At 72.7% G+C, this 113,114-nt stretch carries 97 protein-coding genes, 1 pseudogene and 1 riboswitch; of the genes and pseudogenes, 38 read left to right on the top strand and 60 right to left on the bottom strand.

The window, feature by feature from the left end; genetic code table 11:
- Positions 1 to 167: 167 nt before the first annotated feature.
- Positions 168 to 500 carry a TetR family transcriptional regulator C-terminal domain-containing protein gene (locus tag RT054_RS11775; RefSeq protein WP_312722221.1) on the bottom strand — a complete coding sequence of 111 codons (333 nt, stop codon included), beginning with the start codon at positions 498 to 500 and terminating at the stop codon, positions 168 to 170.
- 183 nt (positions 501 to 683) lie between these two features.
- Positions 684 to 797 (bottom strand): annotated as a pseudogene (locus RT054_RS16530) (TetR family transcriptional regulator); the annotation flags it as partial.
- Between the two features lie 144 nt (positions 798 to 941).
- Here RT054_RS16530 and RT054_RS11770 point away from each other — a divergent pair.
- From RT054_RS11770 to RT054_RS11740, 7 genes are all read left to right on the top strand, one after another.
- On the top strand, positions 942 to 1,985 hold the full coding sequence (locus tag RT054_RS11770) for an alpha/beta fold hydrolase (RefSeq protein ID WP_313023733.1): 1,044 nt from the start codon (positions 942 to 944) through the stop codon (positions 1,983 to 1,985).
- A 288-nt stretch (positions 1,986 to 2,273) separates the two neighbouring features.
- A complete protein-coding gene (locus RT054_RS11765; RefSeq protein WP_313023731.1) occupies positions 2,274 to 3,059 on the top strand; it encodes a phosphatase PAP2 family protein in 786 nt (261 codons plus the stop codon).
- A gap of 102 nt (positions 3,060 to 3,161) precedes the next feature.
- Positions 3,162 to 4,652: a hypothetical protein gene (locus RT054_RS11760; RefSeq protein ID WP_313023730.1), complete on the top strand. Its 1,491-nt coding sequence runs from the start codon at positions 3,162 to 3,164 to the stop codon at positions 4,650 to 4,652.
- A gap of 182 nt (positions 4,653 to 4,834) precedes the next feature.
- The gene (locus tag RT054_RS11755) at positions 4,835 to 5,461 is read left to right on the top strand and encodes a precorrin-8X methylmutase (protein ID WP_313023729.1); all 627 of its coding nucleotides are present in this window, start codon (positions 4,835 to 4,837) and stop codon (positions 5,459 to 5,461) included.
- Positions 5,462 to 5,552: 91 nt separating this feature from the next.
- Positions 5,553 to 7,406, top strand: coding sequence for a precorrin-3B C(17)-methyltransferase (gene cobJ / locus RT054_RS11750; protein ID WP_313023727.1), 1,854 nt, complete (start codon positions 5,553 to 5,555; stop codon positions 7,404 to 7,406).
- 9 nt (positions 7,407 to 7,415) lie between these two features.
- On the top strand, positions 7,416 to 7,832 hold the full coding sequence (locus tag RT054_RS11745; protein WP_312722231.1) for an RbsD/FucU domain-containing protein: 417 nt from the start codon (positions 7,416 to 7,418) through the stop codon (positions 7,830 to 7,832).
- Positions 7,833 to 8,136: 304 nt separating this feature from the next.
- On the top strand, positions 8,137 to 8,727 hold the full coding sequence (locus tag RT054_RS11740; RefSeq protein WP_313023724.1) for a GNAT family protein: 591 nt from the start codon (positions 8,137 to 8,139) through the stop codon (positions 8,725 to 8,727).
- A gap of 199 nt (positions 8,728 to 8,926) precedes the next feature.
- Here RT054_RS11740 and cobM read toward each other — a convergent pair whose 3' ends face one another.
- The 3 genes from cobM to cbiE form a co-directional block, all read right to left on the bottom strand.
- Positions 8,927 to 9,709, bottom strand: coding sequence for a precorrin-4 C(11)-methyltransferase (cobM, locus tag RT054_RS11735; RefSeq protein ID WP_312722234.1), 783 nt, complete (start codon positions 9,707 to 9,709; stop codon positions 8,927 to 8,929).
- Between the two features lie 79 nt (positions 9,710 to 9,788).
- The gene (locus RT054_RS11730) at positions 9,789 to 10,163 is read right to left on the bottom strand and encodes a cobalamin biosynthesis protein (protein ID WP_312722236.1); all 375 of its coding nucleotides are present in this window, start codon (positions 10,161 to 10,163) and stop codon (positions 9,789 to 9,791) included.
- Positions 10,160 to 11,410, bottom strand: a complete 1,251-nt coding sequence (cbiE, locus tag RT054_RS11725; protein WP_313023723.1) for a precorrin-6y C5,15-methyltransferase (decarboxylating) subunit CbiE — start codon at positions 11,408 to 11,410, stop codon at positions 10,160 to 10,162. Before cbiE ends, RT054_RS11730 begins: the two co-directional genes overlap by 4 nt.
- 183 nt (positions 11,411 to 11,593) lie before the next feature.
- Between cbiE and RT054_RS11720 the strand changes: the two genes are divergently transcribed.
- The gene (locus tag RT054_RS11720; RefSeq protein ID WP_313023721.1) at positions 11,594 to 12,310 is read left to right on the top strand and encodes a PIG-L deacetylase family protein; all 717 of its coding nucleotides are present in this window, start codon (positions 11,594 to 11,596) and stop codon (positions 12,308 to 12,310) included.
- Between the two features lie 12 nt (positions 12,311 to 12,322).
- On the opposite strand, the gene RT054_RS11715 is transcribed toward RT054_RS11720, so the two are convergent.
- Entirely contained in the window at positions 12,323 to 13,084 is a 762-nt protein-coding gene (locus tag RT054_RS11715) for a cobalt-precorrin-6A reductase (RefSeq protein WP_313023720.1), read from the bottom strand.
- 97 nt (positions 13,085 to 13,181) lie between these two features.
- Between RT054_RS11715 and cbiT the strand changes: the two genes are divergently transcribed.
- Positions 13,182 to 13,802, top strand: coding sequence for a precorrin-6Y C5,15-methyltransferase (decarboxylating) subunit CbiT (gene cbiT, locus RT054_RS11710; protein ID WP_313023718.1), 621 nt, complete (start codon positions 13,182 to 13,184; stop codon positions 13,800 to 13,802).
- Positions 13,799 to 14,449 carry a GPP34 family phosphoprotein gene (locus tag RT054_RS11705; RefSeq protein ID WP_312721839.1) on the top strand — a complete coding sequence of 217 codons (651 nt, stop codon included), beginning with the start codon at positions 13,799 to 13,801 and terminating at the stop codon, positions 14,447 to 14,449. Before cbiT ends, RT054_RS11705 begins: the two co-directional genes overlap by 4 nt.
- Positions 14,450 to 14,680: 231 nt before the next feature.
- Here RT054_RS11705 and hisF read toward each other — a convergent pair whose 3' ends face one another.
- Positions 14,681 to 15,460, bottom strand: coding sequence for an imidazole glycerol phosphate synthase subunit HisF (gene hisF, locus RT054_RS11700; protein ID WP_312721841.1), 780 nt, complete (start codon positions 15,458 to 15,460; stop codon positions 14,681 to 14,683).
- 132 nt (positions 15,461 to 15,592) lie between these two features.
- On the opposite strand from hisF, the gene RT054_RS11695 reads away from it, so the two are divergent.
- Positions 15,593 to 17,269: an FUSC family protein gene (locus tag RT054_RS11695; protein WP_313023716.1), complete on the top strand. Its 1,677-nt coding sequence runs from the start codon at positions 15,593 to 15,595 to the stop codon at positions 17,267 to 17,269.
- 32 nt (positions 17,270 to 17,301) lie between these two features.
- Here RT054_RS11695 and RT054_RS11690 read toward each other — a convergent pair whose 3' ends face one another.
- The 14 genes from RT054_RS11690 to RT054_RS11625 all read right to left on the bottom strand — a co-directional run bounded on the left by RT054_RS11690 (position 17,302) and on the right by RT054_RS11625 (position 32,524).
- Complete coding sequence (locus RT054_RS11690) at positions 17,302 to 17,880, bottom strand: PH domain-containing protein (RefSeq protein ID WP_313023714.1); 579 nt, start codon at positions 17,878 to 17,880, stop codon at positions 17,302 to 17,304.
- Between the two features lie 178 nt (positions 17,881 to 18,058).
- Positions 18,059 to 18,904, bottom strand: a complete 846-nt coding sequence (gene hisG, locus RT054_RS11685; protein ID WP_312721851.1) for an ATP phosphoribosyltransferase — start codon at positions 18,902 to 18,904, stop codon at positions 18,059 to 18,061.
- A gap of 126 nt (positions 18,905 to 19,030) precedes the next feature.
- Complete coding sequence (locus RT054_RS11680; protein WP_312721853.1) at positions 19,031 to 19,294, bottom strand: phosphoribosyl-ATP diphosphatase; 264 nt, start codon at positions 19,292 to 19,294, stop codon at positions 19,031 to 19,033.
- Between the two features lie 88 nt (positions 19,295 to 19,382).
- A complete protein-coding gene (ribH, locus tag RT054_RS11675) occupies positions 19,383 to 19,874 on the bottom strand; it encodes a 6,7-dimethyl-8-ribityllumazine synthase (protein WP_312721855.1) in 492 nt (163 codons plus the stop codon).
- Between the two features lie 153 nt (positions 19,875 to 20,027).
- On the bottom strand, positions 20,028 to 21,305 hold the full coding sequence (ribB, locus tag RT054_RS11670) for a 3,4-dihydroxy-2-butanone-4-phosphate synthase (protein WP_396837282.1): 1,278 nt from the start codon (positions 21,303 to 21,305) through the stop codon (positions 20,028 to 20,030).
- 98 nt (positions 21,306 to 21,403) lie between these two features.
- Positions 21,404 to 22,114: a nicotinamide riboside transporter PnuC gene (gene pnuC, locus RT054_RS11665; RefSeq protein WP_312721860.1), complete on the bottom strand. Its 711-nt coding sequence runs from the start codon at positions 22,112 to 22,114 to the stop codon at positions 21,404 to 21,406.
- Positions 22,111 to 22,791: a riboflavin synthase gene (locus RT054_RS11660; protein WP_313023711.1), complete on the bottom strand. Its 681-nt coding sequence runs from the start codon at positions 22,789 to 22,791 to the stop codon at positions 22,111 to 22,113. Before RT054_RS11660 ends, pnuC begins: the two co-directional genes overlap by 4 nt.
- A gap of 1 nt (position 22,792) precedes the next feature.
- A complete protein-coding gene (ribD, locus tag RT054_RS11655; RefSeq protein ID WP_313023709.1) occupies positions 22,793 to 23,920 on the bottom strand; it encodes a bifunctional diaminohydroxyphosphoribosylaminopyrimidine deaminase/5-amino-6-(5-phosphoribosylamino)uracil reductase RibD in 1,128 nt (375 codons plus the stop codon).
- A 113-nt stretch (positions 23,921 to 24,033) separates the two neighbouring features.
- Positions 24,034 to 24,181, bottom strand: a riboswitch (FMN riboswitch).
- Between the two features lie 184 nt (positions 24,182 to 24,365).
- Positions 24,366 to 25,025, bottom strand: a complete 660-nt coding sequence (gene rpe / locus RT054_RS11650) for a ribulose-phosphate 3-epimerase (RefSeq protein ID WP_312721867.1) — start codon at positions 25,023 to 25,025, stop codon at positions 24,366 to 24,368.
- Between the two features lie 41 nt (positions 25,026 to 25,066).
- On the bottom strand, positions 25,067 to 26,587 hold the full coding sequence (locus tag RT054_RS11645) for a methyl-accepting chemotaxis protein (protein WP_313023708.1): 1,521 nt from the start codon (positions 26,585 to 26,587) through the stop codon (positions 25,067 to 25,069).
- 239 nt (positions 26,588 to 26,826) lie between these two features.
- The gene (locus tag RT054_RS11640) at positions 26,827 to 28,629 is read right to left on the bottom strand and encodes a transcription antitermination factor NusB (protein WP_313023707.1); all 1,803 of its coding nucleotides are present in this window, start codon (positions 28,627 to 28,629) and stop codon (positions 26,827 to 26,829) included.
- The gene (gene fmt, locus RT054_RS11635; protein ID WP_313023706.1) at positions 28,622 to 29,581 is read right to left on the bottom strand and encodes a methionyl-tRNA formyltransferase; all 960 of its coding nucleotides are present in this window, start codon (positions 29,579 to 29,581) and stop codon (positions 28,622 to 28,624) included. Before fmt ends, RT054_RS11640 begins: the two co-directional genes overlap by 8 nt.
- Positions 29,581 to 30,126 carry a peptide deformylase gene (gene def, locus RT054_RS11630; RefSeq protein ID WP_313023704.1) on the bottom strand — a complete coding sequence of 182 codons (546 nt, stop codon included), beginning with the start codon at positions 30,124 to 30,126 and terminating at the stop codon, positions 29,581 to 29,583. Before def ends, fmt begins: the two co-directional genes overlap by 1 nt.
- A gap of 298 nt (positions 30,127 to 30,424) precedes the next feature.
- Positions 30,425 to 32,524, bottom strand: a complete 2,100-nt coding sequence (locus tag RT054_RS11625; RefSeq protein ID WP_313023703.1) for a primosome assembly protein PriA — start codon at positions 32,522 to 32,524, stop codon at positions 30,425 to 30,427.
- Between the two features lie 137 nt (positions 32,525 to 32,661).
- Between RT054_RS11625 and RT054_RS11620 the strand changes: the two genes are divergently transcribed.
- Complete coding sequence (locus RT054_RS11620) at positions 32,662 to 33,897, top strand: sugar phosphate nucleotidyltransferase (protein ID WP_313023702.1); 1,236 nt, start codon at positions 32,662 to 32,664, stop codon at positions 33,895 to 33,897.
- 180 nt (positions 33,898 to 34,077) lie between these two features.
- Here the strand turns inward: RT054_RS11620 and metK are convergent, their stop codons facing one another.
- The 14 genes from metK to pyrR all read right to left on the bottom strand — a co-directional run bounded on the left by metK (position 34,078) and on the right by pyrR (position 49,359).
- The gene (gene metK, locus RT054_RS11615; RefSeq protein WP_312721269.1) at positions 34,078 to 35,295 is read right to left on the bottom strand and encodes a methionine adenosyltransferase; all 1,218 of its coding nucleotides are present in this window, start codon (positions 35,293 to 35,295) and stop codon (positions 34,078 to 34,080) included.
- A 66-nt stretch (positions 35,296 to 35,361) separates the two neighbouring features.
- Entirely contained in the window at positions 35,362 to 36,732 is a 1,371-nt protein-coding gene (gene coaBC, locus RT054_RS11610) for a bifunctional phosphopantothenoylcysteine decarboxylase/phosphopantothenate--cysteine ligase CoaBC (protein ID WP_313023701.1), read from the bottom strand.
- A gap of 14 nt (positions 36,733 to 36,746) precedes the next feature.
- On the bottom strand, positions 36,747 to 37,016 hold the full coding sequence (gene rpoZ / locus RT054_RS11605) for a DNA-directed RNA polymerase subunit omega (protein ID WP_312721273.1): 270 nt from the start codon (positions 37,014 to 37,016) through the stop codon (positions 36,747 to 36,749).
- A gap of 48 nt (positions 37,017 to 37,064) precedes the next feature.
- Positions 37,065 to 37,712, bottom strand: a complete 648-nt coding sequence (gene gmk / locus RT054_RS11600; RefSeq protein WP_313023700.1) for a guanylate kinase — start codon at positions 37,710 to 37,712, stop codon at positions 37,065 to 37,067.
- A complete protein-coding gene (mihF, locus tag RT054_RS11595) occupies positions 37,709 to 38,026 on the bottom strand; it encodes an integration host factor, actinobacterial type (protein ID WP_313023699.1) in 318 nt (105 codons plus the stop codon). The genes gmk and mihF overlap by 4 nt, the downstream gene beginning before the upstream one ends.
- A gap of 129 nt (positions 38,027 to 38,155) precedes the next feature.
- Positions 38,156 to 38,578 (bottom strand): chorismate mutase, encoded by a 423-nt coding sequence (locus RT054_RS11590; protein ID WP_313023698.1) that lies wholly within the window; start codon positions 38,576 to 38,578, stop codon positions 38,156 to 38,158.
- The gene (gene pyrF / locus RT054_RS11585; protein ID WP_313023697.1) at positions 38,575 to 39,474 is read right to left on the bottom strand and encodes an orotidine-5'-phosphate decarboxylase; all 900 of its coding nucleotides are present in this window, start codon (positions 39,472 to 39,474) and stop codon (positions 38,575 to 38,577) included. The genes RT054_RS11590 and pyrF overlap by 4 nt, the downstream gene beginning before the upstream one ends.
- Positions 39,475 to 39,558: 84 nt before the next feature.
- Positions 39,559 to 40,737 carry a dihydroorotate dehydrogenase gene (locus RT054_RS11580; RefSeq protein WP_313023696.1) on the bottom strand — a complete coding sequence of 393 codons (1,179 nt, stop codon included), beginning with the start codon at positions 40,735 to 40,737 and terminating at the stop codon, positions 39,559 to 39,561.
- Positions 40,737 to 41,957 (bottom strand): dihydroorotate dehydrogenase electron transfer subunit, encoded by a 1,221-nt coding sequence (locus tag RT054_RS11575; protein ID WP_313023695.1) that lies wholly within the window; start codon positions 41,955 to 41,957, stop codon positions 40,737 to 40,739. The genes RT054_RS11580 and RT054_RS11575 overlap by 1 nt, the downstream gene beginning before the upstream one ends.
- A complete protein-coding gene (gene carB, locus RT054_RS11570; RefSeq protein ID WP_313023694.1) occupies positions 41,954 to 45,298 on the bottom strand; it encodes a carbamoyl-phosphate synthase large subunit in 3,345 nt (1,114 codons plus the stop codon). Before carB ends, RT054_RS11575 begins: the two co-directional genes overlap by 4 nt.
- Entirely contained in the window at positions 45,298 to 46,455 is a 1,158-nt protein-coding gene (carA, locus tag RT054_RS11565) for a glutamine-hydrolyzing carbamoyl-phosphate synthase small subunit (RefSeq protein ID WP_313023693.1), read from the bottom strand. The genes carB and carA overlap by 1 nt, the downstream gene beginning before the upstream one ends.
- A 5-nt stretch (positions 46,456 to 46,460) precedes the next feature.
- On the bottom strand, positions 46,461 to 47,798 hold the full coding sequence (locus RT054_RS11560; protein ID WP_312721287.1) for a dihydroorotase: 1,338 nt from the start codon (positions 47,796 to 47,798) through the stop codon (positions 46,461 to 46,463).
- Positions 47,795 to 48,814 (bottom strand): aspartate carbamoyltransferase catalytic subunit, encoded by a 1,020-nt coding sequence (locus RT054_RS11555; RefSeq protein WP_313023691.1) that lies wholly within the window; start codon positions 48,812 to 48,814, stop codon positions 47,795 to 47,797. The genes RT054_RS11560 and RT054_RS11555 overlap by 4 nt, the downstream gene beginning before the upstream one ends.
- Complete coding sequence (gene pyrR / locus RT054_RS11550) at positions 48,814 to 49,359, bottom strand: bifunctional pyr operon transcriptional regulator/uracil phosphoribosyltransferase PyrR (RefSeq protein WP_312721294.1); 546 nt, start codon at positions 49,357 to 49,359, stop codon at positions 48,814 to 48,816. The genes RT054_RS11555 and pyrR overlap by 1 nt, the downstream gene beginning before the upstream one ends.
- 432 nt (positions 49,360 to 49,791) lie before the next feature.
- On the opposite strand from pyrR, the gene RT054_RS11545 reads away from it, so the two are divergent.
- The 5 genes from RT054_RS11545 (at position 49,792) to arcD (ending at position 56,581) form a co-directional block, all read left to right on the top strand.
- Complete coding sequence (locus RT054_RS11545) at positions 49,792 to 51,084, top strand: NAD(P)/FAD-dependent oxidoreductase (protein ID WP_313023689.1); 1,293 nt, start codon at positions 49,792 to 49,794, stop codon at positions 51,082 to 51,084.
- A gap of 558 nt (positions 51,085 to 51,642) precedes the next feature.
- On the top strand, positions 51,643 to 52,878 hold the full coding sequence (locus RT054_RS11540; RefSeq protein ID WP_313023688.1) for an arginine deiminase: 1,236 nt from the start codon (positions 51,643 to 51,645) through the stop codon (positions 52,876 to 52,878).
- 1 nt (position 52,879) lies between these two features.
- Positions 52,880 to 53,881: an ornithine carbamoyltransferase gene (gene argF / locus RT054_RS11535; RefSeq protein ID WP_313023686.1), complete on the top strand. Its 1,002-nt coding sequence runs from the start codon at positions 52,880 to 52,882 to the stop codon at positions 53,879 to 53,881.
- Positions 53,882 to 54,007: 126 nt separating this feature from the next.
- On the top strand, positions 54,008 to 54,973 hold the full coding sequence (locus tag RT054_RS11530) for a carbamate kinase (protein ID WP_313023685.1): 966 nt from the start codon (positions 54,008 to 54,010) through the stop codon (positions 54,971 to 54,973).
- A gap of 90 nt (positions 54,974 to 55,063) precedes the next feature.
- The gene (arcD, locus tag RT054_RS11525) at positions 55,064 to 56,581 is read left to right on the top strand and encodes an arginine-ornithine antiporter (protein WP_313023683.1); all 1,518 of its coding nucleotides are present in this window, start codon (positions 55,064 to 55,066) and stop codon (positions 56,579 to 56,581) included.
- 42 nt (positions 56,582 to 56,623) lie between these two features.
- On the opposite strand, the gene RT054_RS11520 is transcribed toward arcD, so the two are convergent.
- A complete protein-coding gene (locus RT054_RS11520; protein ID WP_313023682.1) occupies positions 56,624 to 57,118 on the bottom strand; it encodes an arginine repressor in 495 nt (164 codons plus the stop codon).
- A 153-nt stretch (positions 57,119 to 57,271) separates the two neighbouring features.
- On the opposite strand from RT054_RS11520, the gene amrB reads away from it, so the two are divergent.
- The 6 genes from amrB to RT054_RS11490 all read left to right on the top strand — a co-directional run bounded on the left by amrB (position 57,272) and on the right by RT054_RS11490 (position 63,304).
- Entirely contained in the window at positions 57,272 to 58,102 is an 831-nt protein-coding gene (gene amrB, locus RT054_RS11515) for an AmmeMemoRadiSam system protein B (protein ID WP_313023681.1), read from the top strand.
- Positions 58,099 to 58,683, top strand: a complete 585-nt coding sequence (gene amrA, locus RT054_RS11510; RefSeq protein WP_312720471.1) for an AmmeMemoRadiSam system protein A — start codon at positions 58,099 to 58,101, stop codon at positions 58,681 to 58,683. Before amrB ends, amrA begins: the two co-directional genes overlap by 4 nt.
- Entirely contained in the window at positions 58,680 to 59,873 is a 1,194-nt protein-coding gene (gene amrS / locus RT054_RS11505) for an AmmeMemoRadiSam system radical SAM enzyme (RefSeq protein ID WP_313023680.1), read from the top strand. The genes amrA and amrS overlap by 4 nt, the downstream gene beginning before the upstream one ends.
- Positions 59,874 to 59,931: 58 nt before the next feature.
- On the top strand, positions 59,932 to 61,614 hold the full coding sequence (pgi, locus tag RT054_RS11500) for a glucose-6-phosphate isomerase (RefSeq protein ID WP_313023679.1): 1,683 nt from the start codon (positions 59,932 to 59,934) through the stop codon (positions 61,612 to 61,614).
- 266 nt (positions 61,615 to 61,880) lie between these two features.
- The gene (locus RT054_RS11495) at positions 61,881 to 62,966 is read left to right on the top strand and encodes a YeeE/YedE family protein (RefSeq protein ID WP_313023677.1); all 1,086 of its coding nucleotides are present in this window, start codon (positions 61,881 to 61,883) and stop codon (positions 62,964 to 62,966) included.
- A 110-nt stretch (positions 62,967 to 63,076) separates the two neighbouring features.
- Entirely contained in the window at positions 63,077 to 63,304 is a 228-nt protein-coding gene (locus RT054_RS11490) for a sulfurtransferase TusA family protein (RefSeq protein WP_312720460.1), read from the top strand.
- Positions 63,305 to 63,410: 106 nt separating this feature from the next.
- Here the strand turns inward: RT054_RS11490 and RT054_RS11485 are convergent, their stop codons facing one another.
- The 3 genes from RT054_RS11485 to efp all read right to left on the bottom strand — a co-directional run bounded on the left by RT054_RS11485 (position 63,411) and on the right by efp (position 65,211).
- The gene (locus RT054_RS11485; RefSeq protein WP_313023735.1) at positions 63,411 to 63,620 is read right to left on the bottom strand and encodes a DUF3072 domain-containing protein; all 210 of its coding nucleotides are present in this window, start codon (positions 63,618 to 63,620) and stop codon (positions 63,411 to 63,413) included.
- A 266-nt stretch (positions 63,621 to 63,886) separates the two neighbouring features.
- On the bottom strand, positions 63,887 to 64,651 hold the full coding sequence (gene nusB, locus RT054_RS11480; RefSeq protein WP_313023676.1) for a transcription antitermination factor NusB: 765 nt from the start codon (positions 64,649 to 64,651) through the stop codon (positions 63,887 to 63,889).
- A complete protein-coding gene (efp, locus tag RT054_RS11475) occupies positions 64,651 to 65,211 on the bottom strand; it encodes an elongation factor P (protein ID WP_312720456.1) in 561 nt (186 codons plus the stop codon). The genes nusB and efp overlap by 1 nt, the downstream gene beginning before the upstream one ends.
- A 236-nt stretch (positions 65,212 to 65,447) precedes the next feature.
- Here efp and RT054_RS11470 point away from each other — a divergent pair, with 236 nt between their 5' ends.
- Positions 65,448 to 67,196 carry an ABC transporter substrate-binding protein gene (locus tag RT054_RS11470; RefSeq protein WP_313023675.1) on the top strand — a complete coding sequence of 583 codons (1,749 nt, stop codon included), beginning with the start codon at positions 65,448 to 65,450 and terminating at the stop codon, positions 67,194 to 67,196.
- A gap of 47 nt (positions 67,197 to 67,243) precedes the next feature.
- Here the strand turns inward: RT054_RS11470 and RT054_RS11465 are convergent, their stop codons facing one another.
- Positions 67,244 to 71,077, bottom strand: a complete 3,834-nt coding sequence (locus tag RT054_RS11465; RefSeq protein WP_313023674.1) for an ATP-binding cassette domain-containing protein — start codon at positions 71,075 to 71,077, stop codon at positions 67,244 to 67,246.
- A 205-nt stretch (positions 71,078 to 71,282) separates the two neighbouring features.
- Here RT054_RS11465 and RT054_RS11460 point away from each other — a divergent pair, with 205 nt between their 5' ends.
- Positions 71,283 to 72,590, top strand: coding sequence for a histidine kinase (locus RT054_RS11460; protein WP_313023673.1), 1,308 nt, complete (start codon positions 71,283 to 71,285; stop codon positions 72,588 to 72,590).
- Positions 72,587 to 73,291, top strand: coding sequence for a response regulator transcription factor (locus RT054_RS11455; protein WP_312720446.1), 705 nt, complete (start codon positions 72,587 to 72,589; stop codon positions 73,289 to 73,291). Before RT054_RS11460 ends, RT054_RS11455 begins: the two co-directional genes overlap by 4 nt.
- Positions 73,292 to 73,378: 87 nt before the next feature.
- On the opposite strand, the gene aroB is transcribed toward RT054_RS11455, so the two are convergent.
- The 7 genes from aroB to alaS form a co-directional block, all read right to left on the bottom strand.
- Positions 73,379 to 74,527: a 3-dehydroquinate synthase gene (gene aroB, locus RT054_RS11450; RefSeq protein ID WP_313023672.1), complete on the bottom strand. Its 1,149-nt coding sequence runs from the start codon at positions 74,525 to 74,527 to the stop codon at positions 73,379 to 73,381.
- Positions 74,527 to 75,093, bottom strand: a complete 567-nt coding sequence (locus RT054_RS11445; protein WP_313023671.1) for a shikimate kinase — start codon at positions 75,091 to 75,093, stop codon at positions 74,527 to 74,529. The genes aroB and RT054_RS11445 overlap by 1 nt, the downstream gene beginning before the upstream one ends.
- Positions 75,090 to 76,304, bottom strand: a complete 1,215-nt coding sequence (gene aroC, locus RT054_RS11440; protein ID WP_313023670.1) for a chorismate synthase — start codon at positions 76,302 to 76,304, stop codon at positions 75,090 to 75,092. Before aroC ends, RT054_RS11445 begins: the two co-directional genes overlap by 4 nt.
- A gap of 68 nt (positions 76,305 to 76,372) precedes the next feature.
- Positions 76,373 to 77,248 (bottom strand): shikimate dehydrogenase, encoded by an 876-nt coding sequence (locus RT054_RS11435; protein WP_313023669.1) that lies wholly within the window; start codon positions 77,246 to 77,248, stop codon positions 76,373 to 76,375.
- On the bottom strand, positions 77,242 to 78,693 hold the full coding sequence (mltG, locus tag RT054_RS11430; protein WP_313023668.1) for an endolytic transglycosylase MltG: 1,452 nt from the start codon (positions 78,691 to 78,693) through the stop codon (positions 77,242 to 77,244). The genes RT054_RS11435 and mltG overlap by 7 nt, the downstream gene beginning before the upstream one ends.
- The gene (ruvX, locus tag RT054_RS11425; RefSeq protein WP_313023667.1) at positions 78,690 to 79,190 is read right to left on the bottom strand and encodes a Holliday junction resolvase RuvX; all 501 of its coding nucleotides are present in this window, start codon (positions 79,188 to 79,190) and stop codon (positions 78,690 to 78,692) included. Before ruvX ends, mltG begins: the two co-directional genes overlap by 4 nt.
- 7 nt (positions 79,191 to 79,197) lie before the next feature.
- On the bottom strand, positions 79,198 to 81,900 hold the full coding sequence (alaS, locus tag RT054_RS11420; protein ID WP_313023666.1) for an alanine--tRNA ligase: 2,703 nt from the start codon (positions 81,898 to 81,900) through the stop codon (positions 79,198 to 79,200).
- Positions 81,901 to 82,556: 656 nt separating this feature from the next.
- Here alaS and RT054_RS11415 point away from each other — a divergent pair.
- The 6 genes from RT054_RS11415 (at position 82,557) to RT054_RS11390 (ending at position 92,019) form a co-directional block, all read left to right on the top strand.
- Entirely contained in the window at positions 82,557 to 84,227 is a 1,671-nt protein-coding gene (locus RT054_RS11415) for an ABC transporter substrate-binding protein (RefSeq protein WP_312720435.1), read from the top strand.
- Positions 84,228 to 84,382: 155 nt separating this feature from the next.
- Entirely contained in the window at positions 84,383 to 85,312 is a 930-nt protein-coding gene (locus RT054_RS11410; RefSeq protein ID WP_312720433.1) for an ABC transporter permease, read from the top strand.
- The gene (locus RT054_RS11405) at positions 85,305 to 86,261 is read left to right on the top strand and encodes an ABC transporter permease (RefSeq protein WP_312720432.1); all 957 of its coding nucleotides are present in this window, start codon (positions 85,305 to 85,307) and stop codon (positions 86,259 to 86,261) included. Before RT054_RS11410 ends, RT054_RS11405 begins: the two co-directional genes overlap by 8 nt.
- A 13-nt stretch (positions 86,262 to 86,274) precedes the next feature.
- Positions 86,275 to 87,318 (top strand): ABC transporter ATP-binding protein, encoded by a 1,044-nt coding sequence (locus RT054_RS11400; protein WP_312720430.1) that lies wholly within the window; start codon positions 86,275 to 86,277, stop codon positions 87,316 to 87,318.
- Positions 87,311 to 88,489 (top strand): dipeptide ABC transporter ATP-binding protein, encoded by a 1,179-nt coding sequence (locus tag RT054_RS11395; RefSeq protein ID WP_313023665.1) that lies wholly within the window; start codon positions 87,311 to 87,313, stop codon positions 88,487 to 88,489. Before RT054_RS11400 ends, RT054_RS11395 begins: the two co-directional genes overlap by 8 nt.
- Before the next feature lie 182 nt (positions 88,490 to 88,671).
- Complete coding sequence (locus RT054_RS11390; RefSeq protein ID WP_312722730.1) at positions 88,672 to 92,019, top strand: S41 family peptidase; 3,348 nt, start codon at positions 88,672 to 88,674, stop codon at positions 92,017 to 92,019.
- A gap of 72 nt (positions 92,020 to 92,091) precedes the next feature.
- Here the strand turns inward: RT054_RS11390 and RT054_RS11385 are convergent, their stop codons facing one another.
- On the bottom strand, positions 92,092 to 93,483 hold the full coding sequence (locus RT054_RS11385) for a replication-associated recombination protein A (RefSeq protein WP_313023664.1): 1,392 nt from the start codon (positions 93,481 to 93,483) through the stop codon (positions 92,092 to 92,094).
- Between the two features lie 253 nt (positions 93,484 to 93,736).
- On the opposite strand from RT054_RS11385, the gene RT054_RS11380 reads away from it, so the two are divergent.
- The 3 genes from RT054_RS11380 to lepB all read left to right on the top strand — a co-directional run bounded on the left by RT054_RS11380 (position 93,737) and on the right by lepB (position 97,100).
- A complete protein-coding gene (locus tag RT054_RS11380; RefSeq protein WP_312720912.1) occupies positions 93,737 to 95,206 on the top strand; it encodes an O-antigen ligase family protein in 1,470 nt (489 codons plus the stop codon).
- 93 nt (positions 95,207 to 95,299) lie between these two features.
- Positions 95,300 to 96,142 (top strand): GNAT family N-acetyltransferase, encoded by an 843-nt coding sequence (locus tag RT054_RS11375; protein ID WP_312720911.1) that lies wholly within the window; start codon positions 95,300 to 95,302, stop codon positions 96,140 to 96,142.
- A 196-nt stretch (positions 96,143 to 96,338) separates the two neighbouring features.
- A complete protein-coding gene (lepB, locus tag RT054_RS11370; RefSeq protein WP_312720910.1) occupies positions 96,339 to 97,100 on the top strand; it encodes a signal peptidase I in 762 nt (253 codons plus the stop codon).
- Between the two features lie 24 nt (positions 97,101 to 97,124).
- Here lepB and RT054_RS11365 read toward each other — a convergent pair whose 3' ends face one another.
- Positions 97,125 to 97,811, bottom strand: coding sequence for an HAD-IA family hydrolase (locus RT054_RS11365; RefSeq protein WP_312720909.1), 687 nt, complete (start codon positions 97,809 to 97,811; stop codon positions 97,125 to 97,127).
- 237 nt (positions 97,812 to 98,048) lie between these two features.
- Here RT054_RS11365 and RT054_RS11360 point away from each other — a divergent pair, with 237 nt between their 5' ends.
- Positions 98,049 to 98,588, top strand: coding sequence for a hypothetical protein (locus tag RT054_RS11360; protein WP_312720908.1), 540 nt, complete (start codon positions 98,049 to 98,051; stop codon positions 98,586 to 98,588).
- 77 nt (positions 98,589 to 98,665) lie between these two features.
- Here the strand turns inward: RT054_RS11360 and RT054_RS11355 are convergent, their stop codons facing one another.
- The 3 genes from RT054_RS11355 to RT054_RS11345 all read right to left on the bottom strand — a co-directional run bounded on the left by RT054_RS11355 (position 98,666) and on the right by RT054_RS11345 (position 101,889).
- Positions 98,666 to 98,971 (bottom strand): hypothetical protein, encoded by a 306-nt coding sequence (locus RT054_RS11355; RefSeq protein WP_312720907.1) that lies wholly within the window; start codon positions 98,969 to 98,971, stop codon positions 98,666 to 98,668.
- Between the two features lie 191 nt (positions 98,972 to 99,162).
- Positions 99,163 to 101,043, bottom strand: a complete 1,881-nt coding sequence (gene aspS, locus RT054_RS11350; RefSeq protein ID WP_312720906.1) for an aspartate--tRNA ligase — start codon at positions 101,041 to 101,043, stop codon at positions 99,163 to 99,165.
- 132 nt (positions 101,044 to 101,175) lie between these two features.
- Positions 101,176 to 101,889, bottom strand: a complete 714-nt coding sequence (locus RT054_RS11345; RefSeq protein ID WP_312720905.1) for a VOC family protein — start codon at positions 101,887 to 101,889, stop codon at positions 101,176 to 101,178.
- Between the two features lie 90 nt (positions 101,890 to 101,979).
- Here RT054_RS11345 and RT054_RS11340 point away from each other — a divergent pair, with 90 nt between their 5' ends.
- On the top strand, positions 101,980 to 103,164 hold the full coding sequence (locus RT054_RS11340) for an aminotransferase class I/II-fold pyridoxal phosphate-dependent enzyme (RefSeq protein WP_312720904.1): 1,185 nt from the start codon (positions 101,980 to 101,982) through the stop codon (positions 103,162 to 103,164).
- Between the two features lie 107 nt (positions 103,165 to 103,271).
- Here RT054_RS11340 and RT054_RS11335 read toward each other — a convergent pair whose 3' ends face one another.
- The 8 genes from RT054_RS11335 to RT054_RS11300 all read right to left on the bottom strand — a co-directional run bounded on the left by RT054_RS11335 (position 103,272) and on the right by RT054_RS11300 (position 112,299).
- Positions 103,272 to 103,943: an NUDIX hydrolase gene (locus RT054_RS11335; protein ID WP_313023662.1), complete on the bottom strand. Its 672-nt coding sequence runs from the start codon at positions 103,941 to 103,943 to the stop codon at positions 103,272 to 103,274.
- Complete coding sequence (locus RT054_RS11330; protein ID WP_312720902.1) at positions 103,940 to 105,613, bottom strand: CTP synthase; 1,674 nt, start codon at positions 105,611 to 105,613, stop codon at positions 103,940 to 103,942. The genes RT054_RS11335 and RT054_RS11330 overlap by 4 nt, the downstream gene beginning before the upstream one ends.
- 11 nt (positions 105,614 to 105,624) lie before the next feature.
- A complete protein-coding gene (gene recN, locus RT054_RS11325; protein WP_313023661.1) occupies positions 105,625 to 107,361 on the bottom strand; it encodes a DNA repair protein RecN in 1,737 nt (578 codons plus the stop codon).
- 44 nt (positions 107,362 to 107,405) lie between these two features.
- Positions 107,406 to 107,990 carry a pyridoxamine 5'-phosphate oxidase family protein gene (locus tag RT054_RS11320; RefSeq protein WP_313023659.1) on the bottom strand — a complete coding sequence of 195 codons (585 nt, stop codon included), beginning with the start codon at positions 107,988 to 107,990 and terminating at the stop codon, positions 107,406 to 107,408.
- A gap of 49 nt (positions 107,991 to 108,039) precedes the next feature.
- Positions 108,040 to 109,026 carry an NAD kinase gene (locus RT054_RS11315; RefSeq protein ID WP_312720897.1) on the bottom strand — a complete coding sequence of 329 codons (987 nt, stop codon included), beginning with the start codon at positions 109,024 to 109,026 and terminating at the stop codon, positions 108,040 to 108,042.
- Positions 109,027 to 109,824, bottom strand: coding sequence for a TlyA family RNA methyltransferase (locus tag RT054_RS11310; RefSeq protein ID WP_313023658.1), 798 nt, complete (start codon positions 109,822 to 109,824; stop codon positions 109,027 to 109,029).
- 340 nt (positions 109,825 to 110,164) lie between these two features.
- Entirely contained in the window at positions 110,165 to 111,202 is a 1,038-nt protein-coding gene (locus RT054_RS11305) for an HAD-IIA family hydrolase (RefSeq protein ID WP_313023657.1), read from the bottom strand.
- Positions 111,199 to 112,299: a tetratricopeptide repeat protein gene (locus RT054_RS11300; RefSeq protein WP_313023656.1), complete on the bottom strand. Its 1,101-nt coding sequence runs from the start codon at positions 112,297 to 112,299 to the stop codon at positions 111,199 to 111,201. Before RT054_RS11300 ends, RT054_RS11305 begins: the two co-directional genes overlap by 4 nt.
- Here RT054_RS11300 and RT054_RS11295 point away from each other — a divergent pair.
- On the top strand, positions 112,264 to 112,935 hold the full coding sequence (locus RT054_RS11295; RefSeq protein WP_313023655.1) for a hypothetical protein: 672 nt from the start codon (positions 112,264 to 112,266) through the stop codon (positions 112,933 to 112,935). The two genes, RT054_RS11300 and RT054_RS11295, sit on opposite strands and share 36 nt — an antisense overlap.
- The last annotated feature ends 179 nt before the right edge of the window (positions 112,936 to 113,114 follow it).

Below are 113,114 nucleotides of genomic sequence, written 5' to 3'. Positions count from 1 at the left end.
CTCTTACCAAGACGCGCCGGAATACCCACCCCCGGACGGTGGATCAGGGCTGAGCCGGGAGGTCGACGACGCGCCCACGATGCAGGGAGGGATGCGGCCGCGTGGTGGTCATGGCGACCCCGTCCCCGCATCCCCGCCTGCGATGCCGCGGCCTCACCACACCGGCGTCACGGCGATGTCTCGACGCCCGCACCCCAGTCGTCCCACGCCTCGTCGATGAGGGCGAGGGCCGAGGCCGCGGAGAGATCGCCGATGAGCACCCGACTCGCGAGGCCGTCGGCGAGGGCGATGAGACGTCGCGCCCGCGCACGACACACCTCGTCGGACCGCCCCGTCTCGGCCTGCAACAACTGCGTGGTGACGTCCTCCTGGCCCCGTTTGGCGTCGGCGAGGATGTCGGCGAGTTGCGCATCGGCGACGGAGGCGGCGAGGTAGGAGAGCCAGATCGTCGTCCCGACCCGCTGCTGCGGCGTGGTGGGGACGACATGCGCGACGGCCACGCGCGCCGACTCCCCCGCACCCCTGACTCGCCTCGTGACCCCGTCCGACGAGCCCGTCGTCGACGCGGCCGGGGCGCCGGCCGGTGAGGCGGCCGAAGACACCCCCGAGACCACCGCCGGATCCGCCACGCCCTGATGCTCGGCGGCGCCGTCGATCATCGCCCGAGCGCTGGCACGGACGAGGTCGGCACGGCTGCCGAAGTGGTGCTGGATCCTCCCGACCGATACCCCCGCCGCTCGCGCAACGCTTCGCATGGAGACCCCTTCGATCCCTTCCGCGGCGATCACCGCCCACACGGCCTGGACGATCTGCGTTCGGCTGTCGCCTTCCGTTGCCACCGACCCACTGTAGCAATACACTCGTATTCACGCCGACAATACGATCGTATCGGAGGAGTCATGGAGTCGACCCGACCGACGCCGACGTCTCACCGCCGACGCGTGGCCGCCCTGACCACGCTGGCCGTGGTCGTGGGTGTGGGGATCTCCGTCGTGCTCTCCGGGGCGCCGCGAGTGGGGTCGTGGCGCTCGACCGAGGGCCGGGCGGCCTACCTCGCCGCCTACACCGAGGCGATGCGGGCGTTGCCACGCCCCGACGTCGTCCGCGACGTTCCCACCTCCTACGGCACGGTGCGCGCGTACCGGTGGGCGAGCACGGCCGACGCCCCCGCAGGCGCCGCAGCCCCCACACCCGCCCCCGGGGCCACCGGGGCCCCCGCCACGGACCCTGCGGCGCTCACCATCCACCGCGCGGCGGCGGTGCCCGTCCTCCTTCTTCCCGGCGTCAGGTCGGGAACGCCGATGTGGGGTGAACAGGTCAGTGAGCTGCGACGGCATCGCGACGTGTACGCCGTCGACGCCGTCGGGGACGCCGGCCTGTCGACACAGGCCGTGCCACTCACGGCGCCGGAGCACCAGGCGGCCTGGATCGAGGAGGTGCTCACCGCCCTCTCTGTCCGCGAGGTTCACGTCGTGGGCCATTCCTTCGGCGGGGCCCTCGCGGCGACCTACGCGCGCCTCCACCCCGAGCGGGTCGCGAGCCTCGTCCTTCTCGAACCCGCCTTCACGTTCGCGTATCCGCCGCCCGCCGTCTTCGCCTGGGCCACCCTGGCGATCCTTCCGGGTGTCCCGGCCTCCTGGCGGGACCACGCCCTCGCCCGCATCGGTGGGGTCGACGTCGCGGACGTCCGCGCCGACGACCCGCTCGGGCGCATGATCGCGGTCGCCGCCGAGCAGTACGACGGCCACGCCCCCACCCCCACCCCGCTCGACGACACGGCGCTGCGTGAGCTCGGCATGCCCGTGTACGTCGCGCTCGCCGAGCGGGACTCCCTCGCCGGCGGCCGACGGGCGGCCGATCGTGCAGGCGCGATGCCCCGAGTCGTCGTCGAGACGTGGCCGAACACGACGCACTCACTCCCCATGCAGGCGGGCCCGGCGCTCACCGAGCGTCTCGACGCGTGGTGGGGTGACCTCGAGCGCTGACCACGCGCCGGGCTCGCGGTCACGGTCCCGACGGCGGCACGGCCGCGCTGCACCTGGGCCGCCACGACGGGAGGAGGGCGCGTGGCGTCCGAAGGATGCAGGCGGGGATGTGGCCGCGTGGTCGTCATGACCACCGCCGCGGCGCATCCTCACCTGCGATCCCGGAACGGCGCTTCGCGGACGGCCGGGCGCGCGACACCGGGACCGACCCGGCACCCTCGGGGAGCGAGGCTCGGGCGGGAGGCGACAGCTCACCCGACGCTCAGGTCTCGGACCGACAATGGCGACATGACCGTTCCCCAGGCCGCCGACGCGGCACGTCGGGCCAGGATCTCCGCGCGGGTGATGTTCCTCGTCGTCGTCGGTGCCCTGTTGGCGGTGGTGGCGTTCGCGGTGCACTCGACGGTGGAGGTGTACGAGGCCGTCGCGGCGGGGGACGGGATCGAAACGCTCGACCAGCCGGTGCTCCGCGCGGCGATCGACGTGCGGAGCCCGGGGCTCACCGATCTCGCGGTCACCCTGACCGCGCTGGCGGGACGCATCGGCACCCCTGTCCTGGGCCTCGTGGCCCTCGGTCTGTTCACCTGGCGGCGCCGCGACTGGACGCCGACCGTGCTCCTCGTCACCGGCCTGCTGGGCTCGCTGTGCCTCACGGTCCTCGGCAAGCGCCTCACCGACCGCGCTCGCCCCCCGCGGCAGTTCATGCTCCCGCCGTACGAGACGTCGCCGTCCTTCCCCAGCGGGCACACCCTCAACACGACGGTGCTCGCCGTCATCGTCGGCTACCTCGTCCTCATCACCGCACGGCATCTCCTCGCACGGTGGGCGGTCGTCGGTGTCTGCACGGTGGGCCCGATGGGCGTGGGGATGAGCCGGATCTACCTCGGCGCCCACTGGTCGACCGACGTCATCGCAGGTCTGCTCGTCGGATCGGCGTGGGCGTTCTCCGTCGTTCTCGCACACCGGGTCTGGCTGCAGGTGCGTCGGCGGGAGCGGCTGGACGCGAGCGCCGGCACGACCCCCGAGCTCGACGGGGGCGGGGCGACCGCCGCCCCGGTCGTCCCCTCGACCTGAGGTCCCCGCGCGCTCTGCGGCGGCGGCGCGGATCGCGCACGAAGGTCCCGAGGTGGGTCCGACGACGAAGGGGTGTCGGCGTCCCTCACTATGCTCGGGCGCGTGACGAGCACCGACCAGCCCACCCGCACCGGCGGCGACCGATGCCCCGGGGCACTGCGTCTCCACCCGGCGGCGGACGGAGGTCTCGCCCGCATGAGAGTGCCGGGCGGGCTGCTCACCGCGGCCCAGGTCGACGTCCTCGCCGACGCCGCCGAGCGCCTCGGCGCGGGGACGATGAGCCTCACGGCCCGGGGCAACGTCGAGATCAGGGGCCTGTCGGAGGCCGCCGGCGCCGAACTCGGTGCCCTGCTGCAGGGGGCGGGAGTCCTGCCGTCGCCCACCCACGAGCGGGTACGCAACATCGTCGTGAGCCCGACCGCCGGGCTCGACGACCCCGTGGCGCCCGCAGGGTCGTCGGCCTCGTCGAAGACCAGGGGGTCGAGAGCGACCGGGGAGTCGACGGGGGCGGCAAAGCCGTCGGAGCACGGGGCGTCCGCTGATCTCACCGCCGTCGTGCGCGCGCTCGACGGTCTCCTCATTCACACGCCGCGCACCGCTGACCTGTCCGGTCGGTTCCTCTTCGGACTCGACGACGGCCGGGGTGACGTCCTCGCCCTCGACCCTGACCTCGCGGCCCGCTGGATCGGCCACACGGGCGTCGAGATCGTGATCGGAGGCCGGGCCGTCCTCGTCGCCGACGCGAGCGACGTGCCGCAGGCCCTCGTCACCGCGGCGTGCGCGTTCCTCGACGCCCTCGACGCCACGGGTGAGACCGGCTGGCGCCTCGCCGAACTCGACGACGACGAGCCGGTCGTGCGGGCCATCGTCGAGGCGCTCGTCGATGCCGAGCTGGCCCGCGTTCCCGACGCCGGGTTCGCCCCCGCCCCTCACCATGACGGTGCGCCGGTCCCCCCCGGCCGCGTGGGCGCCACCACGGTCCACCTCGTCCTCCCCCTCGGCGAGGCCCCCGCCGCCACGTGGCGGGCCCTCGCCGGGGTGGCCCGCCACGGCGACGGCCTGCTCCGTACCACGCCCTGGCGCAGCGTCCTCCTCGCCGGCCTCGAGTGCACCGAGCGGGACGCGCTCCTCGCCCGTGCGGAGGAGCTGGGGCTCGTCGCCGACCCCGGCGACCCGACGGTCGGGGCGACCGCCTGCACCGGTCTGCCCGGATGTGCGTCCTCCCGGGCCGACGTGCGCGACGATCTCCGCACCGCCCTCGCCGCGTCCGCCACCGGCACGTCCATGGGCGAGGGCACCGGCGCTCACCCGGGCGACGCGAACACCGCGGCCGGCCCTGTCGGCGACTCCGGGCTCGACAGCCTCCGGGCCGGGGATCCCGTCGACGGGCCGGCGGCTCCCGGGCGCGACGACCGTCTTCCGCTGCACGTCAGCGGGTGCGAACGCCGCTGTGGCCACCCGAGACGAGAGCACCTCGAGGCCGTCGCGACCGGGGACGGGTACGCCGTCGGCCGCACCGACGGCTCGCCCGCCGCGGGCGCGCCGCCGTCCCCCGAACGCGGCACCGTCGCCGAGTTACTCGCCGCCCGCTGACCCCGTACCCGCGGCCGGCCCGCACCGGACCCACCGCCCGGGTCGAGGACGGCCGGCGGCCACGATCCGGCGAGAACACCGCGCCCCACCCGGACCGCCGCCACCGCCACTCACACCGACACCGACACCGACACCGACACCGAACCGGCACCGACACCGAGACCGACAGGACGAGACGAGACGTGTACGACTACATCACCGACGGCGCCGAGATCTACCGCCGTTCCTTCGCGACGATCCGGGCCGAGGCCGATCTCGCCCGGTTCACGCCCGACGAGGAACGCGTGGCGGTCCGCATGATCCACGCCGCCGGTGAGGTCGACCTCGCCGAGGACATCGTGTTCTCACCTGGCGCCACCGACGCCGCTCAGGGTGCGTTGCGGGCCGGGGCTCCGATCCTCTGCGACGTCAACATGGTCGCGAGCGGCGTCACCCGGGCCCGTCTGCCCGCCGACAACGACGTCGTCTGCCTCCTGCGCGAGCCCGGCGTGGCCGAGCGGGCTCGCGAGATCGCGAACACCCGCACGGCGGCGGCCGTGGAGATGTGGGGCGAGCGCATCGACGGCGCCGTGCTCGCGTTCGGCAACGCCCCCACCGCGCTCTTCCACCTCCTCGAACTGCTATGCGACAAGCCCTGGCGCCCGGCGGTCGTCCTCGGCATCCCGGTCGGGTTCATCGGGGCGGCCGAGTCCAAGGACGCGCTCGTCGAGAACGACCTCGGCCTCGAGTACGTCACCGTGCGGGGCCGCCGGGGTGGTTCCGCGATCACCTGCGGGGCGATCAACGCCCTCGCCTCCCCCGCCGAATGACCCTCCCGCCCCCGCGCCCGACCCTCACCAGCCCCTCTTCGACCCGCCCCACGCCTCACCGGCACCCGTGACCGACGAATCGAGAACTCCCATGAGCGACCCCGCCCCCGCCCCCACGACCGGAGCACTCCTCGGTGTCGGCGTCGGTCCGGGCGATCCGCGGCTGCTCACGGTCGCCGCCGTCGACGCGATCCGCGACGCCGACGTCGTCGCCTACCACCGCGGCACCAAGGGACCGTCCAACGCGCGCGCGATCGTCGCGGCGTACCTGCGCGAGGACCAGATCGAGGAGGTTCTCCAGTACCCGGTGACGACGGGCACGACCGACCATCCCGGCGGGTACCGCGGCGCGATGGACGACTTCTACGCCGAGGCCGCGGCGCGCCTCGCGGCCCACCTCGACGCCGGACGGACCGTCGCGCTCCTCGCCGAGGGCGACCCGTTCATGTACAGCTCCTACCAGCACATGCACGAGCGGCTCGCGCACCGCTACCCGACGACGGTCATCCCCGGCATCAGCTCGGTCACGGCGAGCGGCGCCGCGCTCGGGCGTCCCCTCGTCGAGGACACCGAACTCCTCACGGTCGTCCCCGGCACCCTGCCGCAGGACCGCCTCGTCGAGGTGCTGCGGTCCACCGACTGTGCCGTCGTCATGAAGCTCGGACGCACCTTCGGCGCGGTGCGTCAGGCGATCGAGGAGGCCGGGCGCCTCGACGACGCCTGGTACGCCGAGCGGGTGTCGATGGGCGACCGGCAACACGTCATGCCCCTGCACGAGGTCGACCCCGAGCGGGTGCCGTACTTCTCCCTCGCCGTCATCCCCAGCCGCGTCGGTGCCGCGGCGTGGATGCCCGACGCGGCACGCGGCGACTCCGACGCCGTACCCGGCGTGTCCCCCACGCCCACGGCGGGCGGGACGGCCGAGGCCCCGCGGATCGAGGCGTCTCGCCTCGGTGCGACGAGCGCAGCGGCGATGAGCACCGAGACCATGAGCATCGAGACCATGAGCATCGAGACCATGAGCATCGAGACCATGGCGACCGAGACGCCCGCCGAGGGCGCCGACGGCGGCTACGTCGAGGTCGTGGGCCTCGGCCCGGCCGGGGAGGAGTGGCGGACACCGCAGGCGCAGGACGCGCTCGACCGGGCGACGGACATCGTCGGGTATACGACGTACGTGCGCCGCGTGCCCGACCGCCCGGGCCTGGTCAAGCACGACAGCGACAACAAGGTGGAGTCCGAACGTGCCGAGTTCGCCCTCGACCTCGCCCTGCGCGGGCGTCGGGTCGTCGTCGTGAGCTCCGGTGACGCCGGCGTGTTCGGCATGGCCACGGCGGTGCTCGAGGTCGCCGGGGAGGAGCGCTACGCGAGGGTGCCCGTGCGGGTCGTGCCCGGCGTGACGGCCTCGCACGCGGTGGCCTCGGTCGTCGGGGCGCCGCTCGGTCACGACTACGCGACGATCTCCCTCTCGGACCGCCTCAAGCCGTTCGACGTCGTCCGCGAGCGCGTGCAGGCGGCGGCGCGAGCCGACCTCGTCATCGCGATGTACAACCCCGCGAGCAAGGAGCGCCGCAGCCAGGTTGCGCAGATCCGCGACGACCTCCTCACGATCCACGCCCCGACCACGCCCGTCGTCGTCGCCCGCGCGGTCGGGGACCCCGAGGGTCAGCGCGTGTCGGTGACGACCCTCGCCGACCTCGACCCCGACGTCGTCGACATGCGCACGATGCTCGTCGTCGGCTCCAGTCAGACGCGGGTCGACCACCGTCATGGCGGACCGGGATCGGTCGGCGCCACCGCCACCGACGGGGGCGAACTCGTCGTGTGGACCCCGCGCCGCTACCCCGAGGCGGAGGCGTCCACCGCCGCGTCCTCGACGCCCGACACCTCCGGCGACGCCGTCTCCGCGGGCTCCCCCGCAGCCTCCGACTCCCCCACGACCTGAAGGATCCCGATGCTTCGTCACATCCCCGCCGTCCTGTCCCCCGACCTCGTCAAGGCCCTCATGGAGATGGGCGAGGGGGACGAGATCGTCCTCGGGGAGGCCGGACTGCCCGCCCACAGCGTCCACCCGCAGGTGCTGCGCGCCGACGGGGTGGAGATCGCCGACCTCCTCGCCGGTGTCCTCGCCCTCATGCCGCTCGACACCACGGCCGAGGAGCAGGTGTTGTTGCTGGGCGACGACGAGGGGGCGGCGCCGGCGTGCTGGGCGACGTACGCGCCGATCCTCGGCGACGGTGTCGAGGCCGAGGTCCTGCCGCGGGCGGCGTTCTACGAGAACATGGTCGGCGCGGCGGTCATCGTCGTCACCGGGACGCGAGGGCGCGGCACGAGCATCGCGCTGCGCAAGGGCACGCTCGACGAGAGCTGAGGTCGTGACGAGGGTGGGCTCCGGGCAGGAGCCGCCGCGGCCCACCGACGAGGCGTCGCCGACGCCCGCGGTCGGATCGTCGTCGTCCGTCGGATCGTCGTCGTCGGCCGGATCGTCGTCGGCCGGGCCACCGGCGCTCGCCCCACCGGCGGATGGTCCCGTGGCACCCGGTCCATCAGCGGTCGACCCTTCGGCGACCGTCCCGTCGGCGGCCGGGCGCGACGCCGCGATCGACCCGCCGACCCCGCACCGTGGTACCGAGCCGACCCCGATCGTCTCGGAGGGCCCGTTCCATGCCGCGGTCGTGGCTCTGCCGTTCCCGCTCGACGTCGGCACGGATCTGCGTCTGCGCCCCCTACGCACGACCGACGTCGACGCCGTGCACTCGTGGCGCGCCCTGCCCGAGGTCGCCCGGTTCACCAGCCGCCGTCCCCTCGACCGCGGCGCGACGGCCACCCTGGTCGAGGGGCGCGTCGCCGAGCGTGACAGCCTCCACGTGGCGATCGAGCGACGGGGACGCACCGTGGGTGAGATGGGCGGGCGGTTCACCCCGGCGCCGCACCTGGGCGATCCGAGCGGATGGTGGCAGTGGACCCTCGCCTACACCCTCCACCCCGACGCCTGGGGCGCGGGCGTCGCGACCGTCTGCGCCCGCGCACTGTGCACCCACGTCCTCATGCATCTGCCGGTGCGGCGCATCACGGCGATGTGCTTCGCGCAGCACGGCGCCTCGGCGCGGGTCCTCGCGAAGGTGGGCTTCCGTGAGGAGGGGCACTCGGTGCGGGCAGTCCGCGGGTGGGACGGCACCTGGTGGGACGACCTCACGTTCGCCCTCTTGCGTGAGGAGTTCTTCGACGAAGCCCCCGACGCAGGTGGCCCGCCGGCTCGGCCGTGAAACCGGTCTGACGCCCACCCCGAGTGCGGCACGTCCCGAGACGTGACCAGGCCGCCCCATCCTTCAGCCCGGCCCGCCTGTCGGATCGGCCTCGGCCGTCGGACCGGCCGGCACGTCGGGGCCGCCCGTCGGACGTCGTCTCCTCGTGCCCGCAGCGCCCCTCACCGGCTGGCGATGCGCTCGTCACGAACTCTCGACGTCAGGAACCGAGAAGCGCAGGCGGAAGGGGGTCGTCGCGACGGGCCGCGGCGCAGGCGGTCGAGTAGAGGTGGGAGTCCTCGAAGTCTCCGGCCTCGAGCACGCGCCCGACGAACAGCAGCGCCGTACGGCGGATGCCGCGGTCGCGGACCGTCGTCGCGAGGTCGGCGAGGCGGCACCGGGCGACGACCTCGTCCTCCCGGCTCGCCATGGCGACCACGGCGGCGGGGCAGTCGGGGCCGTAGTGCGGCAGGAGGGTGTCGACGACGAGCTCGACGAGGTTCGTCGCGAGGTGGAGCACGAGCAGGGCGCCGGTACGGGCGAGCGCGTCGAGTTCCTCCCCGGCGGGCATCGCGGTCGCGTTGCGGGAGGCGCGCGTGAGGATGACCGTCTGACCGACCGTCGGCACGGTGAGCTCCTGCCCGAGCGCCGCCGCCGCCGCGGCGAACGCCGGGACGCCCGGGGTGAGGGAGTAGGGGACCCCGGCCTGCTCGAGGCGCCGGATCTGCTCCGAGACCGCGGAGAACACCGACAGGTCACCGGACTGGAGCCGCGCGACGTCCTCGCCCCGCTCGTGGGCGGTGAGGAGTTCGGCGGTGATGGCGTCGAGATCCATGTCGGCGGTGTCGACGATCCGCGCGCCGACGGGGCAGTGGTCGATGACCTCCGGCGGCACGAGCGCGCCCGCGTACAGGCACACGGGACTCGACTCGATGAGCCGCAACGCCCGCACCGTGATGAGGTCGGCGGCACCCGGCCCGGCACCGATGAAGTGGACGGTCACGACGGCTCCTCCTGCAGGGGTTCGGCCCGTCGAGCCTATCGCCGCGCGACGAGGTCGTCGGCGGGGCCCGGCAGGCGGGTCAGTCGCGACGACCGACGGCCACGGTCGACGCCGCCCCGACGTGTTTGGGCACGAGCAGGCGCGCACCGACGGCGAGCACGGCGGCCTCCGCGACGCTCGCCGTGCCCGCGGCCCTCGCCACGACGGGGCTGGGAGTCGGCGCGGGTTCGGCCTCCAGTCCTCGCGCCGACACCCCCTCGACGCTCGCCCCGAGCGCAGCGGCGAGGCCGAGCACCGCCGGGTGGGTCGATCGCCGGTCGAGAGTGGCGACGAGGACGACCTCCCCCGGGTCGAGATGCGCCGCGCCGAGTACCTCGGCGACGTGGGCGAACAGCTCGTCGGCCGTGGTGTGCTCCCGGCAGCCGACGCCCACGACCAGGCCCGGCGTCCTCACGGCCGGTCCCGTGTCGCGACGAGCAGCCTGTGCCCGGCCCGCCCACCCGCGTCGTTCCTCCCACCCGCCGCGGTCTCCACGGGATCGGCCAGGGGGGTGAGGGCGGGGACATCGACCTGCCGCAGAGGGACATCGCCGAGAAGTCCGGTCAGCGCCGACGCGTCGCTCACGAGCGCGGCGCCGTCGGTGACGACGACGACACCGCGCCACCGGTGGGTTCCCGGCGCCCCGAGGAGACGAGCGAGCACGGGCAGGTGACGCGAGGTGACGCAGACGAGATCGGGCTCGACGTATGTCGGCAGCACCCCGTCGCAGGTGGCGACGCCGACCGGCGCCGGGCCGGCATCGGTCCGCAGCACCGCCGCGCCCCGCTCGTCGACGGCGCCGGCGACACCCTCGAGACCGTCGCCGACGAGGACGAGATCTCCCGGCATGGGACCAAGGACCCCGACGGCGAGCGCCGCGAGGACGTCGTCACGCCACCTCTCCTCGTCCCGCCTGCGGCCCCGGTCGCTCAGGCGCCACGGCATGCCCGGCCCGGTCCAGGCGCCGGCCCCTCCGGTCTGGTCGGTGTGGTCGGCCCCGTCGTTCTCGCGCACGGCGACGACGACGTTCGGCTCCGCGATGTCGCTCGGGTCGAGCGCGAGCGCCTCGTCGGGGGTGAACCACCGCACCCGCTCCCCCGCCTCGCCCAGGTGCTCGAGGAGCGCGAGGCGCCTCGGCCACGACGCCGCCCCCGCCGTCAACCCGGCGGCGATCTCGCGCAGCCCGGCGCCGACGGTCGTCATCACCCCGACGGTGTCGTGCGCCCGTACGACGTTGAGCGCCCGCCGTAGGTCGCGGCCGTGGGCGGAGACGATCTGCGCGTCCTCCCGGGGCAGGCCCAGCCGCCCGAACGCGAGGGCGAGGGCCGACGGGGCGGGCTCGACGAGGAGGTCGAGGCCCGCGTGGCGGAGCCGACGGACGATCCCGAAGAACCCCGGATCCCCGCTCGCGACGACGACGGCGCGCCGGTCCCCCCTCGCCTGCAGGGCCTCGATGGCCGGGCCGAGGGGTCCGAGGACGAGCCGCCGGTCCTCCGGCACGTCGAAGGCGTCGAGATGCCGTCGCCCGCCGACGACGAGGTCGGCCTCGGCCACCGCCCGGCGCGCCGCCGCGGAGACGGGAGCCGCATCACCGAGGTAGCCGACGACCCGCACGGGTGCACTCGTCTCCGCGCTCTCCCCCACCACGTTCTCGCCACCCACCTGATCCGCACCTCCGCGCCGTCCGATCCGCCGGTGACCATCCTGCCCGGTCACGAACGGCCCGGTGCGGTCGAGGCCCCGGATGCGCAGCGATGCGCGCACCGTGCGTGGCTGCTCCCCTAGGCTGGCGGTGGCCGCAGATCGCTCACGCCGCCCGGCGCGGCGCACCGCAGGAGGCACGACATGAGCCCGTTGCCCGACGTTCCCGACTTCACGACCGCGCTCGTCGTCGCGGCCCACCCCGACGACATCGAGTACGGCCTCGCCGCCGCCGTCGCCCGATGGACGGGCGAGGGCCGCACGATCACCTACCTCCTCGTCACGCACGGCGAGGCCGGTATCGACGCGATGGACCCCACCGAGGCGGCCGTCGTGCGCGCCCAGGAGGAGCGGGACGGGGCGGTCGAGGTCGGCGTCGACGTCGTCGATTTCCTCGACCACCAGGACGGCGTCGTCGAGTACGGGCTGCCGCTGCGGCGCGACATCGCCCGTGTCGTCCGCGCCCGCCGCCCCGACGCGGTGTTCGCCCTCACCCACCGCGAGCGCTTCGCCGGAGGTGGCACGAACCAGGCCGATCACCGCGCCGTCGGGCTCGCCACGCTCGACGCCGTCCGGGACGCCGGCAACCGGTGGGTCTTCCCCGAACTCACCACCGAGGAGGAACCCTGGGGCGGCGTCGGATTCGTCGCGTTCGCGAATCCTCCGGAGCCGACGCATGCCGTCGACGTCACCGGCCACCTCGACGCGGCGGTCGCGAGCCTCGAGGCGCACGACCGGTACCTGTCCGCACTCGGCCCGGACTACCCCACGCCCCGCGAGCTGCTCACCGGCATCCTCACCGGGGGCGGACGAGGGTCGGGCACCGAGCACGGAGTGGCCTTCGAGGTGTTCGAGGTCTGAGAAGCGGCGGCCTCAGCGCCTCGAGGCGTGCCCGAGACGCCGGGCGACCCAGTCGACGGCGGCCTCGGGGTCGGGGACGCAGGCGAGGCCGTGCGGCAGAGGCGGACGGCGGACGAGGACGACGGGGATGCCGAGTTCGCGTGCGGCCCACATCTTCGCGATGGTCGCGCCGCCGCCGCTGTTCTTCGTCACGAGGCAGTCGATGCCGCGGTCACGCATGAGGGCGATCTCCTCCGGGACGACGAACGGCCCCTTGGCGAGGAGGATCTCGTGGTGCGCGGGCAGCGGTGGGTCGGGTGCCTCCACGCTGCGCATGAGGCACCACGCGGACACCCCGGCGAACTCCTGCGCCTCCTGTCGTCCGGTCGTGACGAACAGCCGCGAGCCGACACGGTCGGCGAGGCGGGCCGCCTCGGCCACCGTGTCGACCTCGTGCCAGGTGTCGCCCGGGAGACGTGTCCACGCGGGACGGTCGACACGGGTGAGCGGTGTGCCGGTGATGCTGCACGCCTTCGCCGCGTTGTGTGTCATCTCGGCGGCGAACGGATGGGTCGCGTCGATGACGAGGTCGACGTTCTCGGCGAACAGATGGGCGATGAGTCCGTTGACGCCACCGAACCCCCCGATGCGGACCTCCCCCGGCACCTGCTCCGGCGACCTCACGCGCCCGGCGAGGGAACTCGTGATCTCCACGCCGGGCAGCGTCGAGAGGTCGCGCGCGAGCTGCCGGCCCTCGGAGGTCCCGCCGAGCAGGAGGATGCGCATGGGTGCCATGCGGATCAGTCTCTCAGGCGGACGCGTGGACGCGACGTCGCGACGCATCCAGCGCCACCCCCGCCGGCCCTCCCGGGCCCCCGCCTAGGCTGACGGCATGGCCTCGCCCGACCCCGCCTCCGCACCCCGCCCCGCCGACGACCGCCCCGACGTCGGCCTCACGCCGGGGCTGCCGGACGAGGCCTACGACCACGACGGGCAGCTCACCAAGCGGGAGGTGCGAGCCGTCACCCTCGCGCTGCTCGCGCCACGCGCCGGAGAGCTGTTGTGGGACATCGGTGGTGGCTCCGGGAGCATCGGGATCGAGTGGATGCGGAGCCACCCGGACTGCCGGGCGATCGCGATCGAACCCCGCGCCGAACGTGCCGCGAGGATCAACGCGAACGCGGCGGCTCTCGGCGTCCCGGGCCTCGACGTCCGCCTCGGGCGCGCCCCCGAGGCGCTGGCGGGGCTCCCCACGCCCGACGCCGTGTTCGTCGGAGGCGGGCTCACGGTCCCCGGGCTGCTCGAGACGTGCCTGGCGGCCTTGCGGCCTTGCGGCCGGATCGTCGCGAACGCGGTGACGTTCGAGACCGAGGCCCTGCTCATCGACGCCCATGCCCGCCATGGGGGGACGGTGAGCAGGATCGCCGTGGAGCGCGTCGGCACCATCGGCGGGTTCAGGGCGTGGACACCCGCCCGCGCGATCACGACGTGGTCTGCGACGATCGGACCATGACCGCGGCCATCGTCGACGAGATGCTCCTGCTCGGCACGACCGACGACGGCCGCCACGCCCTCCGGGACCTCCCCTCGCTCGTGGGGGGCGCCGCGCTCGCCGACCTCGCCCTCGCCGGACGCCTCACCTGCCCGGGCCGCACGGTGCGGGCCGAGGACACCGCTCCGACCGGCCATCCGGTGCTCGACGACCTCCTCACGAAGGTCGCCGCGGTCCGCTCCGAACGGACCCCCTGGCGCTGGGTGTTCGACACCGGCCGCTCCCTCCTCGCGGCCGAACGGGCGCACCTCGTGAGCCGCGGCGTCCTGGGACGGGAGGAGGACACCGTCCTCGGCATGCTGCCGCGCGTCCGCCACCCGCTGCACGACGAGGCGGCACGCACGGAGCCCCTCGGTCGGGTGCGCGAGGTCGTCCTCGCCGAGGACATCCCGACGGCACTCGCTCACGCCCGGCCCGACACCCGGATGCTCCTCGCGCTCCTCGGCACGGCCTCACACCCCCGCCGCACGGCGGCGGCGCTGTTCCCCGAACTCGACGGGCGGTCCCTGCGGGTGCGCCTGGCCGAGGCGTCCACCGCGCACTGGACGGTCACGGGTACGGCGAAGGCGATCACCCTGACGAACGCGGCCCGCGCGGGCGCCCACTGACTTTCTTTACCGATTCCGTACTCAGAGAATGGCTTTCGCAACCCCGGGTCGAGCGTCCGCCTCGTACTCTGGCAGTGGTTCGTCAGCCTCCCCCCGGCTGTGAAGGACCCAACGGCCCCGGTCCCCCCCACCGGGGCCGTCGTCCGTTCCGCGGCCCCGCACGCCGCGCGCGCACCCCGATCGTGACGGGCGCCGGCCGCGCAGGACGGAGAAGGGCTCGGCGCGACGGGCTCAGCGCACCTCGACGCCGCCCTCGGCGAGCGCCCGCTTGACGTCGCCGACGGTCATCTCGCCGTAGTGGAAGACGCTGGCGGCGAGGACGGCGTCGGCCCCGGCGCGCACCGCGGGGAGGAAATGCCCCACCTCGCCCGCTCCGCCGCTCGCGATGAGCGGCACCGAGATCCGCTCACGCACCGCGCCGATGAGTTCGAGGTCGAACCCCGCCTTGGTGCCGTCGGCGTCCATGGAGTTGAGCAGGATCTCCCCCGCCCCTCGCCTGGCGGCCTCCTCGCACCACGCGAGGGCGTCGAGACCGGTGCCACGCCGACCGCCGTGGGTCGTCACCTCGAAGCCACTCTCACAGCGGGGGTGTTCGGAGTCCTCCCGCTGGCGTCGGACGTCCGCGGAGAGCACGAGCACCTGGGCGCCGAAACGCGCAGCGACCTCGTCGATGAGATCGGGCCGGGCGATCGCGGCGGTGTTGACGCCGACCTTGTCGGCGCCCGCACGCAGGAGGCGGTCGACATCGTCCACCGCGCGTACCCCGCCGCCGACGGTGAGTGGCACGAACACCTGCTCGGCGGTGCGGGAGACCACGTCGTAGGTCGTCTCCCGGTCGCCGCTGCTCGCGGTGACATCGAGGAAGGTGATCTCGTCGGCGCCCTGCGCGGCGTAGCGCCGCGCGAGCTCGACGGGGTCGCCGGCGTCGCGCAGGTTCTCGAAGTTGACGCCCTTGACGACGCGTCCGGCGTCGACGTCGAGACAGGGGATGACACGGGTGGCGAGACTCACGGCGCCAGTCTAGGAAGCCCCGCGCCACGCTCCGACGGGCGTCCCGAGGATCGACCGCACCGCCCCGAGCGAGACGCCCCGACCTCCTCACCGCGCGCGACCGGGCGGTCCGGGTCGACCTATCGTGGTGGGGTGTCCGTGCCCGACCACCTCCAGTCCTCGTTCGCGCGTCGCACCGCCGCGGCGGGTCGTCACGGGCGGGACTCGCTGGCCAAGCGGTACCGACGCCTGCGGGAACGGCTCTTCTTCATCACCCAGATCGCACTCTCGGCCGCCGTGGCCTGGTTCATCGCCCGCGACGTGCTCGGCCACACGCAACCCTTCTTCGCGCCCGTCGCCGCGGTGGTCGCGCTGGGTTTCTCCTTCGGGCAACGCCTCGAACGCGCCGTGCAGATCGTCGTCGGCGTCGCCGTCGGCGTCCTCATCGGCGACATCGCGGTCGCGATCATCGGCAGCGGCTACTGGCAACTCGCGGTGATCGTGTTCTCGGCGATGGCGATCATGACCGTCGTCGACGGCCGCGTCCTGCCGACGACGCAGGCGGGCGTGCAGTCGGCGATGGTGACGATCCTCGTCGCCGCCCCCGACCAGGCGCTCTCCCGGTGGATCGACGCGGTCGTGGGTGGTGGCGTCGCCCTCATCGCCGCGACGGTCACTCCCGCGACCCCGCTGCGGCGCCCGCGCGAGCACACGGCCGAGATCGTCGAGGAGGCCTCCGACCTGTTCTCCGAGACGACCATCTCCCTGCGTGAGCGAGACCTCGACCGCGCCAAGCGCGCTCTCGACCGGGCCCGCGCGAGTGAGGAGTCCCTCCTCACGCTCGAGTCCCTCGCCGACGACGGGCTCTCGGTCATCCGCTCCTCCCCGTTCCGGCGGCACCACCTGCCGGCCGTCCAGGAGATCGCCGACCTCCTCGTGCCGCTCGATCGGGCGATGCGCAACCTGCGGGTCCTCGTCCGCCGGGCGACGATCGCGCTGCGGCAGGGGGAGGTCGTGCCCAAGGGCTACCTCGACATGGTCGACGAGCTCGCCCAGATCACGGCCGGGATGGCCGAGGACCTCCGCGCGCGCCGCCTGCCCGACGGGCACCGCAGCGCGCTCTACGAGCTCGGGGAGATGACGACGTACGTCACCTCCCGCCCGACGCTCTCCTCGGAGGTCATCCGTGCCCAGGTGCGCTCGATCGTCCTCGATCTGCTCATGGTGAGCGGACTGAGCTTCGACGAGGCGTTCCAGGGCATCCCGACGTCCTACAGCCTCGAGGGCGACGGTGACCTGCTGCCCGGCTTCGTCGACGACCATCACGCGGACGACCCCGACGACGACGAACCGGGCGAGCACGACGGGTCGACCCCCGAATCCCGCGCCGAGGTGCGTGACCGTGACCACGACGACGACCACGCGAGGGACGCCCACCGGGAGGAGGGCCGCCGAGAGGAGGCCCGCCGGCGGGGCGATGCCGGAGAGGGCGAGCGCGGGGAGCAGGGCGGACACGCCGCACGCGACCTCGTCGGCCGCGCCTCGATCACCCTCGGTGAGGACGCGTCACGCGAGCCGGCCCCGGCCCGGGATGTCCTCGCCGTGGAGGAGGCCGACGAGACCGGGAGCGGCAGGTCCGACGGGGTCGACGAGGACCGCGAGACCGAGCAGGACGAGGCGGCCGAGCGGACCGAGGACGTCCGCGGGCGTGGCGACTCCCCGGGTCGCCTCGACCCTGCGGAGGAGTCCGGGATCGTCGACTCCCGCAGTATCGGGGCGCAGGAGAGGCGCCGGGAGGACGACCGCACGTCCCGACGTTCGGAGGCGTGAGGAGCGGCGCGCGGACGCTCAGGGGCGAGGGATCAACGGTAGTCCTCGTCGGCGTCCGGGCGGGTGGCATCCGTGGGACGAGGGGTGCCCTCGGACTCCGGGCGGCCGGCAGGACCGAGGGGGTCCTCGGAGGTCGCGCCCGGCCCGGGCGGCGGGGTGGCCTCCGGTCCCGTCGTCACAGCCGGTCCTCGAGCGTCGGCCGGGGGCCGGGAGCCGGCCTGCGGGTCGGGGGCGGAGTGGTAGTCGATGAGCGCCGCGAGGCGTGAGGCCTCGGAGCGACCGAACTCTCCGTCGGCCTTCTGGATCGCCATGAGGGGAACGGTCTCGAAGTCACCGGTGTCGAGGTAGGCCCAGGGTGAGCCGCCACCGAACTGGAGGCGGACGATCTCCGCCCACGTGAGATGCCGGGTGATGAGCAGGTTGCGCACGACGAGGCCCTCCTTGGAGGGCACGGCACGGATCTGGGCGAACCGCAGGAGGAACCACGCGATCGCCGCGCCCATGAGCACCATGAGCAGGCGGTCGGAGATCGCCCAGTGGTCCTTCTGCTCGGCCTGGCCGGGGACGATGACGGCCGAGGCCGTGAACGTGAGGAACACGAGGATCGCCATGCCCACCGGGACCGCCCGACCACGACGGGGTCGGATCACCGCGTACGGATCTCGCCGAGCACGGGCGCTCTGACCCGCACCGGGCTGTGCGCCGGGCTCCGTCCCGGGCACGCGGCCCTCCGGCGAGGGACTGGACTGCGGTGACGACGTGCTCACGCCGACCTCCTCTGGCAGGGGACTACAGGCGGCAGGCGGCGATGTCCGTGACGAGGATGCCGCGGGCACCGAGGCCGTAGAGCTCGTCCATCACCCTGTTCACTCCCATACGCGGCACCATGGCACGGACGGCGACGAAGTTCTCGTCACGGAGCGGGGAGATCGTCGGCGATTCGATGCCGGGCGTGATGCGCGAGGCGGCCTCGACGAGCTCAACGCGGATGTCGTAGTCGACCATGACGTAGGTACGCGCCGTGATGACGCCGTGGAGACGACGCTGCAACACCTGGAGCGGCCCCGGGTGGACCGGGTCGGGACGGGCGATGAGCACGCCCTCGCTCTTGAGGATGGGTTCGCCGAAGGTGATGAGCCCCTGGTTACGCAGGGTCGTGCCGGTCTCGACGACGTCGGCGATCACGTCGGCCACCCCGAGGGTGATCGAGGTCTCGACGGCGCCGTCGAGGCGCACGACGTCGGCCTCGACGCCCCGCACGGCGAGGTGGCTGCGGACGAGTCCGGGGTAGGACGTCGCGACCCGCTGGCCCTGGAGGTCGTTCGCGGTCTCGGCGACGCCGGGGCGTCCGGCGAACCGGAACGTGGAGCGCGCGAAACCGAGCCCGAGGACCTCACGGGCGTCGACACCGGAGTCGAGCAGCAGATCACGACCGGTGATCCCGGCGTCGAGGGTGCCCGCACCGACGTACACGGCGATGTCGCGGGGGCGCAGGTAGAAGAACTCGATGTCGTTGTCGGCGTCGACGAGGACGAGTTCCTTGGAGTCGCGGCGGACGCTGTATCCCGCCTCCCGCAACATCGTGGCGGCGGATTCGGACAGCGATCCCTTGTTCGGGACGGCGACACGCAGCATGGATCTCTCCTGGAGAGGTGGGCGGCCGGAGGGGCCGCCGCAGGTGGGGGGAGGTCGGTCGGGGACGGAGCGAACGGGCGCGTCCGGTGCGGGCGCGCGAGGAGCCGGAGGCCTCGGGGGCCCGGCTCACAGATGTCGGTACACGTCCTCGAGCGTGATGCCCTCGGCGACCATGAGAACCAGTGTGTGATACAGCAACTGGCTGATCTCCTCGGCCGAGCGGTCGTCGCCTTCGTGCTCGGCGGCCATCCACACCTCGGCCGCCTCCTCGACGACCTTCTTGCCGATGAAATGCACCCCGGCGTCGAGTTCGGTGACGGTCCGGGAGCCCTCGGGTCGCTCCTTCGACTTGAGGAGGATCTCGGCGTACATGTCCTCGAAGGTCTTCACGACGTCGAGACTATCGGGCGGCGACGATCGCCCGTCGGGCGCGTTCGCATGGCGAAAGCGGCCGGGCGAGGCGACCGGGCGGGGGCGTTCATTCGCCGCGTTCGAGCCACGTGGACCGAAGGTCACGAAGTCGCGCCGCCGTCGCCAGCGCGGCGGAGGCGGCCTCATGACCCTTGGACTCGCTGCTGCCGGGAAGACCTGCGCGGTCGCGTGCCTGGTCCTCGTCGTCGCACGTGAGCACGCCGAACCCGATCGCGGTCTCGGTCTGCAGGCTCACGGTCGTGAGGCCCATCGTCGCGGCCTCGCACACGTAGTCGAAGTGGGGAGTTCCGCCACGGATGACGACGCCGAGCGCCACCACGGCGTCATTGGTCTTGGCGAGCTCGGCGGCGACGACGGGCAGTTCGAAGCTGCCGGGCACGCGCACGGTGTCGACGTCGGTGCATCCCGCCTCCGCGAGGCACTCCTGCGCACCGGCGACGAGCGCGTCCATGATCGTCGTGTGCCACGAGGCCGCGACGATCGCGACCTTGAGCTCTCGGCCGTCGACGGTGATCTTCGGTGCTCCTGCGCCGCTCATTCGACACTCCTGTCCACTAGCTGGGGTCCTGCCTGAGGCCGATGACGTCACCGTGACGTCATCGTCGAGGGGGCCGATGACCCCCGATGTGATGGCGTCATCGTCGACGTCATCGGATTCGGCCGGGCGCGGGAGCGCCGGCGAGGGGTCGGATCAGTGGTCGTCGGGAACGCAGAGGTCCGTGTCGGCGAACGTGTGCCGCATGCGCTCGGCCTTGGTGCGCAGGTATCGGACGTTGTCGGCGTTGACGTCGGCGTGCAGGGCCCGGGCGGTGACGTCGGTCATCCCTGCGGCGAGCAGCCCCTCGGTCTTGGCCGGGTTGTTCGTGAGCAACTCGACCGAGGCCGCGCCGAGGTCGGCGAAGATCGCGGCGGCGGCGCCGTACTCGCGGGCGTCGACGGGCAGGCCGAGACGGGTCTGCGCCTCGACCGTGTCCGCACCCTCGTCCTGCAACTCGTACGCGGCGAGTTTGGCGAGCAGCCCCACCCCGCGTCCCTCGTGGCCGCGGAGGTAGACGATCACCCCGCCCTCGTCCGCGATGATGCTCCGCGCCGCGCGCAGCTGCGGCCCGCAGTCGCACCGCCGCGACCCGAACGCGTCGCCGGTGAGGCACTCGGAATGTACGCGCGCGAGGACCGGGCCCCTCACGCTCGCCGCGACCTCGTCGGTGGCCTGCCGGTCGACGGCGTGTTCGTTCGCCGCCCGGAGATCGGTGCCCGTGGCCGCGAGCTCGCCGTACAGCCCGCGGGGGCTGACGAGCGCGACGTGCTCGGCGCCGGTGAGCAGGTCGCGGTAGCCGAGCATCGTGAACACGCCGTCGTCGGTGGGCAGGCGCGTCGCGGCGGTGCGCAGCACCCGGTCGTGGCGGGCGCGGTGCGCGGCGAGTTGCTCGATCGTCACGACCGGGAGCCCGAACTCCGCGCCGAGCGCGAGCACGGCGGGGGCGCGCATCATCGTGCCGTCGTCGTGGGTGAGCTCGGCGATGGCGCCGACGGGTTCGAGTCCCGCGAGACGGCACAGGTCGACGGTGGCCTCGGTGTGACCGCGCCGCTCCAGCACGCCGCCGGCCCTCGCGCGCAGCGGCACGACGTGACCGGGACGCACGAAGTCGCCCGCCTCCGACCCGGGGTCGGCGAGCATCCGCACGGTGTGCGCCCGGTCGGCGGCGCTGATACCCGTCGTCACGCCGGCGCGCGCGTCACACGTCACCGTGTAGGCCGTACGACGGGAGTCCTCGTTGCGGGCGACCATCGGCGGCAGGTCGAGCCGGTCGGCCCACTCCTGCGTCATCGGGGCGCAGACGTAACCCGAGCCGTGCCGGATCATCCACGCCATCCACTCGTCGGTGAGCGTCTGCGCGGCGACGACGACGTCGCCCTCGTTCTCGCGGTCCTCGTCGTCGAGGACGAGCACCGGGCGCCCCTGCCGCATCGCCTCGAAAGCGTCCTCGATCGTCGCGAAACGGGATCCGTCGGCGGACGGGGTGGGGGCGAGATCGTCGCGCCCACCGAGGCCGCGAATGTGGGTGGTCATACGAGAACTCCCTTGTTGTCGATGTCGGACTCCGGCGCCTCGGCGACCGCAGCGCGACGCCACACGACGAAACCGGAGACGACGAGCGCCCCGTAGACGGCGTACAGCACCGCCGAGGGGTAGTAGTGCGAGAACCAGAGCAGCGGGATGCCGACGAGGTCGACGGCGATCCACGCGAGCCAGAAGTCCGTCCAGCCGCGAGCCATCTGATAGGTCGCGAGGATCGAGCCGACGAAGATCCACGCGTCGGCCCAGTAGTACCAGCGCGGCGCGGGCCACCCGGCGCCGATCACCGCGAACACCGCCTGCGAGACGACGACGCCGAGCAGCGCGACGACGAGGCACACGGTCCGCTCCCGCGCGGTCGCCCAGCGCGGGGTGATCGCCGGCGCGTCGGTCGCTCGCCCCCGGCGCACGCGATTCCACTGCCACCAGCCGTAGAGGCTCGTGATGACGAAGAAGACCTGCCGGAACGCCTGACCGAACAGCGGGTGGCGGCCGTCGGGCAGCGCGAACGCCGCGCCGGCGAAGACCGTGAAGAGGATGATGTTGCCGATGATCCCGACCGGCCATGCCCAGACCCGGCGCCGCAGGCCCCCGATCGCCGAGGCGAACCCGAAGAGGTTGCCGATGATCTCCCGCCAGTACAGCGGGTAACCGGCGACGTCGATCGACGCGTTGAACAGCCGCAGGAGTTGTTCCGTCATGCCCGTCCCTCGCCGTCCGTCGCGTCGTTCGCGCCCGTCGCGCTCGTCCGCAGGTTCGAGGTCGAGGTCGGGTCGGCATGCGGATCCGCGCCGGGGCCGGTCAGTCGTTCCACGTACTTGGCGACGACGTCGACCTCGAGGTTGACGAGGGCGCCGGGGGCGAGGTCGCCGAGGATCGTCTGCGCGAGAGTGGTCGGGATGAGGCTCACCGTGAACGTCGTGGGCGAGAGCGAGGCGACGGTGAGCGAGACGCCGTCGACCGTGATGGACCCCTTCTCGACGACGTAGCGGGACAGTTCGGCGGGGAGGTCGAACTCGAGCACCTCCCACCGGTCGCCGGGGGTGCGCGAGCGCAGCGTCGTCGTGCCGTCGACATGTCCCTGGACGATGTGGCCACCGAAGCGCCCGTCCGCGGCCATCGCCCGTTCGAGGTTGACCGGGGAGCCCTCGTGCAGGTCCGCCAGGCTGCTGCGGCGCAGCGTCTCGGCCATGACGTCGACGGCGAACGTTCGGTCGTCGTGGTCGACGACCGTGAGGCACACCCCGTTGACGGCGATCGAGGCGCCGTGGGTCGCGTCGGAGACGACGAGCGGGCCCTCGATGCGCAGGACGGCGGATTCCGCGCCGTGTTCGATCGCGGCGACGCGGCCGAGCTCTTCGACGATTCCGGTGAACATGTCAGGACCTTTCCGGGGAAAGCGTGAGGCGGACATCCCGCCCGAGGGTGCGGACGTCGGTGACGTCGAGGCGCTGGGCCTGCGCGATGGTCGTGATCCCGAGATCACCGACGCAGGAGGCACCGGCGCCGAGGAGGGTGGGGGCGAGGTAGGCGACGATCTCGTCGACGAGCCCCTTCCGCAGGAATGCGGCGGCGAGCCGACCCCCTCCCTCGAGGAGGACGTGGCGCACGCCCCGCTCGTGCAGGGCGGTGAGCGCGACGGAGGGCTCTCGAGTGGGCAGGAGCAGGGTCGGTGCCGTGTCGTCGAGCACGCGGGCGTCCGCGGGCAGGTCCCCGACCCGCTCCCCCATGACGACGCGCAGCGGCCGCCGCCCGTCCCACGCGTGCACCCCGCCGTCGTGCGCGGCGTCGGCGTGGCGCTCGTTCCGGGGGCTCGCGTCGCGGTCGTCCTCCTGGTCGTCACCGGCGCCGGCGACCCGATCGAGACGGACGGTGAGGGCCGGGTCGTCGATGAGCGCCGTTCCCGTGCCGACGAGGACGGCGCCGACGCGTGCGCGCAGGGCGTGGACGTCGCGGCGGGCCTCCGGGCCCGTGATCCACCGGCTCGTGCCGTCGGCGGCGGCGATGCGTCCGTCGAGGGTCGAGGCGACCTTCCACGTGACGAACGGTCGCCCGGAACGCAAGGCGTGCAGCCACTCCCGGTTGAGCCCTTCGGCGGCGTCGGCGAGGACGCCGTCCGTGACCGAGACGCCGGCCGCGCGCAACCGCGCCAGGCCGCCGGCGGCGACGGGGTTCGGGTCACGGCCTGCGACGACGACGCGGGCGATGCCCGCCGCGAGGAGGGCCTGCGAGCAGGCGGGGGTGCGCCCCTCGTGGTCGCAGGGTTCGAGGGTGACGTAGCAGGTGCCACCCCGGGCGGAGTCCCCGGCAACCCGCAGGGCCTGGGCCTCGGCGTGCGGCGTGCCGGCCCCGCGGTGCCACCCCTCGCCGACCACGTCGCCGCGGGCGTCGAGCACGACCGCCCCCACGCGAGGATTCGGGTCGCCGAGCGGACCCCGGCCGGCGAGGGCCACAGCGCGACGCATCACCGCCTCGTCGGCGGATCCGCTCGTCGTCGCGGTGCCCATCGGTGCCTCCTGCTCAGCTCGTCCGGGGTCGACGAGGGGGAGGCGAGGCAGGGGTCGCGCACGGGCGGCGACGGGATGCGGGGGCATCCCGAACGCCGCGGGCGCGAACCCGCCACGTGCGCCTCCCATCCGGACTTTCACCGTCGGTCCTGGAATTCCACCAGGTCAACCGGCCACATCGCTCCCGGCGAGGGAGCGTGCGTGGCGCGGGTCGCGGACTGTCACCGCCGGCTCGGAATTACACCGACCCCGGAGCACGTGTCGTTCAGTATGCCACCGGCCCGCGCTGCCCGGCGACGCGCCCGGCTGTCACGCTGCGCACACTCCGCCACCGCCACCACCACGACGGTTCACTCGGCACCGCCGGGGTCGTGAGAAGCCTGGCACGACAGCCACCACGGTTCACTCGACACCCTCGCGGTCGTGACGAGAGCCGCCGCGGGGATCAGGGGTGGGTGTGCCCGCGGACGAGGTCGCGCAGCCGAGCGATGTTCGCGGCCGCGTCGTCGGCGCCGTAGACGGCGGACCCGGCGACGAAGACGTCGGCGCCCGCGTCGGCGCACTGCTCGATCGTCGAGGCGGACACGCCGCCGTCGACCTGGATCCACACCTCGCCGCCGTGACGCCGCACCGACTCCCGCACCGCGGCGACCTTCGGCATCATGTCGGCCATGAACGCCTGCCCGCCGAATCCGGGTTCGACGGTCATGACGAGGACCATGTCGACCTCGGGCAGCAGCTCGGCGTAGGGCTCCCACGGCGTCCCCGGTTTGAGGGCCATGCTCGCCCTCGCGCCCTGGGCCCGGATCTCCCGCGCGAGGGTGACCGGGTCGTTCGCGGCCTCGACGTGGAACGTCACCGATTTCGCGCCCGCCTCGGCGTACGGCGGCGCCCATCGGTCGGGGTTCTCGATCATGAGGTGGCAGTCGATCGGCACCGGGCTCACCTTGAGCAGCGCCTCGACGACCGGCAGCCCCAGCGTGAGGTTGGGCACGAAGTGGTTGTCCATGACGTCGACGTGGGCCCAGTCGGCGCTGCGGATCGCGTCGAGTTCGTGCTCGAGGTTGGCGAAGTCGGCCGACAGGATGCTGGGTGAGATCTGCACGCGCCGAATGTACCGGGCCCGCGACGTGTCGCGGAGGGGCCTCAGGTGGCCTCGAGGACGCCGCGGGTCACCGCGTTCTGCTCGGTGAGCACCCCGGAGATGATGTTCTGCGCGTCGTTGATGCGCTCGACGGTCTCGGCGACCTGGTGCAGGGCCGAGACGACGCTGCCCGCGTCGTTCTGGATCGCGGAGACGCGCTCGTCGACCTCCTCGGTCGCCTTCGCCGTCTCGCGGGCGAGGTCCTTCACCTCGTTGGCGACGACGGCGAAGCCCTTGCCGGCGTCACCGGCCCGCGCGGCCTCGATGGTCGCGTTGAGCGCGAGCAGGTTGGTCTGCTCCGCGATGCTCGTGATGACCTTGACGACGTTGCCGATCTCGACGCTGCTCGTGTTGAGGCGGGCGACGATCTCGCTCGCGCTCTCGGTGAGGCGCTGGGCCTCGTTGGCTACGGCGGTCGCATCGAGGACGTTCTTCTCGACCTCGGTGATCGACCCCATGAGCTCCTCCCCGGCCTGACGGGTGCGGGAGGTGGCCCGGTTGCGGTCCACGGCGCTGGAGAGCACGAGCGCGGTGTTGCGCAGGGCGTTCTCGCGGTCGGCCGAGAGGATGATCTCGCGGGTGGTGAAGAAGTCGATCGTGCCGATGACGCGGTTGTCGATGATGATCGGCATCGAGACCCCGGACTTCACCCCGGCCCGCTGCGCCGCGGGCGCACGCACACAGTCGGTGACGAGGCCGATGTCGGGCTCGAAGACGAGGTTGCGACTCGACCACGTGCGCCCGGCGAGGCCGACCCCCTCGGCGAAGGTCGCCACGCGGGTGACCTCGCGGAACTCCTCGCCCGCGCTTCCGGATTCACGGGCGTTCTTGAGCACCCGGGTGTCCTCGTCGACGACCCAGTACGAGCCGTACTCCCACCCGAACTCGGCGCGCACGGTGTCGAGGGCGGTCTGGACGGCCTCCTCCTCGCTCCGCGCCTCGGTGACGCGCTTGACGACCTCGTTGATCGCTGCCATGTCCTTGTCGGTCTCGCGTCGACGCTCGGCCTGGACGACGCGTTCGAGCGCCTGGGAGACGAGCTTGCCCACGGCGGAGAGCACGGTGAGGCGCACCGGGCCGGGCGTGTGCTCGGGGTCGGCCATGTAGTCCATCGTCCCCACGACGACGCCCTCCAGGTGCAGAGGCATCGCGACCGCCGAGAGCACACCGCTGCGCGAGGCCACGGGGGCGCGGACGCAGTCGGTCACCGTCGAGAGGTCGTCGGCGAAGACGAGCTTGCCCTGCGCCCAGGCGCGCCCGGCGAGACCGACGCCCCGCGGGAACGAGGACTCCATCGTCACGCGGCGGAAGTCGGGGCCCACCTGACCGGACTCCGAGCGGAAGGAGAGCACGTCGGAGCCGGGCGCGATCCACCACACGGAGGCGTACTGCATGTGGAAGGCGTTACGGACGATGTCCATCGCCGCCTGAAGGACCTCGTCCGTCGACGACGCTCGGGACGTCCGGTCGGCGACCAGCTCCAACGCCTCGACGTAATGGGCCAGCTCGTCGTCCTTGGACATCCCCGTGGCCGACGTTCCCTGTTCTCGGGACCGCACAAGTCTCATCGCCGTCTCTCCGGATCCTCGCGGGGCCCGCGCCCCCGCCGCGGACGATTCGGCGTCGGCGGACCCTTCCTTGTCCGCCTATCGGCCGGGCACCCGGCACGGATGAACAGTTGAGGTCGATCGTCGGAGAAGAATGTTGCGCAAGACACACGTCGTACGCCTCCGACACGATGGGGCCGGGCCCGCAGGCGCCGTCAGGCGGTGCGGGTGAGGAGGGCGAGGAACATCGCGTCGGTGTCGTGTCGGTGCGGCCAGAGTTGCACCGTCGAGGCGACGAGGTCCTCCTCCCCCCGTTCGGCCCGTCCACCGTCCACGCCGTGGACGCCGTCGCCCCCGACGGGCACGCGTGAGACGCCGTCGAGGAAGGCGGGGGCGTCGAGGAGCCGGACGTCGTCCCGCGCCGCGAGGACGTGTCGGACGACATCGAGCGTCTCGGCCGGATGGGGGCTGCACGTCGCGTAGCCGAGCACTCCCCCCGGGCGCAACGCATCGAGACCGGAGCCGAGGAGCTCCTCCTGCAGCGCGGTGAGGTCGGCGACGTCGGCGGGAGTCCGACGCCAGCGGGCGTCGGGCCGGCGGCGCAGGGCTCCGAGCCCGGTGCAGGGGGCGTCGAGGAGGACGAGGTCGAACGAGGCCGGTTCCTCGGCGCCGATGCCGCGACCGTCACCGACCCCGATGTACACCTCGGCGCCCGCGTCCATCGCGGCACCGAGCGTCGAGGCGACGAGGTCGGCGCGATGCTCGCTCACCTCGTTGCAGAACAGCGCGGCGTCGCGGGGGATCGCGTGCGCGGCGAGCAGGGCGGCCTTGCCACCCGGCCCGGCGCACAGGTCGAGCCAGCGTCGAGGCTCGCCGGTCGCCGGACCATCGGGGTCGACGTCGGCGGCCGTGTCGGCATCGGCGCCCGTGGGGGCGGCGGCACGGATGTCGGCGGACGCACCGGCGGCGAGGGCGTCGGAGGCGGCGACGAGGGCGTGGACGAGGAGTTGGGAGCCCTCGTCCTGCACGGCGGCACGGCCGTCGCGGATCGCCCGCAGCGCTCCCGGATCGCCGCCACGGTCGAGCACGGCCGCCGTCGGCGAGAACGTGCCGGGGCGAGCCCCCGCGTCGAGCAGTTCGTCGAGCTCGGCGAGGCCGGGTCGGGCGACGAGGGTGACGTCGGGGGGCGTGTTGTCGGCGCGCAGGAGCGCGAGCAGGTCGGCGTCGAGCGTCTCCGGCGTGCTCTCCCCGTGCGCGAGGAGGGCGGAGCGCAGCGCCCGCACGATCCACGCCGGATGGCTGTGGGCGATCGCGACGTCACCCAGGTCGAGTCCGCTCGTGGGGGCGGCTCCCTCGACGGGTTCGGTGCGGGCCGCCGGGTCGGCGTGCGGGGCGAGCAGGGTGCGCCACTCCTCCGCCGGCCGCTCGCTCACGCGACGCAGGACGGCGTTGGTGAACGACGCCGGGCCGGCGCCGATCTCGGCCCGGACCAGCCCGACCGTGGCGTCGACGGCGGCGTGGGCGGGGACCCGCATGCCGAGCAGCTGGTGGGCGCCGAGGCGGAGGGCGTCGAGCACCGGCGCGTCGACGGCCTCGACGTCCCTGCCCGCGCACCGGGCGAGGATCGCGTCGTAGAACCCGCGCATGCGGGTCACGCCGTAGACGAGTTCGGTGGCGAAGGCGGCGTTACGGGAATCGAGGCGCGCGTCACGCAGGCGGGCCGGGAGGTCGAGGTTCGCGTACGCACCATCGGACACCGCGCGCAGGGTGCGGTAGGCGAGGGTCCGTGCCGGGTCGGCTCGGCGACGGCGTTCGGAGGGACGCTGCGCACTCCGGCTCCGGGGGTCGCTGGTGCGGGCGCGCCCCCCGTGGCTCACCCGCCCCGTGCCCTCACGGGAGGGTCCGCCGCGGCGATCGCGCCCACCCGGGTCGTCCCGGCGCTCACGACCGTCACGACCCTCACGCCCGTCACGGCGGTCCTCACCGTCACGCCGGCGCGCCTCGCCCGGCTCACTCATCGTCGAACGTCCCTCCATCGATGCGGGCGCCGCGTGCCCAGTCCGCGGCCGCCATCGGCTTCTTGCCCTGGGGCTGCACCCGGACGAGCTCGAGGTCGCCCTCCCCCGTGCCGACGAGCACCCGGGACCGGTCGGCGCGAAGGCGCCCCGGCGTCAACGACGTCGGCGCGGTGGTGCTCGTGGCGTCGGCGTCCCTGCCCGGCGGGCACGTGCGGGTCTGGAGCACCTTGAGCGGCGTCCCCGACCACGTCGTCCACGCACCGGGAGCCGGCGTACAGCCGCGGACGAGGTCGTGGAGCCTCGCGGCCGGGGCCGACCAGTCGAGCCGAGCCTCGTCGCGGGTGAGCTTGGGCGCGTGGGTGGGCTCCCCCACCTGCGGGGTGAACGTCGCCGTGCCCTCCTCGAGCGCGTCGAGGGCGCGCAGGAGCACGGGGGCACCGTCGAGGGCCAGCCGGTCGAGCAGCTCCCCCGCCGACTCCTCGTCGCCGACGTCGGTCGCCAGCGAATCGATGATCGGGCCGGTGTCGAGGCCCTCCTCGAGGACGAAGGCGCAGGCCCCGGTGCGGGTGTCCCCGGCGATGAGGGCGCGCTGGACGGGCGCGGCGCCCCGCCACCGCGGGAGGAGGGAGAAGTGGAGGTTGATCCAACCGTGGCGCGGGATGTCGAGCGCGGCGCGCGGCACGAGATGGCCGTAGGCGACGACGGGCACGGCGTCCGGCGCGAGGTCGGCGAGGCGGGCGAGGAACCCCGCGTCGCGGGCGTTCGGCGGGGTGAGCACCTCGACTCCGGCCTCGTGGGCGAGCGCCGACACCGGGCTCGGGCGCAGTGTGCGGCCGCGGCCCGCACGGGCGTCGGGGCGGGTGAGCACGGCGAGGACCTCGTGGCGGGAGTCGAGCAACGCCCGCAGCGAGGGGAGCGCGACCTCGGGGGTCCCGGCGAACACGACGCGCATCAGCGCCTCCCTCCGCCCGTCCGCGACTCGTGCGGAGACTCCTTGACGACGACCTCACCGGCCCACGCCGAGGACCGGATGACCTTGAGCGCACGGCGCCGTTCGGTGGAGTCGAGGCGGTCGATGAAGAGGACCCCGTCGAGGTGATCGGTCTCGTGCTGGAAACACTGGGCGAGCAGCGCGGTGCCCTCGATGCGGATCGGCTCGCCGTGCTGGTCGAACCCGCGGGCGACGGCGCGCGGGGCGCGTCGGGGCAGGGCGGTGAGGTCGGGGATCGACAGGCATCCCTCCTCGGTCTCCTCGAGGTCGCCGTCGAGGCTGAGCACGGGGTTGACGACGTGTCCGAGCACCCCGTCGACGTGATAGGTGAAGACGCGCAACCCCACCCCGATCTGCGGAGCGGCGAGGCCGACGCCGGGCGCGTCGAGCATCGTGGCCGTGAGGTCGGCGACGAGGGTGCGCAGTTCGGTGTCGAAGTCGCTGACCTCACTCGCCGGGGTGCGCAGGACCGGATCACCGAGGCGGCGGATGTCGAGGACTGTCATGGTGTCTCCGGTGCTGGGTGCTCGACGCTGGTCGCGGCGGCTCGCCAGTCTATCGGGGTGCCGGCGGCACGGACGCAGGCCGGCACCCCGCCCCCTCCCCCTCGAACCGGGGGCCAGCTCTCAGACCGGAGCCCAGATCCTCCGGTCTCAGCCGCACCCTCCGGTCCGAGGTGGGAGCGGTGTGCCGGCGGGTGGCCGGGCGGGCGGAGCGGCGGCGTCCCGCATCGTCGGCAGGGATTTGACGACGCAGCGAAAGCGCCCCCTCCGGTGTGAGGTGTGGCGGGGGTGGGCGCGCGCGTCAGGTGACGTCGGCGACGCCGAGGCGGACGGCGGCCTGGTCGCGGTCCTTGCGGGCGCTCCGGGTGCGGCGGGTGGCCGCGAGGGCCGCGGTGGCCTGGGTGGCCGCGGCGGCGGGAGCCCGGAGCAGCAGGTGGGCCTGGTCACCGGCGGGGATCGGCCCGAGTCGGTCGAGCGGGACCCCGACGGCCTGCATCGCGACGGCCATGTCGTCGCCGAACGCCCGCACCGCGGGCAGCTCGCCGGTGACGCGGGCCATCCAGACGGTCGGCGGCAGGGAGAGCTCGACGCGCTCGGCGAGTTCACGTCGGGCGAACCACTCCGGCGCCCACCGGACGAGCGCCTCGATGACCGGCAGGGGAGTGTGCACGGGCGCGCCCGCGAGGACGACGACTCCCCCGTCGGCGGCAGGCCGGGTGAGGGCGGCTGCGGCGAGCCAGCGGCGCAAGGCCTCCTCCCCCGCGTCGAGGGCGGGTCGGTCGAGGCTCGCCCACGCGTCGAGGAGCAGGGTGGCGGCGTAGCCGCCGTGGGCGACCGGCTCGGCGCCCGGGGTGGCGATGACGAGCGCGGGGGTCCCCTCGACCTCGCTCAGCACCTCCGGTGATCCCGAGGTGCGGACCGGCACTCCGGGGAAGGCGCGACCGAGTTCCTCGGCCGTCCGGCGCGCGCCGACGACGCTGCTGCGGAGCCGGTGGGAGCCGCACTCGGCACACGTGAACTGCGTGGGGGTGCGCCCGCACCATCGACACGTCGGCGGCGCGCCCGGGCCGGGCAACGACAACGGACCGTGACAGTGCGGGCAGCGCGCGGGCGTCCGGCACTCCCCGCACGACAGCGACGGAAGGTAGCCGCGCCTCGGCACCTGGACGAGCACCGGTCCGTGGTCGAGACCCGCGTGGGCGGCGCGCCAGGCCGCCGAGGGCAGGTGCGCCCGCGCGCCGGGTCCGTCACGTTCCTCGTCGTGTCCCTCCCCGACCACGTGGACGCGGGCGAGGGCGCGGCGCGGCTCGACGTCGGCGACGACCTCGCGCACCGCCCCCTCGGCGACCCACTGTTCGACGGCGACCGAGCGCGCGAACCCGCCGACGAGCAGGGCCGACCCGGTCCGCGAGGCCCGCAGGCGCAGGACGTCGCGCATGTGCGCGTACGGCGCGCGGGGTTCGGCGTGCAGGTCGTCGCCGTCGTCCCACCAGGCGACGAGCCCGAGGTCGTGCACCGGCGCGTAGGCGGCCGCCCGGGTGCCGACGACGCACCGCACGTGACCGCGGAGGATCGACAGCCAGGCGGTGTAGCGCGCCTGCGGGCCCTGGTCGGCGGTGAGCCGCACGTGCCGTCCCGCGCCGAGTGCGCCGACGAGGGCCGTCTCGAGGCGGGCGACGTCGCGGTGGTCGGGGACGACGAGGATCACCCCGCGTCCGGAGGCGAGCGTCGCGGCCGCCGCCGCGGCGAACGCGGCGGGCCACCCGAGAGCGGGATCGACGCTCGGCAGGGCCGACCAGGCCGCCCAGGGCCCCTCGCCCGCGCGCACGCGGCGCAGGAACGTGGGTCCGGCCGGGTAGCGCGCCCACGGCGACTCGTCCGGGGTGGGGACGTCGCCCTCCGGGGGGGTGGGCGGGCGCGCGGTGAGTGCGGTCTCCGCTCGCACGTGCCGCGGCGGCACCGCGAGGCGCAGGACGTCGGCGAGCGACCCGGCGTGGGTGTCGGCGACCTCACGGGCGAGGGCGGCGATCTCCGGGGTGAGGACGGGTTCGGTCCCGACGACCCGCCGCAGCGAAGCCAGGGTGCCGACGTGCTCGGCCTTCGCACGTCGCTCGAGGACGAAGCCGTCGACCTCCCGCCCGGAGAAGCGCACCTTGACCCGCACCCCGGGTGCCGCGTCGGCGTCCATCTCGGGCGGGACGACGTACTCGAACCCCCGGTCCAGGTGCGGCAGCGGCACCTGCACGGCGACGAGTGCCACGGGCAGCGCAGGGGACTCCGCCCCCGCCGCGGCGCCGGGTGAGGAGGCCGCGGGTGACGCGGGCGAGGGCGGCGGCACGAGATCGCGGGCGGCGCCGCGCCCGCCCTCGCCCTCGCCCTCGTCGTTCCCCGCCGTCGTCATACCCCCGTTCTACCCGGTCCCACCGACAGCCCGTGAGCCCGCGACACACCCGCCGCGCTCCGATACGGTCGTGCTACCGAGCGAGCCCCGACCGAGGTCCCGACTCGGCCATCCGTCCGACCAGGAGGCGACCACCCGTGAAGAACCCTCGTGTGCTGGCCATGATCCTCGCCGGGGGCAAGGGCTCCCGCATGGACGTCCTCACCCGCGAGCGGCCCAAACCGATCCTGCCGTTCGGGGGCACCCACCGCCTCATCGACGTCCCGTTGTCCAACCTCCGTCACAGCGGCATCGACGACGTGCTCATGTGCGTGCAGTACCACGCGGTGGCTCTCGAACGGGCGGTCGGGGGCGGACGCCCCTGGGACCTCGACCGCACCCGCGGGGGTCTGCTCGTCGTCGGTCCGGAGGAGGGCCGGGGCGCCGAGCGCAGCGGCTTCTCCACCGGTAATGCCGACCTCCTACGGCGCTACCGGCACGAGATCCGGCGGGCCGCCCCGGACGTCGTCCTCGTCCTCTCGGCCGACCACGTCTACACGGCCGACTATCGGGACCTCCTCGCGACCCATGTCGAATCCGGCGCCGACTGCACGATGCTCACCTACGACCTGTCGAAGAAGGAGGCCGGACACCACACGGTCGTCGAGCTCGACGGGGAGCACCGCCCCGGGGCGCGGGTGGCGAGCCTCGCCCACAAGCCGTCGACCCCGGCGACCTCGCTCGTGTGTACCGAGGTCATCGCCTACGACGCCGAGGTCCTCATGAAGGAGCTCGGGGTCCTGCACGCCGACGCCGACGAGCCGGAGGAGGGCGACACCGGCCTCGGCGACTTCGGCGAGACGCTCCTGCCACACCTCGTCGAGCACGGCACCGTCGTCGTCCACCCGCACGAGGGGTATTGGCGAGACGCCGGACGGCCCGACTCCTACCTGCGGGCGCACCGTGACCTCCTCGCCGGCGAGGTCGACCTCTTCACCCGCCCGGAGCGGCCGCTGCTCGGGGCGACGACGAACCGGCCCGGCGCGCTCGTGCGTCCCGGCGCCGAGATCCTCGACAGCATGATCTCGCCCGGGTGCGAGATCCGCGGGCGGGTCGTGCGCAGCGTCCTCGGTCCCGGTGTCGTCGTCGAGGCGGGTGCGGAGGTCGTCGACAGCGTGCTGTTCGAGGACGTCACGGTCGGTGCGGGTGCGTTCGTCGGCACCGCGATCGTGGACCATCGGGTGGAGTTCGCGAGGAACTCCCGTCTCGGCGTCGAGACCGGCACCCGCCTCCCGACCGACGACGCCATCTCCCTCGTCGGCCGCGAGAGCGCCGTCGCCCCGCGTGTCGAGGTCGGCGCCGGCGCCCGCCTGGAGCCCGGCACCCGCGCCTGAGGCGATCGCGCGCCGCGCTCGAGGTCGACCCGCCTGCATGGACGAGAGCCCATGCAGGTGGTCGCCGTGCGGGTCACAGCTCTCACCACGCTCCTGGACGGCGACGAGCCCACGCCCGACGACGACGATCGGCGGGCGCCCGGCCTGAGCCGGACACCCGCCGATGGTCGATCCGTGGCGTCAGTTGCCGACGGCGCGCTGAAGCTCCTGGACGCGGTTGGTGTGCTCCCAGGTGAAGGGGTTCGTCACACCGTCAGCGGTGCGACGACCGAAGTGGCCGTAGGCCGCGGTGGGCTGGTAGATCGGGCGCAGCAGGTCGAGCTGGTCGACGATCGCCGCCGGGCGCAGGTCGAACACGTCGGTGATCGCCTTCTGGATCTTCTCCAGCGGCGCCGTCTCGGTGCCGAAGCACTCGACGTAGAGACCCACCGGCTGCGCCTTGCCGATGGCGTAGGCCGTCTGCACCTCGCACCGCTTGGCCAAGCCCGCGGCGACGACGTTCTTCGCGACCCAGCGCGTGGCGTACGCGGCGGAGCGGTCGACCTTGCTCGGGTCCTTGCCGGAGAAGGCGCCGCCACCGTGACGGGCCATCCCGCCGTAGGTGTCGACGATGATCTTGCGGCCCGTGAGGCCCGCATCGCCCATCGGGCCGCCGGTGACGAACTTGCCCGTCGGGTTGACGAGCAGGCGGTAGTCGGAGATGTCGAGGTCGACACCGGAATCGGCGAGCTCACCGAGCACCGGCTTGATGACGAGCTTCTCGACGTCGGGCTGCAGGAGCGCCTCGAGGGAGACGTCCTCGGCGTGCTGGCTGGACAGGACGACGGTGTCGAGGCTCACGGCCTTGTCGCCGTCGTAGGCGATGGTGACCTGCGTCTTGCCGTCGGGGCGCAGGTAGGCCATCTGGCCGGACTTCCGCACGGCCGTGAGACGCTCGGCGAGACGGTGCGCGAGGAAGATCGGCAGCGGCATGAACTCGGGGGTCTCGTCGGAGGCGTACCCGAACATGAGGCCCTGGTCGCCCGCGCCCTGCTTGTCGAGCGGGTCGACGCCACCGGTGCGGTTCTCGTACGCCGTGTCGACGCCCTGGGCGATGTCGCGGCTCTGCTCGCCGATGGAGATCTCGACACCACACGTCTTGCCGTCGAATCCCTTGATCGAGCTGTCGTACCCGATCCCGATGATCGTCTTGCGCACGAGGCTCGGGATGTCGACGTATCCGGTCGTCGCGACCTCACCGGCGACGTGGACGAGGCCGGTGGTGACCATCGTCTCGACCGCGACGCGGGCGTGCGGGTCCTGGGTGAGCATCGCGTCGAGGATCGAGTCACTGATCTGGTCGCAGATCTTGTCGGGGTGACCCTCGGTGACGGACTCGGAGGTGAACAGTCGGGACACGGGTGGGAACTCCTCACTGGTGGGACGACACGTCCGGCGGCACGGCGCGGCGGTCGGGTCCCGAGTCTACTCAGCCCGTGGGGGTCGGACGTCCACCGCCTCTTCGACGGCATCCCACACCGCCGCCGACGCGGCAGCCTTCGTCGTCGGCCCGGCCGTGAGCAGCACCTCTCCCCCTGGAGCAAGGACGTGGACCGTCGTGTCGTCCTGCCCGAACACCACCCCGGCGCCGACCTCGTTGGCGACGAGAAGGTCGCATCCCTTCCGCGCGAGCTTCACCCTCGCGTGGTGGAGGAGGTCCCCGGAGGAGTCGCCGGTCTCGGCCGCGAACCCGACGATCATCGGGCCCGCCGTCGCCTCACCGGTGCGGTCACGCAGCTCCCGGCGGGCGCGCACGAGGCCCGCGAGAATGTCGGGATTGCGGACGAGCCGGATGACCGGGGCGTCGTCGAGCTCCTCCTCCCCCGGCCCGTGGGTCTTCTTGATCTTGCTCTCCGCGTACTCGGCGGGGCGGAAGTCGGCGACGGCCGCGGCCATGACGACGACGTCGGCCTCCTGGGCTGCGGCGCTCATCGCCGACTCCAGCTCCCGCGCCGTCTCGACGCGCACGACGTGCGCACCGGCCGGGTCCGGCAGCGACGCGCTCGTCACGAGCGTGACGTCCGCGCCTCGGGCGATCGCCTCCGTGGCGAGGGCATAGCCCTGCTTGCCGGAGCTGCGGTTGCCGAGATATCGCACCGGGTCGAGGGGTTCGCGGGTGCCGCCCGCGCTGACGACGATCCGGAGACCGGCGAGGACGGAGTCACGGTGGCTGCGGACCTCGGGAGTGACCTCGCGCGAGGTGTCGAGGATCGCCAGGCAGGCGGCGTGGATGTCCTCGGGCTCGGGCAGCCGGCCCGGTCCGGTGTCGGCGCCGGTGAGACGGCCGGAGGCGGGCTCCACGACGTGGACGCCCCGGTCGCGAAGCGTGGCCACGTTGGCGACCGTCGCAGGGTGCTCCCACATCTCGGTGTGCATCGCGGGCGCGAGGACGACCGGACACCGCGCGGTGAGCAGCACGTTGGTGAGCAGGTCGTCGGCGAACCCCTGCGCCGCCCTGGCGAGGAGATCGGCCGTGGCGGGCGCGACGACGACGAGGTCGGCGCTCTTGCCGATGCGCACGTGCGGCACCTGCTCGACGCGATCCCACACCCGGTCGGAGACGGGCTTTCCCGAGAGCGCCTCCCACGTGGGGGCGCCGACGAAGTTGAGCGCCGCGGCGGTGGGCACGACGGTGACGTCGTCCCCGGCCTCGGTGAACAACCGCAGCAGCAGCGCGGCCTTGTACGCGGCGATGCCGCCACCGACCCCGAGGACGACACGACGACGCCCCCGCGAGGCCGGTCGCGACTCCTCGTGTGGCTCGCGACCCGTCGGCTCGGCCGGGGGCGTCGTCATCGCAGCGGGTGTCCTCAGCCCTCGGTGGGCGTCGAGGTGAGGAGTCCGTCGTTGATCTCGCGGAGGGCCACCGACAGCGGCTTCTCGTGGATCTCGGTCTCCACCAGCGGGCCCACGTACTCGAGCAGACCCTCGGAGAGCTGGCTGTAGTACGCGTTGATCTGACGGGCGCGCTTGGCGCCGTAGATGACGAGGGCGTACTTGGAGTCGGCGATCTCGAGCAGGTCGTCGATGGGCGGGTTGGTGATGCCCTCGGGCAGCGGCGTGGCGGTCACGTGTCGCATCTCGTTTCGTCGAAGTGGTCGGCGGGCGCGGGCCCGACGCGGGGGCCGCTATGGGGCGGCGGGACCGCCCTCGTGCGGGGCGTCGTCGCGCTCGTGCGGGCGAGATCCGCCCGTCCCCTTGAGCAATGATACGAGCTCCTCCGCGGCCCGCCGAACCTCGTCATTGACGACGGTGACGTCGAACTCCCCCACCGCGGCCAGTTCGACCTTGGCGGTGGCGAGCCGACGGGCGCGTTCGTCCTCGTCCTCGGTGCCGCGACCCTGCAGCCGACGCACGAGTTCCTCCCAGGTGGGAGGCGCGAGGAACACGAACAGGGCATCCGGCATGGACTGCTTGACCTGCCGGGCGCCGGCGAGGTCGATCTCGAGGAGCACCGGCCGGTCCCCCGCGAGCTTCTCCTCCACCGACCGGCGCGGCGTGCCGTACCAGTTGCGGCCGTGGACCACGGCGTATTCGAGGAACTCACCGGCCTCGACCATCTGCGAGAACGTGTCGGCATCGATGAAGTGATAGTGATGCCCGTCGACCTCCCCGGGGCGGGGCGGCCGGGTCGTCGCCGACACCGACAGCCACACCTCGGGGTGGTGCTCCCTGATGTAGGAGCTCACGGCACCCTTGCCGACGGCCGTGGGTCCGGCGAGGACGACGAGCCGCCGGCGGCCGGCGGCGTCGGGCGGGCTGGCCTGGTCGTTCACTCGGTGCCGAAACGCTCCAGCAGGGCAACGATCTGGTTGGCGCCGAGGCCACGCACGCGACGGGTCTCGGAGATCCCGATCTCGTCCATGATCTGGCGGGCACGCACGCGGCCGACACCCGGCATGGACTCGAGCAGGGAGGAGACCTTCATCTTGCCGATGACCTCGTCCTTCTTGCCGTCGGCGATGACCTTCTTGAGAGGAGTCTCACCGTTCTTCAAGGCGTTCTTGATGGAGGCCCGCTGGCGACGAGCCACGGCAGCCTTCTCGAGAGCCTCGGCACGCTGCTCGGGGGTCAGCTGGGGAAGTGCCACGTTTACTCCTCGGCGCGAGATGAACTGAGAATGGGGCCGGTTTGTCGGGGCCGGGTCAAGAGCGGGCCCGTATCCGGTCAGGGTCGAACCTAGCCGCCCGCACGGGACCTGTGCAACGAAAGCGGCCGATCACCTGGTCTGTTTCCCGTGAACGGCCGTCTCGGCGGGACCGGTGGCGCCGTCGTCACGACGCTCGGAACCCTCCTCGCGGGCGATGGCCCGGTGGTGCCGGATGACCTCCTCGACGAGGAACTGGAGGAACTTCTCGGCGAAGTCGGGGTCGAGGCGGGCCCCGGCGGCGAGGGATCGGAGGCGGGCGATCTGGACGGCCTCGCGCTCCGGATCGGCCGGGGGAAGCCCGTGACGGGCCTTGAGCCGCCCCACGCGCTGGGTGTGGCTGAACCGTTCGGCGAGCAGGTACACCAGCGCGGCGTCGATGTTGTCGATGCTGCGCCGGATCTCGAGGAGCTCCTCGGGGACCTCCGGCGGGGGTTCCGCGAATCCCTCACCGGCGGGGACGGGGCGGTCGGCGTGCGGCTCGTCGGTGCTCACGACCCCACCATGGCACGGACGTCGGCCGCGACGCGGCGCGCACGCTCACGCAGCGCCGAGACGTCGGGCCCGGCGCCCAGCACGTCGCGGCTGGAGGAGGCGAGGACGTTGGGCAGGGCGGCGCCGAACACCGTGCGGAGATCCTCCGCCGTGGCCCCCTGGGCCCCCACACCGGGGGCGAGCAGCGGGGCGTTCGCGGCGGCGAGGTCGAGCCCGAGATCGGCGACCGCAGACCCCACCGTCGCGCCGACCACCATGCCCACGCTGCCCAGGCGTCCGGACGCACGCGCCTCGGCGTTGTCGGCGGCCACGCCCGCGACGATCGACCCGGCGACCGAACCCGTACCCGCCGCACCGCCCCCGCCCGCCCCGGCGGCGACCTGCGCGTGCTGCACGCTCGCGCCCTCGGGGTTGGAGGTGAGGGCGAGGACGAAGACACCCCGTCCCGTCTCGGCGGAGAGGTCGAGCGCCGGCCGCAGGGAGCCGTAGCCGAGGTAGGGGCTCACGGTGATCGCGTCGGCACGCAGCGGCGAGGAGTCGGCGAGGTAGGCCTGCGCGTACCCGCCCATCGTCGAACCGATGTCGCCGCGCTTGACGTCGAGGATCGTCAGGGTGCCCGCCTCGCGGAAGCCTCGCAGGGTGTCCTCGAGGACGGCGATGCCCGCCGAGCCGAACCGCTCGAAGAACGCCGACTGCGGCTTGACGCACGCGACCACCCCGGCGAAGGCCTCGAGGGTCGCCTGCGCGAACCGGGTGAGGCCGTCCACGTCGTCGGACAGACCCCAGGCGGAGAGCAGCCCGGCATGCGGGTCGATCCCTGCGCACAGGGGGCCGTGGGTGTCCATCGCCTCACGCAGGCGGGCGCCGAAGTGTCTGGTGGTCGACGTCTCCGTCATGTCGGTCTCCTTGATGGGGCCGGGGTCGGTGGTCTGAGCATCGGCCGGTGGCCTGTGCATGGGCCCGCAGCCGGTGTCCGGGGATCAGCCGTGGGCCGCGCCGATGACCTCGCGCACGGAGCCCAGCCCGCGACGGTGCAGGGCGAGGGCGAGTTCGTCGCGGACGCGGGCCGGGGCCTGCGGATCGTGGAAGGTCGCCGTTCCGACCTGGATCGCCGAGGCACCCGCCGCGAGGAACTCGAGAGCGTCCTCACCCGTCGCGATGCCGCCGACGCCGAGGATCGGGGCCTGCGGCAGCGCGCCGGTGCGCATCGCCGCGTGCAGCTGCCACACGGCCCGGACGGCGACCGGTCGCATCGCCGGGCCCGACAGACCGCCCGTGATCCCGCCGAGGTGCGGCCGCATCGCCGTCGTGTCGATGCGCATGCCGAGCAGGGTGTTGATCGCCGTGAGACCCGCGGCCCCGGACTCCAGCGCCGCGCGCGCGATCGCGACGATGTCGGTGACGTCGGCGGTGAGCTTGGCGAACGCGGGCCAGTGCGAGGGGAGTTCGGCGGTGACGGCGGCGACGACACGCGCCGAGGCCTCCGGGTCGCAGCTGAAGACGAGGCCGCGGTTGGCGACGTTGGGACAGGAGATGTTGACCTCGACACCGACGACGGCCTCCGCCCCGGGCGACTCGCGCAGACGGGCCGCGACGGCGGCGAACTCCTCGGCGTCACCGCCGGCGATCGAGACGAGCACCCGTGCGCCGCGCTCGGCGAGCCACACGAGGTCCTGCTCGCAGAACGCGTCGATCCCCGGGCCCTGGAGACCGATGGAGTTGAGCATCCCCGACGGCGTCTCGGCCATCCGCGGAGTACCGCGGCCGGATCGCGGGGCGGCCATCACGGTCTTGGTGACGAACGCCCCGAGCTCGGTGACGTCGAAGAACCGGTCGAGCTCGCGCCCGTTCGCCGCGCAGCCCGACGCCGTCATCACGGGGTTGGCGAGGCGCGTCGTCCCGGCCCCGGCCGTGAACTCGGTGGCGAGGTCCACCGCCTCACGGGCGCGGGCGATCTCCTCGGCGCGGGAACCGTCGGTGCCGGTCGCACCCCGGGACCGCGTGCCTGCGGCACCCGTCGAGACACCGGTCGCGGCACCACGCGCGGTCCCGTCGCCACGCTCGCCACCACGCGAGGGCACCCTCGACGCACCCGTGGCACCAGCGGCACGACCGGTCTCCGTGCCGGGCTTCTTCTCTCCCTTGAGCCACTCGAACATCAGTGCCCGCCCTTCGTCGTGTCGGACCGGCCTGCGCCTGACCGGCCCGTGGCCCCGCCGGTGGCCGAGCCGTCGCGGCCCGAGACATCGCCACCCGAGTCGTCGGGGCTCCCGCCGCGTCGGGCGGCCCCCTCCCCCGCCGGCGTGGCGGCAGGGGCACCGGCGCCGTGCGGGTCGGGGACGGTCGCGGTCGGGGGCCCGTCCTGGGGTTCCTCGGGCAGGTCGGTGCCGGAGGGTGCCTCCTGTGCCGCCCGGTCGGTCTCGACCGCGCCGGCGACGGGGGTCGAAGGGACCGCCGGGACCGGCGCCCCGTAGGCGTCCTCGGGGACGACCGCGCGTCCACCGGAGATCGCGTCCCACCGCAGCCGGTCTCCGCGGAACACCGGCCCCTCGACGCACGAGCGGACCATGCGGGTGACGCCGTCGTTGCCGACGACCGGCAACACGCAGGTCATGCACACCCCGACGCCGCAGGCCATCGCCTCCTCGACGGCGAGCTGGCTCACCGCACCCGCCTGCGTCGCGAGGGTCCCGACCGATTCGAGCATCGCCATCGGCCCGCACGCGTACACGACGGCGGCGCCGCAGCGTTCGATGACGCCGGGGAGCACGTCGCTCACCCAGCCCTTCGTGCCCTCCGAACCGTCGTCGGTCGTGATCGTCACCGCGTCGGCGTACCGCTCGGCCTTGTACGTGCCGAACAGCGCGTCCTTGGTCGCCGCGCCGAGCACGAGCTCGACGTGGCAACCGCGATCGCGCAGGGCCATCGCGAGGGTGAAGAGCGCGGCGCTGCCGTACCCACCCCCGACGAGGACGCACGGGACGTTCTCGCGCGGGAGGGGGAACGGGCGCCCGAGCGGCCCGACGAGGTCGACGACGTCGCCCACCTCGCGGGTGGTCAGCCACTCCGTGCCGGGGGCGTGCGGCGCGATGACGAGGTCGAGGATGTCCTCCTCACCCTCCTCGCTCGCCGGGCTCGCCGCGTGGATCGAGAAGCTGCGGCGCAGGAGGAGTCCTGAGGTCTCGCCCCCGACGGTGAGCGCGACGAACTGCCCCGGCCGGGCGAGCTCGGGGACTCCGGGCGCGGCGAAGGTCATGTACTGGTAGGCGCCCTCGCGTCGGGTCGCGACGACGCGGGCCTCGACCTGGACGACGCCGGGCTCACCGCGTTCACGGCTGCCGAGTTGCACGGCCGGAGCGAGCTGCTCGCTGTCGGTCATGACGTCTCCTTCTGCGTGCGGACGTGGCGCATGGTCTTCGCGTGCTCCTGCAGGGAGGCGACGGTGAGCTCGCCGGCGCGCAGCGACTCGATACCGTGGACCGCGGCGCCGAGCTGCTGGACCGTCGTGATGATCGGGCGGTCCATGCTCGTCGTCGCCGTGCGGATCGTGTAGCCGTCGCGCCGGGCCTCACCGCTGCCCGGGGTGTTGACGACCATGTCGATGTCGCCGGCGAGGATCTGATCGACGATCGTGGGTTCGCCGTCGCGGCCCGCACCCTGGGAGTGCTTGCGGACGATCGTCGAGGAGATCCCGTTGCGGCGCAACACCTCCGCGGTGCCCTCGGTGGCGAGGATCTCGAAGCCGAGCTCGGCGAGCCGCTTGATGGGGAACACCATCGCCCGCTTGTCGCGGTTGGCCATCGAGACGAAGATCCGGCCCGAGGTCGGCAGGCCCCACAACGACCCCATCTGGGTCTTGGCGAACGCGGCGCCGTAGTCGTGGTCGATGCCCATGACCTCGCCGGTGGAGCGCATCTCCGGGCCGAGGAGGGAGTCGACGACGCTGCCCTCGGCGGTGCGGAACCGCTTGAACGGCAGGATCGCCTCCTTGACCGAGACGGGCGCGTCGACCGGCATGCGGCCACCGTCGCCCTCGGCGGGCAGGAGGCCCTCCTCGCGAAGCTGGGCGATGCTCGCGCCGAGCATGATGCGCGCCGCCGCCTTGGCGAGCGGCACCCCGGTCGCCTTCGCGACGAACGGCACCGTGCGGGAGGCCCGCGGGTTGGCCTCGAGCACGTAGAGCACGTCACCGGTGAGCGCGAACTGCACGTTCATCAACCCGTGGACGCCGATGCCCTCGGCGAGGCGCCGCGAGGACTCCCGCACCCGCTCGAGCTCGCCCGGGCCGAGGGTGACCGGCGGCAGCACGCACGCCGAATCCCCGGAGTGGATCCCGGCCTCCTCGATGTGCTCCATGATCCCGCCGAGGTACATGTCGACCCCGTCGAAGAGGACGTCGACGTCGATCTCGACGGCGTCGTCGAGGAACGCGTCGATGAGGACGGGGTGGGCGGCATCGCCCTGGGCGAGGGTCGTCGCGTTGTCGATGTACCGGGTCAGCGTGGCGTCGTCGTAGACGATCTCCATCCCGCGACCGCCGAGGACGTAGCTCGGCCGGACGAGCACCGGGTACCCGATGCCGCGGGCGATCTCGATCGCCTCCTCGGGGGCGTACGCGATGCCGTGACGGGGCGCCGGCAGCCCGGCCTCGGCGAGGATACGACCGAAGGCGCCCCGGTCCTCGGCCCGGTCGATCGCCTCGGGCGAGGTGCCGACGATCGGCACCCCTTCGGCCTTGAGCGCGGCGGCGAGTCCGAGCGGCGTCTGCCCGCCGAGTTGGACGATGACGCCCGCGACCGGTCCGGCGACCTGCTCGGCGTGGACGACCTCGAGGACGTCCTCGAGCGTGAGCGGCTCGAAGTACAGGCGGCTGGAGGTGTCGTAGTCCGTCGAGACCGTCTCGGGGTTGCAGTTGACCATCACCGTGTCGAACCCGGCCTCCCGCAGCGCGAAGCTCGCGTGCACGCAGGAGTAGTCGAACTCGACGCCCTGACCGATGCGGTTGGGGCCCGAGCCGAGGATGATGACGGCCGGCCGCGTGCGGGGCGCGACCTCGGTCTCGAGGTCGTAGGAGGAGTAGTGGTAGGGCGTGCGGGCGGCGAACTCCGCCGCGCACGTGTCGACGGTCTTGTAGACCGGCCGCAGCCCGAGGGCGTGGCGGACCCCGCGGACGACGTCCTCCTTCATCCCCGTGATGTCGGCGATCTGCGCGTCGGAGAACCCGTGCCGCTTGGCGAGGGCGAGCAGTTCCGGCGACAGCGAGCGGCCCTGGGACACGGACACCGATTCCGACAGGTGGTCGGCGAGGTCGTCGAGCAGCTCGATCTGGTCGAGGAACCACGGGTCGATCCCGGTCGCGTCGTGCACCTCCTCGACGCTGCACCCGCCCCACATCGCCTGCTGGACGAGGAGGAGACGTCCGTCGGTCGGGGTGACGGCCTGCTCGAGGAGGGCACGGGCCTGCTCACCGCTCGGTCGCGTCCCGCGCTTCCACGAGAACGACCCGCCCTTCTTCTCGATCGAGCGCAGCGCCTTCTGCAGCGCCTCGGTGAAGTTGCGGCCGATGGCCATCGCCTCGCCGACCGACTTCATCGTCGTCGTCAGTGTCGGGTCGGCCGAGGGGAACTTCTCGAAGGCGAACCGGGGCACCTTGACGACGACGTAGTCGAGCGTGGGCTCGAAGCTCGCCGGGGTCACCTCGGTGATGTCGTTGCGGACCTCGTCGAGGGTGTAGCCGATCGCCATCTTCGCGGCGATCTTGGCGATGGGGAATCCCGTCGCCTTGGACGCGAGCGCCGAACTCCGCGACACCCGGGGGTTCATCTCGATGACGATGACCCGTCCGTCGGCGGGGTTGACGGCGAACTGGATGTTGCAGCCGCCGGTGTCGACGCCGACCTCGCGGATGACGGCGATCGCGACGTCCCGCAGCTTCTGGTACTCGCGGTCGGTGAGGGTGAGCGCGGGCGCGACGGTGATCGAGTCGCCGGTGTGCACGCCCATGGGGTCGAGGTTCTCGATCGAACACACGATGACGACGTTGTCGGCGTGATCGCGCATGACCTCGAGCTCGTACTCCTTCCACCCGAGGATGGACTCCTCGAGCAGGACGGAGTTGGTCGGCGAATCGTGAAGTCCCGCACCGGCGTAGCGCTGCAGGTCCGCCTCGGTGTGCGCGAAGCCCGACCCGAGGCCGCCCATCGTGAAGCTGGGCCGCACGACCATCGGGTACCCGAGGTCCTGCGCCGCCTCCCACACCTCGTCCATCGTGTGACAGATGCGGCTGCGGGCGGACTCCGCGCCACAGCGCTCGACGACGCCCTTGAACGCCTCGCGGTCCTCGCCGAGCTGGATCGCCTCGACGTTGGCGCCGATGAGCGGGCACCCGTACTTCTCGAGCACGCCGTTCTCGTGGAGGGCGATGGCGGCGTTGAGGGCCGTCTGCCCGCCGAGGGTCGCGAGCACCGCGTCGGGTCGCTCCTTGGCGATGATCTTCTCGAGGATCCCGGCCTCGATCGGCTCCACGTAGGTGGCGTCGGCGATCTCGGGGTCGGTCATGATCGTCGCCGGGTTGCTGTTGACGAGGATGACCCGCAGACCCTCGCTCCGCAGGACTCGGCACGCCTGGGTACCGGAGTAGTCGAACTCGGCCGCCTGGCCGATGACGATGGGGCCGGACCCGATCACCAGCACACTCGCGATGTCGTCACGCTTGGGCATCAGGAGACCTTGTCCTTCGTCGCGGTGGAGAGCAGTTCGACGAACCGGTCGAACAGGTATTCGGAGTCGTGGGGGCCGGCGGCGGCCTCGGGGTGGTACTGCACGGAGAACGCGGGTCGGTCGAGCAGGCGCAGGCCCTCGACGACGTCGTCGTTGAGGCACACGTGGCTCACCTCGACGCGGCCGAACTCCGTGTCGATCGGCGTGAGCTCCTCGTTGGGCCACCGCACGGCGAACCCGTGGTTCTGGGCCGTGATCTCGACCCGGCCGGTGGCGCGGTCCAGGACGGGTTGGTTGATGCCGCGGTGGCCGTACCGGAGCTTGTACGTGCCGAGACCGAGGGCGCGCCCGAGGATCTGGTTGCCGAAGCAGATGCCGAAGAACGGGATGCCGGCCTGGAGCACCCGGCGCAGCAGGTCGGCCTCCGCGTCGGCGGTGGCCGGGTCGCCGGGGCCGTTCGAGAAGAAGACCCCGTCGACGTCGAGCGCCTCGATCTGTTCGAACGTCGTGCCCACGGGCAGGACGTGCACGTCGATGCCGCGCTGGGCGAGCAACCGGGGGGTGTTCGCCTTGATCCCGAGGTCGAGGGCCGCGACGGAGAAGCGGCGCTCACCCTCGGCCGGCACGAGGTACCCCTCCGTGGTGCTCACCTCGGCGGCGAGCGCGGAGCCGGCCATCGCGGGGGTGGCGCGGACGCGCGCGAGCAGTCCACCCTCCCCCTCCTCGAGGGCCCGGCCGGAGAAGATCCCGACCCGCATGGCGCCGGACTCACGCAGGTGACGGGTGAGGGCCCGGGTGTCGATGCCGCTGATGCCGACGACGCCCTGCTCGCGCAGGTCGTCCTCGAGGGTGCGGGCCGAGCGCCAGTTCGAGGGCCGCAACGCGGGGTCACGGACGACATAGCCGCTCACCCAGATGCGGGTGGACTCCCCGTCCTCGTCGTTCACCCCGGTGTTGCCGATGTGCGGGGCGGTCATGACGACGACCTGACGGTGGAAGCTCGGGTCGGTGAGCGTCTCCTGATACCCGCTCATGCCCGTGGAGAACACGGCCTCGCCGACGGTCTCACCGACCGCGCCGTAGGCCTCGCCGCGGAACACCCGGCCGTCCTCGAGGACGAGGACGGCCGCGGTGGCGGTGTGGAACCTGTTGGTCATCGCGTTCACGCCTTCGTCGTCGGCTCGGGGCCCAGGTCGGTGACGGCACCGTCGAGGAATGTCGGGCGTCCCCGCAGGATCGTCGCGACGACGCGGCCGGTGAGCTCCCGGCCGTGCCAGGGGTTGTTGCGCGAGAGGGACTGCGTGTCCTCGCGGTCGACGACGACCGTCGCGGCCGGGTCGACGAGCGTGAGGTTGGCGGGTTCCCCGATCGCGATGGGGCGACCGTGGCCGTCGAGCCCGGCGAGGCGCGCGGGTCGCACCGACATCGCCTGGGCGACGTCCGCCCAGCTCATGCGTCCTTCGGCGACGAGCACGCTCGAGACCACCGAGAGCGCCGTCTCGAGCCCGAGCATGCCGAACGTCGCCGTCTCGAAGTCGTGCTGCTTGTCGTGCAGGCCGTGCGGAGCGTGGTCGGTGCCGACGACGTCGATCGTGCCGTCGGCGAGACCGGCGCGCAGCGCCTCGACGTCGCTCATCGCCCGCAGCGGCGGGTTGACCTTGTAGACGCTGTCGTAGCCCTCGAGCTCGGCGACGGTGAGCGCGAGGTGGTGCGGGGTCGCCTCGGCGGTGACGTCGACGCCCATCGACTTGCCCCACCGGATGAGCTCGACGGAGCCCGCGGTGGACACGTGACACACGTGCAGGCGGGAGCCGGCCGCCTTGGCGAGCATGATGTCCCGGGCGATGATCGACTCCTCGGCGACCGCGGGCCAGCCCGGGAGCCCGAGACGCCCGGAGTACGGACCCTCGTGGCAGCAGGCCGTGTGCGGTGCGAGGCGCGGGTCCTGCGCATGCTGGGCGATGACGCCGCCGAAGTCGGTGACGTACTCCAGGGCCCGGCGCATGAGCAGCGGATCGTGGACGCACTTGCCGTCGTCGCTGAACATGAGCACGTTCGCGCGGCTGCGGTGCATGAGGCCCAGCTCGGCGAGCTCCTCACCGAGCAGTCCCTTCGTGACCGCGCCGACCGGGACGACGTCGACGTGCGGGGTCTCCCGTCCCCGGTCGTACACCCACTCCGCGGCGGTCGCCGTGTCGGTCACCGGCGTCGTGTTCGCCATCGCCATCACGGCGGTGTACCCGCCGACGGCGGCGGCGCGGGCACCCGAGGCGATCGTCTCGGTGTCCTCGCGCCCCGGCTCACGCAGGTGGGTGTGCGGGTCGACGAAGCCGGGCAGCAGGACCTTGCCGCCGGCGTCGACGACGCGGGCGCCCTCGGGGGCGGTGAGGCCCTCGTCCATCTGACGGATGATCCCGTCCTGGATCAGCAGGTCGGTGCGGTGCCCCTCGCCGAGGGGGTCGGCCCCGGTGATGAGCAGCGTCCCGTGGTCGTGGCTCACTTGGACCCCTCGCTCTCGTGCCCGGTCGCGGCCGGGGTGTTCGCGTCGTTCCGCTGCTCGCCCGGGTCGTCCGGGTCGCCGGCGAAGATGTGGAAGAGGACCGCCATGCGGATGCTCACGCCCGCGGCGACCTGGTCGAGGATGAGCGAGCGGGCGTGGTCGGCCGCCTCGGGGGCGATCTCCAGGCCGCGGTTCATCGGGCCGGGGTGACAGATCACCGCGTGCTCGGGCAGCCGGGCGAGCCGGGCCCGGGTGAGGCCCCATCCCTCGGCGTACTCGGCCTCGCTCGGAAAGAATCCGCCGCTCATGCGTTCACGCTGGACGCGGAGCATCATCAGCGCGTCGACGTGCGGCAGGACGTCGTCGAGGTGGGAGGTGATCTCGACGCCGGGATCGCCCGGGCCCGCGGCGACGACCGGCCATTCGGCGATCCCCTGCGGCATGAGCGTCGGTGGGGCGACGAGGGTGACCTTGGCGCCGAGAGTACGCAGACACGCGAGGTTGGAGCGCACGACGCGGGAGTGGAACAGATCCCCGACGATCGCGACGTGCTTGCCCTCGAGGTCCCCGAGCCTGCTGCGCATCGCGTAGGCGTCGAGGAGGGCCTGGGTGGGGTGGCCGTGCATGCCGTCACCGGCGTTGACGACGGGCAGACCGGTCCAGTCCATCGCCCGCTGCGGGGCGCCGGAGCCCTTGTGGCGGATGACGAACCCGTCGACGCCCATCGCGGCGATCGTGAGGACCGTGTCGCGCAGCGACTCCCCCTTGGCCGTGGAGGAACCCTTGGACGCGAACGCCATCGTGTCGGCCGACAGGCGCTTGGCCGCGAGGTCGAAGCTCATCTTCGTGCGCGTCGAGTCCTCGAAGAACGCGTTGACGATCGTGATGCCGCGCAGCGCGGGGATCTTCTTGACCTCGCGGTGTCCGACGGCCTCCATCTCGACCGCCGTGTCGAGCAGGGTCGTGATCTGACGCCGCGACAGCCCGTCGACGGTGAGCAGGTGGGGCAGCTTCATCAGCGGTCGCCTCCGGAGATCGTGACCCTGTCCTCGCCGTCCTGCTCCCGCAGGGCGACGTGCACGCGCTCACGGTTGGATGTGGGCAGGTTCTTGCCGACGTGATCGGCGCGGATGGGCAGATCGCGGTGCCCGCGGTCGACGAGGACCGCGAGCCGCACCGCGCGGGGTCGGCCGATGTCCCCGAGCGCGTCGAGCGCGGCGCGGATCGTCCGGCCGGAGTAGAGGACGTCGTCGGCGAGCACGACGACCTTGTCGTCGATGCCGCAGTCGGGGATCCGCGTCGGCTCCATGCGGCGCGTGGGATTACGGCGCAGGTCGTCACGGTAGAACGTGATGTCGAGGGTGCCGACGGGGATCTCCCGCCCCTCGACCTCGCTCATGAGCGCGGCCAGCCGCACGGCGAGGGGGACACCGCGGGTCGGGATCCCGAGGACCACGAGGTCCTCGCCGCCCTTGTTGCCCTCGAGCACCTCGTGCGCCATGCGGCGCAGCGCGCGGTTGATCTCGTCGGAGCCGAGCACCACCCGGCTGTTCTCCGGCAGCGGGGTCGCCTGCTGTCCGGTCTTCCCAGGGGCCGAGGCGTCGGTGGAAAGCGACTCAGCCCCCCTCTCGTTCACCGATGGGGTCTGTGCTGAGTCGGGTCGCGTCACCGCGCCTGACCTCCTTCCCCGCCTCACAGGACGGTGGTTAAAGGACGTCGAACGGCTGGAAGCCTACCCCGAGTCGCCGCGCGACCCGCCGGGGGTCGCTGCGACCCGGCGCACACCCGACGGTGGCGACCACGCAGGAGCCGCAGGTCACCCCGCCGACCGCGCAGACTTCGCTCGCGTGAGCGGACGCCGTGGGCCGACGCCGTGAGCAGAGGCACACTCCGACGGGCGAATGGGGACGGTGGTCCTACTGTTGGACCAGAGAGGACCGTGTCCCCGCGGGGGACGCCGGTTCCCACCCGATCCCCATCCTCAGGAGGGCCCATGGCATCCCGCGCCGTCATCGTCGGAGCCGGATTCGCAGGCCAGCACGCCTACCACGAGCTGGCCAAGGCCGGCTTCGACGTCACGCTCGTCGACCGTCACCCGTACACCACGTTCCAGCCGTTGCTGTACCAGGTCGCCACCGGTGGCCTCAACCCCGGTGACATCGCGTTCCCGCTGCGCCGCTTCGTCTCCCGGTCCAAGGGCCGCACCAAGTTCCGTCGGGCGACCGTCACCGGCATCGACACCGAGAACAAGCGCGTCCTCACCAACCGCGGCGCCCCGCTGCCCTACGACGTCCTCGTGCTCGCCCAGGGCGCCGGCCCCAACTTCTTCGGCATCCCCGGCGCCAAGGAGCACGCCCGCACGATCTACTCGCGCGCCGAGGCCCTCGCGGTCCGCGACCTGCTCTTCTCGGGCCTGGAACAGATGACGAGCCTCGGCGACCCCAACCGCCGCTTCACCGTGCTCGTCGTCGGCGGCGGCGCGACCGGCGTCGAGATGGCCGGCACCCTCGCCGAACTCAAGTCCGAGGCCATCCCGGTCGTCTACCCCGAGCTCAGCCAGGACAGCTTCCGCGTCGTCCTCGCCGAGATGGGCGAGACCCTGCTCGCGCCGTTCGACCCCCGCCTGCAGCGCTACACCCTGCACCAGCTGCGCAAGCGCGGTGTCGACGTGCGCCTCGGTACCGCCGTCAAGGAGGTCCGCGCCGACTCCGTCGACCTCGCCGACGGCACGACCCTCGACGTCGACATCGTCATCTGGGCCTCCGGCGTCGGGGCCCACCCCGAGGTCTCGGAGTGGGGACTGCCCCAGGGCCGCGGAGGCCGCATCGAGGTCGAGCCCGACCTGCAGGTCAAGGGCCATCCCGGCATCTACGCCATTGGCGACTGCGCGATCGAGCCCGACAGCCCGCTGCCCCAGCTCGCCCAGCCCGCGATGCAGATGGGCACCCACGTCGGTCGCCAGATCGTCGCCGCCGGCAACGGCGAGGCCACGGTCCCGTTCGCCTACGACGACAAGGGGACGATGGCGACCATCGGCCGCAACGCCGCCGTCGTCCAGTTCCCCGGCGGCAAGACCGTCACCGGGTTCCCAGCGTGGACCCTGTGGGTCGGCGTCCACCTCGCCACCCTGCTCGGCGGTCGTAACCGGCTGCAGGCGATGGTCAACACCGCGTTCCGATACTTCGCGTGGCCGCAGTCGGCGACGAACATCGTCGGCGACGCCGTCACCGACGAGCAGGTCCTCGAGCCCGGCGCCGAGCCCGGCACCCCCGTACGCAAGGACTGACCCGCCCCGCCGAGACGACCCGACCCTCCGGTGCACCGCCTCCGACGCCCGGCCGCCCCGCGCGCGCCGGGCGTCGGCGTCCCCTCCGGGAACGCGAGGGGCGACGGCGGGGAACCGTGCAAGTTCTCCGGGACGTCTGCGGAGCCTCCTCGCCCGTGGCACCCGCCGAGAACCGCAATTGCCCTGCGGCGCAGCGGTGTCGGACGACGACGTCGGTCGGACTCGCGTCGGACGTCGTGGTCGGACGACGACACCTGGGTGCGTGCCCGTCCGCAGGTCAGCGAGTCGGGGCCCGCCCACACGTGACGAGGATCACGGGCCGTGTCGATACCCCCCGACGCATACCTATTCGGTGCGACCCGTCGGCCCCGGCCGCCGCGTGCATGAGTACTCACCCGGCTCCGGCGATGTCCGGGAAAGCCGGGACGCCGGCTCGTCGCGACACCTAGCGTCGTGTTCGCACAGCGAGGCGGAAGAGGCGTCCTCCGGCCCCATGATTCTTCCCGGCGCACACACGTTCGTGTCCGCGCCGAGGACGGCGACGAGAAAGGTCTGCTCATGAGCAAGATGTACGTGGGATCGGAGGTCGGCCAGCTCAAGCGCGTCATCCTCCACCGGCCGGGGATCGAACTCGCGAGGCTCACCCCCTCGAACAAGGACGACCTCCTCTTCGACGAGCTGCCCTGGGTCCCCCGGGCCCAGCAGGAACACGACGAGTTCGCCGACGTCCTCAGGGGACTCGGCGTCGAGGTGATGTACCTCGACAAGCTGCTCACCGAGACGATGGACGTCCCCGAGGCCCGCAAGTTCCTGCTCACCTCGCTGCTCGACTCGCAGGTGTTCGGGCCCGCGGCGATCGACCCGCTCATGACCGTCCTCGACGCGATGTCGAGCGAGGAACTGGCCCAGGTCCTCATCGGCGGGCTCAGCAAGGAGGAGGCGCTGCGCCGGGCCGACAAGGACCCGCAGTCGATGGTCCTCAAGACCCACGCCGGCAGCGACTACCTGCTCGCCCCCCTGCCCAACCACCTGTTCACCCGCGACACCTCGTGCTGGGTCTACAACGGCGTCTCGGTCAACTCGATGCGCATGGTCGCCCGCATGCGCGAGTCGATGAACTACGAGGCCATCTACCGTTACCACCCCGCGCTCTCGCGCGCCGACGCCCCGTTCGAGTACTGGGGCGGCGGCCTCGGCACCGGGCTCGCGACGATGGAGGGCGGCGACGTCCACGTCATCGGCCGCGGCGCCGTCCTCGTCGGCATGAGCGAACGCACCACCCCACAGGCCGTCGAGCGGCTCGCGCAGCAGATGTTCAAGAAGGGGGCGGCGACCAAGATCGTCGGCCTCCACATGCCCAAGTACCGCGCGGTCATGCACCTCGACACCGTGATGTCGATGGTCGACGAGCGGTCGTTCACCAAGTTCGCCGGCCTGGGCATGCTGCCCTCCTACACCCTCGAGCCCGAGGACAACGAGGCCGGGTTCCGGGTCACCGAGCACGCGCCCGAGGACATGCACGCGGCCATCGCCGACGCGCTCGGCATCGACGAGATCCGCACCCTCACCGCCCCGCAGAGCATGGGCTCCGCCGAGCGCGAGCAGTGGGACGACGGGTGCAACGTGCTCACCGTGCGTCCGGGCGTCGTCGTCGCCTACGAGCGCAACACCGTGACGAACGACTACCTGCGCGCGAACGGCATCGAGGTCCACACGATCGCCGGTGGCGAACTCGGCCGCGGACGCGGCGGCCCGCGCTGCATGAGCTGCCCCATCGAGCGAGAGGACATCTGACATGGCGTTCAACCTGCGCAACCGCAACTTCCTCAAGGAGGTCGACTTCACCCCGGCCGAGTGGGAGTTCCTCCTCACCCTGTCGGCCGACCTCAAGGCCGCGAAGTACGCCGGCACCGAGCGCAAGCGCCTCGTCGGCAAGAACATCGCGCTCATCTTCGAGAAGACCTCCACCCGCACCCGCTGCGCCTTCGAGGTCGCGGCGCACGACCAGGGCGCGGGCGTCACCTACCTCGACCCCAGCGGCAGCCAGATCGGCCACAAGGAGTCGATGAAGGACACCGCGCGGGTGCTGGGGCGCATGTACGACGGCATCGAGTACCGCGGCTCGAAGCAGGAGTACGTCGAGACCCTCGGGGAGTACGCGGGCGTGCCGGTGTGGAACGGCCTCACCGACGAGTGGCACCCGACGCAGATGCTCGCCGACCACCTCACGATGATCGAGCACTCTGACAAGCCGCGCCGCCAGATCGCCTACGCCTACCTCGGCGACGCCCGCAACAACGTCGGCAACTCCCTGCTCGTCGCCGGCGCCCTCGCCGGCATGGACGTGCGGATGGTCGCCCCGAAGGAGTTGCAGAACAGCGCCGACATCGTCGAGACGGCCCGGGGCATCGCGGAGAGGACCGGAGCGCGCATCACGATCACCGACGACGTCGCGGCGGGCGTGGCGGGCGCCGACTTCCTCTACACGGACGTGTGGGTGTCGATGGGCGAGCCCAAGGAGGTGTGGGACGAGCGCATCGCGCTGCTGAGGGACTACCAGGTCAACGGCGAGGCGATGGCGGCCACGGGCAACCCCGACGTCAAGTTCATGCACTGTCTGCCCGCGTTCCACGACCGCAACACCAAGGTCGGCGAGGACATCTACGAGAAGACCGGTATGGCGGCCCTCGAGGTCACCGACGAGGTCTTCGAGTCCGACGCCTCGATCGTGTTCGACCAGGCCGAGAACCGCATGCACACGATCAAGGCGGTCATGGTCGCGACCCTCGGGTCCTGACGCGAGTCGTGGTGGTGGCGGGTCGTCCGGCCCGCCACCACCCTCGCCCCCCGACAGCGATGCCGTCATCGCCGGTCGGTACCTGATGCACCCCTGCGTGATGAGTCCGTCGAAGGAGATGGCTGGATGAGGATCGTCGTGGCCCTGGGTGGCAACGCCCTGTTGGAGCGAGGGCAGACGCCCGACGCGGACATCCAACGGGCGAACGCGGAGAAGGCGATGAGATCGCTGGCGCCGCTCGCAGAGAAGCACGAGCTCGTGATCACGCACGGCAACGGCCCGCAGGTGGGCGTGCTGGCGTTGGAGTCGGCGAAGGATCCCGCGCTGAGCCGGGCCTACCCGCTCGACACCATCGGTGCGGAGACCCAGGGCATGATCGGCTACTGGCTCCTGCAATCCCTGCAGAACAATCTGCCCGGGCGGCAGGTGGCCTCGCTCGTCAACCAGACCCTCGTCATGGCGCACGACCCGGCGTTCGAGGACCCGACGAAGTTCGTCGGCGAGGTGTACGACGAGGCGACCGCCAGGGCCAAGGCGGCGGAGATGGGCTGGGTCGTCAAGCAGGACGGTGAGAAGTGGCGTCGGGTCGTCGCCTCCCCCACCCCGCAGCGCGTCGTCGAGACCCGGATCATCCGGTTGCTGTTGTCCTCGGGCGCCGTCGTCGTGTGCTCCGGAGGGGGCGGCATCCCGGTCGTGCGCGACGAGCGGGGCAAGCTCAAGGGTGTCGAGGCCGTCATCGACAAGGACCTCGCCGCCGGTCGGCTCGCCGAGGCCCTCGAGGCGGACGCGCTCATCATCCTCACCGACGTCGCCAACGTGATGAAGGACTTCGGCACCGACCACGCCGCCCCGATCACGACGACGACCCCCGGGTACCTGCGCAGCCTCGGCGCCCCCGCCGGGTCGATGGGCCCGAAGATCGAGGCTGCGTGCCGGTTCGTCGAGCTCACCGGCGACCTCGCGGCCATCGGCCGGCTCGACGACGCCGTCGCGATGCTCGAGGGCGTGGCCGGCACGATCATCACGCCCGGTGGCGACTACGGCGGCCCGGACGACCTCAACCCGCGTCACGAACTGACGCTCGACGTGTGACACGTCGCGCCGCGGGGGCGTGTGGCGCCCCCGCGGCACCGGACCGCTCACCCGGCGGTCCGATGGATCACTCCCGAAGGATCGATCGCCATGAGCACGACCTCGTCCCGTCCCGGCGCTGCCCACACGGCCGCGTCGGCCACCCCCGTCGCCGCCGCCGGGCTGTCGCTCGGTGCGCTCACCGCCCTCGTCGTGGGGTCGATGATCGGCGGCGGCATCTTCAACCTGCCGCGGCAGATGGCGCAGAGCGCGGCGCCGGGGCCGCTCATCATCGGGTGGCTCGTCACGGGCGCCGGGATGCTCATGCTCGCGTTCGTCTTCCAGACCCTCGCCACCCGCCGCCCCGACGTCGACGGCGGCGTGTACGGGTACGCCCGAGCCGGATTCGGCCCCTTCATGGGCTTCAACTCGGCCTGGGGGTACTGGATCAGCGCCTGGGTCGGCAACGTCGGGTACCTCGTCCTGCTCGTCACGGCCCTCGGGCACTTCGCCCCGGGGATGCTCGTGCAGGACGGTCAGCTCACGTGGGTGGGGTTCGCGCTCGGGTCGGTCGTGCTGTGGGCGACGACGGCCCTCTGCATCGCGGGCGTCCGTGAGGCGGCGATCGTCAACGTCGTCGTGACGATCGCGAAGGTCGTGCCGATCCTCATGTTCGTCGTCCTCACCGCGCTGGCGTTCCGGATGGACCTCTTCAGCGCCGACATCTGGGGCCACGTCACCCTCGTCCCGGGTGACGACGGGCCCATGGCCCTCGGCAACACCCTCGACCAGATCAAGGGCATGATGCTCGTCACCGTGTGGGTGTTCATCGGCATCGAGGGCGCGAGCGTCTTCAGCCAGCGCGCCCGCACCCGCAAGGACGTCGGCCGGGCCACCGTGATGGGCTTCGTCGCCGTGCTCGCCCTGCTCATCCTCGTCAACCTCCTCTCCTACGGCGTCATGGAGCAGGCGCGGCTCGCGGGCGTCACCGACCCCGCCCTCGGCTCGATCCTCGCCGAGACCGTCGGACCCTGGGGCGCGACCCTCATCGCCCTCGGCCTGTCGATCTCCGTGCTCGGCGCGTTCCTCTCATGGACGCTGCTGTGCGCCGAGATCCTCCGCCTGCCCGCCCAGGAGCACGTGATGCCGCGGGTGTTCGCCAAGGACAACGCCAAGGGATCGCCCGTGGTGGCCCTGATCGTCACCGGGCTGTGCACCCAGGCGCTGCTCCTGCGGTCGACCTTCCAGCCCGACGCCTACGACTCGCTCATCCTGCTCGCGTCCTCGCTCATCCTCCTGCCCTACCTGTGGGCGACCCTCTACCAGCTCAAGCTCGTCCTCACCGGGGAGTCCTACGAGCACGACTCCCACGGCAGGGGGCGCGACCTCGCCGTCGCCCTGCTCGGCACGGTGTACGCGATCTGGCTGGTCTACGCGGCCGGCCCCGAGTACCTCGGCCTCGCGGCGATCTTCTACGCCGTCGGCACGCTGCTCTACGTGTGGGCGCGCCGCGAGTCCCGGGTCCGCGTCTTCGCTCCCGGCGAGCTCGCCGTCCTCGCCGTCGTCCTCGCCGGCGCGGTCTGGGGCCTCACGATGATCGCGCAGGGGACCTTCGAGCTCGCGCTCTGAGATCGCAGGCGGCGCGCGCCTCCGGCCCGTCGGGCGGTTCGCTCAGGCGCCGCTGCCGAGGCTGAGGAGTCGGTCGACGCATGCGGCGGCCTCCCGCTCCCCCGGCATGATGAGCAGGACGGTGTCGTCGCCCGCGATCGTGCCGACGATGTCGAGCCCGGGGGTGTGGTCGAGTGAGGAGGCGAGGTACTGCGCCGCACCCGGCGGGGTGCGGAGGATGACCTGGTTGCCCGCGTGCACGGCCGACACGAGGAGGTCGCCGCAGACCTTGCGGATGCGCTCCTCGACGAAGCGAGGATCCGGCGCCGGTCGCGGTGTCGTGTCACCACCGAGGCCCGGCAGCGCGTAGACGAGCACCCGCCCCTGACGCACCTTGACCGCGCCGAGGTCGACGAGATCCCGCGACAGTGTCGCCTGGGTGATGACGACGCCCTCCTCGGCGAGGAGGTCGAGCAGTTCGTTCTGGGAACGGACGGCACTGCGCCCGAGGATGTCGGTGATGAGGGCGTGCCGCGCGCTGCGGCTCTTCGGCATCATCTCTGGGGCTCCCTCGTCGACCTCACCATCCGCCCCGATTGTGCCGGGGCAGCACGACGACACCAACCGGCGACGCGCCCGGTGGGGAACGTCACCGGCACGGGTGTCCTCCGCCTCGGACGCCGGCGGTCCCGAGGGCGCACCATGGGGACCATGACGACCGGTGTGCGTGTGCCCGCCGTGGCGGGGTTGTTCTACGACGACGATCCGGGTGCGTTGCAGGAGTCGCTCGATCGGCTCCTGTCGGAGGCGCGCAGCCGGGTGCCGCTCACGCCCGCGGAGGAGCCCGCGAGGCTCCGGGCCCTGCTCGCCCCGCACGCGGGCTACGTCTACTCCGGGCCGACCGCCGCCGCCGGATACCTGCGGGTGGGGCGGTGTCGGGAGCGGATCTCCCGCGTCGTGCTCCTCGGGCCCGTCCATCGGGTGCCCGTCCGCGGTCTGGCCCACCCCGAGGTGCAGGCGTTCGCGACGCCGCTGGGCGAGGTGCCGGTCGAGCCCGTCCCGGCGGCCCTGCGCACCGCGTTCCCTCAGCTGCTCGACTCGCGTCTCGCCCACGCCCAGGAGCACTCCCTCGAGGTGCACGTCCCGTTCCTCCAACGCGTCCTGACGTCCTTCACTCTCCTCCCCCTCGTGGTCGGGGGCATCGACGCCGACTCCGTCGCCGACGTCCTGGACGCCGTGGTCGGGGACGACGCGACGATGCTCGTCGTCAGCTCGGACCTCTCGCACTACCTTCCCTACGACGAGGCCGTCCGCGTGGACGCGGGCACCCTCGCTCAGGTCGAGGCGCTCGACCCGTCGATCCGCGCCGAACAGGCCTGCGGCGCCGCCCCACTCACCGGCGTCCTCGCCTGGGCGCGGCGACACGGACTCGTGCCACGGCTCGTCGAGGCGTGCAACTCCGGCGACACCGCGGGTGATCGGCGGCGGGTGGTCGGATACGCGTCGGTGACGTTCAGCGATCCCGACGGAGCGGCGCCGTGAACCCGCGGACCGATGCGGACCGTCTCCCCGACGACGCGGGCGCGATCCTGCTCCCCCTCGCCCGGGCGGCGATCGCTCGCGACCTCGACCTCCCTGCCCCACCCGTCGCCGAATCCCCAACGGACACCTCGTGGTTGGACGTTCCGGGCGCCTCGTTCGTCACACTTCACCGGGCTGGTCGCCTGCGTGGCTGCATCGGCAGCCTCGAGGCGTACCGACCCTTGCGCACGGACGTCGAGGCGAACGCCCGCTCGGCCGCGTTCCGCGACCCACGGTTCTCACCGCTCACGCCGCCCGAGCTCGCCGAGGTGCGCATCGAGGTCTCCGTGCTCTCGGCGCCGGTCCGGCTGCCGGTCTCGGCGGAGGCGGAGGTGCGCGCCGCACTCCGGCCGGGGGTCGACGGCGTCGTCCTCGAACACCGTGGCCGACGCGGCACGTTCCTGCCGCAGGTGTGGGCTCAGCTGCCCGACCCGGCGACCTTCCTCGATCACCTGCGCGCCAAGGCCGTTCTGCCCGAAGGGTTCTGGGACGACGAGACGGTCGTCTCGACGTACACCGTCACGTCCTGGGAGGAGTCGTGAGCACCCCGGGCGAGGCCCCCTCCGGCGTCCCCGCCCGGTACTGGCACACCCTCGACGACGGCCGGGTGCAGTGCGACCTCTGTCCGCGAGAGTGCCGGTTGCGACCCGGTCAGCGCGGCTTCTGCTTCGTCCGCGCGGCCGGGCAGGACGGCCTCGTCCTCACGACGTACGGGCGGTCCTCCGGCTTCTGCATCGACCCGATCGAGAAGAAGCCGCTCGCCCACTTCCTCCCGGGCACGTCGGTCCTCTCGTTCGGCACGGCCGGCTGCAACCTCGGCTGTCGGTTCTGCCAGAACCACGAGATCAGCACCTCGCGCCACACCGACTCCCTCGCCGCGCAGGCCTCGCCGGAGGCCATCGCCGTCGCGGCGCGGGAACACGGCTGCCGCAGCGTCGCGCTCACCTACAACGACCCGGTGATCGTCGCCGAGTACGGCATCGACGTCGCGCGGGCCTGCCGGGAGCGCGGACTCGCCTCGATCGCCGTGACCGCGGGCTACGTCCAGGGCGAGGCACGGCGCGAGTTCTTCGCCCACATGGACGCGGCGAACGTCGACCTCAAGGGCTTCACCGAGGAGTTCTACGCGCGGGTCACCGGGGGCCGCCTGGCCACGGTGCTCGACACCCTCACGCATCTCGCCTCGAGCGGCGTGTGGCTCGAGATCACAACGCTGCTCATCCCCGGCGTCAACGACTCGACCGCCGAACTCGAGGCGATGTCCTCCTGGCTCGTCGCCCACCTCGGGCCCGACGTTCCCCACCACTTCTCGGCGTTCCACCCCGATCACCGGATGACCGACGTCGACCGCACCCCCCTCGCCACGCTGCTGCGGGCCCGCGAGATCGCCCGGGCCGCCGGCGAGCGGTACGTCTACACGGGCAACGTCGTCAACCCCGAGGGTGAGGCGACCCGCTGTCCGGGGTGCGGCCTCGACGTCGTCGAACGCGACCGCTACCGCGTCCTCGCCTACCGCCTGCGGGTCGATCCCCGCGTCCCCCGCGGGCGGCACGAGGCCCGCGACGCGCACGATGACAGGCGCGGATCCGAGCACGGGACCCGGCGATACGACCACGCACGGGGCCGCTGTCCCCGGTGTGGGCACGTCGTCCCCGGGGTCTTCGAGGAATCGCCCGGTACCTTCGGCCCCCGGCGTCTCCCGATCACGATCGGCCCGCGGCCGGCCGACTAGGCTGAACGCGAACGCGCTCGACGCGGGCGCGGCCGCGACGCGAGGAGGCCACCGTCCAATGACCACGCCGATCGACCCGACCGAGACCACCGCCTGGGCCACGCTGTCCCAGCTCGAGGGATGGCTCGACGCCGACCTCCGCCGCTGGTTCGACGAGGACCCCCAGCGTGCCGAGCGGCTGTCGTTCACCGCCGCCGACCTGCACGTCGACCTGTCCAAGAACCTCATCACCGACGAGGTCGTCAGTGCCCTCCTCGAGCTCGCCCGTGACGTCCGGCTGACCGAGCGCCGCGACGCGATGTTCGCCGGCGAGCGCATCAACGTCACCGAGAACCGCGCGGTCCTCCACACGGCGCTGCGTCGCCCCACCGGTATGAGCCCCGCGCTCACCGTCGACGGGCAGAAGGTCGACGAGGACGTCCACGCCACCCTCGAACGCGTCTACGCGTTCGCCGAGAAGGTCCGTTCCGGGGAGTGGACCGGTGTCACCGGCAAGCGCATCGAGACGGTCGTCAACATCGGCATCGGCGGCTCCGACCTCGGGCCGGTCATGGTGTACGAGGCGCTCCAGCCGTACGTGCAGGAGGGCCTCGAGTGCCGCTTCGTCAGCAACATCGACCCCACCGACGTCGCCGAGAAGACCCGCGGCCTCGACCCCGAGACCACGCTGTTCATCGTCGCGAGCAAGACGTTCACGACGCTGGAGACCCTCACCAACGCGCGCCTCGCCAAGTCCTGGCTGCTGCGCAGCCTCGAGGAGGCCGGGGCGATCTCCGGGGCCGAGTCGCACGGCGAGGCCGTCGCCCGGCACTTCGTCGCCGTGTCGACGGCGCTGGACAAGGTCGCCGAGTTCGGCATCGACACCGACAACGCGTTCGGGTTCTGGGACTGGGTCGGCGGCCGGTACTCCGTGGACTCCGCGATCGGCACCGTGCTCGCCGTCGCGATCGGGCCGGAGCACTTCGCCGACCTCCTCGCGGGGTTCCACGCGATGGACGAGCACTTCCGCACCACCGAGCTCGAGAAGAACGTCCCGGTCCTCATGGGGATGCTCAACGTGTGGAACGTCAACTTCCTCGAGGCCGAGACCCATGCCGTCCTCCCCTACGCGCAGTACCTGCACCGGTTCCCGGCCTATCTGCAGCAGCTCACGATGGAGTCCAACGGCAAGTCCGTGCGCTGGGACGGCACGCCCGTCACCTGCCTCACCGGTGAGGTCTTCTGGGGCGAGCCCGGCACGAACGGTCAGCACGCGTTCTACCAGCTCATCCACCAGGGCACCCGCATCGTGCCGGCCGACTTCATCGCCGTCGCCAACCCGGCGCACCCGTTGAAGGACGGCGAGGCCGACGTCCACGAGCTGTTCCTCGCCAACTTCTTCGCGCAGACCGCGGCGCTCGCGTTCGGCAAGACCGCCGACGAGGTGCGCGCCGAGGGCACCGACGAATCCGTCATCCCTGCGCGCGTGTTCGAGGGCAACCGGCCGACGACGTCGATCATGGCGCCGGCGCTCACCCCCAGTGTGCTCGGCCAGCTCATCGCCCTCTACGAGCACATCACGTTCGTCCAGGGCATCGTCTGGGGCATCGATTCCTTCGACCAGTGGGGTGTGGAGCTCGGCAAGCAGCTCGCCACCCGCATCACCCCCGCGGTCGCCGGGGACGCCGAGGCGCTCGAGGCGCAGGACCCCTCGACCCGGGCGCTCATCTCCTACTACCGCGAGCACCGCACGACCGCCTGACACATCCCCATACCGGAGTCTCGGGGGCGCCGCGACGCAGGTCGTCACGGCGCCCCCGAGGCGTGTCCGGGCTGCCTCGACACGGGGCTCCGTCAGATCCTGTACATAAGTCTGCATTATGAGATCCATTTGATCTGGAATACCTCGGGCGAGATGGTCGTTGCCGCCCCATGACGCCCCTCCGGCGCCGGACCCACACGGTGGCAGCGCCGTTCAGGTCGTTGCCGTCCGCCGCGTCCGCCTCTCACCTTCGAGGAGTTCCCCCCATGATCATCACCGGCCTGCTTCTCGGCGCGGTGCTCGGCTTCGTGCTCCAGCGGGGTCGCTTCTGCGTCACCGGCGCGTTCCGGGACGTGTTCGTCACCCGCAACACCCGCTGGCTCACCGCGTTCCTCATCGTCGTCGCCGTCCAGAGCGTCGGGATCTTCGCGCTCGTCGGCCTCGGGGCGATCCACCCCGTGACCAAGGACCTCCCGATCCTCGCCGTGATCCTCGGCGGGTTCGTGTTCGGGTTCGCCATCGTCATGGCCGGCGGCTGCGCGACCGGCACGTACTACCGCGCGGGCGAGGGGCTCGTCGGTAGCTGGCTCGCCCTCATCACGTACGCCGGGGCCAGCGCGATGATGAAGACCGGCCTGCTCAAGGGGTTCAACGACGGGGTCCGCTCGGTCACCGTGCCGCTGCGTTCGATCCACGAGACGCTCGGTGTCTCGCCGTGGGTGCTCGTCACCGTGCTCGTCGCCGCGGTCGGGATGGCCGCCCACCACCACCTGAGCAAGCCCAAGCGCGTCGTCGCGACCCTGCCCCCGCGCCGCACCGGGCTCGCCCACCTGCTGCTCGAGAAGCCCTGGCACCCCTTCGCGACCGCGCTCGTCATCGGCGCCATCGCGATCGCCGCATGGCCGCTGTCGACCGCGACCGGGCGCAACGACGGCCTCGGCATCACCACCCCGAGCAGCAACCTCGTCAACCTGCTCGTCACGGGCGAGGCGACGTACCTGGACTGGGGGACGATGCTCGTCCTCGGCCTGCTCGTCGGTTCGTTCATCGCCGCCAAGGCGAGTGGTGAGTTCCGCGTCCGGGTGCCCTCGGCGCAGATCGCCGTGCGCTCGGTCACCGGCGGTGTGCTCATGGGGGTCGGCGCCTCGCTCGCCGGAGGCTGCACGATCGGCAACGCCATGGTGCAGACCGCCCAGTTCACCTACCAGGGGTGGCTCGCGTTCGCGTTCATGCTCCTCGGCACCGGTGCCGCCGCCAAGGTCTTCATCATCGGTCACCGCGGCGCCGAACAGGTCCGCCCCGGCACCTCGGCCGCCGAGACCTCCGAGACCACCGTCACCGCCGGCGTCTGAGCCCGATGGCGACCGCCGGCTCCGCCGGTCGACGGTCCCCGTCCCCTGTTCCCCGTTCCCTGTTCCCTGTTCCCGTCGACCGGTTCCCCCGGTCAGGAAGGAGGCCGACCATGGCCACCCGCATCCTCGAGACCGAAGGTCAGGTCTGCCCGTTCCCTCTCGTCGAGGCCAAGCAGGCGATGAGCGAACTCGCCATCGGCGACGACCTCGTCATCGGCTTCGACTGCACCCAGGCGACCGAGGCCATCCCCACGTGGGCCGCCGACAACGGCTACCCCGTCACCCACTTCGACCGCACGGGTGACGCGAGCTGGACGATCACCGTCCAGAAGGCCTGACCGCACACGGCGCCACGAGCACCCGGCCGGCACGGAGCACCTCCGTGCCGGCCGGTCGTGTATGGCGGGACCTGCCGCGCTCGTGGGGTCGGCGGAGGTCAGCGGCTCACGAGTTCCGTCCCCGCCCGGTCCTGCCCTGAAGACGGTCGATGTGCTCGGAGGCCTCGGCCTTGGTGAGGTCGGCAGGGAGGGTCTCCCCGGCCTCCCGCGCGAGGGTGTCGAGGTAGCTCTTCTGCGCACCGGTCATCGGTTCGTCGCCGGTGACCCACTGCGAGGGGTCCTTCTCGGTGGAGTTTCCCGGTGCGCCGGCGCCGATGACCTCGCCCTGGGAGTCGGTCGGCGCCTCCCCCCGCTGATCGGGGTGGGCGGCGCCACGGGCCGGGTCGCCACCCGCGACGGCGTTGCCACCACCGATGACGTCGTCGGGGCCGGTGATCTGGTCGTCGGGATCGCGCTGAGGCATGGTGTCGTCGGTCATGGTCGTCACCCTAGAGCGGGGGACCGACGACCGCCCGGCGCCGGATGCACGTCAGCGGGCGCCGACCACGTCGGCGCGGTCTGCACCCGAGACCCGGCGCCTTCTCAGGCGGTCTCCTCGATGCGGGAGAGGAGCCCGTTGACGAACGAGGGAGAGTCGTCGGTCGAGAGCACCTGGGCGATGACGACGGCCTCCGACACGGCGACGCCGCCGGGGACGTCGTCGTTGTGGAGGATCTCCCACGTGCCCACGCGCAGGATGGCGCGGTCGACCGCGGGCATCCGCGAGAGGCGCCATCCACGGCTGTAGGTCTCGAGGGTCTCGCCGATCTCGACCCAGTGCTCGACGACGCCACGCACGCACTCGACGGTGTACTCCCGCAACGGGGTCTGCGTCGTCGGACGGGCCACCCGCTCGTCCAACAGCGTGCCGGCGTTCATGCCGCGCTGCTCGGCCTCGTAGAGCAGCTCGACGGCGGCCTTGCGGGCCTTGCTGCGCGCCGAGGTGAGTCGGCCACGCTCGCCGCGCCGCGGCGTCTCCTCGGAGAGCACCGCGCCCTCCGGAAGGGAGGACGGCACCGGCAGCGGGCCGGAGGACCATTCCTCCTCCTCGTCCGGCTCGGCGTCGCGAAGGTCGTCCTCGTGAGGGGCCTCGACCTCCCGCCCGGCGTCGCCCTCCGGCGCACCGGCGGCCTCGGCGGCTCCGGAACCGGGCTCGGCCTCCGCCTGCGCCTCGCGCGCCTGGGCCTCACGGAACGCGAGCTCGTCGATCCCGCGCCCGGCGGAGGGGGCCGAGGGGTCGGCGGCGTCCCGCGGCTCCCGCGCCGGGTCGGGCACGGGAGCCGAGGAGAACTCGAGCCGGTCGGTCATCAGTTGACGCGACCGAGGTAGCTGCCGTCGCGGGTGTCGACCTTGACCTTGGTGCCCGTCTCGAGGAACAGCGGCACCTGGATCTCGGCGCCGGTCTCGAGGGTGGCGGGCTTGGTGCCCCCGGTCGAGCGGTCGCCCTGCAGACCCGGCTCGGTGTAGGTGATCTCGAGCTCGACCGAGGTCGGGAGCTCGACGAACAGCGGGCTGCCCTCGTGCGTGGCGACGACGGCCTCCTGGTTCTCCAGCATGTACTTCTCGGCGTCGCCGACGACCGTGTTGCTCACGTGGATCTGGTCGAAGGTCTTGCCGTCCATGAAGACGAACTCGTCGCCGTCCTTGTACAGGTACTGCATCGTGCGCTTGTCGACGTTGCTCGTCTCGACCTTCGTGCCCGCGTTGAAGGTCTTGTCGATGATCTTGCCCGACATGACGTTCTTCATCTTGGTGCGGACGAAGGCCGGGCCCTTGCCCGGCTTGACGTGCTGGAACTCGAGCACGGTCCACAGCTGGCCCTCGATCTTGAGCACCATGCCGTTCTTCAGGTCGTTCGTGGTCGCCACGTAAGGATCTCTCTGTCGTCGGGATCGAGCGTCGGGGCGCGAGGGCTCGGTCGTGAGCGGCAGCTCGCGCGGGTGCCGCGAGGTCGATCGCGGCGGAACCCGCACGATTCTACCGGGGCCGCGCGCCCGCTCCGCCCAGGCGTCCCCTGCGGCCTCCTCGCCCTGCGAGAATGACGACGACTGCGCCCGGCTCCCGGGCGTGCCCCAGCCATCCGCCACCGGCCCGAGGAGGTGTCGTGAGCGAGCCGCGCCCGCCACGCCCCGGCAGCGCCTCCCGGCGACCTCGCCGGGTCGCCGGTCGTGTCGACCCGCGGGGCCGCCTCCGATCGCTGGGCGTCGCCGTGGTCGCCGCCCTGCTGCCCGTCGGCCTCACCGCGTGCTCGGCGCCGGACGAGCAGACCCCACCGGCCGCCACCTCACCGACCCACACCCCCGAGGCCGGCGACCCCGTCGTCGTCGGCGCCCTCCCTCGGCCCGGCCGCTTCGATCCCACCGACACCCAGGATCCCGGCACCGCCCGGATCGCGGACCTCCTGCAGCGGGGCCTGTTCCGTTACGACACCAAGGGCAAGGCGATCCCCGAGGTCGCGACCGCCGTGGAGACCACCGACCACCGCGTCTACCAGGTGACCCTCGCGCAGGGGTGGCGGTTCTCCGACGGAGAGGCGGTGACCGCGGATTCGTTCGTCGACGCGTGGAACCGTCTCGCCGACCCCACCCGTCCCAGGCGCCAGCGGGACCTGCTCGCGCCCGTGCACGGTTTCGTCCCGGTGGACCCCGCCGCCGCACCGACGCGCGCGGCCGCACCCCCCGGGCTGCCGGCCGGTCGCTCCCCCGGCCTGTCGGGCCTCACGGTGACCGGTCCGCACACGTTCACGATCACCCTCACCCACACTCACCCGGGGTTCGAGCAGCGGCTCGGCGACGTCGCGCTCGCGCCGCTTCCCGACGTCGCGTTCACCGACCCCGACGGGTTCGCCCACCGACCCGTGGGCAACGGGCCCTACCTCCTCGAGGGGACGTGGAACGCCGGGGACACCCTCACCCTCAAGCCGAACCGGGCCTACACGGCGGGCGACCCGGCCCTCAACCCCGGTCTGGAGTTCCGCACCTACACCGACCCGGCCGTGGCCCTGCGCGACGTGCGCGAGGGGCGCCTCGACGTCCTCGACGTGCTCCCCACCGAGGCGCTGCCCACCTACCTCGACACGTTCGGCACCCACGCGGTCGACCAGCCCGTCGGCCGAGCCACGGGGATCGCGTTCCCGGTGACGCGCGAACCGTGGACCGGGCCTGCCGGCAGTGCCCGCCGCACCGCGATCTCGATGGCGCTCGACCGGGAGACCCTCGGGCGCGAGGTGTACGGACGGACCCGCGACGTCGCGACCGACCTCGCCCCGCCCGTCGTCGAGGGCCACTACCAGGACCTCTGCGGGGCGGCCTGCCGCCTCGACGCCGACGCGGCGCAGGACCTCCTCGAGGGTGCGGGCGGGCTGCCCGGCGGCCTCACGATCGCCTACGCCGCCGACCACGACGAGGGTCCCGCCGTCACGGCGATCTGCGCCGACCTGCAGACCCATCTGCGCATCGCGTGCACCGGGCGCGCCTACCCCTCCTCGGAGGCGCTGCGGCAGGCCGTGGCGACCGGTACCGAGACCGGGCCCCGCCTCACGACCTGGCAGATGGCCTTCCCGCTCCTGGAGAACTTCCTCACGCCGCGGTTCGCGAGCGGGGCCATGACCAACGACACCGGTTACGACGACCCGACGACCGATGTCGCCCTCGCACGCGCGGTCACCCTCGACGGCACCGAACGGGTCGCCCGGCTCCAGGCCGCCGAGCGGCGCATCCTCACCGCCATGCCCGTCGTGCCACTGTTCGACGTCCACGTCGCGGCGGTCTCCTCGCCGGGGGTCACCGACGTGCGCTACGACGTCTTCGGCGACCCGGCGTACACGCAGATCACCCGGCCCCGGGAGAAGTGACCCGGCCCGCACCCGCGGGCGCGGTCACTCCCCCGGTGTCCGGCGACTCAGCCGGCCAGGTGACTCCACCTCGACGCCAACGACGCCCACGGCCCCACCGCCGCGACGCGGCCCTCGACGAGGACGACGACCCGGTCCGCCTGCGCGAGGGCGGCCCGCTTGGAGCTCGCCCCGACGACCGTCGTCGAGCGGACGCGCAACGCCTGCCAGAGCTCGATCTCGGTGCGGGCGTCGAGCGCGGAGGACACGTCGTCGGCGAGGAGGAGTTCGGCCTCGGCCGCGAGCGCGCGGGCGAGGGCGAGGCGCTGCACCTGCCCACCGGAGAGGCGCACTCCGCGGTGTCCCACGACGGAGTACGGTCCTCCCGCGGCCTCGACGTCGGAGTCGAGACGGGCGTCGCTCACGGGCTCCCCGAACGGACGGTCGTCGTGGCCGAGACGGATGTTGTCGGCGAACGTGCCCGAGAGCACCCTCGGTACCTGGGCGACGTAGGAGACCTGCCCGGGGCGGAGGAACAGCTCGGGGTCGTCGATGTCACGGCCGTTCCAGCGCATCGACCCCCGGTGGTCGGTGAGTCCGGCGAGCGCCCGCAGCAGGCTGGACTTGCCCGCGCCCACCTGGCCGACGAGCAGCACGAGCTCGCCGCGGTCGATGTCGAGGTCGACGTCCTCGACGCCGATCGTGCCGTCCTCGTGGACCGCCGACAGACCGCGGAGGGAGAGCCGCTCGAGGGGGACCCGCGGCACGTGCGGGGGCTCGGGTGCCTCTCCGGTGAGGAGGTCGACCCCGGGCGGCAGGTCGACGAGGTCGACCCCTCCGGCCATCCGGCTCGTCGCGACCTGCCACGCCCGCGTGCCGGGGGCCTCGGTGACGACCGCGCCGGCGACCCGCCCGAACCAGTCGAAGCCGTTGACGGCGTTGACGACGAGCAGCGCCGTCGCGAGACCCCACCGGCCGCCGATGACGGCCGCCCACGCGGCGACCGCGCCCGCCTGGACCATGACGGTGGGAACTCCGTCGAGCAGGGCCTGGACGCGGTGCTCGCGCACGGCCGCCTCGACGCGCCCGGCGTCGACGGCGCGCAGGTGGCGCCGGATCTGCGGGGTGCGCCCCGCGAGCTTGACCGTGCGCGCCGATTCGAGTGCGGACACGAGCACCCGTCCGAACGTGGCCCGCGCCGCGGAGGCGCGAGCGGCTGATCGACCCGCGACGGGCCGCCCGAGCGCCGAGGCGGACGCGGAGGCGACCATGACGACGATGAGCACGAGGCCGGCGAGCCAGGTGCGGGCGGCGACCGCGGTGACGACGGCGACGAGGAGACCGTTGAGGAAGTCGACCCAGCGGTCGGCGTATCGGGCGTACCGGTCGGAGTCCATCGCGCGGGCGACGACCTCACCCGGCGGCACCTTGGCGAGACGACGCTGGTCGGTCTGTCCCACGAGCACCGCCATGCGAACCCGGAGCAACACCTCAACCCACCAGCGCGGGTAGCGCACGATCGCGACGGCCAACGCGATCGGACCGACGAGTGTCGAGGCCACCGCCCCGAGGAGCCACCACCACGGTCGCCCACCGTGGGAGATGCTCTCGACCGTGTGACCCCACGCGTAGCCGGTGAGGCTGCCCGTCGCGCCCGTGAGCGCGAAGACGGAGAACAGGGCGACGGCGACGAGGCCCCACGGCGGACGCACGAGCAGCGCACTGACGACGCCGCGCGCGAGCGACGGCCCGTCACCGGGGTCGCGGGCCTCGGGCACCTCGCCGCGGCGCCGCGCCGTGCCGAGGGCCGCCGGTGCCTCACCCGTGACCGAACGCGTCTCGTCCTCGACGCCGTCCGGTGAGCCGACCTCGCGTGTATCGACGTCGGGTGCATCGGCGTCCCACGTCGGCACCCGGACGTGGACATCGTCGTCGGCCAGGACGGCGTCGGTCGTGGCGCGCACCGTGGGATCCGGGGCGGCAGCCGGGCCGGTCGTGCCGCCGGCGGCCTCGGCCGGGTCGAGGTCGGGATACACCGAGGCGACGGCCGGGTGCCGGGGATTCGCGCCCGAGGGTGTCGTCTCGTCGTCGGGGCCCACCCCACCCGCACCGCCGTGTGCGTCCCGCCCACGGTGCTCGGCCTGCGGGCTGACGTCGACGACACCGTCCGGCGTCGTGGCGGCGGCGTCGAGGAGGTCACGGTAGGGGCCGGCGGTCTCGGCGAGCTCGGCGCGGGGGCCGGCCTGGACGACCCGGCCGGCGGCGAGGACGGCCACGAGATCGGCGCGGGCGATCGTCGAGAGACGGTGCGCGATGAGGATGCCGGTGCGGCCGCGGAGCAGGCGGTCGGACGCGGCGACGACGCGTGCCTCCGTGAGCGGATCCATGCGGGCGGTGGCCTCGTCGAGGACGACGAGCTGCACGTCGCGCATGAGCAGCCGGGCGAAGGCGAGCAGCTGTTCCTCGCCGGCCGACAGCGTCGTGCCGCCCGGGCCGAGGAGGGTGTCGAGGCCGTTCTCCAGCCCGGCCACCCAGTCGGTGAGGCCGAGTTCGTCGACGACGGCCTCGATGCGGTCGGTGGGGATCTCGGCGAACAGGGTGATGTTCTGAGCGAGGGTGCCGGCGAGGATCTCGGTGCGTTGGGTGACGACGCCGACGGCGTGCCGCAGGGCCTCGAGGTCGAGGTCGAGGACGTCGGTGCCGCCGAGGAGGACGTCGCCGCGGCGCGGTTCGACGGCGCGGGACACGAGCGAGGCGAGGGTCGACTTGCCCGACCCGGTCCGTCCCACGAGGGCGAGGGTGGCACCGGGGGGCACGGCGAGGTCGACGTCCTCGAGGGCGAACGTGCCCTCGGCGTAGGCGAAGGACACGTGGCGAAACTCGAGCCCCACGGGCCCGTCGGGCAGTGACTCACCGCCGACCGGCTCCGGTTCGACGGCGAGCATCTGCCGCAGGCGCACGACGGCACCGAGCCCGGCCTGCAGATCCGGGAGTTGTTCGGCGACGCGGCCCACCGAGCCGACGAACGTCGCGGTGATGAGGAACAGGGTGACGAGTTGGGCGAGGGAGAGACGGCCGGTGACCGCGAGGACGACCCCGGCCACCGACACCGCCGCGAGGAGTCCGTGAAGGATGAGCCCGGTGCGCAGGACCACCGACCGTTCGAGGACGAGGACGTCGAGGAAGCGGCGGTGGACCTCCGCCGACAGGGCCGCGAGCCGCCGCACGGCGAACGACTGCCCGAGGCTCGTGCGCAGGTCGTCGCGACCCGCGATGCCCTCCTCGAGGACGGCGGCGTGATCGGTCCACGCGGCCTCCTCGACCACCTTGCGCTCGGTGATCGGGGGGAGCAGGCCGCGGATCGACCAGAACGCGGCGACCGTGAACAGCGGGAACACGATGATCGAGGGCCACCACGTCGCGGTGGCGACGACGAGCATCGGGACGACCGAGATGATCGCGCGGAGCATCATCCACACCTGGAGACGCACGAGAGAGCCGACCTCACGGCTGTCGTCGTCGACGCGGTCGAGCACCTCGCCAACCGCCTGCTCGGAGAGCGCGGGCAGCGGCTGCCCGAGGGCGGCGTCGAGGAGGTCCTCGCGCAGGGCGCCCTCGGCGCGGTCCGCGACCCCGGCCCAGAGGAAACGGCCGAGGGTGTCGAGCACGGCGCCGCCGACGACGCACGCGGCGAACACACCGACGAGCGGCCACGTGACCCCTTCGGCGAGCCGCCCCGCGACGACCGCGCCCAGGGATGTGCCCACCGAGCCGAGCGCGAGGGCGAACAGCGCCGCCCCCGCGGTGACGGAGGCGAGGCGCCGCCACGTCACGGTGCGGGTCGGTGCGGAGGGCCCTGACGCCGGGGCGGATGCGGGCGCGGCGGTCGCAGTGGTGGTCACGTGCATCGATGGTAGGCATCGCCACCGACAGCCTCACCCGATTTTCGGATCCGTGCGCCGGCACCGGACCGCAGGAGCAGCTCGCGACACCGCCGCTCGCCCCGGAACGATCGCCGGACGACGATCGGGCGCCCCGACTTTGGTCGCTCCCATCACCGACCGGAGACCGTGTCGTCGTCCGGCCGTGCCTCCGTACGCTGGACGTATGACGAGCGCGCCGCAGGTCCCGCGCCGATGGGCCGCACGCCCGTCGGTTCTCGGGAAGTACGCCCTCGCCCTGCTCATCACGCTGGGCGTGTGGGCGCTGAACCTCCCCGATGTCGACCCGGCCGCGGCGAGCGACCTGCAGACGGCGATCGTGTGGCTCGACCTCGTCGTCGGGCTCGTGGCCCTGTTCCTGCTCCCGCTGCGGCACCGGTTCCCGGTCGCGCTCTCGGTCGTCCTCTCGTTGTGCCTCGCCGTCTCCGCCGGTGTCACCGGCGCCTGGGCGTTCGCCGCGGTCTCCCTCGGCAAGCGTCGGCGGGTCGCCCCGGCCGTCCTCGTGCTCGTCCTCGCGACCGGCGCCGCCCTCGCCGCCGAGGCGTGGCAACCGAACGGCGAGGCGGGTGACCTGAACCCCACGTGGTGGTGGCTCATCGGCGTCCTCGTCGCCCTCGCCCACAGCCTCGTCCTCGCGGTCGGTTTCTACCTCGGCGCCCGCGCCGACCTGCTCGACTCCCTGCGGGAGCGCGCCGAGACCGCCGAACGCGAACAGCACTCCCGGGCCCTGCAGGCGCGCGCCGCGGAGCGCTCGCGGATCGCGCGGGAGATGCACGACGTCCTCGCGCACCGCATCTCCACGGTCGCCATGCACTCCGGTGCGCTCGCCTATCGCACCGACCTCAGCCCCGAGGAGGTGAGCGGCGCGGCACGGCTCATCCAGGAGAACGCCCACACGGCGCTCGTCGAGCTGCGCGACATCCTCGGTGTGCTGCGCGAGCCGGCGGAGGCCGACGCCGCGAGCACCGACGCCCCGAGCAGCGGCACCGCCCCCGAACCGCCACAGCCGACGATCGCCGACCTGGACACCCTCGTCGCCGACGCCGTCGCCGCCGGTCAGAGCGTCAGCCTCGACCTGGACATCGACCCCGCCGACGTCCCCGACCCCCTGGGTCGCCACGTCTACCGGTCGGTGCAGGAGTGCCTCACCAACGCTCGCAAGCACGCGCCGGGGACGCCGGTCGACATCGGGGTCGAACGGCGTGGGGAGGACCTCGTCGTCACCGTGAGCAACCCCCTGCCCGTGCCCGAGGGCCGCGACGGCCCGAACGCGAGCGGACTCTTCTCCGCCCTGCCGCCCCGCCGGGACCCCGCCGGGGTCGCCACGCCGCAGACCGCGCCGACCAGCGGCCTCGGACTCCTGGGCCTGGGTGAACGCGCCGACCTCGCGGGCGGGCGTCTCGAGCACGGCCCCACCGGTGAGGTGTACCTCACCCGCCTCGTCGTCCCCTGGCCCGAACGGAGTCCCTCATGAGCACGCCCCCTCCCAGCGCCCACGGCCCCGCCCCGGACGGGGCGACCGAGCCGGTCCGGGTGGTCGTCGTCGACGACGACGCCCTCGTGCGTCAGGGCCTCGCGCTCATCCTCGGCGGCGACGGCCCCGTGCGGATCGTCGGCGAGGCCGCCGACGGCATCGAGGCGGAGGACGTCGTCGAACGCACCCGCCCCGACGTCGTGCTCATGGACATCCGCATGCCGCGCCGCGACGGCGTCGCGACGACCCGGGCGTTGCGCTCCCGCCCCCAGGCGCCGCCCGTGCTCGTCCTCACGACGTTCGATGCCGACGACCTCGTGCTCGACGCCCTCCGTGCGGGGGCGTCGGGATTCCTCCTCAAGGCCACGCCCCCGGAGCGCATGGTCGCGGCGATCCTCGCCGTCGCCGCGGGTGAGCCGGCGTTCTCCCCGACCGTCATCGGTCAGGTCGTCGCCGCGGCGACCCGGGGGGACGGTGGCGACCGTCGCCGCGACGCCCTCACCGCGCTGTCCGTGCTCACCGAGCGTGAGCACGAGGTCGCGGTCGCGGTGGGTCGAGGCCTGTCGAACGCGCAGATCTCCGCCGAGCTCTACATGAGCGTGGCGACGGTCAAGGCGCACGTCTCGAAGATCTTCGAGAAGCTCCGCGTCGAGAACCGCGTGCAGATCGCCGTGCGGGTGCACGACGCCGGCCTCCTGTGACCCGTGTGGTCGTCGAACCCGACGACGCTCGCGTAGTCGGGTTCGACGGCTGGTCGTGACCGAGCGGCGCGGACGTGGCGTGTGCGCTCAGGCCCCGGGGCTGCGGACGGCGTCGTAGGCGGCGCGGAGATCCTGGGGCGACGGACCGACGAGGCGGGTGGGTTCCCCGACCCCGTCGAGGACGACGAATCGCAGGGTCGCCCCCCGGGTCTTCTTGTCTCGGCCCATGACGACGAGCAGCTCCTCCCAGCTCGCACCGTCGTAGGACGTCGGCAGGCCGAGGGAGGCGAGGATCCGGCGGTGCCGGGCCACGGTCGTCTCGTCGAGATGTCCGGTGCGCCGCGCGAGTTCGGCGGCGAAGACCATGCCGACCGAGACCGCGTCGCCGTGCCGCCACCGATAGGACTCCGCCTGCTCGATCGCGTGGCCGAAGGTATGGCCGTAGTTGAGGATCTCCCGCAGCGAGGACTCCCGCAGATCGGCGGTGACCACGTGCGCCTTGACCGCGATCTTGCGCTCGACGACCTCCCGCAACACCGGGGAGGCGGGGTCGCGCGCCGCCTGCGGGTCGCCCTCGATGAGGTCGAGGATCACTGGGTCGGCGATGAATCCGCCCTTGACGACCTCGGCGAGCCCCGCCGCCAGATCGCGCGGTGGCAGGGTGGCGAGCACGTCGAGGTCGCACAGGACGCCGACGGGCGGGTGGAACGCGCCGACGAGGTTCTTGCCCTCCGCCGTGTTGATGCCGGTCTTGCCCCCGACGGCCGCGTCGACCATGCCGAGCAGAGTCGTGGGCACGTTGACCAGCGGCACCCCGCGCAGCCAGGTGGCGGCGACGAAGCCGCCGAGATCGGTGACGGCCCCACCGCCGACGGCGACGACGGCGTCGGTGCGCGTGAACCCGGCGCGTCCGAGGACGCCCCACAGCCCCGTGGCGACGTCGATCGTCTTGCCCGCCTCGGCGTCGGGCAGCTCCTCGAGGTGCACCTCGACCCCCCGCGCGGTGAGGACGTCCGCGAGACGTCGCGCGAGTGACTCGACCGGCGCGGCGTGGATGAGCAGGACCCGTGCCGCGGTGGCGGGCACGAGGTCGCGGACCCGCGCAGCGATCCCCCGGCCCACGACGACGTCGTACGCCCCGGCCGTGCCGGGCTCGCCGCCGACGTGGACGACGGTCTCCGTGGCCGGGGAGGCCTCGGGTCCGGTCGTGCCCCCGGGCGTCGTGTGCTCCGTCATCACTCCCCCACCTCCGGTTCCCGCCCCTCGAGGGCGGCGACGATCTGCTCGACGACGTGCTCGACGCTCGCGTCGTCGGTGTCGACCCGCGCCCAGGCGAGCCGTTCGTAGATCGGTCGTCGGTCGGCCATGAGCTGCAGCCACTGCCCGCGCGGGTTGAGCGCGAGCAGCGGGCGGCCCTGGTCGAACCCGGAGCGTCGGGCCGCGTGGCGCAGGCTCACGTCGAGGAAGACCACACGGTGCCCGGCGAGGCGGGCCTGGGTGTCGGGGTCGAGGATCGCCCCGCCACCGAGGGAGACGATCCCGGGGTGCCCGCTGAGGGCGTCGGCGACCGCGTCCCTCTCGAGCCCGCGGAACGCGGCCTCGCCCTGCTCGACGAAGATCTCGGGCACGCTGACCCCGGCGCGCTGCTCGACGAGGTCGTCGGTGTCGACGAGGTCGACCCCGAGTCGGGAGGCGAGCGCGGCCCCCACCGTCGACTTGCCGGCCCCCGGCGGGCCGGTGAGCACGACGAGCGGACGGACCTCTCCCGGACCGGAGGTCCCGGCCTGCGTGGGCGCGCTCATCGCATGCCCTCGGGGATCGAGTCGAGGTAGCCCTCGACGTTGCGCCGCACCTCGGCGACGCTGTCGCCACCGAACTTCTCGGCGACGGCCTCCGCGAGGACGAGGGCGACCATCGCCTCGGCGACGACACCGGCGGCCGGGACCGCACACACGTCGGAGCGCTGATGGATCGCCGTGGCCGCCTCACCGCTCACGACGTCGACGGTGGCGAGGGCCCGCGGCACCGTGCTGATCGGCTTCATCGCGGCGCGCACCCGCAGCACGTCACCGGTGGACATGCCCCCCTCGGTGCCGCCGGCCCGGTTGGTGGCCCGCCGGATGCGACCCTGCTCGTCGCGGGCCATCTCGTCGTGGGCGGCCGAGCCGCGGCGGGTCGCCGTGCGGAATCCGTCCCCGACCTCGACGCCCTTGATCGCCTGGATGCCCATGAGTGCACCGGCGAGCCGGGCGTCGAGCCGCCGGTCCCAGTGGACGTGTGAGCCGAGGCCGGGCGGGCACCCGTAGGCCAGCACCTCGACGACCCCGCCCAGCGTGTCGCCGTCCTTGTGGGCGGCGTCGATCTCGGCGACCATCGCCGCCGACCCGGCCGCCTCGAACGCCCGCACCGGGTCGGTGTCGAGGGCGACGACGTCGTCGGGGCCCGGCAGCGGCGCCGCGTCGGACACCCCCGCTCCGCCGATGGCGACCGTGTGGGACACGAGCCGGATGCCCGCCGTCTGCTCGAGGTAGGCCGCGGCGACGGCACCGAGCGCCACCCGGGCGGCCGTCTCGCGTGCGGAGGCGCGTTCGAGCACGGGACGGGCGTCGCCGAAGGCGTACTTCTGCATGCCCGCGAGGTCGGCGTGACCGGGCCGCGGACGGGTGAGCGGTCGGTTGCGGGCGATCTCCTTGGGGGCGTTGACGTCGTCCGCCGCGGCGTACTCCTCCTCACGCACCGGGTCGGGGCTCATCACCGTCCGCCACTTGGGCCACTCGCTGTTGCCGATGCGCAGCGCGAAGGGCGAGCCGAGGGTGACGCCGTGGCGCAGGCCACCGATGATCTCCAGTTCGTCCTGCTCGAACGCCTGCCGGGCTCCGCGCCCGTGGCCGAGACGACGGCGCGCGAGCGCCTCCTGGATGTCCGCACTCGTGACCTCGACCCCCGAGGGCAACCCCTCGAGGACGGCCATGAGCGCCGGACCGTGTGATTCTCCGGCGGTCAACCAACGCATGGCCGTATCGTTCCACGTCCTACCGACGAGCCTTCGCACTGCTCAGGCGGTGGACGCGGCGCCACCGGTCAGCGGCAGGAGAGTCGGGACCCCAGCGCCTCGGTGAGAGCGGCCCGCATGGCCTCGACCGGCGCCGAACGTCCGGTCATGAGCTCGACCTGCGCCGCGGCCTGGTGGAGCAGCATCTCCGAGCCGGGGACGACGCGCGCCCCGCACGCCCCCGCCCACCGCGCAAGTGGGGTGGGCCAGTCGGCGTAGACGGCGTCGAGGAGGACGGTACTCGTGAGGTCCGTCTCGGGGTCGAAGCCGGCCTCGGCACCGAGCGGTGACCCGGCGGGCAGGGTGGAGACGACGACCGCCGACTCCGCGCAGGCCCGGGACACCGCACCCGGATCGCCGAGACGCACGGTCACCGGCTCGCCGCGGCCGTCCGTCATGCCGAGCCTGGCCGCGAGTGCCGCCGTCGGCGGACGCACCTCCCCGCGGACGGCGAGACGCACCTCCCGGCACCCGAGCCGGGCGAGGGCGTCGAGGGCCGACCGGGCGGTGGCCCCCGAGCCGAGGACGACGGCCCGTCGGACCGTGCCGACCCCGGCCTCGAGGAGTGACCCGACGATGCCGTCGGGATCGGTGTTGGCCGCGACCCACCCGTCCTCGCGGCGCACGAGGGTGTTGGCGGCGCCGATGCGACGGGCCTGCTCGGTGGCCGCGACCGCCAGCTCGAGGGCCGGCTCCTTGTTCGGCATCGTCACCGAGAGCCCCACCCAGTCACCACCGAGATCCTCGACGAAGGTGCGCAGGTCCAGGTCGCCCTCCCCGCCGATGCGGAACCGCTCGTAGGACCATCCGGTGAGCCCGAGGGCGGCGTAGGCGGCCCGGTGCAGCACCGGGGAGAGCGAGTGCTCGACCGGTGCTCCGACGACTCCGGCGCGGTGAGTCAGCACTTGCCCGGGTTCGCCTGGCACCACGCCTGGAACTTGCGCACGTTGGCGTTGTGCTCGTCGTGGGTCTCCGCGAACACGGTCTCGCCCGTGCTGGGGTTGATCGTGACGAAGTAGAGCCACTTGCCCTCGGCCGGTTTGAGGGCGGCCTGCACGGAGGCGGCACCCGGGTTGCCGATCGGCCCCGCGGGCAGTCCGGTGTGCAGGTAGGTGTTGTAGGGGTTGTCGTCCTTGCGGTCGGCGTCGGTCGTCGTGATCGTGCGCTTGCCGACGCCGTAGGACACCGTCGAGTCGAGTTGCAGCGGCATGCGGATCCGGAGGCGGTTCTCGATGACCGCGGCGACCTTGGGCCGGTCCGCGTCGAGACGGGCCTCGGACTCGACGATGCTCGCGATCGTCACGATCTCCTGCATCTTCGAGGCTGGTACGCCGAGCGCGGAGTACCGCGCCACGGCCTGACCGACGAGCTCCTTGAGCTGCTCGGCGGCGGTGGCCTTGGGGGCGAAGGTGTAGGTCGCCGGGAACAGGTACCCCTCGACCTTGCCCTTGGCCGCCGCGGGCAGGCCGATCTCGGCCGGCTTCCGCGACGCCGCGACGTAGTCCTTGACGGGGACGCCGGTCGCCTTCGACAGCTCCGCGAAGACGTCGGTGGCCCGCAGCCCCTCGCGCAGCGTCACGGTGTTCTCGTCGCGCGCCTCTCCGCTGCGCAGTCGGCTGAGCGCGTCGGCGGCCTTCATCTGCGTGGGCAGGACGTAGGTGCCCGGCTGGATCTCGTCGCCGGGGTTCTCGGCGAGGGCCTTCTCGAACGCCTCGGGGGTCTTGACGACCCCGGCCTGCTGCAGCGTCTCCCCGATGGCGCGGCCCGTGTCGCCCTGATGGACGACGACGGTGGCCGAGCCGGATCCCGGTCCCTCGAAGTCCTTGCTCTCCAGCAGCCCACCGACGATCGGGGCGAGGAACTGCACCGCCAGCAACACCCCGGCGAGCACGAGGGCCACGGCGATCCCGAGCACGGCGAACCGGCGCCCGCGCCCGTGGTCGGCGCTCACCGACGTGGCTCCGTGGGCGTGGAACAGGTCTCCGTGCGGGTCGTCGTCGTGCCCGTGCTCGGCGTGCTCGTGCTCGTGCTCATGCTCGAGGTGACCGTGTTCGGGATGCACCTCGTCCACGTGCTCGCCCTCGTGCTCGTGGACGTCGGGCTCGTCGTCGTGCGCCTCGTCACGGGCCGACAGGTGCCCTTCCCCGCGCTGCGCGGCGAGGAGCGCGTCGTAGCGGGGAGCGTCCCGCTCGGTCACGCTCTCCGTGCTCGCGTCTTCGTCGCTCGTGCCCGCACCCCCGGCGTCCGGGTCGTCGAGCGACCGGTCGTCGTGGCCCGGCTGCGGGACGTCGTCCTTCGCGGAGCGCCCGCGTCGGACGTCGTCCGCGTCGGCACCGTCTCGGTCGGTCATCCCTGGGTTCCTTTGCGTCGGGGTTTGCGCGTCGTGACGAGCTCGCCTGGCGGCGCTCCGCCGGCGCGTTCGTGATCGAGTGCGGTCTGGAGGATGAGCACCGCGGCAGCCTGGTCGACCACCTCGCGGTGCCGTCGCCCGGGCCGCCCGCTGTCGTGGAGGTTCCGGTGGGCCGCCACCGTCGTCAGGCGTTCGTCGACGAGCCGGACCGGCACCGGCGCCACGGCGCGTGCGAGGGCCGTGGCGTAGCAACGGGCGTGACCGGCGGCCGCGCCCTCCTCACCGGAGAGGGAGCGTGGCAGACCGACGACGACCTCGAGGGCGCGGTGCTCGCCGACGGCGTCGACGAGGGCCCGCATGTCGTCGCCGTCGACGTCGTCCGGGTCGCTGCGGACGAGGGTCGTGACCGGCGTGGCGAGGACACCGGCAGGGTCGGACCTCGACAGTCCGACCCTGGCCGCGCCCACGTCGACGCCGATCCGTACTCCGGTTCTCACCTGGGCATCATGCCCCGAGGCGGGTGATCGCGGACCTGATCTCGCCCAGCGCGTCGCCGATCCGCGTCGCGTCCGTGCCGCCGCCCTGGGCCAGGTCGTCCTTCCCGCCGCCGCCACCGCCGAGGACTCCGGCGGCGACCTTGACGAGGGCACCGGCCTTGATCCCCTTCTCCCGGGCGGCCGCGTTCGTCGCGACGACGACGACCGGGCGGCCCTTCGCGACCGAGGCGAGGGCGACGACCGCAGGCCGCTCCTCTCCGAGGCGAGAGCGCAGATCCAGCACGAGGCTGCGCAGATCGTCGCCGGAGACCGCGGCCTCGACGTGGTGGGTGAGCAGGAGGACCCCGCCGACGTCGCCCGCCGTCTCGGCGAGCTGCGCGGCCTGCCCGAGCACCTGCTGCCGGCGGATGGCGTCGATCTCACGCTCGGCGTCCTTGAGGCGCGTGAGCATCGTCGAGATGCGGTCGGCGAGTTCCTCGGGGCGGGCCTTGACGATGTCGGTGAGCTGGGAGAGCACGGCGCTCTCGCGGGCGAGGTGACCGTAGGCGTCGGCGCCGACGAGCGCCTCCACGCGTCGCACGCCCGAACCGATGGAGGACTCCCCGAGCAGCTTGACGACGCCGAGCTGACCGACGGTGAGCGCGTGGGTACCGCCGCAGAACTCCTTGCTCCACGAGCCGTCGCCGATCGAGACGACCCGGACCTCGTCGCCGTACTTCTCACCGAACATCGCGAGGGCGCCGGACTCGAGGGCGGTCTTCTTGTCCATGACCTGCGCGCTCACGGGCTGGTCGGTGAGGACGACCTCGTTGATGCGGGCCTCGATCTCGGAGAACAGGGCCGGCGAGACGGGCTGCCCCCAGCTGAAGTCGAACCGCAGGCGGCCGGGCGCGTTCTCGGAGCCGGCCTGCGTGGCGGTGCTCGACAGGGCGTCTCGCAGCGACTGGTGGAGGATGTGCGTCGCCGTGTGGGCGCGGGAGACCGACCGCCGACGGTCGGCGTCGACGCGGCTCACGGCGTGGTCGCCGAGGCCGAGCTCCCCGTCCTCGACGACACCGCGGTGGACGATGAGGCCGGTGATGGGCTTCTGGACGTCGGTGACGCGCACCCGTGCCCCGTCGAGCTCGATGACGCCCTGGTCGGCGAGCTGACCACCGCTCTCCGCGTAGAAGGGGGTGCGGTCCAGGACGAGTTCGACCTCGTCACCCGCGCGCGCCCGTCCCCCGGTCGCCCCGCCGACGAGCAGACCGGCGACGCGGCCCTCGCCGCCGACCCCCTCGTAGCCGAGGAAGTCGACGGGTGCGGAGAGGGAGTCGGCGATCTCGCGGTAGAGATGGGTGTCGACGTGACCGCTCTTCTTGGCCTTCGCGTCGACCTTCGCGCGGGTGCGCTGCTCGGTCATGAGGCGGCGGAAGCCCTCCTCGTCGACCGAGAGGCCCTGCTCGGCCGCCATCTCGAGGGTGAGGTCGATGGGGAAGCCGTAGGTGTCGTGCAGGCGGAAGGCCTCCTCGCCGCCGAGCGTCGTGCCGCCCGCGGCCTTGGTGCGCTCCACCGCGGTGTCGAGGATCGTCGTGCCGGAGGTGAGGGTGCGTCGGAACGCCTCCTCCTCGGCGTAGGCGACGTCGCTGATGCGGCCCCAGTCGCGCTGCAACTCGGGGTAGGACTGCCTCATGCGCTCGAGGCTCACGGGGAGCAGCTCGGGCAGCACGGGGTCGGCGACCCCGAGCAGACGCATCGAGCGGACCGCACGGCGCAGCATGCGGCGCAGGACGTACCCGCGGCCCTCGTTGCCGGGGGTCACGCCGTCGCCGATGAGCATGAGCGAACTGCGGACGTGGTCGGCGACGACCCGCAGGCGTACGTCGTCGGGGTGGGAGTCCTGCGCGGTCTGCCCACCGGTGGCGCCGTAGCGCTTGCCCGACATCTCGGCGGCCTTGTCGAGGACGGGGTACACCTCGTCGATCTCGTACATGTTGTCGACGCCCTGCAGGATCGAGGCGAGACGCTCCAGTCCGAGACCGGTGTCGATGTTCTGCCGGGGCAGGTCACCGAGGATCGGGAAGTCGTCCTTGCCCTGCCCGGCGCCCCGTTCGTACTGCATGAACACGAGGTTCCAGATCTCCATGAACCGGTCCTCGTCGACCGCCGGGCCGCCGTCGGGGCCGTACTCCGAGCCGCGGTCGACGTAGATCTCCGAGCAGGGGCCGCACGGGCCCGGCACGCCCATCGACCAGAAGTTGTCGGCCATGCCCCGCTTGACGATCCGCTCGCGCGGGATGCCCGTCAGCTGCACCCAGAGGTCCGCCGCCTCGTCGTCGTTCTCGAAGACGGTGACCCACAGCTTCTCGGGCTCCAGGCCGTAACCGCCCGCACCCTGGGAGGTGGTGAGCAGTTCCCACGCGTATTCGATGGCCCCGGCCTTGAAGTAGTCGCCGAAGGAGAAGTTGCCGTTCATCTGGAAGAACGTGCCGTGGCGGGAGGTCTTGCCGACCTCCTCGATGTCCTGGGTGCGCACGCACTTCTGCACACTCGTGGCCCGGTCCCACGGCGGGGTCTCCTGGCCGAGGAAGTAGGGCTTGAACGGCACCATGCCGGCGTTGACGAACAACAGGTTGGGGTCGTCGTAGAGCAGGGAGGCGCTGGGGACCACGGCGTGCCCCTTGCTCTCGAAGAAACGGAGCCAGCGGCGCCTGATCTCGGCGGTTTCCATGTGTCGTCCTTCTCGTCTCGGCTCTCACCCGACGTCGCCGTCGGTGAGTCTCGACCAAGGGTAAGACGCGCCGCCCACGATCCTTCCGCGCGACCCCGCACGCCGGCGACCGCCGCCCCCCTCCACGGGTCTCGCACGCCGTTCCCGGGGTCCCACCGTTCACGACTCCCCCAGATCGTCCGAGAACTCCCACCCCCCTCCCAGACTCCTCACCCCCTCCCTTCAAGGACGCAGGCGAGGATGCGGCGACGTGGTCGTCATGACGGCCCCTCCCCCGCCGTCTCGCCTGCCACGCTGCGCGGCCCCGGTCGGCCCTTCCGCCCCCGGCCCGCCCGGGTCGGGGTGTCCGGGACGAACGCGAGTGCGAACGTGCCGCGCGACGCCGTGGTCCCGCACCCGCGAGAGCAGGAGTTCGGCGGATCGCGTGAGCGTCCCGTGTCGGAAGGCCGCCGAAGGATCGAACGTGGGGTCACGATTAGGTCACGACGCCGACATTCCCGGAGACTACACCCCGCGACACGTGCAGTGGCTCTAACTTGAGGCAACGCCGTCAGGCGTGGACGCCGTCCATCAGCCCCGAGCCCCGGGCGTCGTCACCCCCGCATCGAACCACCCGTACGGGTCACCCACCCGAACGGAGCAGGAGGTCACAACCCATGCATTCCAAGACTCGCGCGGCCCTCGTGGCCTCTCTCTCGGCGACGGCCCTTCTCGCGGCCTGTGGCGGCGGGGGCGGCGGAGACCAGCAGGCAGGCGGCGGCGCCACGGGCGGCGGCGCTTCCGGCGGCGAGATCACCGCCCGTGGTTGCCAGCCTCAGAACCCCCTCGTCGGTGGCGACACGGGCGAATCCTGCGGCCACGACATCGTGGAACTCTTCACCTCCACCCTCTTCAAGTACGACCCCGAGACGGGCGAGCCCCACCCCGACCTCGCGGAGTCCGTCGAGACCACCGACAACCAGAAGTTCACCGTCAAGATCAAGGGCGACCGCAAGTTCTCCGACGGCACCCCCGTCACCGCCAAGAGCTTCGTCGACGCCTGGAACTACACGGCGTACAGCCCCAACGGCCAGTACCTCGCCTACTTCATGAGCCCGATCAAGGGCTACGCCGACGTCACCTCCGAGGACCCCGACGGCGAGGACGGCCCGAAGAAGGCCCCCGAGCCCAAGGCCAAGACCATGTCCGGCCTCAAGGTCGTCGACGACACCACCTTCACCATCGAGACGAGCGAGCCGGTCTCGAACCTGCCCGTGCGCCTCGGCTACACGGCGTTCGCGCCGCAGCCCGAGGCCTTCTTCAAGGACCCCGAGGCCTTCGGCAAGAAGCCGATCGGCGCGGGCCCCTACCAGGTCGAGACCTACGAGCAGGGCCGCCAGGCCGTCCTCGTCAAGAACCCCAACTACAACGGCGAGTTCGGCGGCCACGTCGACAAGATCACGTTCCGGATCTACCAGGACTCTGAGGCCGCCTACAACGACCTGCTGGCCGGCAACCTCGACGTCACGGACGAGATCCCGAGCAGCGCGCTCGTCGGCAAGAAGTACCAGAGCGACCTGCCCGACCGTTGGGCCCAGTCTCCCTACCCGGCCATCCAGACGGTCACGTTCGCCCCCGACAAGGTGTCCCCCGACTACGCGAACCCCAAGCTGCGCCAGGCCATCTCCATGGCCATCAACCGGCAGAAGGTCATCGACGACCAGTTCGACGGCGCGCGTCAGCCGGCCGACGGCTGGGCCGCTCCCGGCGTCGAGGGCTTCAAGGCCGGTGCGTGTGGCGAGTTCTGCACCTACAACCCGGAGAAGGCCAAGCAGCTGCTCCAGGAGGCCGGCGGCTTCAAGGGCGGCAAGCTCACGATCTCCTACAACGCCGACTCCGCCCACAAGGACTGGGTCACGGCCACCTGCAACTCGATCCGCGGTGCGCTCGGTGTCGACTGTGTCGCCACCCCGGTCACCGACTTCGCCACGTTCCGCGACCAGATCGGTGCGGGCAAGATGAAGGGCATGTTCCGCTCCGGCTGGATCGCGGACTACCCGCACATCGAGAACTTCCTCACCCCGGTCTTCGGCAAGGGTGGCGCGAGCAACGACAACAAGTACGACAACCCCGAGTTCGAGAAGAAGCTCACCGAGGCGGGCAAGGCTCAGGGTGAGGCCTCCCTCGCCGCCTACCAGGAGGCCGAGCAGCTCCTCGCCGCAGACATGCCGGCGATCCCGATGTGGTACTACACGGCCCAGATCGGGTGGTCGGAGAAGGTCGAGAACGTCAAGGTCAACAAGTCCTCCGGACGCCCCGACCTCCTTCAGGTCACCGCCAAGCAGTGATGTGACGAGTCCGAATCCGCCCGCCGTGGGGTCCGTGTCGACGGACCCCACGGCGGGCGGACGGGCGTCCACCCGGTGTCGGCTCCTCGTCGTCGCCGGCACATCACCGCACCACCCCGCGCCCCACGAGGGCAGCCCTCGACCATGGAGGTGTCATGGGCCAGTACGTCGTCCGACGCGTTCTCCAGATGATCCCGGTGATCCTGGGGACGACGTTCATCATCTACGCGATGGTCTTCGCCCTACCGGGTGACCCGTCCGCCGGCAAGTGCGGCGACCGCGCGTGTCCACCTGCCGTCGTGGCGCAGATCCGCGAGCAGTACAACCTCGACGACCCCCTACCGGTCGCCTACGTCAAGTACCTCGGCAAGCTCGCCAAGGGTGATCTCGGTGAGAACACCTACGGCGTGCCGGTCATGAAGGACCTGTCCCAGCGTTACCAGATCACCGCGAAACTCGCCCTCATGGCGATCGTCATCGAGGCGGTGATCGGCATCGCGGCCGGTGTCCTCGCGGCGATCAAGAAGGGATCGTTCCTCGACTCCCTGATCCTCGTGAGCACTCTCGTCGTGATCTCGGTGCCCGTCTTCGTCCTCGGTGTGCTCGGGCAGTACTACCTCGGCGTCAAGCTCGGGTGGTTCCCCGTCACCGTGACGAGCAAGAACCCGTCCATGTACCAGCTGGCCCTGCCCGCGGTCGTCCTCGCGGCCCTCTCCATGGCCTACGTGACGCGGTTGACCCGCACCAACCTCGCCGAGAACCTCCGCGCCGACTACGTGCGCACGGCCAAGGCGAAGGGCCTCACCCAGCGCCGCGCCATCGGCCTGCACGCCCTGCGCAACTCGATGATCCCGGTCATCACGTTCATGGGGTACGACTTCGGCGCCCTGCTCGGTGGCGCCATCGTCACCGAGCGCATCTTCAACATCCAGGGCGTCGGCGGGTACATCTTCCAGAGCATCAACCACCGCGACGGGTTCGCCGTCGTGGGCGCCGTGACCGCCCTCGTCATCGTGTACCTCATCGTCAACCTCATCGTCGACCTGCTGTACGGCGTTCTCGACCCCAGGATCAGCCATGACTGACAGCAATACGGCTGCCGACACCCGACCCGGCGACGCCTCGGCCGAGGCCCTCAAACCGGCGGCTGCCACGGCTCCCGCCGACACGGGCCCGGCACGCTCCCTCACCTCGGACGCCTGGCGTCAGCTCCGTCGCAAGCCGGCGTTCTGGTTCGCGACCGTCCTCATCCTCCTTTTCGTCCTCATGGCCATCGCGCCCGGGTTGTTCACGCAGACCGACCCGCGACAGACGTTCGACGTCCGCCTCAAGCCGAGCGGTGAGCATTGGTTCGGCACCGACGGGCAGGGGTACGACATCTACTCGCGCACCATCGAGGGAGCCCGCGCCTCGATCCTCGTCGGCATCTTCACGACGATCGCGACGACGATCCTCGGTGGGGCCATCGGCATCCTCGCGGCCTATCGGGGCGGCTGGGTCGACGCTCTCGTCTCCCGGATCACCGACGTGTTCTTCGCAATCCCGATGCTGCTCGGTGGGATCCTCTTCATGAGCGCGTTCCCCAACGACCAGTCCACGCCGTACCTCGTCGTCGTGCTCAAGGTCGTCGCGGCCCTCACCCTCCTCGGGTGGCCCAGCCTCGCGCGCCTCATGCGCGGCGCGGTCCTGCAGGTCCTGCCGAACGACTACATCCAGGCGGCCCGTGCCCTCGGCGCCAGTCCCTGGCGCATCGTCATGAAGCACATCCTCCCGAACAGCCTGGCCCCGATCCTCGTCGTCGCGACGATCAACCTCGGCGTGTACATCGTCGCCGAGGCGACCCTGAGCTTCCTCGGCATCGGCCTCGTGCCGCCGGCCGTGAGCTGGGGCGTCGCGATCAACGAAGGGTTGAAGTTCCTCCGGACCTTCCCGCACATCCCGCTGTTCCCGAGCCTGTTCCTCAGCCTCTGCGTCCTCGCGTTCATCATGCTCGGCGACGCCGCGCGCGATGCGTTCGATCCCAAGTCCCGGTGAGCAAGGAATCCCGATGACGACCACGAAACCCACCTCGTCGACGCGCACCGAGACGGGCTACCGCCCCGGTCCCGACGGGCTCCTGCTCGAGGTGGACGACCTCCACGTCGAGTTCCACACCGAGGAGGGAGTCGCCCACGCGATCAACGGCGTGAACTTCGACCTGCGGGCCGGGGAGACCCTCGCCATCCTCGGCGAGTCCGGCTCCGGCAAGTCCGTGACCGCGCAGGCGATCATGGGCATCCTCGACATGCCTCCGGCGCGTATCCCCAAGGGGGAGATCCGCTATTGCGGGCAGAACCTCCTCACGATGCCGGAGGACCAGCGTCGCCGCACGCGCGGCCCGGAGATCTCGATGATCTTCCAGGACGCGCTCAGCTCGCTCAACCCCGTGTTCCCGGTGGGCTGGCAGATCGCGGAGATGTTCCGCAAGCACCGCGGCACGAACAAGTCCGACGCCCAGGCCAACGCCATCCGCCTCATGGAGCGCGTGCAGATCCCCGGCGCCAAGGACCGGGTGAAGGCGTATCCGCACCAGTTCTCGGGCGGCATGCGGCAGCGCATCATGATCGCGATGGCCATCGCGCTCGACCCGGCGGTGCTCATCGCCGACGAGCCCACCACGGCGCTCGACGTCACCGTGCAGGCGCAGATCATGAACCTCCTAGCCGAGCTCCAGGAGGAGCGGCAGATGGGGCTCATCCTCATCACCCACGACCTCGGCGTCGTCGCCGACGTCGCGGACCGCATCGCGGTCATGTACGCCGGTCGCATCATGGAACGGGCCGACGTGTACGAGCTCTACGCCAAGCCGGCGCACCCGTACACCCTCGGTCTGCTCGAGTCGATCCCCCGTCTGGACCAGAAGGGTCAGGAGCTCGCGGCCATCGGCGGCCTCCCGCCGAACCTCCTGCGGTTGCCGCAGGGCTGCGAGTTCCACCCCCGTTGCCGGTTCGCGCAGGACGTCTGCCGCGCCGACCGTCCCGAGCTGCGCGAGGTCGCCCCCGGGCGGCTCTCCGCCTGCCACTTCGCCCAGGAGGTGCTCCACCGTGGCTGACCCCATCCTCGTCGCGAAGGACCTGGTCAAGCACTACCCCATCAAGGGCGGCGTCCTGCGCCGCACCGTCGGCCACGTCAAGGCCGTCGACGGGGTGAGCTTCGAACTCGGCAAGGGCGAGACCCTCGGGATCGTCGGTGAGTCCGGGTGCGGCAAGTCGACGCTCGGACGCCTCCTCATGCGTCTGGAGGAGCCGACGTCGGGCAGCGTCGACTTCGACGGCATCGACATGTACGCCAAGTCGGGCGCGGAGATGCGGCGGATCCGCCGTGACATCCAGATCGTGTTCCAGGACCCGTACACCTCGCTCAACCCGCGCAAGACCGTCGGCGACATCATCGGCGAGCCGTTCGACATCCACCCCGACGTCGTCCCGAGGAAGGGCCGCCGCAAGGCGGTGCAGGACCTCCTCGACATGGTCGGGCTCAACCCCGAGCACATCAACCGTTACCCCCACCAGTTCTCGGGCGGTCAGCGGCAGCGCATCGGGATCGCCCGCGGCATCGCGCTCAAGCCCAAGGTGCTCGTGTGCGACGAACCGGTCTCCGCGCTCGACGTTTCGGTCCAGGCCCAGGTCGTCAACCTCATGGAGAAGCTGCAGGACGAGCTCGGCCTCAGTTACCTCTTCATCGCCCACGACCTCTCCGTCGTGCGTCACATCTCCGACCGCGTCGGCGTGATGTACCTCGGCAAGATGGTCGAACTCGGCACCGAGGACGAGATCTACGAGCGGCCGACCGACCCGTACACCCAAGCCCTGCTCTCCGCGGTGCCCGTGCCGGATCCGACACTGCGCGGCACCCGCGAGCAGATCGTCCTCACCGGCGACGTGCCCTCTCCCGCCAACCCGCCCTCGGGTTGCCGGTTCCACACGCGGTGCTGGAAGGCCCAGGAGAAGTGCCGGGTCGAGGAGCCGCAGCTCATCGACCGGCCCGACGGGGCGCAGGGTCACCGCAGCGCCTGCCACTTCCCCGAGGTCCTCAAGGTCGTCGAGACCGTCGACGTCTCCGACGAGCCGCCGACCTCGACCCTCGAGCGCATCGAGGCCGCGACCGCCGATCGTGGCGGTGAGACGACCACCGCGCGCGACCCGCTCGAGTCACCGCGGCAGACCCCGGGGAACTCCGGCACGGGCTCGACCGCCGTGGGCCGGGGGCCCGACTCCCCCTGAGTTTCGCCACCGCGACCTCCGCACTCGACCGAGGGCCGTCCCGCCTCCCGCAGGACGGCCCTCGGTCTTGTCGCCCCCCCTCTCCGGACATGTCCGCATCCCCCATCCCCGTGGGGGGCGAGGCCGGCGCCGGATGCGGAAATTCCGGGGCCGTCGTCGGTGGGCTCGGGTAGACATGGGTCATGACCTGTGGCTACCTGCGCTATCCGCATCTGCACGGCGACGACCTCGTGATGGTCGCCGACGACGATCTCTGGCTCGCCCCGGTCGCGGGCGGCCTGGCCTCCCGCCTCACGGCGGACCGGCAGCCGTGCGCCCACCCGTTCTTCTCCCCCGACGGCACCCGCATCGCCTACGCGAGCGTCCGCGACGGCGATTGGGAGGTCTTCGTCCTCGACCGCGAGGCGGGAACGCTCGAGCGCCTCACGTGGTGGGGTCGGTCCTCGACGCGGGTGCGTGGCTGGGTCGACGCGACCCATGTCCTCGTCGCCTCCGACCACGGCGAGCCGTTCTCCCAACGCCGACGGTTGTTCTCCGTGGGCCTCGACGGCGCCGTGACGCGGCTCCCCTACGGACACGCCTTGTCCCTCGCCGTCGCGGACGACGGCACCGAGGCGGTCACCTCCCCCAACAACCGCGACGCGGCGATGTGGAAGCGCTATCGGGGCGGCACGGCTCCGATGATGTGGCTGCGCCCGGGCCCCGACGCCGACTGGACCCGCGTCCTGCCCACGGAGGAGGCCGGACTCTGGTCGCCGGTGTTCGTCGGCGATCGTCTCGTGTTCACCGGGGACCTCGGGGCCTCCTTCCCCGACCACGCCGACGAGCAGGCGCAGGTCTGGTCGGTCGACGCGGCGGGTGGTGACCTGCGGCAACACACCGAGCATGGCGTGGCCGACGGGTACGTCCGCGACACGACGACCGACGGCAGGCGCCTCACCTACCACGCGCGCGGACACGTCTACGTCATGGATTCGCTCGATGAGCCTCCGCGCCGGGTGGACATCGACCTCGGCCCATCGGCGCGGCCCCGTCGCACGATCACCGCCGGCGACCGCCTCCACGCACTGCGCCCGGACGAGTCCGCGAGGGGCTCGGTCGCCGAGTGGTACGGCCAGGCATGGTGGCTCACCCACCGCGGCGGCCCGGCGCGCCACCTCCTCGGTGACGACGCGACCCGCATCCGGGAGGCCCAGGTCGCCCGCGGCCGGGTCGTCGCCGCCACCGACGAGGACGGCGAGGACGCCCTCGTCGTCGTCGGGGTCCACGGCGAGTACGGCGAGACCGGCACCGGTCCGCGCCGCCTCGCGTCGGGGCGCCTCGGGCGGGTGCTCCACCTCGCGCTCACGCCCGATGGCCGTACGGCGGCCGTGGCGTCCCACGACGGCGTCGTGCGTCTCGTCGACGTCGGCGAGGTCGGCGACGGCCACGTTCGTGACGTCGGCCGTTGTGAACACGGAGAGCCCGAGGGCCTCACCTTCTCCCCCGACGGCCGCTACCTCGTGTGGGCCCAGCCGGTCACGACGGAAGGGCAACGCCGCCTCATGATCGTCGACACCGCGAACCTCGACACCGCCGGCGGTGGCGAACGCGGTGAGGGCGACGACTGGGCCGAGGACCTCCCCGCGCGAGTGCTCACGTCCGGCCGGTTCGACGACAGCTCACCGGCGTTCACCCTCGACGGCCGACACCTCGCGTTCCTCTCCGCGCGCACCCTCGACCCGCAGTACTCCGCCTTCGGGTTCGACCTCGCCTTCGCCGACGCGACCCGTCCGTGGCTGGTGCCGCTCGCCGCCGACGCACCCGCTCCCTTCGGGCCCGCCGCCGACGGTCGTCCGATCGACGACGAGGAGTCGGGCAGGGGGGACAAGAAGAGCTCGTCCGCCACGAGCGGGAGCGATGGCCGCACCGGGAGTGGCGACACGCCCGGTGCGGACGCCGAGGACGAGGCGGGAGCCCGCTGCCCCGACGTCGACGTCGAGGGCTTCGAGGACCGCGTGGTCGCGTTCCCGGTCGCCTCGGGCACCCTCTCCTGCCTCACCGCGGCGAAGGACGGTGTCCTGTGGATCCGGCATGCCGGTCGCGGCGAACTGGGCGCGAGGAACGACGGCGTCGAGGACACCCCGGACGACCAGCTCGAACGGTACGACCTGCGCGCCCGCACCCTCACCACGCTCAGCGAGGTCGACTCGTTCGAGGTGAGCGGCGACGGGACCGCCGTCGTCGTGCGGCACGACGACAAGGTCGTCGTCGGCCCGGCGACCGAGAAGGTCGACTCGGACAGCGAGCGGATCGTCCCGGTCGACCTGGGGCGGCTGCGGCGCGAGATCGACCTGCGCACCTCGTGGCGGGCGATGTTCGAGGACAACGGCCGCCTCATGCGCGAGCACTACTGGCGTGCCGACATGAACGGCGTCGACTGGGACGCCGTCCTCGATCGCTACCGCGACACCCTCGACCGGATCGCCACGCACGATGACCTCGTCGACGTGCTCTGGGAGACCGTCGGAGAACTCGACACCTCCCACGCCTACGTCATGCCGGCCGCGGGCGACGAGGAGGACGCCGTCGCCCATCTCGGCGTCGACGTCGGCCGCGACGAGGACGGGGTCGTCGTCATCGAGGCGATCCTGCCCGGAGAGTCCTCCGACCCCACGGCGCGGTCCCCGCTACGGGCCGCAGGGGTGGATGCGCGGGTGGGCGACCGCCTCCTCGCCATCGATGGACGCCCCACCGCGGGAACCTCCCTCGGCCGTCTGCTCACCGGACGTGCCGGAAGCCCCACCGAACTCACCCTCGAGCGGGACGGGGTGCGCCGACGAGTCGCGGTCGTCCCCCTCGCCGACGAGGAGGCCCTGCGCTACCAGGCCTGGGTCGCGAGCCGTCGCGCGTACGTCGCCGAGAGGTCCGGCGGGCGGCTGGGGTACGTCCACGTGCCCGACATGATGTCGAAGGGGTGGGCGCAGTTTCACCGGGGTCTCGACGAGGCGACCTCCAAGGACGGCCTCGTCGCCGACATGCGGTACAACCGCGGCGGCCACACCTCCGAGCTCGTCGTCGAACGGCTCATGCGCCGGGTGATCGGGTGGGGCACGATGCGCCACGGCCGTAACGCGAGCTACCCCACCCAGGGGCCGCGCGGGCCGGTCGCGTTCCTCGCCAACCGGTGGTCGGGCTCCGACGGCGACATCGTCAACGCCGCCGCGCGGATCCACGGCATCGGACCGGTCATCGGCGAGCGCACCTGGGGCGGGGTCGTCGGCATCGACGGCCGCTTCGACCTCGTCGACGGCACCGGGGTCACCCAGCCGCGGTACGCCCTCTGGTTCGAGAAGTTCGGGTGGGGCGTGGAGAACCACGGTGTCGATCCCGACATCGAGATCGTCTTCTCCCCCACCGACGCCGAGAACGAACTCACGGCCGACCCACAGCTCGACCGTGCCATCGCCGACCTGCTGGCCCGGGTCGAGGAGCACCCGCCGGCAGTCGCGCCGGCGCTGCCCGACCCGCGCCGCCCCCGCCGAGGCTGACGCGTCGTCCGACGTGGCCGTCGAGCCGCCGCCGGGCGTGGGACCCCTCGGTCCTGCGCCCGGCGGCGCGCGTCATCCGCGGAGTCGGGTACGCAGCCACGCCCATCGGTCGACGAGACGGGCCTCGAAGCCGCGATCCCTGGGGTGGTAGTAGTCGGCCCCCGCGAGGGAGTCCGGAAGGTACTGCTGGGTGGCGACGGAGTCGGGTTCGTCGTGCGCGTAGACGTACCCACCGTGAGCCTGGCCCGAGGCCCTGGCCGCGCGAGTGTGCCCCGAGCCACGCAGCGGTACCGGGACCGGGCCGGAGCCGCCCACGCGCACGTCGGCGATCGCCGCGTCGACCGCCCGATAGACCGCGTTCGACTTGGGGGCGAGGCAGTTGTGGACGACGGCCTGGGCGAGGATGATCCGTGCCTCGGGCATGCCGATCTGGGCGACGGCGTGCATCGCGGCCACGGCCGTCTGGAGTGCGGTGGGGTCGGCCATCGCGATCTCCTCGCTTGCGGAGATGACGATGCGCCGCGCGATGAACCGCGGGTCCTCCCCCGCCTCGAGCATGCGGGCGAGGTAGTGCAGGGCGGCGTCGACGTCGGACCCACGCATCGACTTGATGAACGCGCTCGCGACGTCGTAGTGCTCGCCACCGGCCCGGTCGTACCTCACGGCCGCGTGCGCCAGCGCCTGCTCGACGTGCACGAGGGTGATCGGCGCGGGATCGGACGCCTCCGGATATCCACGGCCGCCGGGCAGGTCGTCGAGCGCGACACCCGCCGCGGCCTCGAGCTCGGTGAGGGCACGACGGGCGTCCCCACCCGCGAGCCGCACGAGGTGATCCCGGGCGTCGTCGGCGAGGGTGAACGCGCCGGCGAGACCCCGGTCGTCGGCGAGCGCGGCGTCGACGACCTCGCCGATCTCCTCGTCGGTGAGGGAGGTGAGCGCGACGAGCACCGACCGCGACAACAGCGGCGCGACGATCGAGAACGTCGGGTTCTCCGTCGTCGCCGCGACGAGGATGACCTGACGGTTCTCCACGCCGGGCAGCAGGGCGTCCTGCTGAGCCTTGCTGAACCGGTGGATCTCGTCGAGGAACAGGACGGTCGCGCGGCCGTAGAGGTCCCGGTCGCGGGCTGCGGACTCCATCACCGCCCGCACGTCCTTGACCCCGGCGGTGACGGCCGACAGTTCGACGAAGCTGCGACCCTCGGCCGCGGCGACGAGGTGGGCGAGCGTCGTCTTGCCGGTGCCCGGGGGACCCCAGAGGATCGCCGACATCGGTCCGACGTGCCCCGAGCCCTGGCCGCCCTCCACGAGACGGCGCAACGGGCTGCCGGGCCGCAGGACGTCCGCCTGACCCCGGACCTCCCCCAGCGTGCGCGGACGCATCCGCACGGCCAGCGGGGGCCGCACCTCCCCGGCGGCAGGTGTGTCCTCGCGCCCGACGGCGAACAGATCGTCACTCACCACACCCACGCTAGTCGGCGGGGCCGACAGGGCTTCCGGCCGCGCCCGCGACCGCGGCACGCACACGGGCGTGCCCCGACGTCGGGACGCCACGGGCACGGGGCGAGGGGGGCCAATGAGCGGGCCGACTCCGGGTGGTCGGTGTGTCGTCGACCTCGTCCCCAATCACGTTGTCTCCCAGCATTGCCCCATGTGACCTGCAGAAACGTCCCGCCGGACCTGCCGTGACGGCATGTTTCGTGCTTAGACTGCGCGCGTGCAGAGACGTCGGGGGGAGGGCTCGCCGCAGGCGCGGGCCGGGCTGTTCGCGACCGCATTCGTCCTCGCCGTGGCGGCGGGGGACCTCACGCTGTACCCACTGATCCAGGTGCGGGCGGGCACGCTCCTGCCGCTGGTCGTCGCGGTCTCGGCCCTCTGGTCGGCCCGGAACGCGCGGTGGCGGGCGCCCGCTCCGCTCGCCCTCCTCATGATGGTGACCGTCGTCGCGGGCTCTGCGGTGATCGCGCTCGTGCGCGCGCCCGACCCGGTCGAGGGCCGCACGGAGGTGCAGGGCCTCGCGGCCGGCCTCGCGATCGCCCTCACGGCCGTGGCGCTCTCGCGCGGGACCTCCCGGGGGCTCGCCGGGCTCCGTCGGGGGTGGGTCCTCGCCCTCGGGTTGGCCGTCGTCGTGGGCGCCGTCGAGCTCGTCACCGGCCGTCACCTGTGGATCCCTCCGGGACTCTCCTGGGCGGAGACGTCGCGCACGATCATCGCCGGGGCGTTCCGCAACCCCAACGACTTCGCCCTCGCGCTCACGGCGATGATCTCCGGAACCCTCGCCTTCGCCGCGAGCCTCCCTCGGTGGACCCTCCGCCACCTCGGGCTCGCCCTCCTCGTGGCGGCGGGAGTCGTGGGCGTGGTGCTCACCGAGAGCCGCTCGGGACTCCTGGCCTGCGCGCTCGTGGCCGCGGTGCACGCCGTGGGGGCCTGGCGTCGTCACCGCCACGTCGACGGCGGCCACTCTCCCCGCCTCGACGCGCGAACGGCGCCCCGCGGCCCGACCCGCACCGCCGCTGCGGCCCGCAGCCCCCGCCTCCTCGTTTCGGTGACGGCCGTCGTGGCCATGGCGGCCGTCGCGGCGACGTTCCTCGTCCCCCCTCTCGCCGCACGCAACCCCGTCGTCGCGATGATGACCGCAGCGGCCCAGCCCGGCACCGCGCGATCCGACCGATTGCGGATCGACCTCATGCGCGCCGCCGTCCGGTACTACGACCGCTCGGACGGCATGGGCACCGGTGCGGCCTCGTTCGAGGTCCTGCTCGCGCGGGACCCCGCACCCGGAGTGGCGTCACGCACCTGGCTGCACAACACGTTCCTCGAACTGCTGCTGCAGTACGGCGCCTTCGCCACGGCGGCCCTGCTCGCCCTGCTCGGTGTCGTCGCGTTCGCCGTCGTCCGTCCGCGCCGTGCAGGACGCCGGGCCGCACTCGTCCGCGTCGAGACCCTCGGTGCCCTCGTCCCGTTCGTCGCTCTCGGTCTCGCCTCGGCCACGGTGCTCACGACCCCGCTGTGGTGGCTGCTGCTCGGGCAACTTGTGGCCGGAGCCTGGTGGCTCGGGACCACCCCTCGGCCGGCCCCCGCGCGTCCCCTCACCGAGCGCCCCGCGTCCGCCCCACCGTCCCGGTGGCACCCCCCGGGCGAGGCGTCGTCACGCCACGCCCACCCGGTGTCCGTGTCCGCGCGCTGATCCCTCGCCGCCGCCCCGCCGGTGCACCGGTCGCCTCGCGCCCGGAGGCGACCCGCCACCCTCGCCGGGGCACGCGTCCGTCATGCTGGCCCGGTGGTCCCGCTCGACACCCCTCCCGACGACACACCCCCGATTCCCGCGACGACCGGCGACGGCCCCGCGATCACCACCGGGGGCGGACCCGGTTCCCTCGCCCGCGACGGCCTCGTCCCCATCTCGACCCGCGACGAACTCACACGGCTGACCGGCCCGGAGGACGCCTTCGCCCGCCTCGACCCCCGCGCCGAGGTCCGGGGGTGGGCCGACGGCCACGCCGTCGCGATCATCCGGACCGCGGGGCGACGTCCGCCCTCGTTGTTCGTCTGGGGCGCGAAGGTCGGACCCCTCCTCGACGCGCTGACCGATCGGCTTCCCACGCTCGGGATCGCGGGGATCTCGGTGCCCCGCGACCACCTCCACGCCCTCACGCGGCGGTTCACCGTCCTGGGTGGGGGTGACTGGGACTGGATGTGGACCACGCGGGTCACCGTCCCCGACCCCGATCTCACGCTCGTCGATCTGGACGACACCCGGGACGCCGCCGAGATCGCCGCGCTCGCCGCGGAGAACCCCCGGTTCGAGGGCTACCCCGGCACGGGCACGAGCGAGTCGTGGATCGGGTGGCGCGACGACGGCGGGCATCTCATCGCCTGCGGGGCGACCCAACGTCTGCCGAGCGGTGTGGCGCATCTCGGCGGGATCCTCGTCGCCTCCCGGTGGCGGGGCCGGGGTCTCGGGACGGCCGTCAGCGCCGCCCTCACCGCCCGGGCGGTCGCCACCGACGGTGTCTGCACACTCGGCATGTACGCCGACAACGACGCCGCCCGTTCCGTCTACAAAAGGCTCGGATACGTCGTGGACAAGGCGTGGGCGAGCCGCACCGTCGACCTCAGATGAGGCGCGAGCTCGCCGAATGGCCCCGTGGGTGACCGCGTCCGTCGTCGTCGGTGGCCGTCGACGACGGCCGCACACGGCGATGCGACGGCCGCCTTCGGCCCCGAGGAGCGCATACTTCTCGGGTGGCCCGCGGGCAGCGGGCGTCTCGCGAAGGCCCCCGGGGCCGCGTGAGGTGGACGACGAGGACGGGGCTTCGATGGGATCGACCGCGCAACGGCCGGGCGCCGGCCCCGCCGAGGACGACGCCGCCGCCCACGGCTCGTTCCTCCACATGGTGTGGTCGTTCATCCGCGAGGTCCTCATCGTCGTCGGCCTCGCTCTCGTCCTCTCCCTCGTGCTCAAGACCTGGGTCGTGCAGAGCTTCTGGATCCCGTCGGGGTCGATGGAGAACACCCTGCGCGTCAACGACCGCGTCGTCGTCAGCCTCTTCACCCCCCGGTTCTCGGACCTGGAGCGCGGGGACATCGTCGTGTTCTCCGACCCGGGTGGCTGGCTCGGGGTCCAGCCACCCGCCGAGGCCCCGCGTACCGGCCTCCCCCACGCGCTCGAGCAGGGCCTCACGTGGGTGGGCATCCTCCCGCAGGATTCCGGCGACCACCTCATCAAGCGCGTCGTCGGTCTGCCCGGTGATCACGTCGCCTGCACCGGGGGCGGCGCGCCGATCACGGTCAACGGCACTCCCGTCGAGGAGCCCTACCTGCACCCCGGCAGCGCCCCGAGCGACACGGCGTTCGACATCCGCGTCCCGGCCGACCGGGTGTGGGTGATGGGCGACCACCGCGACGACTCCGCCGACTCCCGCGAGCACGACCACCCCTCCGACAACGGCACCGACGGGTCGGTGCCCGTCGACGATGTCGTCGGTCGCGCGGTCGCGGTGATGTGGCCGCTGCCCCACCTCACGTGGCTCGGTGACGGCGAGGGCGCCTTCGGTTCGGTTCCCGCGTCCGCGCACTGACGCACGACGCCCCCGGTCACCGCCTCACCCTTCGGCGCGTGCGTCCCCGGGGTCCGGTCGCCGCACGGCTGACAGGCCCGTGACCCCGGCTCGGTGCAGAATCTCGCGGAGGTCGGAGAGTCCCTGGTCGGCGCTCGTGTGAGTGTCGTGGACGTACGCCGTCAGACCCACCGAGCGCGCCGCCTCGACGTTGTCGGGGCGGTCGTCGACGAACACGACCCCCTCCGACCCGTGACCCAGCCTTCCCAGGATCGCCTCGAAGTACGCCGGGTCCGGTTTGGCGACGCCGAGATCGCAGCTGAAGAAGAGCCGGTCGAAGTGCTCGGGGTAGCCGAGCCCCAGCATGATGTCGCGACGGTAGACCTGCTGGTTGGTGGCGAGGTGGCAGTGCACCCCGAGGGCGCGGACGTCGTCGACGAGCGCGAACGCCTCGTCGAAGACCTCGATCATCGACCACGCCGACGCGACGTCCTCGACCTCGGCGTCGGTGGGCTCACGGCCCCACCACGCGCGCAGGAAGGCGGCGATGCACGCGTGCAGCGGGGCCTCGCCCCGCAACGCCGGCTTCTCCGCCTCGAACAACCCGGCGAGAAACCCGCGGAGGTCGTCCCCGGCGTGGGGGCGCCACACCTCGAGCCACCCGGGTTCCGGCCACTGCAGGACGCCGTCGGCGTCGAGGAGCACGGTGTGGACGGGGTGCGGAGCGGTCATGGGTCTCCCTCTCGTGCCGCGGTACCGGGCCCGTGAGGGGCCTCGCGGCGGTCCCCCGCACCGTACCTGCCGACGGGAAGGGTCTCCCCCGACGGGCCGGGTGGCGCCCCCGGGAGCGCGAACGGCCTGGCCCCCGGCCCCCCGCGGCGACGGCGGTCGAGGGAACCCGAACGCCCCACCGCACGTCTACCAGGCATCGACCCGGCGTCCCTCGCCGGCCCGACAAGGAGGTCACCCATGACACGGATCGAGCCCGACCAGGCGGGTCGCCTCGACGAGCGCACCCGTGGGCCGCGGTCACTCGTCGCGGTGCTGCTCCTCGTCGCTTTCGTCGGGAGCAGCACGGTGGCCTGGCCTCTCCTCGCCGGACCGGGGATCGAGGCCGGCACCGACCATGCCGAGCTCCAGGCCCTGCCACCGGTCGTCGACATGACGCCCTACCGGGAGCGCTTCGCCTCGCCCGCCCCCCTGCCCGCCCGACCGGACGGCGCGCCCGGCGCGCCCGACCCGGCCGTCCCCGGCAGGCTGGCCCTGGAGAACGGGTGCGTCGTCGCGTCGACCGAGGCGGGACGTCACGTCGTGCTCTGGCCGGCGGGGACGACCGCGGTCCTCGAGGACGGCCTCGTGACGATCACGGCCGCGGACGGGCGTCGAGTCGCCCGCCTCGGCGACTCCATCCAGGTCAGCTCGGCGCCGCACGCGGCGGGATCCGGCATCGAGGGCGCCGGGCCGTGCCGAGTGAGCCCACGAACACCGGCGGTGGACGCTCAGGTGTGAGCGAGCCTGGCCGAACTCCCCCTGACGCGCGGGCCCCGTCAACCGGGGAGCGGGGCGAGCCACTCGGAGGGGACCGATCAGGGAGTGCCGGCCGGACCGGGTCTGCCGTCGTCGGTGCTCCCGGGGCGGCCCGGGGTGCCGTGCTCGTCACCGACGCCCTGGGTGTCACCACGGCCGCTGCCGGCGCGCGGTCCACCACTCGCACCGGGCCGGTCGAGGTAGTCGTGGGCGGCCCGCTGGGCCTTGTCGATGGTGGAGGCCTGGGAGGGGGCGACCTTGCGGGCCACGCCGGAGGCCCCGTCGGCGACCTTGCGGCCGATGGCACGGCCCTGGTCACTCTCGATGAACTGCCGACCACGGCGGACGATGTCGTTGAGGCGCATGGGCACAGCCAACCGCACAGAGACCTCCCGCGCCACCCGTGCAGGTTCCCGACCGTGTGCCTCCACCCGACCACCGCCACCAGGGGTATGCGGCACCCGGCGCATCCGGCACGGACGACGGCGCCGGGGAAGCAGATTCCCCGGCGCCGTCGCGCCGCGCGTCGAGACCCCCTCGCCGGAGACCGCGAGGGTCAGCTCTGCGTGGGTGCCACGGCGGAGGTGTCCTGGGCGGCGGCCTCCGTCGCTCCCGCGCCCTGCGCGCCGCCGCTCTTGCCGCCCTCGCCGTCGGCGTCACGCTTCTTGGGCTTGGCGTCGATGCCGGCCTCACGACGCTGCTGCAGGGTGATCGGCGCCGGCGCGTCGGTGAGCGGGTCGTAACCGCCGCCGGACTTGGGGAACGCGATGACGTCGCGGATCGACTCGTAGCCACCGAGCAGCATGACGATGCGGTCCCAGCCGAACGCGATACCGCCGTGCGGCGGGGCGCCGAACTTGAACGCGTCGAGGAGGAACCCGAACTTGCCCTGCGCCTCCTCCTGGGTGAGACCCATGACGGCGAACACGCGCTCCTGCACGTCGCGGCGGTGGATACGGATCGACCCGCCCCCGATCTCGTTGCCGTTGCAGACCATGTCGTAGGCGTAGGCGAGCGCCTCGCCGGGGTTCTCATCGAAGGTGTCGAGGAACTCGGGCTTGGGCGAGGTGAACGCGTGGTGCACCGCGGTCCAGGCCCCGGAGCCGACGGCGACGTCACCGGCGGCCGTCGCGTCGTCGGCGGGCTCGAACAGGGGCGCGTCGACGACCCAGAGGAAGCTCCAGGCGTTCTCGTCGATGAGGCCGCACCGACGGGCGATCTCCTGTCGCGCCGCACCGAGGAGGGCGCGACCCGCCTTGGGGGTGTCGGCGGCGAAGAAGATGCAGTCGCCGGGCTTGGCGCCGGTGTGCCCGGGCAGCGCCGCGAGTTCGGCCTCGGAGAGGTTCTTGGCCACCGGTCCGGCGAGCGTGCCGTCCTCGCCCACCGTGATGTACGCGAGGCCCTTGGCGCCGCGCTGCTTGGCCCACTCCTGCCACGCGTCGAACTGCCGACGCGGCTGGCTGCCACCGCCGGGCATGACGACCGCGCCGACGTAGGGAGCCTGGAACACCCGGAAGCTCGTGTCCGCGAACAGCTCCGTGCACTCGACGAGCTCGACCTCGAACCGGAGGTCGGGCTTGTCGGAGCCGTAACGCCGCATCGCCTCCGCGTAGGTCATCCGCGGGAACGGCGTCGGCAGATCGACGTCGATGAGCGACCAGATCTCGCGGATCACGGCCTCACCGAGCTCCATGACGTCGTCCTGGGTGACGAAGCTCATCTCGATGTCGAGCTGGGTGAACTCCGGCTGGCGGTCGGCACGGAAGTCCTCGTCGCGGTAACAGCGCGCGATCTGGTAGTACCGCTCCATGCCCGCGACCATGAGCAGCTGCTTGAACAGCTGCGGGCTCTGCGGCAGGGCGTACCACGAGCCCGGCGAGAGGCGCGCCGGCACGAGGAAGTCACGAGCACCCTCGGGGGTGGAACGGGTGAGGGTCGGAGTCTCGATCTCGACGAAGTCGCGGGCCTCGAGCACGCGGCGCGCGGCCGAGCTCACCTTCGACCGCAGGCGGACCGCGTGGCCCGCGTTGTGCGCACCCGGTCGGCGCAGGTCGAGGTAGCGGTGCTTGAGGCGCGCCTCCTCGCCGACGGTGACCCGCTCGTCGATCTGGAACGGCAGCGGCGCGGCCTCGGAGAGCACCTCGATCTCGGCCGCGACGACGTCGATCTCACCGGTGGGCAGATTCGGGTTGACGTCCTTGGGGTCGCGGGGCGCGACCTCGCCGGTCACCTTGACGCAGTACTCGTTGCGCAGGTCGTGGGCCGAACCCGTGAGGACCTCGTCGCGGGCGACGACCTGGACCGTGCCGGAGGAGTCCCGCAGGTCGATGAACGCCACGCCTCCGTGATCACGCCGCCTCGCCACCCAACCGGTGAGGGTGACGGTCGTTCCGGTGTCGGTCGCCCGGAGGGTTCCGGCGGTGTGGGTACGCAGCACGAGGTATTCCTTTCTCGCCCCCGCATAGACGGTGCGGGAGGCCGGTGGGGTCACGCCGCACACGCGCGGCGCCCCACCATCGTACGGAGTCGACGCCGGGCGCCTCGACCGCATCGCCGCGCGCCGGTGTCCTCAGGACGCCGAGGGCGGGAGGATGCAGAACTCGTTGCCCGAGGGGTCCTCGAGGATCGTCCACGGCACGTCCCACTCGTGGTCGACCTCCCAGGCGCCGAGGGTGAGGGCGAGGGAGGTCGCCTCCCCGAGGGTCATGCCCTCGGGCGTGCGGACGTCGAGGTGGAGGTGGTTCTTCCTCGTCTTGGGTTCGAGCTCGGGGCAGAACTCCAACCGCGGCCCTCGTCCGCTCGGGTGGCGCAGTGAGGGGACGGCCCCGTCGCACCCCTCCCAGCCGGTCAGGGCGCCCCAGAAGCGCGCGTCACGGTCGGGGTCGGCGGAGTCCATGGGCACCCCGGCGAGCGGCCCGGCGTCGGCGTACTCGGGGCGGAACTCGAGCACGCAGAACGGATTTCCCTCCGGGTCGGCGAGCACCGTCCACGGCACCCGGCCCTGCCCGATGTCGACGGGGCGCGCACCGAGGCCGCACAGCCGCTCGACCACGGCCTCCTTGTCGGCGCCGCCGGTGAGGTCGAGGTGGGCCCGGGGAGCCGAGTTGTCGATGCCGGTGACACGTGGGAGGCACAGGTCGATCTCGGGCCCTGCGGGCACGTCGAGGCGCAGCTCGACGAGCTCCGGCGTCCACGTGAGGGTCTGCGCCCCGACCGCGTCGCGCCAGAAGGCTCCGAGCACGGCGGGCTCGGCAGCGTCGATGACGATGTTCTCCAACCGCATGCCTCCATCATCCCGAAGCGAATTCGCCCGACCTCGGCGGGGTGCCGCCCCCCGGGACGATCGTCGGTGCGGGTGGGGCAGGATGCCGTCATGGATTCCACCGACTTCACCGCACGCCTGGACGCGATCACCGTCGACGAGCTGCGTGCCGGTGGCGGCTCGAAGTGGAGCCGCCACCCCGGGACCCTCGGGGCGTGGATCGCCGAGATGGACTTCGGCATCGCGCCGCCGATCACACAGGCCCTCGCCGCGCACGTCGCGTCCGGCCAGTTCGGGTACACGACGAACGAGGACAAGGCCGGGCTCGCCCGCGCCTACGCCCAGTTCGCACGTCGTCGGTACGGGTGGGACGTCGACCCCGCGTGGGTGCGCCCGGCGCCCGACGTCCTCGCGGTGCTCGGCGGGATGCTCGACCACTTCACCTCCCCCGGCGACAAGGTCGTCCTCCCCACCCCCGCCTACATGCCGTTCCTCACCCTGCCCGGCCTCCACGACCGCGAGATCATCCAGGTGCCCATGCAGCGCACCGACGACGGTGGCCCCCACCCGCGGTGGACCTTCGACCTCGAGGGCCTCGCCGCCGCTTTCGAGGCGGGGGGGAAGGTGCTCATCCTCTGCAACCCCGTCAACCCCCTCGGCCAGGTCCTCACCGCCGGGGAGATGCTCGAGGTCGCCGACGTCGTCGACGCCGCGGGGGCGCTCGTGTTCTCCGACGAGATCCACGCGCCCGTCGTGTACCGGGAACACCGGCACACGCCCTACGCGACGCTCGACGCCCGCACCGCCGCCCACTCGATCACCGCGACGTCGGCCTCCAAGGGGTTCAACCTGCCCGGTCTCAAGTGCGCGCAGGCCGTGCTCACCAACCCCGAGCACCGGCAGCGCTGGGCGCAGCGGTGCTGGGCCGTGGAGGAGGGCGCCTCCCGCCTCGGCTACACCGCCGCGATCGCGGCCTACGACGAGGGCGAGCCGTGGCTGGAGCAGGTCCTCGGCTACCTCGACCGCAATCGCACCGCCCTCACCGACCTCACGGCCGAGCACCTCCCCGAAGCGGGCTACACCGCCCCGGAGGGCACCTACCTCACCCTGCTCCACCTGCCCCGACTCGGCGCCGACCCCGCCGCGGTCCTGCGCGAGGAGGCCGGCGTCTTCCTCACCCCCGGCACCGCACTCGGCCAGGGCGGCGAGGGCTTCGTCCGCCTCAACTTCGCCACCCCCCTGCCCATCCTCACCGACATCGTCGAGCGCATCGGTGCGGTCGTCCGGGCCCACTGAGGAGCCCGGGTTTCACGATCGCAGACAAGGATGTGGCGTCGTGGTCGCGATCACGACCCCGTGACCGCTTCCTCGGCTGCGACGTCGGGTCGGGGCCCGGAGGCGGGTCAGCGGTGGGCCGGGTGCGCGGGCCAGGGGGCATCCGGGTCGCGGAGCGTGACCCAGCCCGCCTCCTTGGCGCCGCGGGCGGCCAGGATCCCGATCACCGCGGTCGCGTTGCCGATCCGCCCGGCGAGGACGGCGGCGAAGGCCTCGTCGAGGTCGACCCAGGCCGCGGTCATCTCGGCCTCCTCGGCCTCGCGGGTGTGCCGGTCGGCCTCCGCGACCTCCGCGAGGTCGCGGGCGAGGTACACGCGGATGGCCTCCGACATCGCCCCCGGTGAGGGGTGGAAGTCGGCGAGCACGTTCCACGTGCGGGCGGTGAGATCGACCTCCTCGGCGAGCTCCCGCTGCGCAGCGGCGAGCGGGGGCTCCCCCTCCTTGTCGAGCAGACCTGCGGGGATCTCCCACTCCGTCGCGCCGATGGGGTGGCGGTACTGCCGGATGAGCGCGACCTGCGACGCCCCCTCCACGCCCGGCGTGTCGCGGACGGCCACGATGGCGACGGCGCCGGTGTGCTCGACGAAGTCGCGGCGCACCGTCCCCGAGCCGAGGTCGACGGTGTCGCGGCGGACATCCCAGATCAGGCCCTCGTACACGGTCTCGCTCGCCGTGACCGGGCGCGGGGTCCGGTCGTCGGCGAGCTCGACCCCGCGGACGACGGGTGCCTCCAGACTCACGCGCTCGCCTCCGCGGTCGATCCCTCGCCCGAGCGACGCTCGAGCGAGGCTGCGACGAGCCCCGCGAACAGCGGGTGCGCACGGTGGGGCCGGGAGCGGAACTCCGGGTGGGCCTGGGTGGAGACGTAGTAGGGGTGCACGTCGGCCGGCAGCTCGACGAACTCGACGAGGCGACCGTCGGGCGAGGTGCCGCTGAACCGCAGCCCGGCCTCGGCGAGGCGGTCGCGGTAGTCGTTGTTGACCTCGTAGCGATGGCGGTGCCGTTCGCTGACCTCGGTCGCGCCGTACGCGGCCGCGACGACGGAGTCCTCGGCGAGCGTCGCCGGGTAGGCCCCGAGGCGCATCGTGCCGCCGAGGTCGCCGGCGCCGTCGACGAACGACTTCTGCTCGGCCATCGTCGCGATGACGGCGGCCGGGGTGTCGGGATCGAACTCCGAGGACGACGCCCCGTCGATGCCCGCCACCTCGCGCGCGTACTCGATGACCATGCACTGCAGTCCGAGGCAGATTCCCAGCGTGGGAACGAGGTTCGTACGGGCCCACGTGAGCGCGCCGAGCTTGCCCTCGATGCCGCGCACACCGAACCCGCCGGGCACGAGCACCCCGTCGACGCCGCCGAGGGCCTTCTGCGCCCCCTCGGGGGTCCGGCACTCGTCGGAGGCGACCCAGCGGATCCGCACCCGGGCGTCCTGCGAGAAGCCGCCTGCCCGCAGCGCCTCGGTGACGGACAGGTAGGCGTCGGGCAGGTCGACGTACTTGCCGACGAGCGCGATCTCGACCTCGTGCGCGGGCGCGTGGACCCGCTCGAGCAGCTTGTCCCAGCCGCTCCAGTCGACGTCGCGGAACGAGAGGCCGAGGCGCCGGACGACGTAGGCGTCGAGTCCCTCGCCGTGGATGACCTTGGGGATGTCGTAGATGCTCGGCGCATCGACGCAGGCGATCGTGCCGTCGGTGTCGACGTCGCAGGCGAGCGCGATCTTGCGCTTGAGCGCCGCCGGGATCTCACGGTCGGCGCGCAGCACGATCGCGTCGGGCTGGATACCGACCTGTCGCAGCGCCGCCACGGAGTGCTGCGTCGGCTTGGTCTTGAGCTCACCGCTGGGGGCGAGGTAGGGCACGAGCGAGACGTGGAGGAAGAAGACGTTGTCGCGGCCGAGGTCGTGGCGCACCTGGCGGGCCGCCTCGAGGAAGGGCAGCGATTCGATGTCGCCGACCGTGCCACCGATCTCGGTGATGATGATGTCCGGCGCGGCACCGACGCCGCCCTCACCGCCGGCCTGCTCGCGCATCCGTTCCTTGATCTCGTTGGTGATGTGCGGGATGACCTGGACGGTGTCGCCGAGGTACTCACCGCGGCGTTCCTTGGCGATGACCCGGCTGTAGATCTGCCCGGTCGTGACGTTCGCCTGCGCCGAGAGCGGGACGTCGAGGAAGCGCTCGTAATGGCCGATGTCGAGGTCGGTCTCGGCGCCGTCGTCGGTGACGAAGACCTCCCCGTGCTGGAACGGGTTCATCGTGCCGGGATCGACGTTGAGATAGGGATCGAGCTTCTGCATCGTCACGCGCAGGCCGCGTGCGCGCAGAAGGAGTCCGAGGCTGGAGGCCGTGAGGCCCTTGCCGAGCGAGGAGGCGACGCCTCCGGTCACGAAGATGTGCTTGGTATCCACCACGGGCTTCGATGCTACCGCGTGCCGCGGCGTGCCGTGACCAGGAGCTCGCGGGCGTGGCCGAGCGCCGCCTCGGTGTCGTCGACGCCGGCCATCATGCGCGCGATCTCGCGTTCGCGTTCCTCCCCCGTGACGGCGACGACGTCGCTCTCGGTGACGTGCCCGTCGTCGGTCTTGCGGACGACGAGGTGGTGATCGGCGTGGGCGGCGACCTGGGCGAGGTGGGTGACGACGATGACCTGGGCGTGCTCGGCGAGGGCGGCGAGTCGGCTGCCGACCGCGAGGGCCGCGCGTCCGCCGATGCCGGCGTCGACCTCGTCGAAGACATAGGTGGGCACGGCGGATCCGCCCGCCCCGGCGATGACCACCTCGAGCGCGAGCATGACCCGGGAGAGCTCACCCCCGGAGGCGGCCTTGGCCACGGTGCGGGTCGGCAGCCCCGGCCCGGAGGCCATGCGGATGTCGACGTCGTCGGCCCCGGTCGTGCCGAGCGGCGGGTGGGTGTCGTCACCGGGGATGGGCCCGCTCCTGCGGGGTTCGACGAGGCACTCGACGACGGCCTTGCCCATGGCGAGGTGGGCCAGTTCTCCGGTGACGGCCTCGGCGAGCCGGGTCGCCGCGGCCGTCCGCGCCCGGGTGAGCATGTCGGCGGACTGCCGAAGTGTGGCGAGCATCTCCTCGACCTCGCCCTCGAGGCCGGCCGCGCGTTCGTGGGCGCCCTCGAGGTCGTCGAGGCGCGCCGCGGCCCGTTGCCCCCAGGCGAGGGCCGCGTCGACGGAGTCCCCGTAGGCGCGGGTCAGTCGCCCGAGGTCGGCACGACGGTTCTCGACCTCCGCGAGTCGCCCGGGGTCGACCTCGAGCCCGGCGAGGTAGGCGGACAGGTCGCTCGCGCACTCGGAGGTGAGGGTCGCGACCTCGGCGAGCCGCTCCTCGATGGCGGCGAGCTCCTCGTCGTGCGCACCGGCGCCGGTGAGCGCCGCGCGGGCCTGGGCGAGCAGGTCGGCGACCGAGGCCGCGAGCTCGGCGGAGGTGTCGTCGCCGACGAGGGCGCTCTGGGCGACGCCGGCGGCCGTGCGCAGCCCGTCGACATGGGAGAGACGCTCGGACTCGGCCGCGAGTGCGAGGTCCTCCCCCGGTTGCGGGTCGAGTCGTTCGAGGTCGGCGAGACCGGCACGGAGGGCGTCGGCCTCGCTCGTGCGACGTTCGTCGAGCTCGCGCAGGTGCGCCAGCTCGGCGCGGGCGTCGGTGTAGCGCGTGTAGGCCTCGCGGTAGGCGCGGACGAGGGGGGCGATCGCCGGGTCGGACTCGTCGAGCATGACCCGGTGCTCCTCGGGGCTGCGCAACCGCCACTGGTCGGCCTGGCCGTGGACGACGACGAGCATCTCGCCCAGTTCACCGAGGACCCCGACGGGGGCCGTGCGCCCGCCGACGTGGGCGCGTGAGCGTCCTTGTGCGGCCACCGTGCGCACGAGCACGAGTTCTCCGTCCTCGTCCTCGGCCCCCGCGTCCGCCGCGCGCAGGAGTGCCGGGTGCGCGGCGGGAAGGTCGAGCACTCCCTCGACGACGGCGTCCTTGGCGCCGGAGCGCACGAGCGTGGCGTCCGCGCGAGACCCGAGCAGCAACCCCAGCCCGGAGACGACCATCGTCTTGCCCGCGCCGGTCTCCCCGGTGAGGACGTTGAGGCCGGGGGTGAGGTCGAGCACAGCGTCGTCGATGACGCCGAGACGTCGCAGACGCAGTCGAGTGAGCATGGCCGCAGCCTACGAGCCGTCACCGACGACCCGTGGGCGCCCTCTCAGCCGGCGGCTCGCGAGACCTCCACCGACCAGCCGGTCGGCGAGTCCTGATCGAGCGCCGCACGCGTGTAGACGATGCGCAGGTGGTTGCGGTCGGGTGAGCCCTGCCAGAATTCGACCCGGTCGGGCCGCAGGCGCCACACCCGCCAGTCCCCCGGGGCGACGAGCGCGCGGGCCGCCGGGCTGCGCCCCGCGAGATCGGCCTCGGTCTCCTCCCGGGTCGCCTCCTCGACCGGTCCGCGGACGCGGATCGCCCGGGCCTGCGGCGTCCAGTAGAGGTTCATCGCGGCGGCCGGGCGGTCGGCGAGCTGATCGGCCTTTCGGGACGACCCCGTGCCGGAGAACGCCCATCCCCGCTCGTCGAGGTCCTTGAGGAGCAGCGTGCGCGCATCAGGAACGCCGTCGGCATCGACGGTCGCGAGGGTCACGGCGATGGGCTCGATCACCTCGGCCGCGACCGCGTCCTCGATCCACGCGTGCGCGAGGTCCTCGGGGCGGTCCGGCAGCGCGTCGAGGTCGATGTCCGGCGCGGTGCCGGTGAGGGTGGGGATGCGGCGGAGGCGCGCGGCGGACTCAGTGCTCACCGCCCCAGCCTGCCACGCTCCGGGCCACGCCGACCCGTGATCGGGTGGGTCAGCCGCGCGAGGCCGGCGGCCGGCGACGGCCCCCGCGCCACCCGTCGACCGGGAGGTGGAACTTGTGCACGAGACGGTCGGCGAACGGCTCGTCGCCGAGCCGCGCGAGGCGCACGGGGCGGGTTCCGCGGGAGACCTCGACGCGTGCCCCCTCGGGCAGCTCGAGCGGCCGGGCGCCGTCGCACCACATGACCCCGCGGCCCATGTTCGCGGGGACGAGCTCGACGCCCACCGTCGTCTGCGGACCGACGACCAGCGGCCGGGCGAACAACGCGTGCGCGGAGATCGGCACGAGGAGCATCGCCTGCACACCGGGCCAGACGATCGGCCCGCCAGCGGAGAAGGCGTAGGCCGTCGACCCGCTCGGGGTGGAGACGATGACGCCGTCGCACCCCCACGTCGAGATCGGCCGGCCGTCGACCTCGAGGGTGAGCTCGAGCATCCGTTCCCGTTCGGCCTTCTCGACCGTGACCTCGTTGAGTGCCCAACTGCGCGCGAGGCATTCGCTGCCCTCGTACGCGGCGACATCGAGGGTCATCCGCTCCTCGACGCGGTAGTCACGGTCGGCGATGCGCTCGACGGTGACCGACAGGTCCTCCTGTTCGGCCTCGGCGAGGAACCCGACATGGCCGAAGTTCACCCCGAGGAGGGGGATGTCGGCGGCGCGGGCGGCCTCGGCGGCGCGCAGGATCGTGCCGTCCCCGCCGAGGGCGCAGACGAGTTCGCACCCGTCCGCCGGGTTGTCGGGGTCGGCGAGGGCGACGCGCCCCCGCAGCTCCGACAGGACGGCCTCGTCGGGCTCGTCGGGCTCGTCGGGGCGGGCGTCGAGGCCGGGGTGCCACGCCGCGAGGGTGGGATCGGTGGCCATGAGCACGGGCTGGATCCCGACCTCGCGCAGGCGGTCGGCGACGAGGCCGATGATCCGCAGGAGGTCGGGCCGACCCGGGCGGCCGGGACGGGCGTACAGGAGGACTCGCCTGGTCACCTAGAGCTCCTCGTCGATGAGTTCGTCTGCGCGGGTGAGGATCTCCTCGGGGCGGAGGGGCGGACCGCCCACCCACAGCAGGTACTCGCGGTTGCCGGTCGTGCCCGGTGTGGGGCTCGCGACCAGGCCCGACGGCACCAGACCGGCGCCGCGGAGCGTCTCGCTCACCGCAACGACGGCCTCGCGCCGGTCGGCGGCTGAACGCACCACGCCGGCCTTGCCGAGTCGGTGCCGCCCGACCTCGAACTGCGGTTTGACGAGGAGCACGGCGTTCCCGTCCTCCACGAGGAGCGAGCGGAGCACCTCGGCGACGAGGCGCAGCGAGATGAAGCTGAGGTCCGCCACGAGGACGTCGCACGGCGGCAGGTCCTGCGTCGTCACCTCTCGGATGTTGACCCCGGAGCGGTCCTCGACGCGCGGGTCCGAACGCAGTTCCTCGGCGAGTTGATCGTGGCCGACGTCGACCGCGACGACATGCGCGGCGCCGTACGCGAGGAGGACCTGGGTGAACCCGCCGGTGGAGGCCCCGACGTCGATGCATCGGGCACCGGGGATCCTCGCGGCGACCTCGGGGAACGCCTCGAGCGCACCCACCAGCTTGAGCGCAGCGCGTCCCACCCAGCGGCCGGCGTCCGGCGACGCGACCTCGACGACGCTCGTCTCGGAGACGGGGGCGGCCGGCCGGCGCGCCACCCGCCCGTCGACGGTGACCGACCCACCCGCGACGAGGTCACGGGCCTGACCACGAGACCTCGCGAGGCCCGCCTCGACGAGGTGGACGTCCAGCCGGGTACTCACCGTCCCCCCGCATGGCCGAGTCGGTTGCGCAGGTGCTGGTGGGTGTCCTCGGCGGCGGCGATGACCGCGTCGAGGTCGGCGGGGTCGAGACGCTGCAACCGCGCCACGGCCTCCTGCAGCTCACGGCCGTCCGGCGTGCCCGGGGGCGTCGGAACGGGAGACGCGGGGGGTGTGGTGGTGGGTGGCGAGGCCGTGGGCATCGACGGTGTGCCGGACGGGGCGGAGGAGGAGCCCGCGGGTGTCGCGGGTCCCCTCGGGGGCTGACCCGGAGGGGGTCCCGGGCGGGGGGCCGTACCTCCGGCGGAGCCGGGCGTGGGAGGACTGGGCGGTGTCGGAGTGCTCATCGTTCTCCGTCGGTGATCCAGGTGTCGACGTCGGGCCAGGAGGGCAGGTCGCGACCGGCGTCGAGGCAGGCGTGGCCGGCCGCGACGAGGGCCCGGAGCCGTTCGGAGGCGGTGCCCCGATCCCCGAGCTCGATGCCGGCTCCGAGGCGCACGCGGGCGGTCCCGCACGTCACGGTGACCTCCCCGGCCTCGTCGTCGAAGACGGCCTCGGGAGTGACGTAGTCCTCGTGCAGGCCCCGCAGGTCCTCCGCGAGAAACGTCGGCCGGGACTCCGGCGGGGCGAGGGTCACGGTGCGCGCGGAGTCGACACCGGTGAGGACGAACAGGCTGTCCATGCCCGTCGCGGTCGCGCCTTCGATGTCGGTGTCGAGACGATCACCGACCGCGAGGGTCTCCGCCGCGTCGCAGCCGAGGAGCTCGGCACACAGCAGGTACAACGGCGGATGCGGCTTGCCGACCACCTCGGGGTCGACCCCGACGGCGTGACGGACGGCGCCCACGAGCGTGCCGTTCCCGGGTGCGATCCCACGGCCGGTGGGGATCGTGAGGTCGGTGTTCGTCGCGACCCACCGGGCTCCGGCGGCGATCGTGTACGCCGCCTCGGCCAGATCGGTCCACGCCACCTGCGGCCCGTACCCCTGGAGCACGGCGACGGGGGTGGGGCCGTTCCCCTCCGCGGCGTCCGTCGGGCGGACGACCCGGAGTCCGGCCCGCCGGAGCGCCACGGCGACGCCCTCGCCACCGACCGCGAGCACGGGCGAACCGCCGGGCAGGTCGGTCGCGAGGCGTTGTGCGCCGGCCATGGCGCTCGTGACGACGTCCTCCTCCCGGAGGTCGACGCCGAGCTCGGCGAGGTGTCGGTGCACCTCCTGCGGGGTGCGGGAGGCGTTGTTCGTCGCGAACACGACCCCCCGCTCCGCCGTCCGGGCCGCGTTGAGCGACGCCACCGCGTGCGGGATCGCCTTCGGCCCGCTGTAGACGACGCCGTCGAGATCGCACACGAGGCCTCGGTACCGCTCGACGAGGAGGCTCATCGGTCGTCGGTCCCGGCGGTCCCGAGGCCACGGCCCTCGGGCGACCCGCCCCCCTCGGTGCTCTCGAGGGCCGTCGTGCTCTCGACGTGCACGCCGCTTCCGCCCTCCTCCGCGTCGAGGTCGGTGTCCCCGGCCTCGACAGCGGGGGTCCCGTGCCGCGTCTCGGCGGCGGCGTCATCGTCGTCGGCCTCGACGGGGTCGCCGGCGGTGACGTCGCCGCGGGCGGGGCGTGCCGTGGCGTCGGCGTCCCCACCGGCGGGGCCGGAGACCTCGTGCCCGGTTCCCGCATCGTGGCCCGTCGCACCGGGCTCCTGCGCCACGGCGTCGGATCCGGCCACGGGCCTGCTCCTGTCGGCGTCGCTCTCCGGGTCCGGGTCCACGGGGTCCCCGCCTCGGCCGTCCGGCTCGCCCTCGGTGTCCTCGCCGCCGAGGGGCTCGGCATCGACGTCGTCGATGTCGTCGACGTCGTCGTCTTCCTCGGCGTCGTCCATGAGGTCGAGCAGGACCGTGCCGTCGAGCTCGTCGAGACGCTCCCAGGCGTCCGTCTGGAGGTCGGCGTCCACCTCGGCGGCGGCCTGGAACCACTGACGGGCGTCATCGGTGCGGCCGAGCTCGAGCAGCGCGTCGGCGTACGCGTAGTACAGCCGGGGCGCCCACGGCTCGGGGCGGCCCGGGACGAGGTGACGTCCCTCGAGTTCCCGCAGCGCCTCCTCGGACTGGCCGAGATCCCGGCGGATTCCGGAGGTGACGATCGCCACCTCGATGCGCTCGGCGGCGGGCAGGGTGTCCACCTCCGGCGATGTCGCGAGTTCGAGGGCCTTCTCGGTGCGGCCCAGGGCCCGTTCGCAGTCGATCATGAACGGCAGCAGGTGCTGTGAGCCCGACAGCCGCCGGGCGGTGCGGAACTCCTGCAGCGCCAGGTGCCAGTCGCCCTCGTGGTAGGCGACCATCCCGCGGGCCTCGCGGACCGAGGGCACCCGCCCGGCCCGTCGCACCGCTGCATCCGCGTGTGCCCGGGCGAGCTCGATGTCCTCGTCGAGGAGCCGCGCCACCATGATGAGGTGCTGGCCGACGCCCTGGGCGTTCTCCTTGCTCAATGTGCGGAGCTCGGCCTTGACGGCCCTGTCGATCTCGAGACCGGTCACGTCCTCGGGGATCTCCAGCTCGACGCGCGGCGCGACGTCGCGGCGGTCGATCCGGCGCGGACCGGGACCCCGTCCCTCGCGCTCGTCACGGTCACCCCGTGGGCGGTCGCCATGCCCGCGGCCGTCGTCCCGGCGTCCGTCACGTCCGGAGTCTCGCCGGGATCCCCAACGGTCATCGGACCGGACGCCCCCGCGATCGTCCCGTCGATCATCCCGGCGGTCGTCTCGCCCTCGACCGCCGCCCGCTCCACGACGTCGCTCATCACCGTCGCGTCGATCATCCCGGCCCCACGAGCCCCTGTCGTCACGACGGGGGCGCCCGCCACGATCGTCCCGCCACCGACCAGAGGCAGCGGTGCCTTCCCCCCGCGCTCCCGGCACGTCCCGGTCCTCGCGAGGGCGGCCGCGGTCGTCGCGTGGCGAGAAGGCCCGGCGGTCACGGTCGTCGTCCCGCCGACGCTCGCCGAACCCACGGCTCGGGCCTCCGGAACGTCCACCACGGTCGTCCCGGCCGGCGTCACGCCCACGTCCCTCACGGCTGCGGTCGTCGGCCCGCCAGGGAGCACCCCGACGGTCGTCACCTCGTGAGTAGGTGGCCCGGTCGTCACGGCCCCGTTCGCCGCGCCCCTCACGCCTGCCATCCCCCGTCCGATCGTCGCGCGCACGGTAGCCGCCCCGGTCCCGGTCGCGGTCGTCCCGTCGCCCGTAACCGCCGCGGTCCTGACCCCGGTCGCGGTCATCCCGTCGCCCGTAGCCCCCGCGGTCCT

The sequence above is a fragment of the Mobilicoccus sp. genome, assembly GCF_032060985.1.
Classification (GTDB): domain Bacteria; phylum Actinomycetota; class Actinomycetes; order Actinomycetales; family Dermatophilaceae; genus Mobilicoccus.
This window is presented reverse-complemented; position numbering and strand designations above follow the sequence as displayed.

Coding starts and splice junctions, on each gene's coding strand:
- RT054_RS11580 (WP_313023696.1), bottom strand. CDS start 40,737: ATGTTCGAGTGGCTCAAGGGAGAGAAGAAGCCCGGCACGGAGACCGGT.
- ribD (WP_313023709.1), bottom strand. CDS start 23,920: ATGGGCACCGCGACGACGAGCGGATCCGCCGACGAGGCGGTGATGCGT.
- RT054_RS11705 (WP_312721839.1), top strand. CDS start 13,799: ATGACCGCGGCCATCGTCGACGAGATGCTCCTGCTCGGCACGACCGAC.
- RT054_RS11720 (WP_313023721.1), top strand. CDS start 11,594: ATGAGCCCGTTGCCCGACGTTCCCGACTTCACGACCGCGCTCGTCGTC.
- carA (WP_313023693.1), bottom strand. CDS start 46,455: ATGACCAACAGGTTCCACACCGCCACCGCGGCCGTCCTCGTCCTCGAG.
- RT054_RS11355 (WP_312720907.1), bottom strand. CDS start 98,971: ATGCGCCTCAACGACATCGTCCGCCGTGGTCGGCAGTTCATCGAGAGT.
- arcD (WP_313023683.1), top strand. CDS start 55,064: ATGAGCACGACCTCGTCCCGTCCCGGCGCTGCCCACACGGCCGCGTCG.
- carB (WP_313023694.1), bottom strand. CDS start 45,298: ATGCCCAAGCGTGACGACATCGCGAGTGTGCTGGTGATCGGGTCCGGC.
- fmt (WP_313023706.1), bottom strand. CDS start 29,581: ATGCGCGTCGTGTTCGCCGGGACCCCCGAGGTCGCGCTCCCCTCGCTG.
- RT054_RS11545 (WP_313023689.1), top strand. CDS start 49,792: ATGGCATCCCGCGCCGTCATCGTCGGAGCCGGATTCGCAGGCCAGCAC.
- RT054_RS11690 (WP_313023714.1), bottom strand. CDS start 17,880: ATGGCGATCCTCGTGTTCCTCACGTTCACGGCCTCGGCCGTCATCGTC.
- lepB (WP_312720910.1), top strand. CDS start 96,339: ATGGGATCGACCGCGCAACGGCCGGGCGCCGGCCCCGCCGAGGACGAC.
- RT054_RS11625 (WP_313023703.1), bottom strand. CDS start 32,524: ATGACGACGGCGGGGAACGACGAGGGCGAGGGCGAGGGCGGGCGCGGC.
- ribH (WP_312721855.1), bottom strand. CDS start 19,874: ATGAGCGGCGCAGGAGCACCGAAGATCACCGTCGACGGCCGAGAGCTC.
- RT054_RS11305 (WP_313023657.1), bottom strand. CDS start 111,202: ATGAGCCTCCTCGTCGAGCGGTACCGAGGCCTCGTGTGCGATCTCGAC.
- RT054_RS11715 (WP_313023720.1), bottom strand. CDS start 13,084: ATGGCACCCATGCGCATCCTCCTGCTCGGCGGGACCTCCGAGGGCCGG.
- coaBC (WP_313023701.1), bottom strand. CDS start 36,732: ATGACGACGCCCCCGGCCGAGCCGACGGGTCGCGAGCCACACGAGGAG.
- RT054_RS11340 (WP_312720904.1), top strand. CDS start 101,980: ATGGATTCCACCGACTTCACCGCACGCCTGGACGCGATCACCGTCGAC.
- RT054_RS11555 (WP_313023691.1), bottom strand. CDS start 48,814: ATGAAGCTGCCCCACCTGCTCACCGTCGACGGGCTGTCGCGGCGTCAG.
- RT054_RS11360 (WP_312720908.1), top strand. CDS start 98,049: ATGACACGGATCGAGCCCGACCAGGCGGGTCGCCTCGACGAGCGCACC.
- RT054_RS11495 (WP_313023677.1), top strand. CDS start 61,881: ATGATCATCACCGGCCTGCTTCTCGGCGCGGTGCTCGGCTTCGTGCTC.
- argF (WP_313023686.1), top strand. CDS start 52,880: ATGGCGTTCAACCTGCGCAACCGCAACTTCCTCAAGGAGGTCGACTTC.
- pgi (WP_313023679.1), top strand. CDS start 59,932: ATGACCACGCCGATCGACCCGACCGAGACCACCGCCTGGGCCACGCTG.
- pyrF (WP_313023697.1), bottom strand. CDS start 39,474: ATGACGGAGACGTCGACCACCAGACACTTCGGCGCCCGCCTGCGTGAG.
- RT054_RS11645 (WP_313023708.1), bottom strand. CDS start 26,587: ATGTCCAAGGACGACGAGCTGGCCCATTACGTCGAGGCGTTGGAGCTG.
- alaS (WP_313023666.1), bottom strand. CDS start 81,900: ATGGAAACCGCCGAGATCAGGCGCCGCTGGCTCCGTTTCTTCGAGAGC.
- RT054_RS11490 (WP_312720460.1), top strand. CDS start 63,077: ATGGCCACCCGCATCCTCGAGACCGAAGGTCAGGTCTGCCCGTTCCCT.
- aroB (WP_313023672.1), bottom strand. CDS start 74,527: ATGACGGAGCACACGACGCCCGGGGGCACGACCGGACCCGAGGCCTCC.
- recN (WP_313023661.1), bottom strand. CDS start 107,361: ATGCTCACTCGACTGCGTCTGCGACGTCTCGGCGTCATCGACGACGCT.
- amrB (WP_313023681.1), top strand. CDS start 57,272: ATGACGACCGGTGTGCGTGTGCCCGCCGTGGCGGGGTTGTTCTACGAC.
- hisG (WP_312721851.1), bottom strand. CDS start 18,904: ATGCTGCGTGTCGCCGTCCCGAACAAGGGATCGCTGTCCGAATCCGCC.
- cbiT (WP_313023718.1), top strand. CDS start 13,182: ATGGCCTCGCCCGACCCCGCCTCCGCACCCCGCCCCGCCGACGACCGC.
- RT054_RS11405 (WP_312720432.1), top strand. CDS start 85,305: ATGACTGACAGCAATACGGCTGCCGACACCCGACCCGGCGACGCCTCG.
- RT054_RS11660 (WP_313023711.1), bottom strand. CDS start 22,791: ATGTTCACCGGAATCGTCGAAGAGCTCGGCCGCGTCGCCGCGATCGAA.
- RT054_RS11745 (WP_312722231.1), top strand. CDS start 7,416: ATGCTTCGTCACATCCCCGCCGTCCTGTCCCCCGACCTCGTCAAGGCC.
- RT054_RS11415 (WP_312720435.1), top strand. CDS start 82,557: ATGCATTCCAAGACTCGCGCGGCCCTCGTGGCCTCTCTCTCGGCGACG.
- RT054_RS11400 (WP_312720430.1), top strand. CDS start 86,275: ATGACGACCACGAAACCCACCTCGTCGACGCGCACCGAGACGGGCTAC.
- pnuC (WP_312721860.1), bottom strand. CDS start 22,114: ATGACGGAACAACTCCTGCGGCTGTTCAACGCGTCGATCGACGTCGCC.
- RT054_RS11640 (WP_313023707.1), bottom strand. CDS start 28,629: ATGAGTGAGCCGGGCGAGGCGCGCCGGCGTGACGGTGAGGACCGCCGT.
- rpoZ (WP_312721273.1), bottom strand. CDS start 37,016: ATGCGACACGTGACCGCCACGCCGCTGCCCGAGGGCATCACCAACCCG.
- nusB (WP_313023676.1), bottom strand. CDS start 64,651: ATGACCGACCGGCTCGAGTTCTCCTCGGCTCCCGTGCCCGACCCGGCG.
- RT054_RS11410 (WP_312720433.1), top strand. CDS start 84,383: ATGGGCCAGTACGTCGTCCGACGCGTTCTCCAGATGATCCCGGTGATC.
- RT054_RS11455 (WP_312720446.1), top strand. CDS start 72,587: ATGAGCACGCCCCCTCCCAGCGCCCACGGCCCCGCCCCGGACGGGGCG.
- RT054_RS11345 (WP_312720905.1), bottom strand. CDS start 101,889: ATGCGGTTGGAGAACATCGTCATCGACGCTGCCGAGCCCGCCGTGCTC.
- aroC (WP_313023670.1), bottom strand. CDS start 76,304: ATGCGTTGGTTGACCGCCGGAGAATCACACGGTCCGGCGCTCATGGCC.
- RT054_RS11540 (WP_313023688.1), top strand. CDS start 51,643: ATGAGCAAGATGTACGTGGGATCGGAGGTCGGCCAGCTCAAGCGCGTC.
- RT054_RS11530 (WP_313023685.1), top strand. CDS start 54,008: ATGAGGATCGTCGTGGCCCTGGGTGGCAACGCCCTGTTGGAGCGAGGG.
- RT054_RS11460 (WP_313023673.1), top strand. CDS start 71,283: ATGACGAGCGCGCCGCAGGTCCCGCGCCGATGGGCCGCACGCCCGTCG.
- mltG (WP_313023668.1), bottom strand. CDS start 78,693: ATGACCGACCGAGACGGTGCCGACGCGGACGACGTCCGACGCGGGCGC.
- RT054_RS11520 (WP_313023682.1), bottom strand. CDS start 57,118: ATGATGCCGAAGAGCCGCAGCGCGCGGCACGCCCTCATCACCGACATC.
- RT054_RS11365 (WP_312720909.1), bottom strand. CDS start 97,811: ATGACCGCTCCGCACCCCGTCCACACCGTGCTCCTCGACGCCGACGGC.
- RT054_RS11765 (WP_313023731.1), top strand. CDS start 2,274: ATGACCGTTCCCCAGGCCGCCGACGCGGCACGTCGGGCCAGGATCTCC.
- def (WP_313023704.1), bottom strand. CDS start 30,126: ATGACAGTCCTCGACATCCGCCGCCTCGGTGATCCGGTCCTGCGCACC.
- ribB (WP_396837282.1), bottom strand. CDS start 21,305: ATGCGGCAGGGGCGCCCGGTGCTCGTCCTCGACGACGAGGACCGCGAG.
- cobJ (WP_313023727.1), top strand. CDS start 5,553: ATGAGCGACCCCGCCCCCGCCCCCACGACCGGAGCACTCCTCGGTGTC.
- RT054_RS11390 (WP_312722730.1), top strand. CDS start 88,672: ATGACCTGTGGCTACCTGCGCTATCCGCATCTGCACGGCGACGACCTC.
- RT054_RS11445 (WP_313023671.1), bottom strand. CDS start 75,093: ATGAGCGCGCCCACGCAGGCCGGGACCTCCGGTCCGGGAGAGGTCCGT.
- RT054_RS11575 (WP_313023695.1), bottom strand. CDS start 41,957: ATGACCGACAGCGAGCAGCTCGCTCCGGCCGTGCAACTCGGCAGCCGT.